This is a genomic window from Cereibacter ovatus (genome assembly GCF_900207575.1).
Taxonomy (GTDB): Bacteria; Pseudomonadota; Alphaproteobacteria; order Rhodobacterales; family Rhodobacteraceae; genus Cereibacter_A; species Cereibacter_A ovatus.
The window spans coordinates 109,919-220,715 of the sequence record NZ_OAOQ01000004.1 but is presented as its reverse complement, the minus strand read 5'-3'; the positions used below and the strand labels follow the sequence as shown (position 1 = coordinate 220,715).

General features: G+C 67.3%; 106 protein-coding genes and 1 riboswitch (2 of these 107 cut by a window edge). Of the genes, 63 read left to right on the top strand and 43 right to left on the bottom strand.

Translation table 11 applies throughout. From position 1 onward, the window contains the following. The 5 genes in view from CRO07_RS07295 to CRO07_RS07275 are tightly spaced (at most 35 nt apart) and all read left to right on the top strand, a layout consistent with a single transcriptional unit that may run on beyond the window. Positions 1 to 374, top strand: the 3' portion of a protein-coding gene (locus CRO07_RS07295; RefSeq protein WP_097030030.1) for a ComF family protein. The gene continues 349 nt to the left of window position 1, outside the view; 374 of the gene's 723 nt are visible here — the last part of the coding sequence; the start codon falls outside the window, past its left edge; it ends in the stop codon at positions 372 to 374. 35 nt (positions 375 to 409) lie between these two features. Continuing rightward, positions 410 to 667 carry a glutaredoxin 3 gene (gene grxC / locus CRO07_RS07290; RefSeq protein WP_097030029.1) on the top strand — a complete coding sequence of 86 codons (258 nt, stop codon included), beginning with the start codon at positions 410 to 412 and terminating at the stop codon, positions 665 to 667. Between the two features lie 4 nt (positions 668 to 671). Beyond that, positions 672 to 1,502 carry a carbon-nitrogen hydrolase family protein gene (locus CRO07_RS07285; protein ID WP_097030028.1) on the top strand — a complete coding sequence of 277 codons (831 nt, stop codon included), beginning with the start codon at positions 672 to 674 and terminating at the stop codon, positions 1,500 to 1,502. Further along, on the top strand, positions 1,502 to 1,948 hold the full coding sequence (locus CRO07_RS07280) for a MarR family winged helix-turn-helix transcriptional regulator (RefSeq protein ID WP_097030027.1): 447 nt from the start codon (positions 1,502 to 1,504) through the stop codon (positions 1,946 to 1,948). The genes CRO07_RS07285 and CRO07_RS07280 overlap by 1 nt, the downstream gene beginning before the upstream one ends. 25 nt (positions 1,949 to 1,973) lie before the next feature. Further along, positions 1,974 to 2,813, top strand: a complete 840-nt coding sequence (locus CRO07_RS07275) for a YihY/virulence factor BrkB family protein (protein WP_235840951.1) — start codon at positions 1,974 to 1,976, stop codon at positions 2,811 to 2,813. Here CRO07_RS07275 and CRO07_RS07270 read toward each other — a convergent pair. Beyond that, complete coding sequence (locus CRO07_RS07270; protein ID WP_097030025.1) at positions 2,807 to 6,334, bottom strand: translocation/assembly module TamB domain-containing protein; 3,528 nt, start codon at positions 6,332 to 6,334, stop codon at positions 2,807 to 2,809. The genes CRO07_RS07275 and CRO07_RS07270 overlap by 7 nt on opposite strands. Next, complete coding sequence (locus CRO07_RS07265; protein WP_097030024.1) at positions 6,334 to 8,154, bottom strand: autotransporter assembly complex protein TamA; 1,821 nt, start codon at positions 8,152 to 8,154, stop codon at positions 6,334 to 6,336. Before CRO07_RS07265 ends, CRO07_RS07270 begins: the two co-directional genes overlap by 1 nt. Positions 8,155 to 8,399: 245 nt before the next feature. Between CRO07_RS07265 and xylB the strand changes: the two genes are divergently transcribed. Together xylB and mgrA are read left to right on the top strand one after the other, a co-directional pair. Then, positions 8,400 to 9,836 (top strand): xylulokinase, encoded by a 1,437-nt coding sequence (gene xylB / locus CRO07_RS07260; protein ID WP_097030023.1) that lies wholly within the window; start codon positions 8,400 to 8,402, stop codon positions 9,834 to 9,836. Positions 9,837 to 9,934: 98 nt separating this feature from the next. Next, positions 9,935 to 10,969 carry an L-glyceraldehyde 3-phosphate reductase gene (mgrA, locus tag CRO07_RS07255; RefSeq protein ID WP_097030022.1) on the top strand — a complete coding sequence of 345 codons (1,035 nt, stop codon included), beginning with the start codon at positions 9,935 to 9,937 and terminating at the stop codon, positions 10,967 to 10,969. A gap of 46 nt (positions 10,970 to 11,015) precedes the next feature. Here the strand turns inward: mgrA and ubiG are convergent, their stop codons facing one another. Continuing rightward, positions 11,016 to 11,759: a bifunctional 2-polyprenyl-6-hydroxyphenol methylase/3-demethylubiquinol 3-O-methyltransferase UbiG gene (gene ubiG, locus CRO07_RS07250; RefSeq protein WP_097030021.1), complete on the bottom strand. Its 744-nt coding sequence runs from the start codon at positions 11,757 to 11,759 to the stop codon at positions 11,016 to 11,018. A gap of 60 nt (positions 11,760 to 11,819) precedes the next feature. Here ubiG and pip point away from each other — a divergent pair, with 60 nt between their 5' ends. The 4 genes from pip to radC all read left to right on the top strand — a co-directional run bounded on the left by pip (position 11,820) and on the right by radC (position 17,011). Then, a complete protein-coding gene (gene pip / locus CRO07_RS07245; protein ID WP_097030020.1) occupies positions 11,820 to 12,788 on the top strand; it encodes a prolyl aminopeptidase in 969 nt (322 codons plus the stop codon). Positions 12,789 to 12,987: 199 nt separating this feature from the next. After that, the gene (dnaK, locus tag CRO07_RS07240; protein ID WP_097030019.1) at positions 12,988 to 14,898 is read left to right on the top strand and encodes a molecular chaperone DnaK; all 1,911 of its coding nucleotides are present in this window, start codon (positions 12,988 to 12,990) and stop codon (positions 14,896 to 14,898) included. Positions 14,899 to 14,970: 72 nt separating this feature from the next. Next, positions 14,971 to 16,122 (top strand): molecular chaperone DnaJ, encoded by a 1,152-nt coding sequence (gene dnaJ, locus CRO07_RS07235; RefSeq protein WP_097030018.1) that lies wholly within the window; start codon positions 14,971 to 14,973, stop codon positions 16,120 to 16,122. Positions 16,123 to 16,246: 124 nt separating this feature from the next. After that, on the top strand, positions 16,247 to 17,011 hold the full coding sequence (gene radC / locus CRO07_RS07230) for a RadC family protein (RefSeq protein WP_097030017.1): 765 nt from the start codon (positions 16,247 to 16,249) through the stop codon (positions 17,009 to 17,011). Here the strand turns inward: radC and CRO07_RS07225 are convergent. From CRO07_RS07225 to CRO07_RS07190, 8 genes are all read right to left on the bottom strand, one after another. After that, on the bottom strand, positions 16,989 to 18,485 hold the full coding sequence (locus CRO07_RS07225) for a phosphate ABC transporter substrate-binding/OmpA family protein (RefSeq protein ID WP_097030016.1): 1,497 nt from the start codon (positions 18,483 to 18,485) through the stop codon (positions 16,989 to 16,991). The two genes, radC and CRO07_RS07225, sit on opposite strands and share 23 nt — an antisense overlap. Before the next feature lie 16 nt (positions 18,486 to 18,501). Further along, on the bottom strand, positions 18,502 to 19,374 hold the full coding sequence (locus CRO07_RS07220; protein ID WP_204839986.1) for a hypothetical protein: 873 nt from the start codon (positions 19,372 to 19,374) through the stop codon (positions 18,502 to 18,504). Positions 19,375 to 19,652: 278 nt separating this feature from the next. Continuing rightward, a complete protein-coding gene (gene dxs, locus CRO07_RS07215; RefSeq protein ID WP_097030014.1) occupies positions 19,653 to 21,566 on the bottom strand; it encodes a 1-deoxy-D-xylulose-5-phosphate synthase in 1,914 nt (637 codons plus the stop codon). A 9-nt stretch (positions 21,567 to 21,575) separates the two neighbouring features. Next, complete coding sequence (locus CRO07_RS07210; RefSeq protein WP_097030013.1) at positions 21,576 to 22,445, bottom strand: polyprenyl synthetase family protein; 870 nt, start codon at positions 22,443 to 22,445, stop codon at positions 21,576 to 21,578. Then, positions 22,442 to 22,681 carry an exodeoxyribonuclease VII small subunit gene (locus tag CRO07_RS07205; RefSeq protein ID WP_097030012.1) on the bottom strand — a complete coding sequence of 80 codons (240 nt, stop codon included), beginning with the start codon at positions 22,679 to 22,681 and terminating at the stop codon, positions 22,442 to 22,444. Before CRO07_RS07205 ends, CRO07_RS07210 begins: the two co-directional genes overlap by 4 nt. Further along, positions 22,678 to 23,604, bottom strand: a complete 927-nt coding sequence (locus CRO07_RS07200) for a histone deacetylase family protein (RefSeq protein ID WP_097030011.1) — start codon at positions 23,602 to 23,604, stop codon at positions 22,678 to 22,680. The genes CRO07_RS07205 and CRO07_RS07200 overlap by 4 nt, the downstream gene beginning before the upstream one ends. A 25-nt stretch (positions 23,605 to 23,629) precedes the next feature. Beyond that, positions 23,630 to 24,328, bottom strand: a complete 699-nt coding sequence (locus CRO07_RS07195) for a response regulator (protein ID WP_097030010.1) — start codon at positions 24,326 to 24,328, stop codon at positions 23,630 to 23,632. Continuing rightward, the gene (locus CRO07_RS07190; protein ID WP_097030009.1) at positions 24,325 to 24,834 is read right to left on the bottom strand and encodes a MarR family winged helix-turn-helix transcriptional regulator; all 510 of its coding nucleotides are present in this window, start codon (positions 24,832 to 24,834) and stop codon (positions 24,325 to 24,327) included. Before CRO07_RS07190 ends, CRO07_RS07195 begins: the two co-directional genes overlap by 4 nt. Positions 24,835 to 24,987: 153 nt before the next feature. On the opposite strand from CRO07_RS07190, the gene CRO07_RS07185 reads away from it, so the two are divergent. After that, positions 24,988 to 25,854 carry a branched-chain amino acid aminotransferase gene (locus CRO07_RS07185; protein ID WP_097030008.1) on the top strand — a complete coding sequence of 289 codons (867 nt, stop codon included), beginning with the start codon at positions 24,988 to 24,990 and terminating at the stop codon, positions 25,852 to 25,854. Between the two features lie 47 nt (positions 25,855 to 25,901). Here CRO07_RS07185 and CRO07_RS07180 read toward each other — a convergent pair whose 3' ends face one another. Together CRO07_RS07180 and CRO07_RS07175 are read right to left on the bottom strand one after the other, a co-directional pair. After that, the gene (locus CRO07_RS07180; protein ID WP_097030007.1) at positions 25,902 to 26,072 is read right to left on the bottom strand and encodes a hypothetical protein; all 171 of its coding nucleotides are present in this window, start codon (positions 26,070 to 26,072) and stop codon (positions 25,902 to 25,904) included. A gap of 119 nt (positions 26,073 to 26,191) precedes the next feature. Then, entirely contained in the window at positions 26,192 to 27,031 is an 840-nt protein-coding gene (locus CRO07_RS07175) for an SDR family oxidoreductase (protein WP_097030093.1), read from the bottom strand. 103 nt (positions 27,032 to 27,134) lie between these two features. On the opposite strand from CRO07_RS07175, the gene CRO07_RS07170 reads away from it, so the two are divergent. The 3 genes from CRO07_RS07170 (at position 27,135) to CRO07_RS07160 (ending at position 29,971) form a co-directional block, all read left to right on the top strand. Then, positions 27,135 to 28,613, top strand: coding sequence for an AMP nucleosidase (locus CRO07_RS07170; RefSeq protein ID WP_097030006.1), 1,479 nt, complete (start codon positions 27,135 to 27,137; stop codon positions 28,611 to 28,613). A 128-nt stretch (positions 28,614 to 28,741) separates the two neighbouring features. Then, positions 28,742 to 29,029: an HU family DNA-binding protein gene (locus CRO07_RS07165; protein WP_097030005.1), complete on the top strand. Its 288-nt coding sequence runs from the start codon at positions 28,742 to 28,744 to the stop codon at positions 29,027 to 29,029. A gap of 69 nt (positions 29,030 to 29,098) precedes the next feature. Beyond that, positions 29,099 to 29,971, top strand: a complete 873-nt coding sequence (locus CRO07_RS07160) for a DMT family transporter (RefSeq protein ID WP_097030004.1) — start codon at positions 29,099 to 29,101, stop codon at positions 29,969 to 29,971. Here the strand turns inward: CRO07_RS07160 and aroC are convergent, their stop codons facing one another. Next, a complete protein-coding gene (gene aroC / locus CRO07_RS07155; RefSeq protein WP_097030003.1) occupies positions 29,972 to 31,075 on the bottom strand; it encodes a chorismate synthase in 1,104 nt (367 codons plus the stop codon). It lies immediately after the preceding gene. A 126-nt stretch (positions 31,076 to 31,201) separates the two neighbouring features. Beyond that, a riboswitch (TPP riboswitch) is annotated at positions 31,202 to 31,302 on the top strand. Between the two features lie 35 nt (positions 31,303 to 31,337). On the opposite strand from aroC, the gene thiB reads away from it, so the two are divergent. From thiB to CRO07_RS07140, 3 genes are read left to right on the top strand one after another with little or no spacing between them, the layout of a single operon-like run. After that, on the top strand, positions 31,338 to 32,321 hold the full coding sequence (gene thiB / locus CRO07_RS07150; RefSeq protein ID WP_097030002.1) for a thiamine ABC transporter substrate binding subunit: 984 nt from the start codon (positions 31,338 to 31,340) through the stop codon (positions 32,319 to 32,321). Beyond that, positions 32,297 to 33,814: a thiamine/thiamine pyrophosphate ABC transporter permease ThiP gene (locus CRO07_RS07145; protein WP_097030001.1), complete on the top strand. Its 1,518-nt coding sequence runs from the start codon at positions 32,297 to 32,299 to the stop codon at positions 33,812 to 33,814. Before thiB ends, CRO07_RS07145 begins: the two co-directional genes overlap by 25 nt. Continuing rightward, a complete protein-coding gene (locus tag CRO07_RS07140; protein WP_097030000.1) occupies positions 33,801 to 34,496 on the top strand; it encodes a thiamine ABC transporter ATP-binding protein in 696 nt (231 codons plus the stop codon). The genes CRO07_RS07145 and CRO07_RS07140 overlap by 14 nt, the downstream gene beginning before the upstream one ends. A gap of 18 nt (positions 34,497 to 34,514) precedes the next feature. Here CRO07_RS07140 and CRO07_RS07135 read toward each other — a convergent pair whose 3' ends face one another. The 9 genes from CRO07_RS07135 to CRO07_RS07095 are packed head-to-tail and all read right to left on the bottom strand — an operon-like array spanning position 34,515 to position 39,018. Then, positions 34,515 to 35,024, bottom strand: coding sequence for a flagellar basal body-associated FliL family protein (locus CRO07_RS07135; protein WP_097029999.1), 510 nt, complete (start codon positions 35,022 to 35,024; stop codon positions 34,515 to 34,517). 5 nt (positions 35,025 to 35,029) lie between these two features. Beyond that, positions 35,030 to 35,749 carry a flagellar basal body L-ring protein FlgH gene (flgH, locus tag CRO07_RS07130; protein ID WP_097029998.1) on the bottom strand — a complete coding sequence of 240 codons (720 nt, stop codon included), beginning with the start codon at positions 35,747 to 35,749 and terminating at the stop codon, positions 35,030 to 35,032. A gap of 10 nt (positions 35,750 to 35,759) precedes the next feature. Continuing rightward, complete coding sequence (gene flgA, locus CRO07_RS07125; RefSeq protein ID WP_097029997.1) at positions 35,760 to 36,179, bottom strand: flagellar basal body P-ring formation chaperone FlgA; 420 nt, start codon at positions 36,177 to 36,179, stop codon at positions 35,760 to 35,762. Continuing rightward, positions 36,179 to 36,964: a flagellar basal-body rod protein FlgG gene (flgG, locus tag CRO07_RS07120; protein ID WP_097029996.1), complete on the bottom strand. Its 786-nt coding sequence runs from the start codon at positions 36,962 to 36,964 to the stop codon at positions 36,179 to 36,181. Before flgG ends, flgA begins: the two co-directional genes overlap by 1 nt. A gap of 4 nt (positions 36,965 to 36,968) precedes the next feature. After that, entirely contained in the window at positions 36,969 to 37,685 is a 717-nt protein-coding gene (locus CRO07_RS07115) for a flagellar hook-basal body complex protein (RefSeq protein WP_097029995.1), read from the bottom strand. 1 nt (position 37,686) lies between these two features. Continuing rightward, a complete protein-coding gene (locus CRO07_RS07110) occupies positions 37,687 to 37,953 on the bottom strand; it encodes a flagellar biosynthetic protein FliQ (protein ID WP_097030092.1) in 267 nt (88 codons plus the stop codon). After that, positions 37,953 to 38,243 (bottom strand): flagellar hook-basal body complex protein FliE, encoded by a 291-nt coding sequence (gene fliE, locus CRO07_RS07105; protein WP_097030091.1) that lies wholly within the window; start codon positions 38,241 to 38,243, stop codon positions 37,953 to 37,955. Before fliE ends, CRO07_RS07110 begins: the two co-directional genes overlap by 1 nt. An 11-nt stretch (positions 38,244 to 38,254) precedes the next feature. After that, complete coding sequence (gene flgC / locus CRO07_RS07100; RefSeq protein WP_097029994.1) at positions 38,255 to 38,635, bottom strand: flagellar basal body rod protein FlgC; 381 nt, start codon at positions 38,633 to 38,635, stop codon at positions 38,255 to 38,257. A 2-nt stretch (positions 38,636 to 38,637) separates the two neighbouring features. Then, a complete protein-coding gene (locus CRO07_RS07095) occupies positions 38,638 to 39,018 on the bottom strand; it encodes a FlgB family protein (RefSeq protein ID WP_097030090.1) in 381 nt (126 codons plus the stop codon). A gap of 84 nt (positions 39,019 to 39,102) precedes the next feature. Between CRO07_RS07095 and CRO07_RS07090 the strand changes: the two genes are divergently transcribed. Then, positions 39,103 to 40,413 (top strand): FliI/YscN family ATPase, encoded by a 1,311-nt coding sequence (locus CRO07_RS07090; RefSeq protein WP_097029993.1) that lies wholly within the window; start codon positions 39,103 to 39,105, stop codon positions 40,411 to 40,413. Between the two features lie 263 nt (positions 40,414 to 40,676). Here CRO07_RS07090 and CRO07_RS07085 read toward each other — a convergent pair whose 3' ends face one another. Further along, complete coding sequence (locus CRO07_RS07085) at positions 40,677 to 41,015, bottom strand: hypothetical protein (protein WP_097029992.1); 339 nt, start codon at positions 41,013 to 41,015, stop codon at positions 40,677 to 40,679. Then, the gene (locus CRO07_RS07080; protein WP_097029991.1) at positions 41,012 to 41,281 is read right to left on the bottom strand and encodes a rod-binding protein; all 270 of its coding nucleotides are present in this window, start codon (positions 41,279 to 41,281) and stop codon (positions 41,012 to 41,014) included. The genes CRO07_RS07085 and CRO07_RS07080 overlap by 4 nt, the downstream gene beginning before the upstream one ends. A 1,432-nt stretch (positions 41,282 to 42,713) precedes the next feature. On the opposite strand from CRO07_RS07080, the gene fliK reads away from it, so the two are divergent. Together fliK and CRO07_RS07070 are read left to right on the top strand one after the other, a co-directional pair. Next, positions 42,714 to 43,244, top strand: a complete 531-nt coding sequence (gene fliK / locus CRO07_RS07075; protein WP_235840950.1) for a flagellar hook-length control protein FliK — start codon at positions 42,714 to 42,716, stop codon at positions 43,242 to 43,244. Between the two features lie 9 nt (positions 43,245 to 43,253). After that, a complete protein-coding gene (locus tag CRO07_RS07070; protein ID WP_097029990.1) occupies positions 43,254 to 43,928 on the top strand; it encodes a flagellar hook capping FlgD N-terminal domain-containing protein in 675 nt (224 codons plus the stop codon). 4 nt (positions 43,929 to 43,932) lie between these two features. Here CRO07_RS07070 and ubiB read toward each other — a convergent pair whose 3' ends face one another. Next, a complete protein-coding gene (gene ubiB / locus CRO07_RS07065; protein ID WP_097029989.1) occupies positions 43,933 to 45,462 on the bottom strand; it encodes a 2-polyprenylphenol 6-hydroxylase in 1,530 nt (509 codons plus the stop codon). Continuing rightward, the gene (gene ubiE, locus CRO07_RS07060; RefSeq protein WP_097029988.1) at positions 45,463 to 46,215 is read right to left on the bottom strand and encodes a bifunctional demethylmenaquinone methyltransferase/2-methoxy-6-polyprenyl-1,4-benzoquinol methylase UbiE; all 753 of its coding nucleotides are present in this window, start codon (positions 46,213 to 46,215) and stop codon (positions 45,463 to 45,465) included. Between the two features lie 107 nt (positions 46,216 to 46,322). On the opposite strand from ubiE, the gene mutM reads away from it, so the two are divergent. From mutM to zapE, 9 genes are all read left to right on the top strand, one after another. After that, complete coding sequence (gene mutM, locus CRO07_RS07055) at positions 46,323 to 47,174, top strand: bifunctional DNA-formamidopyrimidine glycosylase/DNA-(apurinic or apyrimidinic site) lyase (RefSeq protein ID WP_097029987.1); 852 nt, start codon at positions 46,323 to 46,325, stop codon at positions 47,172 to 47,174. 60 nt (positions 47,175 to 47,234) lie between these two features. Beyond that, positions 47,235 to 48,011, top strand: a complete 777-nt coding sequence (locus tag CRO07_RS07050; protein WP_097029986.1) for an enoyl-CoA hydratase — start codon at positions 47,235 to 47,237, stop codon at positions 48,009 to 48,011. A 93-nt stretch (positions 48,012 to 48,104) separates the two neighbouring features. Beyond that, positions 48,105 to 48,383: a 30S ribosomal protein S20 gene (gene rpsT / locus CRO07_RS07045; RefSeq protein ID WP_097029985.1), complete on the top strand. Its 279-nt coding sequence runs from the start codon at positions 48,105 to 48,107 to the stop codon at positions 48,381 to 48,383. 536 nt (positions 48,384 to 48,919) lie between these two features. Further along, positions 48,920 to 50,272, top strand: coding sequence for a chromosomal replication initiator protein DnaA (dnaA, locus tag CRO07_RS07040; protein ID WP_097029984.1), 1,353 nt, complete (start codon positions 48,920 to 48,922; stop codon positions 50,270 to 50,272). Between the two features lie 117 nt (positions 50,273 to 50,389). Then, complete coding sequence (gene dnaN / locus CRO07_RS07035) at positions 50,390 to 51,508, top strand: DNA polymerase III subunit beta (RefSeq protein WP_097029983.1); 1,119 nt, start codon at positions 50,390 to 50,392, stop codon at positions 51,506 to 51,508. Positions 51,509 to 51,575: 67 nt separating this feature from the next. Next, on the top strand, positions 51,576 to 52,667 hold the full coding sequence (gene recF, locus CRO07_RS07030; RefSeq protein ID WP_097029982.1) for a DNA replication/repair protein RecF: 1,092 nt from the start codon (positions 51,576 to 51,578) through the stop codon (positions 52,665 to 52,667). Continuing rightward, a complete protein-coding gene (locus CRO07_RS07025; RefSeq protein ID WP_097029981.1) occupies positions 52,664 to 53,086 on the top strand; it encodes a VOC family protein in 423 nt (140 codons plus the stop codon). The genes recF and CRO07_RS07025 overlap by 4 nt, the downstream gene beginning before the upstream one ends. A gap of 89 nt (positions 53,087 to 53,175) precedes the next feature. Continuing rightward, positions 53,176 to 55,611: a DNA topoisomerase (ATP-hydrolyzing) subunit B gene (gene gyrB / locus CRO07_RS07020; protein WP_097029980.1), complete on the top strand. Its 2,436-nt coding sequence runs from the start codon at positions 53,176 to 53,178 to the stop codon at positions 55,609 to 55,611. Between the two features lie 43 nt (positions 55,612 to 55,654). After that, positions 55,655 to 56,731 (top strand): cell division protein ZapE, encoded by a 1,077-nt coding sequence (zapE, locus tag CRO07_RS07015; protein WP_097029979.1) that lies wholly within the window; start codon positions 55,655 to 55,657, stop codon positions 56,729 to 56,731. An 8-nt stretch (positions 56,732 to 56,739) separates the two neighbouring features. Here zapE and serB read toward each other — a convergent pair whose 3' ends face one another. Then, positions 56,740 to 57,615 carry a phosphoserine phosphatase SerB gene (gene serB, locus CRO07_RS07010; RefSeq protein WP_097029978.1) on the bottom strand — a complete coding sequence of 292 codons (876 nt, stop codon included), beginning with the start codon at positions 57,613 to 57,615 and terminating at the stop codon, positions 56,740 to 56,742. Positions 57,616 to 57,755: 140 nt separating this feature from the next. On the opposite strand from serB, the gene CRO07_RS07005 reads away from it, so the two are divergent. The 4 genes from CRO07_RS07005 to CRO07_RS06990 all read left to right on the top strand — a co-directional run bounded on the left by CRO07_RS07005 (position 57,756) and on the right by CRO07_RS06990 (position 62,650). Continuing rightward, the gene (locus CRO07_RS07005; RefSeq protein ID WP_097029977.1) at positions 57,756 to 58,913 is read left to right on the top strand and encodes a phosphoserine transaminase; all 1,158 of its coding nucleotides are present in this window, start codon (positions 57,756 to 57,758) and stop codon (positions 58,911 to 58,913) included. A gap of 78 nt (positions 58,914 to 58,991) precedes the next feature. Further along, positions 58,992 to 60,587, top strand: a complete 1,596-nt coding sequence (serA, locus tag CRO07_RS07000; RefSeq protein ID WP_176504505.1) for a phosphoglycerate dehydrogenase — start codon at positions 58,992 to 58,994, stop codon at positions 60,585 to 60,587. Positions 60,588 to 60,675: 88 nt separating this feature from the next. Beyond that, the gene (locus CRO07_RS06995; RefSeq protein WP_097029975.1) at positions 60,676 to 61,407 is read left to right on the top strand and encodes a metallophosphoesterase; all 732 of its coding nucleotides are present in this window, start codon (positions 60,676 to 60,678) and stop codon (positions 61,405 to 61,407) included. A gap of 73 nt (positions 61,408 to 61,480) precedes the next feature. Then, the gene (locus CRO07_RS06990; RefSeq protein ID WP_097029974.1) at positions 61,481 to 62,650 is read left to right on the top strand and encodes an acetyl-CoA C-acyltransferase family protein; all 1,170 of its coding nucleotides are present in this window, start codon (positions 61,481 to 61,483) and stop codon (positions 62,648 to 62,650) included. A gap of 59 nt (positions 62,651 to 62,709) precedes the next feature. Here the strand turns inward: CRO07_RS06990 and pbpC are convergent, their stop codons facing one another. Both pbpC and CRO07_RS06980 read right to left on the bottom strand, forming a co-directional pair. Next, complete coding sequence (gene pbpC / locus CRO07_RS06985) at positions 62,710 to 64,734, bottom strand: penicillin-binding protein 1C (protein ID WP_097029973.1); 2,025 nt, start codon at positions 64,732 to 64,734, stop codon at positions 62,710 to 62,712. Then, entirely contained in the window at positions 64,731 to 70,151 is a 5,421-nt protein-coding gene (locus CRO07_RS06980; protein WP_097029972.1) for an alpha-2-macroglobulin family protein, read from the bottom strand. Before CRO07_RS06980 ends, pbpC begins: the two co-directional genes overlap by 4 nt. A gap of 141 nt (positions 70,152 to 70,292) precedes the next feature. Here CRO07_RS06980 and CRO07_RS06975 point away from each other — a divergent pair, with 141 nt between their 5' ends. Then, a complete protein-coding gene (locus tag CRO07_RS06975; protein ID WP_097029971.1) occupies positions 70,293 to 72,824 on the top strand; it encodes a response regulator in 2,532 nt (843 codons plus the stop codon). Here the strand turns inward: CRO07_RS06975 and yaaA are convergent. Genes yaaA through CRO07_RS06960 form a run of 3 tightly spaced genes read right to left on the bottom strand, consistent with a single transcriptional unit; the run spans position 72,821 to position 75,980 of the window. After that, the gene (gene yaaA, locus CRO07_RS06970) at positions 72,821 to 73,594 is read right to left on the bottom strand and encodes a peroxide stress protein YaaA (protein ID WP_097029970.1); all 774 of its coding nucleotides are present in this window, start codon (positions 73,592 to 73,594) and stop codon (positions 72,821 to 72,823) included. The two genes, CRO07_RS06975 and yaaA, sit on opposite strands and share 4 nt — an antisense overlap. Then, the gene (recQ, locus tag CRO07_RS06965) at positions 73,594 to 75,636 is read right to left on the bottom strand and encodes a DNA helicase RecQ (protein ID WP_097029969.1); all 2,043 of its coding nucleotides are present in this window, start codon (positions 75,634 to 75,636) and stop codon (positions 73,594 to 73,596) included. The genes yaaA and recQ overlap by 1 nt, the downstream gene beginning before the upstream one ends. A 56-nt stretch (positions 75,637 to 75,692) precedes the next feature. Next, a complete protein-coding gene (locus CRO07_RS06960) occupies positions 75,693 to 75,980 on the bottom strand; it encodes a YggT family protein (protein ID WP_097029968.1) in 288 nt (95 codons plus the stop codon). A 130-nt stretch (positions 75,981 to 76,110) separates the two neighbouring features. On the opposite strand from CRO07_RS06960, the gene CRO07_RS06955 reads away from it, so the two are divergent. From CRO07_RS06955 to arfB, 6 genes are all read left to right on the top strand, one after another. Further along, positions 76,111 to 76,638 carry an acyl-CoA thioesterase gene (locus tag CRO07_RS06955; protein WP_097029967.1) on the top strand — a complete coding sequence of 176 codons (528 nt, stop codon included), beginning with the start codon at positions 76,111 to 76,113 and terminating at the stop codon, positions 76,636 to 76,638. A gap of 61 nt (positions 76,639 to 76,699) precedes the next feature. Continuing rightward, a complete protein-coding gene (locus tag CRO07_RS06950) occupies positions 76,700 to 78,070 on the top strand; it encodes an MFS transporter (protein WP_097029966.1) in 1,371 nt (456 codons plus the stop codon). Next, complete coding sequence (gene mepA / locus CRO07_RS06945) at positions 78,067 to 78,945, top strand: penicillin-insensitive murein endopeptidase (RefSeq protein WP_097029965.1); 879 nt, start codon at positions 78,067 to 78,069, stop codon at positions 78,943 to 78,945. Before CRO07_RS06950 ends, mepA begins: the two co-directional genes overlap by 4 nt. Continuing rightward, positions 78,918 to 79,811, top strand: coding sequence for an esterase-like activity of phytase family protein (locus CRO07_RS06940; protein WP_097029964.1), 894 nt, complete (start codon positions 78,918 to 78,920; stop codon positions 79,809 to 79,811). The genes mepA and CRO07_RS06940 overlap by 28 nt, the downstream gene beginning before the upstream one ends. An 84-nt stretch (positions 79,812 to 79,895) precedes the next feature. Beyond that, positions 79,896 to 80,522, top strand: a complete 627-nt coding sequence (locus CRO07_RS06935) for a queuosine precursor transporter (RefSeq protein WP_097029963.1) — start codon at positions 79,896 to 79,898, stop codon at positions 80,520 to 80,522. 263 nt (positions 80,523 to 80,785) lie between these two features. Next, positions 80,786 to 81,208: an alternative ribosome rescue aminoacyl-tRNA hydrolase ArfB gene (arfB, locus tag CRO07_RS06930; RefSeq protein ID WP_097029962.1), complete on the top strand. Its 423-nt coding sequence runs from the start codon at positions 80,786 to 80,788 to the stop codon at positions 81,206 to 81,208. A 58-nt stretch (positions 81,209 to 81,266) separates the two neighbouring features. Here the strand turns inward: arfB and pncB are convergent, their stop codons facing one another. Continuing rightward, positions 81,267 to 82,559: a nicotinate phosphoribosyltransferase gene (pncB, locus tag CRO07_RS06925; protein WP_097029961.1), complete on the bottom strand. Its 1,293-nt coding sequence runs from the start codon at positions 82,557 to 82,559 to the stop codon at positions 81,267 to 81,269. A gap of 1 nt (position 82,560) precedes the next feature. Next, positions 82,561 to 83,166, bottom strand: coding sequence for a bifunctional nicotinamidase/pyrazinamidase (pncA, locus tag CRO07_RS06920; protein ID WP_097029960.1), 606 nt, complete (start codon positions 83,164 to 83,166; stop codon positions 82,561 to 82,563). Between the two features lie 170 nt (positions 83,167 to 83,336). Here pncA and CRO07_RS06915 point away from each other — a divergent pair, with 170 nt between their 5' ends. The 5 genes from CRO07_RS06915 (at position 83,337) to CRO07_RS06895 (ending at position 88,645) form a co-directional block, all read left to right on the top strand. Then, positions 83,337 to 84,572: an MFS transporter gene (locus CRO07_RS06915; RefSeq protein WP_097029959.1), complete on the top strand. Its 1,236-nt coding sequence runs from the start codon at positions 83,337 to 83,339 to the stop codon at positions 84,570 to 84,572. 103 nt (positions 84,573 to 84,675) lie between these two features. Beyond that, entirely contained in the window at positions 84,676 to 85,848 is a 1,173-nt protein-coding gene (locus tag CRO07_RS06910; RefSeq protein WP_097029958.1) for an MFS transporter, read from the top strand. Positions 85,849 to 85,897: 49 nt separating this feature from the next. Next, positions 85,898 to 86,932, top strand: coding sequence for a glycosyltransferase family 4 protein (locus CRO07_RS06905; protein ID WP_097029957.1), 1,035 nt, complete (start codon positions 85,898 to 85,900; stop codon positions 86,930 to 86,932). Then, positions 86,929 to 87,555: a glycosyltransferase family 29 protein gene (locus CRO07_RS06900; RefSeq protein ID WP_097029956.1), complete on the top strand. Its 627-nt coding sequence runs from the start codon at positions 86,929 to 86,931 to the stop codon at positions 87,553 to 87,555. The genes CRO07_RS06905 and CRO07_RS06900 overlap by 4 nt, the downstream gene beginning before the upstream one ends. Before the next feature lie 67 nt (positions 87,556 to 87,622). Then, on the top strand, positions 87,623 to 88,645 hold the full coding sequence (locus CRO07_RS06895; protein WP_097029955.1) for an aspartate-semialdehyde dehydrogenase: 1,023 nt from the start codon (positions 87,623 to 87,625) through the stop codon (positions 88,643 to 88,645). Positions 88,646 to 88,862: 217 nt separating this feature from the next. Here the strand turns inward: CRO07_RS06895 and CRO07_RS06890 are convergent, their stop codons facing one another. Beyond that, complete coding sequence (locus CRO07_RS06890) at positions 88,863 to 89,510, bottom strand: carbonic anhydrase (protein ID WP_097029954.1); 648 nt, start codon at positions 89,508 to 89,510, stop codon at positions 88,863 to 88,865. Positions 89,511 to 89,653: 143 nt separating this feature from the next. Here CRO07_RS06890 and CRO07_RS06885 point away from each other — a divergent pair, with 143 nt between their 5' ends. The 3 genes from CRO07_RS06885 (at position 89,654) to CRO07_RS06875 (ending at position 92,299) form a co-directional block, all read left to right on the top strand. Next, entirely contained in the window at positions 89,654 to 90,037 is a 384-nt protein-coding gene (locus tag CRO07_RS06885) for a hypothetical protein (RefSeq protein ID WP_097029953.1), read from the top strand. Between the two features lie 67 nt (positions 90,038 to 90,104). Continuing rightward, positions 90,105 to 91,487, top strand: a complete 1,383-nt coding sequence (locus CRO07_RS06880; protein WP_097029952.1) for a leucyl aminopeptidase family protein — start codon at positions 90,105 to 90,107, stop codon at positions 91,485 to 91,487. After that, positions 91,487 to 92,299, top strand: coding sequence for a C40 family peptidase (locus tag CRO07_RS06875; RefSeq protein WP_097029951.1), 813 nt, complete (start codon positions 91,487 to 91,489; stop codon positions 92,297 to 92,299). The genes CRO07_RS06880 and CRO07_RS06875 overlap by 1 nt, the downstream gene beginning before the upstream one ends. On the opposite strand, the gene rlmN is transcribed toward CRO07_RS06875, so the two are convergent. Further along, entirely contained in the window at positions 92,296 to 93,474 is a 1,179-nt protein-coding gene (gene rlmN, locus CRO07_RS06870; protein WP_097029950.1) for a 23S rRNA (adenine(2503)-C(2))-methyltransferase RlmN, read from the bottom strand. The two genes, CRO07_RS06875 and rlmN, sit on opposite strands and share 4 nt — an antisense overlap. 115 nt (positions 93,475 to 93,589) lie before the next feature. Beyond that, positions 93,590 to 94,120, bottom strand: coding sequence for an invasion associated locus B family protein (locus tag CRO07_RS06865; protein ID WP_097029949.1), 531 nt, complete (start codon positions 94,118 to 94,120; stop codon positions 93,590 to 93,592). A 166-nt stretch (positions 94,121 to 94,286) separates the two neighbouring features. On the opposite strand from CRO07_RS06865, the gene CRO07_RS06860 reads away from it, so the two are divergent. Next, positions 94,287 to 95,276 carry an asparaginase gene (locus tag CRO07_RS06860; RefSeq protein WP_097029948.1) on the top strand — a complete coding sequence of 330 codons (990 nt, stop codon included), beginning with the start codon at positions 94,287 to 94,289 and terminating at the stop codon, positions 95,274 to 95,276. Positions 95,277 to 95,534: 258 nt separating this feature from the next. Next, complete coding sequence (locus CRO07_RS06855; protein ID WP_097029947.1) at positions 95,535 to 95,876, top strand: DUF2794 domain-containing protein; 342 nt, start codon at positions 95,535 to 95,537, stop codon at positions 95,874 to 95,876. 11 nt (positions 95,877 to 95,887) lie between these two features. Here CRO07_RS06855 and CRO07_RS06850 read toward each other — a convergent pair whose 3' ends face one another. Further along, on the bottom strand, positions 95,888 to 96,712 hold the full coding sequence (locus tag CRO07_RS06850; protein WP_097029946.1) for an LOG family protein: 825 nt from the start codon (positions 96,710 to 96,712) through the stop codon (positions 95,888 to 95,890). An 82-nt stretch (positions 96,713 to 96,794) separates the two neighbouring features. On the opposite strand from CRO07_RS06850, the gene dapD reads away from it, so the two are divergent. The 6 genes from dapD to CRO07_RS06820 all read left to right on the top strand — a co-directional run bounded on the left by dapD (position 96,795) and on the right by CRO07_RS06820 (position 103,162). Then, a complete protein-coding gene (gene dapD / locus CRO07_RS06845; RefSeq protein WP_097030088.1) occupies positions 96,795 to 97,619 on the top strand; it encodes a 2,3,4,5-tetrahydropyridine-2,6-dicarboxylate N-succinyltransferase in 825 nt (274 codons plus the stop codon). Between the two features lie 63 nt (positions 97,620 to 97,682). Next, positions 97,683 to 98,012, top strand: a complete 330-nt coding sequence (locus tag CRO07_RS06840; protein WP_097029945.1) for a hypothetical protein — start codon at positions 97,683 to 97,685, stop codon at positions 98,010 to 98,012. A gap of 9 nt (positions 98,013 to 98,021) precedes the next feature. Beyond that, positions 98,022 to 99,167, top strand: coding sequence for a succinyl-diaminopimelate desuccinylase (gene dapE, locus CRO07_RS06835; RefSeq protein ID WP_097029944.1), 1,146 nt, complete (start codon positions 98,022 to 98,024; stop codon positions 99,165 to 99,167). Continuing rightward, positions 99,164 to 99,580, top strand: a complete 417-nt coding sequence (locus CRO07_RS06830; protein ID WP_097029943.1) for a GNAT family N-acetyltransferase — start codon at positions 99,164 to 99,166, stop codon at positions 99,578 to 99,580. Before dapE ends, CRO07_RS06830 begins: the two co-directional genes overlap by 4 nt. 50 nt (positions 99,581 to 99,630) lie before the next feature. After that, entirely contained in the window at positions 99,631 to 101,883 is a 2,253-nt protein-coding gene (rnr, locus tag CRO07_RS06825; RefSeq protein WP_097029942.1) for a ribonuclease R, read from the top strand. A gap of 64 nt (positions 101,884 to 101,947) precedes the next feature. Beyond that, positions 101,948 to 103,162 (top strand): lytic murein transglycosylase, encoded by a 1,215-nt coding sequence (locus CRO07_RS06820; protein ID WP_097029941.1) that lies wholly within the window; start codon positions 101,948 to 101,950, stop codon positions 103,160 to 103,162. A gap of 3 nt (positions 103,163 to 103,165) precedes the next feature. Here the strand turns inward: CRO07_RS06820 and CRO07_RS06815 are convergent, their stop codons facing one another. Next, positions 103,166 to 103,441, bottom strand: a complete 276-nt coding sequence (locus CRO07_RS06815; protein ID WP_097029940.1) for an I78 family peptidase inhibitor — start codon at positions 103,439 to 103,441, stop codon at positions 103,166 to 103,168. A 169-nt stretch (positions 103,442 to 103,610) separates the two neighbouring features. Here CRO07_RS06815 and CRO07_RS06810 point away from each other — a divergent pair, with 169 nt between their 5' ends. From CRO07_RS06810 to lpxK, 4 genes are all read left to right on the top strand, one after another. Then, positions 103,611 to 104,351 (top strand): NYN domain-containing protein, encoded by a 741-nt coding sequence (locus tag CRO07_RS06810; protein ID WP_097029939.1) that lies wholly within the window; start codon positions 103,611 to 103,613, stop codon positions 104,349 to 104,351. A gap of 86 nt (positions 104,352 to 104,437) precedes the next feature. Further along, on the top strand, positions 104,438 to 104,683 hold the full coding sequence (locus CRO07_RS06805; RefSeq protein WP_097029938.1) for a DUF4170 domain-containing protein: 246 nt from the start codon (positions 104,438 to 104,440) through the stop codon (positions 104,681 to 104,683). A gap of 9 nt (positions 104,684 to 104,692) precedes the next feature. Further along, positions 104,693 to 105,862 carry a 3-deoxy-D-manno-octulosonic acid transferase gene (locus tag CRO07_RS06800; RefSeq protein WP_097029937.1) on the top strand — a complete coding sequence of 390 codons (1,170 nt, stop codon included), beginning with the start codon at positions 104,693 to 104,695 and terminating at the stop codon, positions 105,860 to 105,862. Then, positions 105,862 to 106,860: a tetraacyldisaccharide 4'-kinase gene (lpxK, locus tag CRO07_RS06795; RefSeq protein WP_097030087.1), complete on the top strand. Its 999-nt coding sequence runs from the start codon at positions 105,862 to 105,864 to the stop codon at positions 106,858 to 106,860. Before CRO07_RS06800 ends, lpxK begins: the two co-directional genes overlap by 1 nt. A 4-nt stretch (positions 106,861 to 106,864) precedes the next feature. Here the strand turns inward: lpxK and CRO07_RS06790 are convergent, their stop codons facing one another. From CRO07_RS06790 to CRO07_RS06780, 3 genes are read right to left on the bottom strand one after another with little or no spacing between them, the layout of a single operon-like run. Then, complete coding sequence (locus CRO07_RS06790) at positions 106,865 to 108,031, bottom strand: CaiB/BaiF CoA transferase family protein (RefSeq protein WP_097029936.1); 1,167 nt, start codon at positions 108,029 to 108,031, stop codon at positions 106,865 to 106,867. Next, positions 108,028 to 108,699 carry a DsbA family protein gene (locus CRO07_RS06785; RefSeq protein WP_097029935.1) on the bottom strand — a complete coding sequence of 224 codons (672 nt, stop codon included), beginning with the start codon at positions 108,697 to 108,699 and terminating at the stop codon, positions 108,028 to 108,030. Before CRO07_RS06785 ends, CRO07_RS06790 begins: the two co-directional genes overlap by 4 nt. Positions 108,700 to 108,707: 8 nt before the next feature. Continuing rightward, complete coding sequence (locus tag CRO07_RS06780; protein WP_097029934.1) at positions 108,708 to 109,241, bottom strand: DUF721 domain-containing protein; 534 nt, start codon at positions 109,239 to 109,241, stop codon at positions 108,708 to 108,710. Positions 109,242 to 109,322: 81 nt separating this feature from the next. Between CRO07_RS06780 and mutY the strand changes: the two genes are divergently transcribed. Both mutY and CRO07_RS06770 read left to right on the top strand, forming a co-directional pair. Next, positions 109,323 to 110,417, top strand: a complete 1,095-nt coding sequence (mutY, locus tag CRO07_RS06775; protein WP_097029933.1) for an A/G-specific adenine glycosylase — start codon at positions 109,323 to 109,325, stop codon at positions 110,415 to 110,417. Between the two features lie 36 nt (positions 110,418 to 110,453). Further along, positions 110,454 to 110,797, top strand: partial view of an alkane 1-monooxygenase gene (locus tag CRO07_RS06770; RefSeq protein ID WP_097029932.1) — the beginning only. Its footprint extends 886 nt past the window's final position; 344 of the gene's 1,230 nt are visible here — the first part of the coding sequence; it begins with the start codon at positions 110,454 to 110,456; its stop codon lies off the right edge, out of view.

The window sequence follows — 110,797 nt, the reverse complement described above, 5'->3', positions numbered from 1 at the left end:
CGCCAGACACGCTGGCGGTGCCGGTTCCGCTGCACTGGCTGCGGCTTCTGACGCGGCGCTACAACCAGTCGGCGCTTCTGGCGCGCGAACTGGCGCGGCAGGCGGGGATCGATCACTGCCCCGATGCGCTGGTGCGCCCGCGCAACACCCACACGCAGGACGGCCGCAGCCGCGAGGGCCGGTTTGACAACATGACCGGCGCGATCCTGCCGCACCCGTCGCGCGGGCAGCGGATGCGCGGGCGCCATGTGCTGCTGGTGGATGATGTGCTGACCTCGGGTGCGACGCTGGCCGCGGCAACCGAGGCCTGCCTGACGGCGGGTGCCATCGGCGTTTCCGTGGCCGTGCTGGCGCGCGTTGCGAAGGACGTCTAAATCCCTATAGTCACCCCGGACTGGAAGGGACTGCGATGAAATCGGTCGAGATCTACACCACGCCGACCTGCGGCTACTGTCACGCGGCCAAGGCGCTTTTGTCGCGCAAGGGTGTGCCGTTCAAGGAAATCGATGTCAGTCTGGACCCGTCGGTTCGGGCCGCGATGACCCAGCGTGCGCAGGGCCGCCGCACAGTGCCGCAGATCTTCATCGGTGGCCGGCATGTCGGCGGCTGCGACGATCTTCATGCGCTGGACGGGGCAGGAAAGCTTGACCCGATGCTGGCAGACTAGGGCGATGCGCGCGGCCCTTGTGCAGCTTTCGGTGACCGACGATCCGGTGGCGAACCTGCCGGTGACGCTGGCCCATATCCGTGCCGCCGCCGCCGCGGGGGCGGGGTTCGTGCTGACGCCGGAATGCACAAGCTGTCTGTCGTCCAGCCGGCCCCATCAGCGCGCGATCTTCCGCCCCGAGGATGAGGATCAGACCCTTGCCGCCCTGCGGGCCGAGGCCGCACAGGCCGGGATCTGGCTTCTGATCGGCTCGCTTGGGGTTTTGACCGATGACGCGGACGGCCGGTTCGCCAACCGCAGCTTCCTGATCGCACCCGATGGCGCCATCGCCGCGCGCTATGACAAGATCCACATGTTCGACGTGAACGTGTCCGAAACCGAGGTCTATCGCGAATCCGCTGCCTATCGTCCCGGCGTGCGGGCCGTTCTGGCCGCGACACCCTTCGCGCGGATCGGCATGACGGTCTGCTATGATCTGCGGTTTCCGCATCTTTATCGCCGGCTTGCGCAGGCGGGGGCGCAGATCCTGACGGTTCCGGCCGCCTTCAACCATGTGACCGGCGCCGCCCATTGGGAAACCCTGCTGCGCGCCCGCGCGATCGAGACGGGCTGTTTCGTCCTTGCCCCCGCGCAGACCGGCTTTCACCCCGAAGCGCATGGGCCCGGCCGGCGGACCCATGGCCACAGCCTTGCGATTGCGCCATGGGGCGAGGTTCTGGCCGATGCCGGAACCGCGCCGGGGGTGACGCTGGTCGATCTGGATCTGGCGCAGGTGGCGGTGGCGCGGCACCGTGTGCCGTCGCTGGGCCATGACCGCAGCTTTGAAGGCCCCTGATGTCAGAGCAACGGACCGAGGAACTGGCCGTCGCCCTGTTCGGAGAGCTGTTCATGGCCGATCAGCTTGCCCGCAACCGGCTGTCGAAAGTGCTTCCCAAGGGGATGGAGCTGTCGCATTTCGGCGTGCTGAACCATCTTGCCCGTGCCGCAGAGGAACGCACCCCGGCGCAGTTGGCCCGCGCCTTCCATGTCACGCGCGGCGCGATGACCAACACGCTGGCCAAGCTGGAATGGGCGGGCCATGTCCATATCCGCCCCGACTGGGACGACGCCCGGCGCAAGTTCGTTTCGATCAGCCCTTCGGGGCGCAAGGCGCGCGATGCCGCTGTCGAGGCGATCGCGCCGCTGATTGCGGATGTCGTCGCCTCGCTCGGGGCCGAGCGGGTCCGTGCGGTCCTGCCGGTGCTGCGCGAGATGCGCACCCGCTTCGAGGAAGAGGAATGACGGGCACGCCGTCCGGGGCGCTGCCGTGACCGGCGCCCGCGGGATCTGGCGGGCGCGCTGGCGGTTTCTTGTCCGGCTGTTCGACCGGATCGATTCGGCCGATCTGAACCTTGCCGCGGCCGGTATCGCCTTTTACGGCTTCCTTGCGATCTTTCCTGCGGTGGCCTCCGTCATCTCGATCTGGGGCTGGGCGTCCGATCCGGGGGTGATCCGGCAGCAGATCGAGCTGGCACAGGATTATCTGCCGGCGCAGGCCTATGGGCTGATCCGTGATCAGATCGACTGGCTGCTGGCCGCGAACAGCCGCCACCTTGGCTGGGCCAGCGTCTTTTCCACACTTGTCGCGCTGTGGTCGTTTCGCACCGGGGTGGCGGCGCTGATCCGCGGGCTGAACGCGACGCATCGGCTGCCGAACCGGACCGGGCCGTGGCATATCGTGCGCGCCATCGTGTTGACCCTGACGCTGGTCGGGGTGGCGCTGGCGGCGATGCTCTTGTCGGTGGTGGCGCCGCTTGTGCTGACCTTCCTGCCGCTGGGTGGCTTTACCCAGCAGGTGCTGGAACTGGCGAATGCCGGGGTCGGGCTTCTGGTCGTGGTGTTCGGCGTGGCGCTGGTCTATCGGCTGGGGCCGAACCGGCCCGCGGGGGTGCCGCGGCCCGTCGTGTCATGGGGCCTTGTGGTGGCGGTGGCGCTGTGGGCGGCGGCCTCGCGGGCGTTCGTGATCTATCTGGCCAATTTCGGCAGCTACAACGAGGTCTATGGCTCGATCGGGGCGGTGGTGGCGCTGCTGGTCTGGCTTTACCTCAGTGCCTTTGCCGTGCTTCTGGGGGCCGCCATCGATGCGGTTCGGGCCGCGCCTCAGTAATCGCGTTCGATGAAGATCCCGAGGCTGGTGTTGCCGCTGCTGCCAGCACTGCCGCGCAGCGTGACGCCGGGGCGCACATCCAGATTCAGGTTGATCCGGCTTTGGCCCTGCTGGTCCACCTCGACCTGGGTATAGACATTGTCCGAGACATATTTCCCTGCCCGGACCGATGCGCTGCCCTCGGCATCGGTCGCCACATCCAGATCGTCCAGCCCGAAGCCCTGCCGCAGCCGGCCGATCACGCCTTCGCCGCCGCGCCCGGCCAGCGTCGCCACCGCGCCGGCCAGCTGGGCCGCCTGAAGCGGGCTGATCGTGTCAAGGCCGCGCCCGAACAGCAGCCGTGACAGCACCTCTTCCTGCGGCAGATCCGGCACCGAGGTGAAGGAAACTTCGGGCTCGTTCGCGCGGCCCTGAAGCCGGACCGAGGCGGTGATCCCGTCATTCTCGGTCGAGGCGAGGACGCGGACATACGGCACGAAATCGCCTTCAAGTTGCAGTTGCGCCTCGTTCAGGGTCAGCCGCTTGCCAAGGATGTCCAGCCGGCCCCGGATCAGGTTGAAGGCGCCGCTGGGCACGACATTGGCCGTGGTGCCGGCAAGGCGCAGCTCGCCGCCCAACTCGGCATCAAGGCCGCGGCCGCGGATGAAGATCCGGTCGGGGGCGCTGATGACCAGATCCAGCGGGAAGGGCCGCCGCGGGCCACCGCTGCGGGCCCCGCCCTCGCCGGGGATCATCCGCGCCCGGGCGCGGGTGGTGTGGACGGGCGCAGGTTCGTTCAGATGGCGCAGACCGTCCAGCCCCGAGGCGCCGCCGAAGCCGGTCGAGGGGATGCGGATCTCGGTCTCGTCCAGTGCGATGCGGCCGGCGATCCTTGCGCCGCCGGTCAAGGGCCCCGTCACCGTCACCCGCCCGTCGGCGGTGGTGCGGTAAAGTTCGGGGTCACGCAGCACGGCGCGGGTGATGTCGATGGCAAGATCGGCGGAAAGCGGCGGGGCAAGGCCGACCGACCCCGCCACCGCGATGCGGCCGCCGTTTGCGGGCCGGCCCGACACATCCACCTGCACCCGTCCGTCTGACAGCGTGCCGGCACCTTCCAGTGCCTCGACCGCCAGCCCGAAGCCGGGATCGGCCAGCCGCCCGTTCACCAGCGTCACCCGCCCCGACAGCGCCCCCAGCGAAGGCCGCCCGTTCAGCCGCAGATCGAACCGAACCGGCCCCGAGATCGTGCGCGGCTGGATGAACGGCCCGGCAAGGGCCGCCTGCGCGCTGCCCGTCGCGGCGATGTTGACGCTGGAAAAGTTCGGCGCCGCGGCCCCCTTGGCGCGCAGATCGATCCCGCCCGGCCCCTGGGCGCGCAGGTCGATCCGGTAGCCTTCCGGCCCCGGCAAGGCGGTGCCGGTCACGGTCAGCGGGCCGGGGAACTGGGGCGCCACCAGTGCAAGGTTGCCCAGCCGCGCGTCCAGGGCAAAGCCGCGCCCGGCGCCGCCCTCGGTGCCGCGGGCGTTCAGCGACAGCTGCGGGTTGCGCAGCACGGCGCTTTCGATCCCGATCCGGCCGCGGTCAAGGCGCACCGTCGCGGTCAGTCGCGTCTCGCCGGCAAGCAGCCGGTCGGCCTGTGCCTGCCCGACCCGCAGGCCGCGCCCGACCGCCTCGGCGGTCACGCGCGCATTGTCGGCGGTGCCGAGCAGCGTCGCCCGCGCCGTCAGCGCGCCGCCAAAGCCCGGGCCCATATCGGAAAGGTCGGTGAATGCGAGATCCGCCGTCAGCTCGCTGCCCGCGGTCGCCACCATCCCCGAGGCGGTCGCGCTCAGCCGGCGTGCCGTCACCGTCAGATCGCGCAGCCGCGTTCCCCCGGTGTCGCGCAGAACCGAAAACGTCACGCGCGAGTCGCCGGTCAGCAGGTTGTCCACCTCGGCCTGCCCGATGGCGAGATCGGTGCCGTTGATCGTTCCCGTGGCGTCGAACGCCCCCCCCAGCAGCGCCACCGAGCCTGCGATTTCCGCGTTTCCGCGGCCTTGCAGCGGTCGCCCGGCAAGGCCCGCAAAGCGCGACAGATCCTGAAACCGCACCGCGCCGGTGCCGCTGGCGGCAAAGCCGCTGGACAGCCCCGAAAGCGACAGCGCCGAGGTCAGGCCATAGTCCTGCCCGTCCAGTGTCACCTCGGGCAGTGTCAGCCCGTCGCTTGCCTGTGACCAGACAAAGCGTGCCCGCCCGCCGATCTCGGGGCCAAGCGCCGCGGCCAGCGCGGCATCCGCGGGCCGCAGACCCTGCGCGGCATAGCTTAGCGCGCCGTCAACCGTCGCCGCTCCCGCATTGCGCGCGATGCGGCCGGCACCGTCAAGCACCAGATGGGCTGCGGAAAATTCCGGCCGGTTCAGGTCTGACAGCTCGGCGCTGGCGGTCCAGCGGTCACCTGTGGTCGCATCATAGCGGATGGTCAGCCCGGCGCGGCCGACCCGTGTCGGCGGGCCCGACAGCGGCAGCAGCACCGGCTGGCCATCGGCGGCCGCCAGCGTGCCTTGCAGCGCGATCCGTTCCGGCAGGCCATCGGCGGCCAGTGTCAGGCTGCCGTCCAGCCGCAGGGCCTGCGTGGTCAGCAGCAGCCGGTTCAGACTTAACCGGCCATCGGTCGCGCGGGTGCCGGCCACATCCAGCCGCACATCCGGGCCGAAGAAATCGGCATAGGCCGGCAGGAACAGCGGCATCACATTGCCGCCGACGCGGGCGGTGAAGTCCCGTCCGCTGGCGCCATCGCCCTGCACCGTCACGCGGCCGGCCAGCCGATCCTGTCCGTCGGTGGCCAGCCGGATGTCGGCGGCATAGTCGGTGACGGGGCCGGTGCCCTTGACCGTCAGATCAAGGGGCGGCGTGCCCGGCAGATCCAGAAGGCGCGTGACGATGCCGCCCTGTGCCTCGGTCAGGTCAAGATCAAGCGCCAGAATCCGGCTTTGGTTCGAATAGCTTGCCGCCAGCGTGATCCGGCCCTTCGTGTCATCGGTGCGCGTGGCCAGAAGCTGCGCCTGCCCCTTGCCGCCGGCCAATGTGCCCGCCGCCTCAACCGAGGCGACGACCGGGGTTCCGATCACCGCCTGACCCAGAACCAGCCGCGGCGCGGCCACCCGGCCGATCTCGACCGAGACCGGCAGGTCCGGCAACGCAAACTCGGCCGCTTCGGGCGAAGGCGCGGCCGGGGTCTCGCCCTGCGGCAGACGATCCAGCACGATCTCGGCCGCGGTCAGTTCGCTCACCGACAACTGCCCGCGCAGCAGGGCAGAGCGGCTCCAGTCCAGCACGACCTGATTTAGGGTCAGCCAGATCCCTCGGTCATCCGCGATGGTCAGTCGCGCGATGGTGGCGCGCGACGACAAGGCCCCCGCGAAGCCTTCGATCCGCACCTCGCGCCCGGCCGAGGACAGCGTGTCCTCAAGCAGGCCCTGAAGAAAGCCGCGGTCCTCGGCCTCGGACTGGGCGAAGGCCGCGACGGGCAGAAAAAGCCAGAGCAGGAAAAGGATGATCCGCATCAGAACGCCTGCCCGATCCCGACATAAATCTGCACCCCGTCGCCGGTGTCGCCGCCGACGGGACTGGCCACATCCAGCCGGATCGGCCCGAAGCCGGTGTCATAGCGCAGGCCCAGCCCGGCGCCGGCATGCCAGTCGTCGCCGGCCGAAGACACGCCCTCGGCCGAAACCCAGCCGGCATCGACAAAGGCCACCAGACCGACCCGGCGTGTGATCGTGCCGCGCAGTTCGGCCGACAGCGCGGCAAAACGGGTGCCGCCGATCTTGTAATCGGGGTTCAGATCGTCGGGGCGCACCCCCAGCGACTGATAGGGCTGGCCGCGAACCGTGCCACCCCCGCCGGAATAGAACAGATATTCCCGCGGCGTGGCCAGCAGATCCGCCCCCAGCACCGCGCCCGCCTGCACCCGGCCGGCCAGCACCACGGGATGTTTCTCGCTGCCGATGGTGTGGAAGGCCCGCCCGTCCAGCGTCACCTGCCCGCCCGAATCGGTGTCCTGCATCCCCACGAACGGCGTGGCGCCCGCGGCAAGATAGGCGCCCCTGGTCGCGTTCAGATCGTTGTCGCGCGTGTTCCAGACCAGCGACAGCGGCATCGAGGCATAGCGGTAGATCGTGGCGCCATTTTCGTCCTCGACGTCGGACCATGCATAGCCCAGCCCAAGGCTGCCGGTCAGATGCGGGGTGAACCAGCGCGACAGCGTGGCCGTGACCGAGGCGGTGTCGGCCAGATAATCCTCTTCGTCCAGCCGTTCGATCTGGGCCCCGAAGGACAGGGTGGTGTCGGCGTCGATGGTGGCCGGGCGGTCCAGCGTCACGCCCAGCCGGTAATCCACGCCGCTGTCGGCCGCGCCGATATTGGCGATCTGGCCGCCCAGGGTCAGCCGCTCGCCGCCGCCCAGAAGGTTGCGGTGAATCCACTGCCCGCTGACCGTGGCGCCTTCAAGGCTGGAGATTTCGGCCCCGAAACTGTAGCGGCGCGGCAGTTCCTCGACCACGGTGGCGGTGATCCCCAGCAGGTCGGGCGGCGTGATCGCCCCGTCCTCGGTCACCGAGACCGAGCGGAAGATGCCGGTGCGGCGCAGACGCTCGGCGCTGCGATCAAGGCTGTCGGGGTCGAAGACCTCGCCCGTGGGCAGGCCCGCGATCTTGCGGATGCGCCGCGCGCTCATCCGGTCCTCGCCCTTGATGCGCAGATCGCCAAAGCGCAACCGCGGGCCCGGCCCCATGCGGATGTCGGCGTCAAGGATGCGGCGGGCGTGATCGGCCGTCACAACCTGTTCGGCCACATCCACCTTGGCATGACCCACCGCGCGCCAGCCCTTGGCGGCGGCGCGGGCGGCATCCTGCACCAGACCGCTTTGGGCAAGTTGTCCGCGGCGAAAGTCCTCGGGCAGGTCGGTTTCCGGGGCAAGTGGCGCGACCCGCGCCCGGCCGAAGTGGAAGGGCGGGCCGACCTGCACCCGGACCTCGATCCGGCGGATCGTGTCGGGTGCATCCAGTGGTGCAATCAGGGCAGCCTCGCGTCCGTCGATCAGCACGTTCACCACCGGCGAATAGTGGCCCAGACCGTAAAGCGCCATGACAAGCCGGCCGTATTCGGCCCGCGCGGCGCCGAACAGATCCTGCGCCTGTTCGTCCTTGCCGGCCCGGGCCGCCATCAGCGCCGAGGCGCCGCGGATCGTCTGTTCGACTTCGGCGTTACCGCCGGTTACGCGAAACTCCAGCTGTTCCAGTGCGCTGGCATGCGGGGTTGCCGCCGTGGTGGCAAGTGCAAAGGCGACAAGGGCCGCGAACGACCTGAAAGCTGGACCTGACACGCATCCTCCTTACGAGTGCGGATTGCCGAAACTATTGCAGGTTGCACGATATGCGGCAATCCGCGATCTGCCGGGCAGAGCGGTGTCGCGCCGGGCAGGGGGCCGGTCTGTCCGTGATCGTCTGGCCATCCATGGGGGCAAAGCCGCACGGGGCGCTTGTGGGATGCGAGCAGGTAGGCGATGTCAGCAGGGATGAGATTCTCGGGATGATTATCCGGGAACGGAAAAGGGCGGGGGGACACGGAATGTATATTGGTCTCGATCTGGGGACGTCGGGCCTGAAGGGTGTGTTGATCGATGACGATCAGCGCGTGCTGGCCGAGGCCACGGCGCCGTTGACGGTCAGCCGACCGCACGAGGGCTGGTCGGAACAATCGCCCGCCGACTGGATCGCCGCCGCCGAGGCGGTGATGGATCAACTGGGCGCGCGGGGTCTGGCCGAGGTGCGCGGCATCGGCCTTTCGGGCCAGATGCATGGCGCGACGCTGCTGGATGCCGCGGACGACGTGCTGCGGCCCTGCATCCTGTGGAACGACACCCGCAGCCATCTTGAGGCGGCAGAGCTGGACGCCGATCCGCGCTTTCGCGCCATCACCGGCAATATCGTCTTTCCGGGCTTTACCGCGCCAAAGCTGGTGTGGGTTGCACGGCACGAACCCGCGCTGCGCGACCGCGTGGCCAAGGTGCTGCTGCCCAAGGATTACCTGCGCCTGTGGCTGACCGGCGAGCATGTGGCCGAGATGTCGGATGCCGCGGGAACAAGCTGGCTGGATACCGGGGCGCGCGACTGGTCGGACGATCTGCTGGTCGCCACCGGGCTGTCGCGGTCCGAGATGCCGCGGCTGGTCGAAGGGTCGGCGGTGTCGGGGCAGTTGCGTCCGGCGCTGGCTGCGCGCTGGGGGTTGCCCGGCGGGGTGGTGGTCGCGGGCGGCGGCGGCGACAATGCGGCCTCGGCCGTGGGTGTGGGCGTGGTCCGCGCGGGCGAGGCTTTCGTCAGCCTCGGCACCTCGGGGGTGCTGTTTGCCGCGAACGACGGCTATCAGCCGGCGCCGGAAACCGCGGTGCATACCTTCTGCCATGCGCTGCCGGGGGCGTGGCACCAGATGGGGGTGATCCTGGCCGCGACCGATGCGCTGAACTGGTATGCGCGGCTGGTGGGGCAGGGGGCCTCGGCGCTGACGGCGGAACTGGGCGCGCTTCAGGCGCCGGGCAAGGCGCTGTTCCTGCCCTGTCTGGGCGGCGAGCGGACGCCGCTGAACGATGCCGCGATCCGGGGTGCCTTTACCGGGCTGGAGCATGCGACCGACCGCGCCGCGGGCACCCGCGCGGTGCTGGAAGGCGTGACCTTCGCGATCCGTGACTGCCGCGATGCACTGGCCGCCACGGGAACGCGGCTGGAAAACCTGATCGCGGTGGGGGGCGGGTCGCGCTCGGACTATTGGCTTCAGGCGATTGCCACGGCGCTTGATCTGCCGGTGCAACTGCCGGCCGCGGGCGATTTCGGCGGGGCCTTCGGGGCCGCGCGGCTGGCGCTGATGGCGGCCACCGGGGCCGGGGCCGAGATTGCGACGCTTCCCCCCGTCGCCCGCACCATCCCGCCGCAGCGCGCCCTGACCGCCGCCTTCGACGAGGCCCACGCCCGCTATCGCGCCGCGCAATCCGCCATCCGGGGTCTTGCCTGACCAACACCCGGACGCACATCCTTTCCCGGGCCTCGCTTGCCGGCCCGGGTGCCTGACGCCCTGCACCCCCGCCACGGACCGTCTTGAGGGACCATGCCATGACGACCTATCACCCCGCCGCCGACCGCTATCAGCGCATGATCTATCGCCGCTGCGGCCGGTCGGGATTGCAACTGCCGGCGATCTCTTTGGGGCTTTGGCACAATTTCGGCCATGATACGCCGCATGCCACCAAGCGCGCGATCTGCCGCACCGCCTTTGACCACGGCATCACCCATTTCGATCTGGCGAACAACTACGGCCCGCCACCCGGCAGCGCCGAACAAGCGTTCGGCGAGATTCTGAGAACCGATTTCAAGGGCTATCGGGATGAGCTGATCATTTCGTCGAAGGCGGGCTATCCGATGTGGTCCGGGCCCTATGGCGAGTGGGGCAGCCGCAAATACCTGCTGGCCTCGTGCGATCAGTCGCTGAAGCGGATGGGGCTGGATTACGTCGACATCTTCTATTCGCACCGCTTCGATCCCGAAACGCCGCTGGAAGAAACCATGCAGGCACTGGATCAGATCGTGCGTTCTGGCCGCGCGCTTTATGTCGGGATCTCCAGCTATAATTCCCGCCGCACGCGCGAGGCGGCGGCGATCCTGAAGGATCTGGGCACGCCCTGCCTGATCCATCAGCCCAGCTACAACATCCTGAACCGCTGGGTCGAGCATGACGGGCTGAAAGAGACCCTGGCCCAGCTTGGCATCGGCTCGATCGCGTTCACGCCGCTGGCGCAGGGCATCCTGACGCGAAAGTATCTTGCCGGTGTGCCCGAAGGCAGCCGCGCCGCGCAGGGCAAAAGCCTTGACCCGGCGACGATCACCCCCCGCGCGCTGCAATCGGTTCGGGCGCTGGACGCATTGGCGGCCCGGCGCGGACAGACGCTGGCGCAGATGGCGATCGCCTGGGTGCTGCGCGACGGCGCGATCACCACGGCCCTGATCGGCGCCTCGCGCCCGGAACAGGTGGTGGATTGCTGCGGCGCCATTGGCAACCTGGACTTCACCCCCGAGGAACTGGCCGAGATCGACCGGATTTCCGCCGAGGAAGACATCAACCTGTGGGCGCGCTCGTCCGAAGCCGAATAGGCCCGCAGGCCCCGGCGTCCCCCGGCCGGGTGACGCAGGGACGCGGTCAGATGCGGCGCAGGCTGGCGGTGACGTAGTTCACCGACAGGTCGCGGGCCGACAGGCTCCAGCTCCAGCTGATCGGGTTGAACACCATGCCCTTGCGGTCCACCGGATCAAGGCCGGCCTTGCGGATCAGGTCGTAAAGTTCTTCCGGGGTGATGAACTTCGCCCAGTCATGGGTGCCCTTGGGCAGCCAGCGCATGATCCATTCGGCGCCGACGATGGCCATGGCGAAGCTTTTCGGATTGCGGTTCAGGGTCGAGCAGACCATCAGCCCGCCCGGCTTCAGCAGATCGTGGCAGGCGGTCAGATAGGCCAGCGGATCGGCCACATGTTCCACCACTTCCATGTTCAGCACCACGTCGAACCGCTCGCCCGCGGCGGCCAGCGCCTCGGCGGTGGTGTTGCGGTAGTCGATGGTCAGGCCCGATTGTTCGGCGTGAAGCCGTGCCACCGGAATGTTGCGGGGCGCTGCATCCGCGCCGACCACATCCGCCCCGAGTCGCGCCATCGGTTCCGACAGCAACCCCCCACCGCAGCCGATATCCAGAAGCCGCAGGCCGGCGAAGGGCCGGGGCTGCGACAGATCGCGACCGAACTCGGCCGCAATCTGCTGGGTGATGTAATCCAGCCGGCAGGGGTTCATCTCGTGCAGGGGCTTGAATTTGCCGTGGGGGTTCCACCATTCCGCGGCCATGGCCTCGAACTTGGCGACTTCGGCCGGGTCGATCGTGGTGGTGGTCTCCATGGCAAACTCCTTGCGGTATTCCTGGTAGCGGATCGGGCTGGCGGGGTTATATAGGACGTCATGGATCAAAGGTCAGGCCAAAAGCGCGCAGTCGAATACCTTTACCCGTCGATCGACCCGTTCGATCAGCGGGTGATCGACATGGGCGACGGCCACCGCATCTATGTCGAGCAATGCGGCAACCCCGACGGCCAGCCGGTTCTGGTGCTGCATGGCGGGCCGGGCGGCGGGTGCAGCCCGTCGATGCGGCGCTATTTCGACCCCGAACGCTATCGTGTGGTGCTGTTCGATCAGCGCGGTTGCGGCCGGTCGCGGCCCCATGCCTCGGTCGAGGCGAACACGACATGGCATCTGGTGGCGGATATCGAGGCGATCCGGCACAAGCTGGGCATCGACCGCTGGGCCTGTTTCGGCGGCAGCTGGGGGGCGACGCTGGCGCTGATCTATGCCATCAGCCACCCGGATCGCGTGACGCATCTGGTGCTGCGCGGCGTGTTCCTGATGATGCAGTCGGAACTTGACTGGTTCTATGGCGGCGGCGCGGCGGCGTTCTTTCCCGATCTCTGGGCGAAGTTCGTGGCCCCGGTGCCGCAGGTCGAACGGGCCGACCTGATCTCGGCCTATCACCGGCGGCTGTTCTCGGGCAACCTGATGGAGGAAAGCCGCTTCGGCCGTGCCTGGGCGAACTGGGAAAACGCGCTTGCCTCGGTCACACAGGACGGGCCGGTGGGGGAAAGCCCGTCGGAATATGCCCGGGCCTTCGCGCGGCTGGAAAACCATTATTTCTGCCATGGCGGTTTTCTGGAAAGCGACGGCTGGATCCTGTCGAACCGCCACCGGATCGAACATATCCCGGCCGTGATCGTGCAGGGTCGCTATGACATGATCTGCCCGCCGGTTTCGGCCTGGCGGCTGGCCGACGGCTGGGACAAGGCCGAATTGCGGCTGGTTCCGCTGTCGGGTCATGCACTGTCCGAGCCGGGCATCAGCGCCGAACTGGTGCGGGTCATGGACGACCTTTCGCGCTAGGTTCGGCGCCCGGCGACCCAGCTTCGAATTTGACACGATTTTCACGCTTGCGTGACGCTTGCAGGCCCCAAAACCCCCTCCTATATACGCCCGGTAGCCGGAAGGGGCGCCACCCCGGACGGCCTGAAATCGGGATCGGGGATCGGACGCCGAAAGTCGGGCCTGCCCCCCACATCATCGCCGCAAGAGAGGTGCATACATGGCCAAAGTCATCGGGATCGACCTCGGGACGACGAACTCGTGCGTTGCCATCATGGATGGCGCGCAGCCCCGCGTGATCGAGAACTCGGAAGGGGCGCGCACGACGCCCTCGATCGTCGGTTTCACCGACAACGAACGCCTCGTGGGCCAGCCGGCCAAACGTCAGGCGGTCACCAACCCGTCGAACACCGTTTTCGCTGTCAAACGTCTGATCGGCCGCCGCGTCGGCGATGCCGAGGTCGAGAAGGACAAGAAGCTTGTCCCCTATTCGATCGTGAACGGCGGCAACGGCGATGCCTGGGTTGAGGTCCGCGGCGAGAAATACTCGCCCAGCCAGATTTCCGCCTTCATCCTGCAAAAGATGAAGGAAACCGCCGAAGCCTATCTGGGCGAGACGGTCACGCAGGCCGTCATCACCGTGCCCGCGTATTTCAACGACGCCCAGCGTCAGGCCACCAAGGACGCCGGCAAGATTGCCGGCCTTGAAGTGCTGCGCATCATCAACGAGCCGACCGCCGCCGCGCTGGCCTATGGTCTGGACAAGAAGGAAACCCGCACCATCGCGGTCTATGACCTTGGCGGCGGCACCTTCGACATCACCATTCTGGAAATCGACGACGGCCTGTTCGAGGTGAAATCGACCAACGGGGACACGTTCCTTGGCGGCGAAGACTTCGACATGCGGATCGTCAACTACCTGGCCGACGAGTTCAAGAAAGAGCATGGCGTCGACCTGACGCTCGACAAGATGGCGCTTCAGCGGCTGAAGGAAGCGGCGGAAAAGGCCAAGATCGAACTGTCGTCCAGCCAGCAGACCGAAATCAACCAGCCCTTCATCAGCATGGACCGCAACACCGGCCAGCCGCTGCACATGGTGATGAAGCTGACCCGCGCCAAGCTGGAAAGCCTGGTCGGCGACCTGATCAAGAAGTCGATGAAACCCTGCGAAGCCGCGCTGAAGGATGCCGGTGTCTCCAAGGCCGACATCGACGAGGTGGTTCTGGTCGGCGGCATGACCCGGATGCCGAAAGTGGTCGAGGAAGTGACCAAGTTCTTCGGCAAGGAACCCCACAAGGGCGTGAACCCCGATGAGGTCGTGGCGCTGGGCGCCGCCATTCAGGCCGGCGTTCTGCAAGGCGACGTGAAGGACGTGGTTCTGCTGGACGTGACCCCGCTTTCGCTGGGGATCGAGACGCTGGGCGGCGTGTTCACCCGGCTGATCGACCGCAACACCACGATCCCGACCAAGAAAAGCCAGGTGTTCTCGACCGCCGAAGACAACCAGAACGCGGTGACGATCCGGGTGTTCCAGGGCGAGCGCGAAATGGCGGCCGACAACAAGATGCTCGGCCAGTTCAACCTTGAAGACATCCCGCCGGCCCCGCGCGGCATGCCGCAGATCGAGGTGACGTTCGACATCGACGCCAACGGCATCGTGTCGGTCAGCGCCAAGGACAAGGGCACCGGCAAGTCGCAGAACATCACCATTCAGGCGTCGGGCGGTCTGTCCGACGACGATATCGAAAAGATGGTGAGGGACGCCGAAGCCAACGCCGAAGCCGACAAGAAGCGCCGCGAGCTGGTGGAAACCAAGAACCAGGCCGAAAGCCTGCTGCATTCGACGAAAAAATCCATCGAAGAGCATGGCGACAAGGTCGATCCTTCGACGGTCGAGGCGATCGAGCTTGCGATGGGCGCGCTGGAAGAAAGCCTCAAGTCCGAGGATGCCGGCAAGATCAAGGGCGGCATCCAGAACCTGACCGAAGCCGCGATGCGGCTGGGCGAGGCGATCTACAAGGCCAGCCAGTCCGAAGCCGGCGCCGCGCCGGACGAGGACGGTCCGCGGTCGGTCGATGATGATATCGTCGATGCCGACTTCGAGGATCTCGGCGAAAACAAGCGGAAGTAAGGCCGCAGCGGAACGGGGTGGGGGCGGTCTCGAAAGGGCCGCCCCACTCACGTTGCCCAAGGGGATGTGCCAATGGCAAAACGCGATTACTATGAGGTTCTGGGCGTGTCCCGCGGCGCCTCGGCGGACGAGTTGAAAAAGGCTTACCGCACGAAGGCCAAGGAACTGCACCCCGACCGGAACGCGGACAATCCTCAGGCCGAGGCCCAGTTCAAGGAAGTGAACGAGGCCTATGACGTCCTGCGCGATGCCGACAAGAAGGCGGCCTATGACCGTTACGGTCACGCAGCCTTCGAAGGCGGCATGGGCGGTGGCGGCGGTGGCGCGCGGCATGGCTATGGCCAGCAGGCCGATTTCGCCTCGGCCTTTTCCGACGTGTTCGAGGACCTGTTCGGCGATTTCATGGGGGGCCGCGGGGGCGGTGGCCGCGCGCGGGCGCAGCGTGGGTCGGACCTGCGCTACAACCTGCGGGTGACGCTGGAAGAAGCCTTCAAGGGGGTCCAGAAAACCATCAACGTGCCGGCCTCGATCGCCTGCGATGCCTGCAAGGGCACCGGCGCCGAGGGCGGGGCGGAACCCGTGACCTGCCCGACCTGTTCGGGCATGGGCAAGGTCCGCGCGCAGCAAGGATTTTTCACGGTCGAGCGCACTTGCCCGACCTGCAACGGCGCCGGCCAGATCGTAAAGAACCCGTGCAAATCCTGCCACGGCGCCGGCCGGGTCGAAAAGGAACGCTCGCTGTCGGTCAACATTCCCGCGGGGGTGGAAACCGGCACCCGTATCCGTCTTGCCGGCGAGGGCGAGGCCGGGATGCGCGGTGGGCCGGCGGGCGACCTTTACATCTTCATCGAGGTGCGCGAGCACGCGATCTTCCAGCGCGACGGGATGCATCTGTTCTGCCGGGTGCCTGTCTCGATCACCGCGGCGGCGCTGGGCGGCGAGGTCGAAGTGCCGACCATCGACGGTGGGTCAAGCCGGGTGAAGATCCCGGCTGGCAGCCAGACCGGCAAGCAGATGCGGCTGCGCAGCAAGGGGATGCCGGCGCTGCGGGGCGGCGGTGTTGGCGACATGCTGATCGAACTGGCGGTCGAGACCCCGGTAAACCTAACCACCCGCCAGAAGGAACTTCTGCGCGAGTTCGAGAAACTCTCCGAGGACAACAACCCCGAGGGCAAAAGTTTCTTCTCGAAGGTCAAGGGGTTCTGGGACGGCATGACCGGCTGACGCCTGGTTTCCATGCGATTTCCGGCCGCGCCGTCTGGATGGTGCCGGCCCGGTTTACGGCCGCGCCTCTGGTGCGGCCGTTTTGTTAACCAGACATCAACCATGCGCCGGGCAGTCTTGCGGGATGTGCCCGACTCATGCCTTTCACGAAGCTGCGCTTCCGCTTTTCCCCGGCGACGAGGATGAGGCCATGCCCGTGCCGGTGGCGGGCCGTCTGCCGTCCTATATCGCCGACCATCGCAAACGCCTGCGCACCCGGTTCAGCGACGGCGGCGCGGCCGCCATGCCGGATTACGAACTGTTGGAACTGCTGCTGTTCCGCACCATCCCGCGGCAGGATGTCAAACCGCTGGCCCGCCGGCTGATCGACCGTTTCGGCGACCTGAACCGAGTGGTGACGGCCGCGCCCGCCCGGCTGATCGAGGTCGAGGGCGTGGGCGAGGCGGTGGTGCAGGATCTGAAGATCCTTGAGGCGGTGGCGCAGCGCATGGCGCGGGCGCGGGTGATGCACCAGCCGGTGCTGTCGTCCTGGGCGGCGCTGCTGGATTACTGCCACACCGCGATGGCGCACCGAGAGACGGAACAGTTCCGCATCCTGTTCCTTGACCGCAAGAACGTGCTGATTGCGGATGAGGAACAGGCCCGCGGCACCGTGGATCATGTTCCCGTCTACCCGCGAGAGGTGGTGAAACGGGCGCTGGAGTTGAACGCTTCGGCGTTGATTCTGGTTCATAATCACCCCTCGGGCGATCCCACCCCGTCCGAGGCCGACATGACCATGACCGCACTGGTGCAAGAGGCGGCGGCGACGCTTGGGATTACGCTGCACGACCATCTGGTGATCGGCAAGGGGCGCGAACTCAGCTTCAGGGCGCAAGGCTATCTGTGACGGGGCGCAGCCAAAGTTCGACCCGGCGGTTCATCCGCTGTCCGGCCATGGTGGTGTCGCAGGCGAGCGGCAGCGCCTCGCCAAAGCCCGCGATCAACGGGGCCGGTTGATCGGGCACCGCTTCGCGCAAGGCGGCCGCCACCTTCGCCGCGCGGCTTTGCGACAGCGCCAGATTTTCACTGGCCGGTCCACGCCCGTCGGAAAAGCCTACCAGCATCAGTTGCTGGCCGCGGAACCGGCCGATTTCGATCAGCTTGGCCAGCTCCATCAGATTGTCGCGGCTTTGCGGTTCCAGCTCGTCGGTGCCATCCTGAAACCGGAAGGTCAGCGACAGCCGGTCGGCGCCCGCCATCGCCGCGGTCAGCCGCTGCAATTCGGCCAGCGGAACCTCGGGGCCGGCGCCGCGGATGGCGTTCATCAGGCGCTGGCCGTCGGATGCCAGCGCCACGCGCCCCGGCAAACGGTCGACGAACCCCGCGGAGGCAACGGCCTGCTGCGCGGCGGCGGCGGGCAGAAACTCCAGAAACTCGCGCGCCACCAGTGGAAGCCGGCGCTGCGGCGTGACCAGAAACACCGGCAGCGCCAGCGGATAATCCTCGGCCTTGACCGCAAAGGCGGTGGGCGCCAGCGGAAAGCCGCAGCTGTCGGTCAGGGGCAGGATGCGCGCCGCGCCCCCGGCGGTCTGGCCGGTGATCGCCAGCGCATAGGGGTCGCGCGCCACTGCGGCGGCAAGGCTGGCAAGGTCGGGATGGGTGACGGCCGCGGCGATCGGGCGGCCCAGACGCGCCTCGAGCGCGGCTTGCAGGCTGATGTCGCGCGCCAGCGCATGCAGCACCAGCGGCATGTCCGGCCCGCCCAGTTCGGCCCAGTTCGCAATCTCGCCCGACAGCGCGCGGGCCAGATCGCGCGTGGCGATGCGCGGCAGCGGGTTGTCGGGGGCGACGATCGGCACCAGCGCGTCATGTGCCAGCAGCCGCGTCGTCATGCCGGGATCGGCATGGGCCGAGACGACCAGTTCCGCCGAACCATCCGCCAGCGCCGCCGCCGCCGTCGCCGGGGTGGCCGGGGTAAAGCTGACGTGGGCCACCGGGCGGCCCTTGGCGTCGCGCACCTCGGCGGCGAAGCCGCTTTCGCGCGGTTCGGTGGTCACGGCAAAGCCGCGCACCTTGGCGAAGGCGTGCAGCACGCGCGGCAGCAGATCGTTGCCGGCCTCGGTCGCGCCAAGGATGCGAATCTGGGCCAACGGCGCGGTCAGTTCGGGGCAGGCGGGGCCCTGGCAGGTGACGCCTGCGGAATCGACGGTCATCGGGCCGTATTTCGTGGCGATCCGGTAGAATTCGCCGTCAAAGCCCAGCAGCGTGCCATCCAGCGTGATCGCCCCGCTGCGCGAGGTCAGCGTGATGTCCTGCGCGGCTGCGGGGCCAAAAGACAGACCTGCGGCGACAACCGCCGCGCGCCACCAATTCGACCCCATGCCGTTCCCGCCGCCCCTATCCTGAGGCCGCCATGGTTAGCGTGCGTGGCAGATTCTTCAACACGATATAGTCGCCCACCGCGTCGCAACCCGGCATGGCAAGCGTCAGTTCCGCCACATGCGGGCGGCCGCCGACGCTTGTCAGCGTTTCGGCCAGCAATTCGTGGCCGCAGGTGCGATCCGTCACCGCGGCTTCCAGTTGGACCGCGACCGGCGCACCATCGGCAGGATAGGTATAGACCTCGGCCAGCATCGGCTGCGCCACCCCGGCATCGCCCAGAAGCGACAGAAAGCCCGCCGCATCGCCCGTCCGCCGCGGATCGACCGCCGAGACATGCCCCGGGTCGCCATGGCGGGCGCCGTTCGACAGGGCATGGACCTGAAAGGCATCCTCGCCGATCCATTGCACGCCAAACCGCCGCAGGGTTGCGATTTCGGGAACCGGCCGGGCTGCCGCGACCGTGGTGCCATCGCCGAACCGGACGGACACCGAACCCCCCGCGTCAAGTGCCGGAAGATGGGCCAGAAGATGCCCGGAATCCGACACGCGCCCGGTGACGGCAAGGCCCGCGTGGCGAAGGACCACCCGCTCGCCGGCGTGGCAGGCGGCGTGAAGGCTGACGGCAAGCACCGCCGCGGGCTCTGTCGCAAGATCGAGGGTTACGGTGCAGGCGGCTTGTGCGTTCAGCGGTGCCGGAACCGGCGCCTCGACGGGCAGGGTCAGGCGGGTAGGCTGGTCAAGCGGGGGCGTCTGGATGCGCAGCGCGGGCGCAGCGATTGCCGTCGCGGCGGTGGCTTCGATCCGCTCGGGCCGTTCCGCGGGGGCGTCGGCGCGCTGGGCGTAGCCCTCCATGTAGCGCCCCGCACCCAGCGCCAGGGCAAGTGTCACGCCAGCGGTTGCCAGTTTTCGCGCCAGTTCCATCGACTCGCCCCATCATGCTTAAGTCGTGCCAGAGCTATGCGGTAAAACCGACCAATCCGTGGCAGAACTTTGGAATGTAACCGGATCTCTTACGAGAGTGGCTTGCTCGGAATGGATAAAAACACCATTCTGCCATGATTTTGCCGGGAGTTGCGGCGGGCCTGGTCCATCCCGTCCGACAGGCGGGTGCAAAGCAAAAGGCCGGCCGAGGGGATCGGCCGGCCTTGATGCAGGGGCAAAGGGGGTCAGGCGCGCTTGGTCACCATGGCCACACCCAGCGTTTCCAGAACCTTGCGCTCGATGTCGGCGGCGTTCAGGCCGGCGACGGCATACATCGCCTCGGCGCTGTTCTGGTCGATGAAGATATCGGGCAGCACCATCGAACGGTAACGGATGCCGCGGTCGAACACGCCTTCCTCGGCCAGAAGCTGGGCGACATGGCTGCCGAAGCCGCCGATGGCGCCCTCTTCGATCGTGATCAGCGCCTCGTGATGGGCGGCCAGTTGCAGGATCAGGTCGCGGTCAAGCGGCTTGGCAAAGCGCGCGTCGGCCACGGTGGGCGAGATCCCGCGCTGGGCCAGCGCCTCGGCGGCCTGCTGCACTTCCTGAAGCCGCGTGCCGAAAGACAGCAGCGCCACGCGGCTGCCCTCGCGCATGATGCGGCCGCGGCCGATTTCCAGCGGCACGCCGCGCGCGGGCATGTCCAGCCCGATACCGTCACCGCGGGGATAGCGGAAGGCGATCGGGCCTTCGTCATGCGCGGCGGCGGTGGCGACCATGTGGAACAGTTCGGCCTCGTCCGCGGCGGCCATCACCACCATGCCGGGCAGGTTGGCAAGGAACGCGGTGTCGAAGGCGCCGGCGTGCGTCGCGCCATCGGCACCCACCAGACCCGCGCGGTCGATGGCAAAGCGCACTGGCAGGCGCTGGATCGCCACGTCATGCACGATCTGGTCATAGCCGCGTTGCAGGAAGGTCGAATAGATCGCGCAGAACGGCCGCAGCCCCCCGGCGGCCAGACCGGCCGAGAAGGTCACGGCATGCTGTTCGGCAATGCCCACGTCAAAGCACCGCTTCGGGAACCGTTCGGCAAAAAGGTTCAACCCGGTGCCGTCCGGCATCGCCGCGGTGACGGCGCAGATGCGTTCGTCGGTTTCGGCTTCCTTGATCAGGCTTTGCGCGAAGACCTTGGTGTAGGACGGCGCGTTCGACACGGCCTTGACCTGCGCGCCGGTCAGCACGTCGAACTTGTTCGTCGCATGGCCGCGGTCGCGGGCGGCCTCGGCCGGGGCATAGCCTTTGCCCTTCTTGGTGATGACATGGATCAGCACCGGGCCGCTTGCCCGCTGTTTCACCGTGCGCAGCACCGGCAAAAGCTGGTCCAGATCGTGGCCGTCGATCGGGCCGACATAGGAAAAGCCCAGTTCTTCAAACAGGGTGCCGCCGACGGTGACGCTTTTCAGCATCTCTTTCGCGCGGCGGGCGCCTTCCTGGAAGGGTTCCGGCAAAAGACCCAGCGCGCCCTTGGCGGCGGCCTTGAAATCCTGGAACGGCGCGCCGGCGTAAAGCCGCGACAGATACGACGACAGCGCGCCGACGGGGGGCGCGATGCTCATTTCATTGTCGTTCAGGATGACGATGACGCGCTTTTTCAGGTGGCCGCCGTGGTTCAGCGCCTCGAACGCCATGCCGGCCGACATCGAGCCGTCGCCGATGATCGCGATGGCATCGCCCGGATCGCCGCCCAGTTCGCGCGCTGCGGCAAAGCCCACCGCCGCCGAGATCGAGGTGGACGAATGGCCCGCGCCGAAGCAGTCATAGGGGCTTTCCGACCGTTTGGTGAAGCCCGACAGACCGCCACCCGTCCGCAGTGTGCGGATGCGGTCGCGCCGCCCGGTCAGGATCTTGTGCGGATAGCACTGGTGGCCCACGTCCCAGATGATCTTGTCGCGCGGCGCGTCAAAGACCGCGTGCAGCGCCACCGTCAGTTCCACCACGCCAAGGCCGGCGCCAAGGTGCCCGCCCGTCACCGACACGGCCGAGACCGTCTCGGCGCGCAACTCGTCGGCAAGGTTGTGCAACTCCCGGTCGGTAAGGCCCTTGAGATCGACCGGAAGTGTTACCCGGTCGAGCGTCGGCGTGCGGGGTCTGTCGGTCATGGTCTTCCTTCAGCTTTCACGCGAGATGACGAAGCGTGCGGCCTCGATCAATGTTCCTGCATCCGTGCCGTAGGGCGCAAGCGCGGCCTCGGCCTCGTCGACAAGGGCCCGGGCGCGTGCCTTGGCGCCGTCAAGCCCGAGAAGCGAGACGAATGTGGCCTTGCCGGCCTCGGCATCCTTCTGAAGCCGCTTGCCCGCCTTTTCCGCATCGCCCTCGACATCGAGAATGTCGTCCGCGATCTGGAACGCAAGCCCCAGCGCCGTGGCGTATCGGCGCAGCGGCGCGCGGTCGGCCTGCCCCAGAATGGCGCCGGCTTCGGCAGACCAGCGGATCAGCGCCCCGGTCTTGCCCGCCTGAAGATGCGTGATCTGATCCAGAGTCAGCGGTTCGGCCGCGGTTTCGGCGGCGATGTCCAGCGCCTGACCCAGCACCATCCCCTCGGCGCCCGAAGCTTTGGCAAGGCTTGCCACCAGCTCGATCCGAACCTCGGCCGAGCCAAGCGCCGGATCGGCCACCAGCTCGAACGCCAGCGTCTGAAGCGCGTCACCGGCCAGAACGGCGGTGCATTCGTCCCATTTGCGGTGAACCGTGGGCAGGCCGCGGCGCAGGTCGTCGTCATCCATGCAGGGCATGTCGTCATGGACAAGGGAATAGGCGTGAAGCGCCTCGATTGCCGCCGCGGCGCTGATGGCGCCTTCGGGCGCGATCCCGTGCAGCCGGGCCGATTCCAGCACCAGAAAGCCGCGCAGCCGCTTGCCGCCCTGCACCGCATAGCGCATGGCCTGCACCACCGGCAGATCCCCGCGGTCCGCAAGGGCCGCATCCAGCCGCGCCTGCACAAGGGCGGCAGATTCTGTCAACGCATTGGAAAAGCTCACAATCCCTCCGCCGGAACCGTTCCTGTCGCGCGCCCTTCGGCGGCGCGGATCATTTCGACCTTGTCTTCGGCATCCTTCAGCTTCTGCGCGCAATGCGCCTTCAGCGCCGAGCCGCGTTCGTAAAGCGCAATGGATGCGTCCAGCGGCACGTCGCCTTTTTCCAATGCGGTGACAACGGCTTCCAGCGCCGCCATCGCCTCTTCGAAGGTCATGTCCGCCACCGGCTTTTCCGTCATGCGCTCCGCTCCTGAAGGACGCCCACATGTGCCGCGACACTCGCGGCGAGGGCAGGCAGATCATATCCACCTTCCAGTGTCGAGACCACCCGCCCGCCGCAATGCGCCGCAGCCAGATCGCAAAGCCGGCCCGTCAGCCAGCCGAAATCCTCGGCCTGCCAGGTCAACCCGGCCAAGGGGTCGTCGGCATGGGCGTCGAACCCGGCCGAGATCAGGATCAGTTCGGGCGCGAAAGCGTCAATCCGGGGGAACACCTGCGCCTCATAGGCGGCGCGCATGGCGGCGCCATCCGATCCGGGGTGCAGCGGGACATTCAGGATCTGGCCATGGGCGCCCCGTTCGTCGGCCGCCCCGGTGCCGGGATAAAGCGGCATCTGGTGGCTTGAGACGAACAGCGCCCGGCTTTCGTCCCACAGCAGATCCTGCGTGCCGTTGCCGTGATGCACGTCGAAATCCACCACCGCGACGCGGGACAGGCCGTGGTGATCCAGCGCCCGTTTCGCCGCGATCGCCACGCTGCCGAACAGGCAGAACCCCATCGGCTTTTCGCGCTCGGCGTGGTGGCCGGGCGGGCGGCAGCCGACAAAGGCCGACCTCGCGCCGCCCGACAGCACCAGATCGACCGCGGCACAGGTGCCGCCCGCCGCGCGCATCGCGGCCTGAAGCGTTCCAGGCGACATCCAGGTGTCGGGATCAAGCCCCACGATGCCTTCGGCGGGCTCGGCCGCCCGAAGCCGGTCCAGATAGCGTTGGGGGTGACAGCGCAGCAGGTCGGCCTTGGCGGCCAGCGGCGCCTCGTGCCGGATCAGCGGCAGCGGGGCCAGCGCCTGCGCCACCGCCTGCATCCGCGCCACGCGCTCGGGGTGGCCGTCGGGGGTGATGTGCCCGTCAGAGGCGGGGTGCGAGAACCAGGCAACTGTCATCCGTTCCTCCCTTGGCTGCGGCCCGTCAGTCCGGCGCCAGCATGTAGCCCGAGCCGCGCACCGTCTGAAGATAGCGCGGCTGCCGCGGATCGACCTCGATCTTGCGGCGCAGGCGGGTGATCTGCACATCCACCGCGCGTTCCTGACTTTGGCTGTCGTCGCGGCCCAGATCGCCCACCAGCTTTTCGCGGCTGACCGCCTCGCCGGGTTGGGCGGCGAAGATCCGCATCAGCGCGGCCTCGGTCGCGGTCAGGCGCACCGGATCGGTGCCGCGCCACAACTCGCCGCGTTCCAGATCATAGCGCACATCGCCCAGATGCAGCACCTTTGGACCCAGTTCGGGCCGGGCCGAGGGCACGCGGCGCAGGATCGCGTTGATCCGCAGCAGAAGTTCCTTCGGCTCGAACGGCTTGGCAAGATAGTCGTCGGCGCCGGCTTCCAGCCCCTCGATGCGGTGGGCGGTTTCGGCCCGCGCGGTCAGCAGCAGGATCGGCGTCGCCAGATCCTCGCGCAGGGCGCGGGTCAGCGAAATGCCGTCTTCGCCCGGCATCATCACATCCAGCACGATCAGGTCGAATTCCAGCCCCGCCAGCAGGCGGCGGGCCTGTGCCGCATCACGGGCCGAAGACACCAGAAAGCCGTTGCGCACCAGAAACTTCTGCAACAGCCCCCGGATGCGTTCGTCGTCGTCGACGATCAGCAGATGGGCCAAAGGCTCGGTCATGCGCCGCCCTCTTTCAGGGTCTGATACTGGCGGCGCAGTTCGGGGTCCATCATCGCCTCAAGCACCTGCCGGAAGCCCTGCACCGCCGCAGGCCCCGCCGCGCGATAGGCGGCGCGCATCCGGGCGCGCTGGGCATCCGACAGCATCCGTTCCAGTTCGGTCCCGCGCGGGGTCAGGTAAAGATGGCGTTCGCGCTTGTCCACGCGGCCGACGCGACTTTCCACCAGACCGTCCTCGATCAGGGTGCGCAGCACGCGGTTCAGGCTTTGCTTGGTCACGCCCAGGATCGACAGCAGGTTGTTCACGGTGGTGCCCGGACTGCGGTGGATGAAATGCACCGCGCGGTGATGGGCGCGGCCGTAATCCAGATCTTCCAGAATCCGGTCGGGGTCGGCGGTAAAGCCGCGATAGGCGAAGAACATCGCCTCGATCCCCTTGCGCAACTGTTCGTCGGTCAGGAACAGCAGCGCCTCGCCGCCGCCCGGTCCCGGTCCCCCCTCGGCCATGTCCGTCTCCTTTTCCCCGGTGGATTTTATGTCAGCCTTGTTGACTTTCCAAGACTCAACTGTTACCGACGGCCCGTCATTTGCGCAACTTTATGCCCGTATCGGACCTATCTTGCGCAATTTTCGCAAAGCCAGGTGCGCAGGAGAGTGAAAATGGCTGGATACGACGACCGCGACGGCAAGATCTGGATGGATGGCAAGCTGGTCGAATGGCGGGATGCCAAGGTGCATATCCTGACCCATGCGCTGCACTATGCCTCGTCGGTGTTCGAGGGCGAGCGGTGCTACACTGGCAAGATTTTCAAATCGGTGGAACATTCCGAGCGTCTGCGGAAATCGGCCGAGCTGCTGGACATGCCGCTACCCTACACGGTCGCAGAGATCGAGGCGGCGAAGACCGCGACACTGGAGGCCAACGGCCTGACCGATGCCTATGTCCGCGCGCTGGCATGGCGCGGCGCCGGCGAGGATATGGGCGTGGCCTCGTCGCGCAACCCGATCCGCATGGCGGTGGCGGTCTGGTCGTGGGGCAACTATTACGGCGACGCCAAGTTCAAGGGCGCGAAACTTGACATCTCGAAGTGGAAGCGGCCCTCGCCCGAGACCATTCCCAGCGCGGCGAAGGCGTCGGGGCTTTACATGATCTGCACCATGTCCAAGCACGCGGCCGAGGCCAAGGGCTGCTCGGATGCGATGATGTTCGATTATCGCGGCTATGTGGCCGAGGCGACCGGCGCCAACATCTTCTTCGTGAAGAACGGCGAGGTTCACACCCCGTTGCCGGATGCGATCCTGAACGGGATCACCCGCCAGACCGTGATCGGGATGCTGCGTGACAAGGGCATCACCGTCCACGAACGCTATATCGAGGCGGCCGAACTGGAAGGGTTTGAGCAGTGCTGGCTGACAGGCACCGCGGCCGAGGTGACGCCGGTGGGCCAGATCGGTGACTACACGTTCGAAGTGGGCGCCCTGACCCGCGAAATCGCGACCGATTACGAAAAGCTGGTCCGCGCCTGACATGGCAAGGGGCGCGCCGGCGGCGCGCCCCGATCGCTGGCCTGTGCCTATGCCTGACGGCCGCGGGCGATCCGCAGGAATTCCACCAGCCGGCGGTTGGTGGCGGGCGGCGTCTCGTCACGGTGCCACATTTCGCGGGGATTGCGGGCCAACCGCATGAAATTCTTCACCCGTCCGCCGTCGGATGGGGTGCGCTTGTCTGCAAGGTGACGGCTCATGTCTGTCCTCCTTCAGTTTTCAGACAAGGCGAATATAGGCCGAATCGCCCGATCCACCAAGGATTGCCGGCGCGACCCTTCGGCATCCCGCCGCAGGACGCGCGGCTTGCCCCGGCCCGTCAGCCTTCGGCCGCCAGCAGCGCCCGCAATCCGGCGCGATAGTCGGGATGGATCAGCCTTATGCCAAGGCGGTCCTTGATGCGGTCGTTGCGCACCCGCTTTGACTCGGCATAGAAACTGCGCGCCATCGGCGTCATCTGCGCCGCGTCATAGGGCACTTCGGGCGGGGGCGGCAGGCCGAGAAGTTCGGCGGCATAGCCCAGAACATCCTCGGGCGGGGCAGGGTCGTCGTCGCAGACATTATAGATCGCACCCGGATCGGGATGCCGCATCGAGGCTTCCAGCACCTGCGCGATATCGTCGACATGGGTGCGGCTGAACACCTGCCCCGGCTTGACGATCCGCCGCGCGGTGCCGTCGCGCACCTTTTCGAACGGGCCGCGACCGGGGCCGTAGATCCCCGCCAGCCGGAAGATGTGCAGCGGCAGACCCAGCGCCTGCCATTCGGCTTCGGCGGCAACACGGGCGCGGCCGCGCTCGGTCGAGGGGGTCAGCGGCGTGTCCTCATCGACCCAGCCGCCGCCATGGTCGCCATAAACCCCGGTGGTGGACAGATAGCCCACCCATTCCGGCCGGGCCTTTGCCATTCGCGAAGTGTGAACGGCAAGGAACGGATCGCCCCCCGGCCCCGGCGCGGCCGAGGCCAGCACATGCGTCGCCTGCGCCAGCGCCGGGCCGATATCGGCGGGCCAGATCAGCGGTTCGACCCCTTCGGCGGCCAACTCTGTGGCCTTGTCGGGGCTGCGGGTGGTTCCGATCACCCGCCAGCCCTGCGGGATCAGTCGCCGCGCCAGCGCGCGGGCGCAATAGCCATGGCCAAGGGAAAGCAGCGTTTTCATGGCGCAAGTATCGGCAGCCTTTCGGTCCGCCGCAAGGGGCAGGGCTTGATCCGCCGCGCGCCCCATGCACATCCTGACAAAAGAGCGAAAGAGAGACCGTCGCGTGACAGACCCCGCCCCGCCGTTCCTTTGCCCCGACCTGCCCGACCATGAAAGTTTCACCGACCCCGAGGCCGCCGTTCGCCGGCTGGAAGAGCTTTATGCCGGTGCGACGCGCTTTCTGGCCAGCCATTTCAGCGCCGCGGCAACCACGGGCCGGCCCACCGGGCGGGTTCGGGCCTGCTATCCGCAGATCCGGCTGACCACGACCAGCTTTACCCGTGCCGACAGCCGGCTGTCATTCGGCCATGTCTCGCAGCCGGGCAGCTACTCGACCACGGTGACAAGGCCCGATCTGTTCCGCAACTATTTGATCCAGCAGATCGGCCTTCTGATCCGCAACCACGGCGTGCCGGTGGATATCGGGGTGTCGCAGACGCCGATCCCGGTGCATTTCGCGGTGGCTGGCAACCCCGAGGTTTCGGTTCCGCAGGAAGGGGTGCTGACATTCCCGCTGCGCGACGTGTTCGACGTGCCGGACCTGTCCACCACCAACGACGATATCGTGAACGGCACGCGCCTGCGCCATCCCGACGGAACCACGCCGCTGGCGCCCTTCACCGCGCAGCGCGTGGATTATTCGCTGGCCCGACTGACGCATTATACCGCGACCGACCCGCGGCATTTCCAGAACCACGTCCTGTTCACCAACTATCAGTTCTATGTTGACGAGTTCGAGGCCATCGCCCGCGCGGCACTGGCCGATCCGGCGCAGGGCTATTCCGCCTTCGTCGGGCCGGGCGATCAGGAAATCACCGACCCTGCCGCGCCGCTTGCGCCGCTGCCGCGGCTGCCGCAGATGCCGACCTATCACCTGAAACGGCCCGACGGGCAGGGCATCACGCTGGTGAACATCGGCGTCGGGCCGTCGAACGCCAAGACCGCCACCGACCATATCGCGGTGCTGCGCCCGCATGCGTGGCTGATGGTCGGCCATTGCGCCGGTCTGCGTCAGTCGCAAAGTCTGGGCGATTTCGTGCTGGCCCATGCCTATCTGCGCGAGGATCATGTTCTGGATGACGATCTGCCGGTCTGGGTGCCGATCCCCGCGCTGGCCGAGATCCAGATCGCGCTGGAAGATGCGGTGGAAGAGGTCACCCAACTTGAAGGCTACGAGTTGAAGCGGATCATGCGGACCGGCACCGTCGCCACCATCGACAACCGCAACTGGGAACTGCGCGACCAGTCCGGCCCGGTCCATCGCCTGTCGCAAAGCCGCGCCATCGCGCTGGACATGGAAAGTGCGACCATCGCCGCGAACGGGTTTCGCTTCCGGGTGCCCTATGGCACGCTGCTCTGCGTGTCGGACAAGCCCTTGCATGGAGAGTTGAAATTGCCCGGCATGGCCAGCGATTTCTACCGCACGCAGGTTGCCCGCCACCTTCGGATCGGCATCCGTGCGATGGAAATGCTGCGAGAAACTCCGATCGAGCGCATCCACAGCCGCAAGCTGCGCAGCTTCGAGGAAACCGCCTTCCTCTAGGCGTGTTGACGCGGGCAAAACCGGCGAAAGGGCTTGATTTATGCTGCAAAACAAGGTGTAGCCCTTGAATTCGCCCCTAGAGGCAGGAACAGACCCCGTGTCCAGCGGGGCAAGACCAGGAGACTCTCATGTCGAAACCGATGACCAAGACGCAACTCGTGGCGACGCTTGCCGACGAGATGGGCGCCGACAAGAAGACCGCGGGCGCCGCGCTTGATGCCATCGCCGCCATCGTGGCCCGCGAAGTCGCGGCCGGCGGGGCGGTCGCGTTGCCGGGGCTTGGCAAGGTGGTCTGCCGTGAACGGCCCGAGCGTCAGGTCCGCAACCCCGCCACCGGCGAGCAGGTGACGAAGCCCGCCGACAAGCAGGTGAAATTCACCATCGCCAAGGCGCTGAAGGACAGCGTCAACGCCTGATTGCGGATCACGTCCGCGCCGTGCAGGGCCGCCCACGGGCGGCCCTTTTTTACCGGGGGGAGAGGGCTGATGGACCTGCGCAGCATCGCCATGGGGCTGGCCTTCGCCTTCATGTGGTCCTCGGCCTTCGCTTCGGCCCGCATCATCGTGGCCGCCGCACCGCCGGTCTCGGCGTTGTCGCTGCGGTTTCTGATCTCGGGCCTGCTGGCGCTGGCGATCGGCGCCGCGCTGGGGCAAAGCGCGCGGCTGACGCGGGCGCAGTGGCGCGGGGTGGTGATCTTCGGGATCTGCCAGAACGCGTTGTATCTGGGCGTGAATTTCATCGCCATGCGCTGGGTCAGCGCCAGTTTCGCCGCCATCGTCGCCTCGACCATGCCGCTTCTGGTGGCGCTGGCGGGCTGGCTGATCTTTCACGAACGGCTGCGGCCGCTGACTGCGCTGGGCCTTGTTGCCGGCGTGGCGGGGGTTGCGCTGATCATGGGCACGCGGCTGTCGGGCGGCGAGGATCTGGTGGGCTTTGTGCTGTGCGCCATTGGCGTGGTGGCGCTGGCGGTGGCGACGCTGACGGTGCGGGTGGCCTCGGCGGGCGGCAACCTTTTGATGATCGTGGGGCTTCAGATGCTGGTGGGGGCGGCGGTGCTGGCGCCCCTTGCGCTGGCCTTCGAGACCCCGGCCGCCATCGACTGGAGCGCAAGCCTGATCCTTGCCTTTGCCTATACCACGCTGGTGCCGGGCTTGCTCGCGACCTGGATCTGGTTCCTGCTGGTCTCTCGGATCGGGGCGGTCCGGGCTGCGGCGTTCCACTTCCTGAACCCGTTCTTCGGGGTCGCGGTGGCGGCGGCGCTGCTGGGCGAGCGGATGGGGATCTGGGATCTGGTCGGCGTGGTGGTGATCGCGGCGGGCATCCTTGCGGTGCAGGTCTCGAAGATGCCCGCGCGCTGATCAGCCGATCCGGCCGCGCTGACCGCCGGTCTGGCCGCGGTCCAGAAGCAGGTGATCCAGCAGCACGCAGGCCATCATCGCCTCGCCCACCGGCACGGCGCGGATGCCGACGCAAGGATCGTGGCGGCCCTTGGTGATGACCTCGACCTCTTGCCCTTCGGTCGTGATCGAGCGGCGCGGAGTCAGGATCGACGATGTGGGCTTTACCGCAAACCGCACCACCACATCCTGCCCGGTCGAGATTCCGCCCAGAATCCCGCCCGCGTGGTTCGACAGGAACTCGGGGCGTCCATTCTCGTCCATGCGGATCTCGTCCGCATTTTCGCTGCCGGTCAGGCAGGCTGCGGCCATGCCCTCGCCGATTTCCACACCCTTCACGGCGTTGATTGTCATCATTGCCGCCGCCAGATCGCTGTCCAGCTTGCCATAGATCGGCGCCCCCAGCCCCGCCGGCACGCCCGAGGCCCGAACCTCGACGATCGCACCGACCGAGTCATGCGCCTTGCGCAGCCCGTCCAGATATTCTGCCCACAGCGCCGCCGCCTGCGGGTCGGGACACCAGAAGGGGTTGCGCTCGATCTCGGCGTCATCGAACCGGCCGCGGTCGATGGCATGGGGGCCGACCTGCACCATATAGCCGCTGATCCGCAGCCCCGGCACCAGATCCGCCAGCACTGCCCGCGCGACCCCGCCCGCCGCCACCCGCGCCGCGGTTTCCCGCGCCGAGGACCGCCCGCCGCCGCGGTAATCCCGCAGCCCGTATTTCCAGTGGTAGGTGATGTCGGCATGACCGGGGCGAAAGCTTTTCGCGATGTCGCCGTAGTCCTTCGACCGCTGGTCGGTGTTTTCGATCATCAACTGGATCGGCGTCCCGGTCGAGACGCCATCGAACACCCCCGACAGGATCTTCACCGCGTCGGGTTCCTGCCGCTGGGTGGTGAAGCGGCTTTGCCCGGGTTTGCGGCGGTCCAGCCAGTGCTGGATGGCCGCGGGCTCGATCGTCACGCCGGGCGGGCAGCCGTCCACCGTGGCACCCAACGCGGGGCCGTGGCTTTCGCCCCAGGTGGTGACGCGGAAGATGTGGCCGAAGGTGTTGAAGCTCATGGCGATGTCCGGTGCTGGGCTGTCCCGATCGGCCGAGGCATAGGGCAGAAGCGCGCGTCGGGGAACCGGAAATTGCGCCCGCCCCGCCGGCTTTCTGTTGCGCGGGCGCCCGGGGCCGCTATGTTCGGCGCTACCTCGGGGTGCCCGAAAGGGCTGAGACGCGGCGACGCGAACCCGTTGAACCTGACCCGGTTAGAACCGGCGGAGGAAAGGTGCCGAAAACGCCCATCCCCGATCCGCCCGTTGTGAGAGAGAGGATGCGATGAAAGTTCCGATGCTTGCTGTGGGTTTCATGCTGACGGCCTCGGCCGTGGCGGCGGAACCCCCCGTGTTGACCGTGCTGACCTATGACAGTTTTGCGTCCGAATGGGGCCCCGGCCCTGCCGTCGAAAAGGCGTTCGAGTCGGTCTGCGGCTGCGACCTGCGCCTGATCGGCGCGGGCGATGGCGCGGCGCTGCTGGCGCGGATGAAGCTGGAAGGCGCCCGGTCTGATGCCGATGTGGTGCTGGGCCTTGATACCAACCTGACCGCGGCGGCGGCCGCGACGGGTCTCTTTGCCCCGCATGGCGTGACGGCCGATCTGGACTTGCCGGTGGCATGGTCCGACCCGCTGTTTCTGCCGTTCGACTGGGGCTGGTTCGCCTTCGTCCATCGCACCGACATGACCGAAGTGCCTGGATCCCTTGCGGGTCTTGCGGCTTCCGACAAGAAGATCGTGATCCAGGACCCGCGGTCCTCGACCCCGGGGCTGGGTCTGCTGATGTGGGTCAAGGCTGCCCATGGCGACCGCGCCCCCGCCATCTGGGAAGCCCTGGCCGACAATATCGTGACCGTGACCCCCGGCTGGTCCGAGGCCTATGGCCTGTTTCTGGAAGGCGAGGCCGACATGGTGCTCAGCTATACCACCTCGCCGGCCTATCACCTGATCGCCGAGGGTGACGCGGGCAAGGCCGCCGCCCCCTTCGCCGAGGGCCACTATCTTCAGATCGAGGTGGCGGGCAAACTGGCCGCCTCCGATCAGCCGGATCTGGCCGACCGCTTCCTTGCCTTCCTGCTTGGGGATGAGGTGCAGGCGGTCATCCCGACCACGAACTGGATGTATCCGGCAAAGCTGCCGCAGGCCGGTCTGCCCGAAGGCTTCAAGACGCTGATCCAGCCCGAAACCTCGCTTTTGCTTCCCGCCGATCAGGCTGAATCCCTGCGGCAGGGGGCGATTGACGAATGGCAGGCCGCGCTCTCGCGCTGACGGTCGCGGCGGCGCTTGGCCTGCTGACACTGGGGCCGCTGGTCATGGTGTTGGCACGGGCGGGCGGCGCGGCGGGCCTTGGCCCGGCTGACTGGGCGGCGGTGCGCTTCACCCTGCTTCAGGCGGCGCTGTCGGCCGGGGTTTCGGTCGCGTTGGCGATTCCGGTGGCGCGGGCGCTGGCGCGGCGGCGCTTTGTCGGACGGGGCGCGCTGATCGCGCTGCTGGGGGCGCCGTTCCTGTTGCCGGTGATCGTGGCGGTGCTGGGCCTTTTGGCGGTGTTCGGCCGCGCGGGGCTTGTCAATCGCGGGATCGAGGCGCTGGGCCTGCCGCCGGTTCCGATCTACGGGCTGCATGGGGTGGTGCTGGCGCATGTGTTCTTCAACATGCCGCTGGCGGTTCGGCTGATCCTGCAAGGCTGGTTCGCCATCCCGGCCGAGCGGTTCCGCCTTGCCGCAACCCTTGGCTTTGGCCCGTCCGAGGTTGCGCGCCATCTGGAACGGCCGATGCTGCGCGAGGTGGTGCCCGGCGCGCTGGCGGTCGTTTTCGTGATCTGCCTGTCCAGTTTCGCCGTGGCCCTGACGCTTGGCGGTGGCCCGCGCGCCACAACGGTCGAACTTGCGATCTATCAGGCGTTGCGGTTCCAGTTCGACCTTGGGCGCGCGGCGATGCTGGCGGCGGTTCAGGTGGGGCTGTGCGCGGCGGCGGTTCTGGCGGCGGGCGCCTTCGCGCTGCCGTCGGGCTTCGGGGCCGGCCTTGACCGGGCGCCGGTGCCGCTTGCGCCGCGCGGCTGGCGGCGGCTGGCCGACGGGCTGGCGATCGCGGCCGCGGCGGCGTTCCTGATCCTGCCGCTTGGCATGGTGGCGGCGCGCGGCCTTCCGGGGCTTTTCAACCTTCCAGCCGAGGTCTGGCCCGCGCTTGGCCGCTCTTTTGCGGTGGCGCTGCCCTCGGCGGTGCTGTCGGTCGGCGGGGCGATGACGCTGGCGCTGGCCTCGCCGCGGTTTGGTCTGGTGGCGACGCTGCCGCTGGCGGTGTCGTCGCTGGTGCTGGGCACGGGGCTGTTTCTGGTGGCGCATCCGTTCGTGAACCCCGAAAGGCTGGCGCTGGCGGTGACGATGCTGGTCAATGCCACGCTGTCGCTGCCCTTCGCCTATCGCATCCTTGCCCCCGAGGCCCGGGCGCTTCAGGCCGATTTCGGGCGTCTGGCCGAGACGCTGGACCTGCGCGGCCTGGCCCGTCTGCGCTGGCTGATCCTGCCCCGTCTGCGCCGCCCGCTGGGCTTTTCTCTGGGGGTCTCGGCGGCGCTGGCGATGGGGGATCTGGGCGTGATCGCGCTGTTTGCCGACGAGGGTGGGGCGACTTTGCCGCTGTTGGTGCAGCGTCTGATGGGCGCCTACCGGATGGAGCAGGCCGCCGGCGCGGCACTTGTGCTGGTGCTTGCCAGCTTTTCGCTGTTCTGGCTGTTCGACCGCGGAGGCCGCCATGCTTCATCTTGACCGGCTGCTGATCCGGCAGGACGATTTTCAGCTGTTCGCCGACTGGACGGTCGACGAGGGCGAGCGTATCGCCGTCATCGGGCCATCGGGCGGGGGCAAGTCCACGCTGCTGATGACGCTGGCGGGCTTCATCGCCCCGACGCAAGGCCGAGTGCTGTGGCGTGGCGAGGATCTTGCCCCGCTGGGTCCGGGGCGCCGGCCGATGAGCATCCTGTTTCAGGATCAGAACCTGTTTCCGCACCTGACGCTGCGCCAGAACCTTGGCCTTGGGCTGTCGCCACGTCTTCGGCTGGCCCGCAACGACGAGGCGAAGATCGCGACCGCCCTTGACCGGGTGGGGCTTGCGGGGCTGGCCGAGGCCCGGCCCGGCCGGCTTTCGGGTGGGCAGCAGGGCAGGGCGGCACTGGCGCGCGTGCTGTTGCAGGCGCGGCCGATCCTGCTGCTTGACGAACCGTTCGCGGCGCTGGGCCCGGCGCTGAAGGCCGAGATGCTTGCGCTTGTCGCATCGATTGCGACCGAGTGCCGGGCAACGGTCCTGCTGGTTACCCACGATCCGGGGGATGCAAAGGCCTTTGCCGCGCGGACCGTGCTGGTCGCTGATGGCGAGGCGCTCGCCCCTCGGCCCACGGCGGATCTCTTCGCCGATCCGCCCGCTGCGCTGCGCGCCTATCTGGGCGGTTGAGTGCTGTTGCGGGACCGCTCAACTGTCCTGACGCATGATGTCGACAATCAGGACATCGGTGACCTGCGGCCCCAGAACCGACTGCGCGACTTCGGAAAGCGCACGGCGCAGAGTCACCATGTTCGAGTTGTCCGTGAAGGCGCCGCTGAACCCCCCCGCATTCGCGTGATCGAAAAGAACCCGCAACATGCCGTCGCGCAACTTGGGCTCGACCGCATAGACACTTTCAGATCCGCCATGCGGAACCTCAAGGCTGATCGACAGAATCACCATCGACGCGACGCGGCCGCCCTGCACGATCGGCACGATGAACTGATTGTTCAGCTTGGCATATTCCGGCCGCTCTTCGGGCGGAAGCTCATGCAGGTCGGCCTGCGGCTTGGCTTGATGGGCCGTGTCGTGGTCACCTGCGGGTTCGGCCTTGTCGGCCGCGGGGGCCTCGGCCGGGGGGCGCAGGAAAAAGCCGGCGCCAATGCCTGCACCAAGGCCGAGCAGCGCCAGCAACAGGGGAATGAGAACGCGCGCCATTGCGGTCAGAACGGCAGGATGATGTCAGCGACCTGCTGGCCATAGCGCGGCTGCTGCACGTCGGTGATCTGGCCGCGGCCGCCATAGGCGATGCGTGCCCCTGCGATCTTGTCATAGGTGATCTCGTTCTGGCGAGAGATGTCGCCGGGACGGACGTAGCCGGTGACGATCAGTTCGCGCAGTTCGAAGTTGACCCGCACTTCCTGCTGGCCTTCGATCCGCAGCACGCCGTTGGGCAGTTCCTCGACCACCGTCGCGGCGACGCGCAGCATCAGCTTTTCCTTGCGCTTCACCGACCCGTCGCCGGCATAGCTTGACGATGATTTGCTTTTGACCGCATCCGCCATCGAGGCACCGTCAGGCAACCGCCGGTCAAGCCGCTGCGGAATGCCGAACAGCGATGGAATCCCCAGATTTTCGCCCCCCTCGCGGCTGCGTTCGGAACTGTTCGAGATTTCGGCCCGGTCGTCGATCTCGATCACCACGGTCAGGATGTCGCCGCGCTGGCTGGCGCGACGGTCGCCCAGAAGCGAAGCGCCGCCACCGTTCCAGAGCGACGAGTCGCTGGTCGGCCCGCCGTTCGGAAGCGTCTGGGGGATCGGCAGCGAATACATCGCGTGATGCTGATAGCTGCCTTCGATCGGGGTGAAGGACGGCGCCTTCCCGACTTCCTCAAGACGGGCACAGGCGGGAATGGCAAGCAGAAGCAGGACAAGACGTTTCATCGGGTTTCCTTCAGGATCCGGGGCCGACGCGCACGGTGCCGTCTTCGGCAATGCGGCCGAACACCGTGGTGCGCGAGGATAGGTTCATCACGCGGATCACCTCGCCCGCACCGCCGCGTGCAAGGGCGCGGCCCTCGGCGCGGATTTCGAGGGCGCCCGCCATGTAGGAAAGCGGGACGATCTGGTTGCGGTCGATCAGGGCGGGTGCCCCGATATCGGACGGCCGGATCGGCCGCCCGACATAAAGCGCCACATGCGCCTCGCGGCCGATGGCATCGCCCGGGTCGGTCAGCGCGCCGGGCGTGTCGTCGGCCACCAGCGTCACGTCCTGGGGCCCCAGAACCGTCAGCGGCCGGATCGTGCGTGTGGCGACCACGGTTTCGGCCATCGCGGGCGTGGCCAGCAGGAAAAGCACAAGCGCCGATCTCATCATTTCACCTGCGCGGTTGCGGCCAGCATCTGGTCGGCCGCGGTGATGACCTTGGCGTTCAACTCGTAGCCGCGCTGGGCCTTGATCAGTTCGGTGATCTCCTGCACCGAATCGACCGAGCTTTCCTCAAGATAGCCCTGCCGCAGGGTGCCAAGGCCGTCCTCGCCCGGGGTGCCGGCGATCGGCGGGCCAGAGGCGGCGGTCTCGGTGAACAGGTTCGAGCCGATCGCCTCAAGCCCCTTTTCATTGCTGAAGCTGGACAGCGTGAACTGACCCAGAAGCTGGGGCTGCACCTGACCGTTGTAATAGGCCCAGACCTCGCCCGCGCCATTGATCGAGATGCTGGCCGCATCTTCCGGGATGGTGATGCCGGGCGCTACCTCATGCCCGTCCGAGGTCACGATCAGCCCATCGCCGGTGCGCTTCAACGCCCCGTCACGGGTGTAGGCGGCCTGACCCGAGGGCAGGGTTACCTCGATATAGCCGCGCCCGTCGATGGCGACATCGAGATCCCCCCGCGTCTGCGATAGCGCGCCTTGTGACAGCACCACCGAAACCGACGAGGGGCGCACGCCCAAGCCAAGCTGGATGCCGGTGGGAAGCATCCGCCCATCTTCGGCGCTGACGGTGCCGGGGCGGGCAAGCTGTTGATAATGCAGATCGGCAAAATCCGCGCGTCGAGCGTTGTAGCCCGTCGTCGACATGTTCGCGAGGTTGTGCGAAATGACATCGACGCGCGTCTGCTGCGCGCTCATGCCCGAGGCTGCGATCTGAAGGGCCTTCATTGTCTCACTCCTGGCCGAGGGTTCTGACGGTCGAGCGGATGCGCTCGTCCTCGCGGTCTAGGAAGGTCTGCCCAAGTTCGTAGGCGCGCTGAACCTCGATCATCCGGGCAATCTCGGAGACCGGCTCGACATTCGACTCTTCCAGCGCACCCTGGATCAGGGTCGCGCCATCGGCCGGTTCGACCCCACCTTCGGCGGCGAAACGTGTGCCGCCCTGATGGCGCAGATCCAGCGGATTGACCGGCTGCCAAAGCCCCACGCGCCCGATCGGCTGGCCATCGGCCGACAGGGTGCCGTCCGAGGCAAGCATCACATTGCGGGCATCCGGCGGCACGAAGATCGGCGCCGCGCCTTCATCGAGAAGCTGGTTGCCGTCGGCATCGACCAGTTCCCCCTCGGGCGAGGGCGTGAAGCTGCCCGCGCGCGTCAATTGCTGGCCGTCTGCGGTGTCGATCAGAAAGAAGCCCTCGCCCTGGATCGCAAAGTCGAAGCTGGCGCCGGTGCGGTTCAGGCCGCCTTGCGACAGGTCGATCTGGCGGGCGCTGGCATGGGCCATCGACAGCGAGGGGTCGCCATCCAGCCGGCGGACATGTTCGGCAAAGACGATGCCCTCGCGCCGGAAGCCGGTGGTCGAGAGGTTGGCGATGTTGTTCGCCACGCTCTGCATTTCGCGCATCAGGCCGGATTGGCGGGTCAGGGTGGTGTAGCCGGCTGCGTCCATCTTAGCTGCCCTCGATCATCGGGATGATCTGGTCGGCGAAAAAGGCCAGAAGTGTCGAGGTCATGAAGCTCATCGAGACCCAGAACACGACAAGCATCGCGCCCACCTTCGGCACGAAGGTCAACGTCATTTCCTGAACCGAGGTCAGCGCCTGCAAAAGCCCGATGGTGACGCCGGCGACCAGAGCCACGCCAAGAAGCGGCGCCGACATCAGCATGGCGACCCAAAGCGCCTGACGAAGAGCGTCGTAAAGCACGGCCTCGCCCATCATACCGGCATCCTCAGGATTTCCTGATAGGCTTCGACCACTTTGTCGCGCAGGGTGACGGCGGTTTCGACCGCCGTCTGCGAGGCGGCCAGCGCCTCGACCAGCGCATGGGGATCGGCTTTGCCGGTCATCGCGTCCCGCGCCGTTTCCTCGCCCTTCTCAAGCGTTTCGACGAAGCGTGCGGCTGCACGCCCCATGGCCGCGCCGGCACCGTCCGGCTGCGGTTCGGCGGCCGCGGCCGTGCGGGCCATTGCATAGGTCTGGGCGGCAAGGGAAGTTCTGATATCCATTCTGGACTCCATCAACGGCGCAGAAGATCGAACAGGCTTTGCGTCATTTGCCGCGCCTGATCGAACATGCGGAGGTTCGCCTCGTAGCTGCGCTGCGCTTCGCGCGCGTCAGCGATCTCGATCACCAGATCGACATTCGAGCCGTCGTAGTGACCACTGTCATCGGCCATCGGGTGGCCGGGGTCGTAGATGCGGGCCAGGTCGCTGCGGTCCAGCCGGACCGGGCCGGTCGTGACCTGCCCGCTGGCCATATCCTCTTGAAAACTGACCGTCTTGCGGTGATAGCCGGGGGTATCGGCGTTCGCGATATTCTCGGACACATGGCGCAGCCGCATCGACTGCGACCGCATTCCGGAAGCGGAAAGCCCGAGGGACTGGATCAGGTCACCCATCGTCAGGCCCCCCGACCCAGGCTCGTCCGGATGATCCGCGAGCTGTTTTGGTAGATCGACAGCGCCATGTCGTGCTGCTGCCGGGCCGAGACTGCCTTTACCATCTCGTCTTCCAGCGAGACGGTGTTGCCGTTGGGCGCCACCGATCCGCGCCCGTCGGTGACGACGGGATCAACGGCCGCGGCCTCTGCCCCGCGCAGATGGCCGGCGCGTGTGGTGCGCAAGCCGCTGCCTTCGGCATAGGCGGCAAAATCGGGCAGGTCCCGGGCGCGGAACCCCGGTGTGTCGGCATTCGCGACATTCTGCGCGATAACTTCGGTTCGGGCGCCGGCATGGCGCGCCATGGCCTGAGCCAGTCTGACGATTTCGAGTTTCTCGAACATCGGGGCTTCTCCCTCGATCGGTTTCATCAAGGCTTAAGGGTGATTCCTTTAAAAAGCGTGAGGCGGGAACAAACGGAGACTCCCATGTCCGGTAAATTTGAGGCGCTACTGGCCGAGATCGCTTCGGTGCCGATCAGCCGACGGTTCGGGCGCGTGTCTGAAATCGCGCGGGGCACGATCCGGGTTTCGGGGCTGGCGTCCGACGCCGCGCTGGGCGACCGGGTTGTGGTGCATGGGCAGGACGGGCTGATCGGCGGTGAGGTTCTTCGCCTTGCGCAGGATGGGATGACCGTGCTGCCGGATGGGGCGCCGGACGGTCTTGTGATCGGGGATCCGGTCGAACTGGTCGGGCGCGCGGAAATCGCGCCGGACGATAGCTGGATCGGGCGGATCGTGGATCCGCTGGGGCGCCCGCTTGACGGGCGGCCCCTGTTTCGCGGGCCGTCGCCGCGCCCCTTGAAGGCGCCTGCGCCGGCCGCCGCTTCGCGCAGAAGTTTTGGTCCGCGGCTGCCGACGGGCACGGCGGCCTTCGATACGGTGTTGCCGCTGGTTCAGGGGCAGAGAATCGGTCTTTTCGCTGGCTCGGGTGTCGGGAAATCCTCGCTTCTGGCGAAGTTCGCGCGCGGCGTCAGTGCGGATGTCGTGGTCATTGGCCTGATTGGCGAACGTGGACGAGAGTTGCGCGACTTCACTGAAAAGGTGCTTGGTCCGGCGGGCATGGCGCGATCTGTCGTGGTCACGGCCACCTCTGATCAGTCGCCGTTGATCCGCCGCAGATGCGCCTGGTCAGCGATGGCCATTGCCGAGCATTTTCGCGATCAGGGTCTTCATGTGCTGTTGCTGGCCGATTCGATCACTCGTTTTGCCGAGGCCCACCGCGAGGTCGCCCTGGCTGGTGGTGAAGAGGCCAGCATGCGCGGCTTCCCGCCCTCGACGGCGCATACGATCATGTCACTGGCCGAGCGTGCCGGACCTGGGCCTGATGGGGCGGGCGACATCACCGCGGTTTTCACGGTTCTGGTCGCGGGTTCCGACATGGAAGAGCCGGTTGCCGACATCTTGCGTGGCGTTCTCGATGGTCATGTCGTCATGGATCGCAAGATTGCCGAGCGGGGACGGTTTCCGGCGATCGACCTGTTGCGTTCGGTCTCGCGCAGCTTGCCCGAAGCGGCGAGCGAAGGGGAAAATGCGCTGATCGCGGAAGCCCGGCGGCTGCTGGGCGCCTGGGATCGTGCCGAGATGATGATTCAGGCCGGTCTCTATGTGAAAGGTTCGGATCCGCAGGTGGATACGGCCATCCGGGTCTGGCCGGCGCTTGATGCCTTCCTGTCCGAGGATTCCCCGGCTGGCGTCGAGGCAAGTTTCCGACGATTGGAGGCGTGCCTTTCGGCATGAGCGGGTGGGGGGCGGCCCCGAGCCGCGTGAAAGACGACAGACGCCGCTGCAAGCGGCGTCACCGCATCGAGATTATCGTCGCTCGGCTGAAGGATTGGCTGCGCGGCGCAACCCGCCACGACAGATGCCCGGAGGCCTCTCTGTTTGCCATCCCCCTCGCCGCAACGGGCCTGTCCCGATTGTGATCCGGAACGGGTTTTGAGCCTGAGGGGCTCCTCAGCCCGCCCCCTCCTTTCCGGGCAATTCGAGGCAAAGTCTGCGGGTCACAGCCGATGCCGCGCCGGGCGTTCGGGTTGGGTTTCGGACCGCCGGCCCTGATCGTCATAGACAACGACCGTGCCCGCGGTCGCCTGCCGGATCTCGGCCAGACGCCTGCGGGCCGCGCGCACCCCATGCGAGGCAGCATCAAGGCAGGCAAGGTTGCGCTCGGCCTTGGCGCGGATCGCTTGGGCGCTGGCGGCGTCGGTGGGGGGCAGCGTCTCGATCGCGGCGGCTAGATCGGCGCCAAGTGCAGGCAGCGCGGCCAGTTCCCCGGCAAGGATGGCGCGGCGGGTGTCATCCAGCAGCGATTCGATCCGGGCGGCGCGGGTGTCGGGCTTCATTGGCCGGCCTCTTTCGCCAGTGCGCGGTAGAATTGTTCGGCAAGGCCGATGCCGCCCGCGCGGACCATCGCGGTCGCCTGTTCGTCACGCAGGAAAGAGCTGAACTGCGCTTCGCCAATCCCGCCCCCGAAGCCGCCCGAGGCCGAATCAAGGCCTGCGTGGTCCAGCATCTGCGAGAGAAAAGCGGACTCCAGCTCTTGGGCCTTGCGTCTAAGCTGAGCCTGAATGTCGGGGTTCGAGGGCGTGGGGCTGAGGGGCGAGATCATGCGTGGTCCTTTCGTTCTCATTTTCGCCATCCTCCGGCAGATCGGTAAATGTTCCGTAATCAGTTCCGACGACAAGCGAATGAGGCGACAGAAGGTCGGAACGGCGATGATTGCACCCATCTTGCAGATTATGGATACGGTCGTTCCGGCGGCGGCCCCGGCGGCGGGCGGCGCCCCGTCCGGCCCGATCTTCGAGGCTGAGTTGACCGCTGTGCCAGTGCCCCCTGTCATTCTCGCGGTGGAGGTGGCGGTGCGCCCGGTCGAGGGTCTGGCAAGGGATCAAGCCCTGTCGAGCGGTCCCGGGTTCTTGCCCGAACTGGCGCCGATGCTGGCCGAACCGACGGGCCTTCTGCTTCCCGAGACGGATGAAACGGCTATGCCCGAGACGACAGAGGTCGATCCCGGGATGCCGTTTGTGGCCCCTGATCCTTCGGTTGTGCCGGGGCCGCCGCCTGATCCCCAGACAGGTGAAACGACCTCTGCGGTGGTGCAGGTTTCCGAGCCTGAGAAAGAACAGGACGTCCGCGCAGAGCCTGATGCTCCGGCCGGCCATACGCTTGAAAAGGACGTGTCTTCCCAGAAGGTTGTGTCATCCGATGTCGCGCAAGTCCTGCGTTCGGCGATTGCGCCGGCTTCCGATGACCACGGGAATGCTGCGCCCGCCCCCGCGCCGCTGACGACGCGGGATGAACCGCCAACCGCTGCAACAGAGTTGGCGCACGGCGATTCTTCGGCCAGTCCGCCGGGCATGCGCGGTCCCACAGGGGCAATGACCGGCCCGGTGCAGCCCGAAGGCGTGCCAGCGCATGAGGGGGCGATCGAGATCCACCCGCTGCGCGCTCAGGTGGGTTCGGTTGCCTTTGATCGGGACGAGGTGGATGGCCCATCTTGGCCTGCGCCGCTGGCGCCTGTGGGTGGCCAACCTTTGATTCAGGCGCGTGATCCGGCCGTGCAGTGCGGTATTTCGGACCAGGCCGAGGCGTCAGGGCGCCAGGTCGCTTCCACACCGCAGATCGTGGCCGAACCTTGGACTGGTCCCGAGTCCGCGGTGGCCCAAGTTGCGAATCCCCCATTGGACCTGGGTGTCGTGCCCCCGCGTGACCCGGCCGCGGCCCGCCTGTTGGCGGCCGCAGCTCCCGACCGAATCCTTTCAGGCGCAAGCGTTTCCACCACTCTGCCGCTCTCGCACGGGGGCGCGCGCGATGTGGAACCCCGTGCGCTGACCCGACCCGAAGTGGATCTGCCCACGTCGGCGGAAATCCGGATACGGGCGGGGGGCCTTGTCGCGGAAGCCCCCGCGGAAGGCCCGGTTGCCCCGATCTCAGAGGTGCGGCCCAAGGCTGGGCAGGGCGATCCGCCGCAGTCCGACCGCCTCACCGAGCCGACGGGGCAGGGTATGGAATCGCCCAGGCCGGATCGTGCCGAACGGTCTTTGCCCGATACACGCGGCGCCGACCATCCGACATTCGAAACCGCGGCCGAGCCCGAGCCGTCCTTTGACGGCGCAGAGCCGTCGGGGGGCTTCGGTGCGATGGATCGCCCGTCCGCATCTGTCGATCAGCCGCGCCGGCTTGTTCTGGCTGCCGCGCCCGCGCCGGCCGCCGATCCGGCGCTTCGGGAAGGTGTCGAGGTGGCGCAACAGGAAAACGCGGCGCTGGAAGTCACCCTGCGTCCCGAAGAACTGGGGCGGGTCACGATGACGATGGCGCAAGAGGGCGATTCGCTTCGTGTTCTGGTGCAGGCCGAACGCGCGGATACCCTGGATCTTCTGCGCCGCAACTCGGATCAGTTGGGCGCCGAGTTGCGTCAGGCGGGCTTTTCCGGCGCCTCGTTCAGCTTTGGCGGCCGGGATGGCGAGCCGCCGCCGCGCCCTCGCCCCGCGATGGAAAACCGCTTGCAGCCTTCTCCGGTTTCGGCCGCGCCTTCCGGTGTGCCCCAGACCGGCCTTGACCTTCGCATCTAGGAGCAGACCATGGATGTCACCGCCACGACGCCGCCCACCGCCACGACGCCGCCCACCGCCACGACATCAGCCAGTCAGAGTTCCTCGGCCGGTACCAGTTCGGATTACATGACCTTTCTTAAGATGCTGACGACGCAGCTGAAGAATCAGGATCCGATGGACCCGATGGATTCGAAGGACTTCGCCGTTCAGCTGGCGACGTTTTCCGGCGTCGAACAGCAGGTGAAGACGAACGAACTTCTTGCCGCCATGAGTGCCTCGCTGGGTGCGATGGGGATGGCTGATCTGGCAAGCTGGATCGGCCGTGAGGCGAGGGTCAATGCCTCGGCCTGGTTCGACGGTGCGCCGATCACGATTGCGCCTCATCCGGCGCCCAAGGCTGACAGCGCGGTGCTTGTGGTGAAAAATGCAAGCGGAACAATCGTTTCGCAACAAGACATCGCGCCCGAAGCCGGAACGATCGACTGGGACGGAACCGACGCCTTGGGCTCCCCCTTGCCCGAGGGCCTCTATAGCTTCACGCTAAGAAGCTATCAGGGCGACGACCTTCTGGCGACCGATACGGTCGATGTCTATGCCGAGATCGTCGAGGCCCGTGGCGGAGCCACGGGAACGATGCTGATCCTGAAGGGCGGGGTCGAGGTCGCGACATCGGATGTCACGGCGCTGCGGTCCGGATCGTAACCTGTCAGAGCAGGCTTCCGATCCAGACGCCCAGGGCTGTGGCCGCCGATCCCGCCAGCATCCACAGTGCGGGATGCGGCGACTGGCGCGGCGGGGCCTCGATGCTGGGCTGGCCCTGCCGGATCAGGTGCGCCTCGACCAGCCGCGGCAGGCGCGGCCCGAACCGCCCGAGGATTCGTGCCGTCCGAACCAGATCGCGCGCCACTGCGCGCGGGCCGATGTTCTGGCGGATGTAATCCTCGACGATCGGCCGGGCGACCTGCCAGATGTTGATCCGCGGATCGAGCGAGCGCGCGACCCCTTCGACCACCACCATCGTCCGTTGCAGCAGGATCAGCTCGGTCCGGGTTTCCATGCCGAACCGCTCGGTCACCTCGAACAGATAGGCCAGAAGCTTCGCCATCGAGATATGCGAGGCATCCATGCCGAAGATCGGCTCGCCCACCGCGCGCAGCGCGCGGGCGAATTCGTCGATGTCGCGGTCGGCCGGGACATAGCCCGCCTCGAAATGCACCTCGGCCACGCGGCGATAGTCGCGCTGGATGAAGCCGAACAGAATCTCGGCATAGACCCGGCGGGTATATTCATCCAGCCGGCCCATGATCCCGAAATCATAGGCGATGATGTCGCCGTTCGCCGCCACCTTCAGGTTGCCCTGATGCATGTCGCCGTGGAAAAAGCCATCGCGCAGCGCATGGTTAAGGAACAGGGCCAGCACCCGCGTGCCCAGAACGTGCCGGTCATGGCCGGCCGCATCGATGGCCGCGTTATCGGCCAGCGAGATCCCTTCGGCCCAGCCGATGGTCATCACCTGCCGCGCCGACAGGTTCCAGACCGGCTTCGGCACCTGGAAGCCCTCGTCGGCTTCGGTATTCGCCGCGAACTCGCCGGCCGAGGCGGATTCAAGCCGCAGGTCCAGCTCGCCGTTCACCACACCTTCAAAATGGCGGATCACGTCGGTCGGGCGCAGTCGGCGCGAGAACGGGGCCAGGATTTCGATGATCCGGGCGGCCAGGTAGAAGGCATCGATGTCGGTGCGGAAGGCGCGTTCGATCCCCGGACGCAGCACCTTTACCGCGACTTCGACCCCGGTATCGGCCAGCCTTGCGCGGTGGACCTGCGCGATCGAGGCCGCCGCCACGGGTTCGGAAAACTCGGAAAAGACCGTGTCGACCGAGACGTTCAGTTCCTCCTCGATCATCGCCTTGGCAATATCGGTGGGGAAGGGCGGCAGCTTGTCCTGAAGGTATTGCAGTTGCAGGGCCATCTCGGGGCCCACCACATCGGGACGGGTCGACAGGATCTGGCCAAACTTGATGTAGGCCGGCCCCAGCGCGGTCAGCGCCCGCGTCGCCGGCGGCAGCGCCGGGTCGCCCGGCAGCCCCAGCCATTTGAACGGCCAGCCCAGAACGCGCGCCACCACCCGCAGGTTCGGCGGGGCATCCATCGCCTCAAGCACGGCGCCGATCGCGCCCGTGCGCTCCATTGTGGCGGCGGTGCGAACCAGCCGCCAGATGTTGTGAGGTCCGCGCACTTAAAGCTTCCAGCCAGAGTGCAGCGCGGCGATGCCCATCGAAAGGTTGCGGTATTTCACCAGCCCGAAGCCAGCCTTGCGGATCATGCCCGCAAAGGTTTCCTGATCGGGGAACTTGCGGATCGATTCCACCAGATATTGATAGCTGTCGCGGTCGTTCGCCACGATCTGGCCCATCACCGGAATCACGTTGAACGAATAGCGGTCATAGGCCCATTGCATCATCGGGTTGGGGATCTGGCTGAATTCCAGAACCATCAGCCGCCCGCCGGGCTTCAGCACGCGATAGGCCTCGTTCAGCGCGTCCTGCACGCGGGTCACGTTCCGGATGCCGAAGCTGATCGTATAAACATCGAAGGTGTTGGAAGCGAAAGGCAGCGCCATCGCATCGCCCACCACCCAGTTCAGCCGCTCGGCCATCTGGCCGGCGTCGGCGCGCTGCCGACCCTCGACCAGCATCGATTCGGTCATGTCGCAGACGGTGGCATGGGCGCCGGGCGCGCGTTTCAGGAAGCGGAACGAAATGTCGCCGGTGCCGCCCGCCACATCCAGAAGCTTCTGCCCCGGACGCGGCGCCAGCCAGTCCATCATCGCGTCCTTCCAGATCCGGTGGACGCCGGCCGACATCAGGTCGTTCATGATGTCGTATTTCGAGGCCACGCGCGTGAAGACGCCATGGACCATCCCGGCTTTCTCGCCTTCGGGCACGGTGCGGAAGCCGAAATGTGTCGTGCTGGAAGTTTCGTCGTTCATCGGGTCTTGCCGTCCTCTGTTCGGCCCTCTTTATAGGGCCGGTGGCGGGGGCTGCAATCCACCCCCGGCCCTTGTGATGCCGTGCTGCCATCTGTCGCGGAGTTTCCATGCCCGAACTGCCCGAGGTCGAGACCGTCCGCCGCGGACTGGAACCGGCGATGACCGGCCGCCTGATCGCGGCGGCCGCGGTGAACCGGCCCGACCTGCGCTGGCCCCTGCCCCCGCGCATGGCCGAGCGGCTGACGGGGCAGCGCGTGCTGGGCTTGCGGCGGCGGTCGAAATACATCCTGGCCGATCTGTCGGGTGGCGAGACGCTGCTGATTCATCTGGGCATGTCGGGGCGGATGCTGGTCTCGGGCGTGATGCTGGGCGGGTTCTTTCACGACCATCCTGCGCCAGCGAAACACGACCATGTGATCCTGAACATGGACGGCGGCGCCCGCGTCACCTTCAACGATCCCCGCCGCTTCGGCGCGATGGATCTGATGCCGACCGACAGCGCCGAGGGCCATCCGCTGCTGGCGTCGCTGGGCCCCGAGCCCTTGGGAAATGCCTTTGACGAGGCGCATCTTCGCGCCCGTCTGGCCGGGCGGCGCGCGCCGATCAAGGCGGCGCTGCTGGATCAGCATGTCGTGGCGGGTCTGGGCAACATCTATGTTTGCGAGGTTCTGTTCCGCGCGGGCCTTGCCCCCGGCCGGCTGGCCGGCAGCCTGACGCCGGACGAGGTTGCCGGGCTGGTGCCGATCATCCGTGCCGTTCTTCTCGAAGCGATCGAGGCGGGCGGGTCTTCGCTGCGCGATTACCGGCAGGCGGGCGGCGAGCTGGGCTATTTTCAGCACGCCTTCCGCGTGTATGGCCGCGAGGGGCAGCCCTGCCTTGCCCCCGGCTGTGACGGCACCATCGGGCGGATCGTGCAGTCGGGTCGGTCGTCCTTCCTTTGCCCGCGCTGCCAGAGATGACTTGATCCCTGCCACCGGACTGCTAGACCTTCGCGGAATTGCCACGACGAGGGAAACCGCATGGCCTACGAAACTCTGATCGTCGAGATCGAGGATTACGTGGCGCTGATCCGGCTCAACCGCCCCGACGCGCTGAATGCGCTGAACAACCGGTTGATGACGGAACTTGCCGACGCGCTGGGCGCGGCCGATCGCAACGACAAGGTGCGCTGCATCGTGCTGACCGGCTCTGACAAGGCGTTCGCCGCCGGGGCCGACATCAAGGAAATGTCCGAGAAGGGCTTTGTCGACATGTTCGGCGGCGACTTCTTCACTCCGGAAACCGAGGCGATCCTGCGGGTCAGGAAGCCCATCGTCGCCGCGGTCGCAGGGTATGCGCTGGGCGGCGGCTGCGAACTGGCGATGATGTGCGACTTTATCATCGCCGCCGATACCGCCAAGTTCGGCCAGCCCGAGATCAATCTGGGCGTGGTGGCCGGCATGGGCGGCACGCAGCGCCTGACGCGCTATGTCGGCAAGTCCAAATCGATGGACATGCATCTGACCGGGCGCTTCATGGACGCGGCCGAGGCCGAACGCTGCGGCCTTGTCAGCCGTGTGGTGCCGGCCAAGAACCTCATGGAAGAGGTGATGAAGGCCGCGGCCAAGATCTCGGAAAAGTCGCTTCTGACCGCGATGGCGGTGAAAGAGGCCGTGAACCGCAGCTACGAGACCACGCTGCGCGAAGGCGTGCTGTTCGAGCGGCGGCTGTTCCACGCCCTGTTCGCGACCGAGGATCAGAAAGAGGGCATGGCGGCCTTTTTGGAAAAGCGCACGCCGCAATTCCGCGACAAGTAAGGAATCGCGTCCTTGCGGGTTGACTTGCGTGTGAGTCGCCCGTAAAGACGCGGCTTCAAATAGAGATCGAACTTAGACGGAAGTCCAAGACATATGGCCAACTCGCCCCAGTCCAAGAAGCGTGCCCGCCAGGCCGAGGCCCGCGCCGCCGTTAACAAGGCCCGCCGGTCGCGGATCCGCACCTTCCTGCGCAAGGTCGAGGAAGCACTCGCCTCGGGCGACGCTGCTGCCGCCGCCATTGCGCTGAAGACGGCTCAGCCCGAGCTTGCCCGCGGCATCACCAAGGGTGTCCTGCACAAGAACACCGTGGCCCGGAAAATGTCGCGCCTCGCGCATCGCGTGAACGTGCTGGCTCACCCGGTCGCCGCCTGATTTCTGCCGTAGTTTCAACGGCTTGAAGCGCGCCCCTCTGGGGCGCGTTTTGCGTTTTTGGACCCTGCCAAGGGGCGGCTGTGGCCGCGTCGCAAGGTCGCCGGGATTCGCTGCGACAAAGACTTAGTCAACAGCGAAGTTCGGTTGCAGATGCTTGGCCCCACTTGCTAGCGTCATGTCAGCGATTCACACGTCCTTGGGGGGACATGGTTGGTCGCGGATCGACTGTTGTCAGCTGCCAGCTGCCGCCAATCCGGCGGAAGTGACAAAAGCGGTTTGCGATCATGGGGTTATGACTGGTGCCCGTCTGGGCATGCTTCCGCAACGTCGGATGAACCGGGCTTCACCCGGTTCCTTTCGCGTCGCGTTCGGTCCCGTGTTACCGGATCGCCTGCATTCATGCGGGCGGCCCGGTGATTTCCTGCGCGCTGTCAAAGCGCCCCCTTAAGATTTGCGTCGCAAAACGACAACAAGGCAGCCCCGCCATTTCGGCGCGGGTCAGGCCGCAGGCGATGAACGACGAACGGGCATAGGAAATGACGAATGAGACCTGGGTTCAAGTGCGCGAAGGGCTGCTCAAGCGTGTGGGCAAAAACAACTTCGTGACCTGGATCGAGCCTCTGCGGCTGACGGGCCTTTCCGAGGGCGTGGCGCGATTCGAGGTGCCGACGCTGTTCTTCGGCGACTGGGTGCAGCGTAATTTCGGCGACCATATCCGGCATCGTCTGACCGAGGCGGGCGAACCCGTCGAGCGGCTGGAATTTGCGGTGTCGAACTCGCCCAGGCCGCCGTTGCAGCCGGTCAAGGCCGCGCCGGTCGCGCGGCCCAAACCGCAGCCCGATGAGGATCTGCGCGGCGCCCCGCTGGACGCGCGCTTTACCTTTGACAGTTTCGTGGTCGGCAAGCCGAATGAACTGGCCCATGCCGCCGCGCGCCGCGTGGCCGAAGGCGGGCCCGTGACGTTCAACCCGCTGTTTCTTTATGGCGGCGTCGGGCTGGGCAAGACCCACCTGATGCACGCCATCGCGCACGAACTGCAAAAGCGCCAGCCGCAGGCCCGCGTGCTGTATCTGTCGGCCGAGCAGTTCATGTATCGCTTCGTGCAGGCCCTGCGCGAACGCGAGATCCTGGGCTTCAAGGAGTTGTTCCGTTCCGTCGATGTGCTGATGGTCGATGACGTGCAGTTCATCGCCGGAAAGGATTCGACGCAGGAAGAATTCTTCCATACCTTCAACGCCTTGGTGGATCAGAACAAGCAGATCGTGATTTCCGCCGACCGTGCGCCGGGCGAGATCAAGGATCTGGAGGAACGGATCAAAAGCCGGCTTCAGTGCGGTCTTGTGGTCGATGTCCACCCGACCGACTACGAACTGCGCCTTGGCATCCTGCAACAGAAGGCCGATTTCTACCGCGAGCAATACAAGGGGCTGGTGATCGCAGACGGGGTGCTGGAGTTTCTGGCCCATCGCATCACCTCGAACGTGCGGGTGCTGGAAGGTGCGCTGACGCGGCTTTTTGCCTTCGCCAGCCTTGTCGGGCGCGAGATCACGCTGGATCTGGCGCAGGACTGTCTGGCCGACATCCTGCGCGCTTCGGATCGCAAGGTCACGATCGAGGAAATCCAGCGCAAGGTGGCCGAGCATTACAACATCCGGCTGTCGGACATGATCGGGCCGAAGCGGTTGCGCACCATCGCGCGCCCGCGGCAAGTGGCGATGTATCTGTCCAAGCACCTGACCCCGCGATCTCTGCCCGAGATCGGGCGCCGGTTCGGCGGGCGCGATCACACCACGATCATGCATGGCGTGCGCAAGATCGAGGAACTGATGGCGACGGATTCGCAGCTGTCGGACGATCTTCAGCTTTTGCGCCGGCTGTTGCAGGGCTGAGGCGCGGCCCCGGGGGCGCTTGACGCCCCCGCCAATCCATCCATAGTCGGGAAAAACTTGAGCTTCGGTGCGAAACCGGGCAGTTTCGGCGTCCGCGTCTGAAAGAGGTATGAGGGAATGAAGATCAGCATCGAACGCGGCGCTTTGTTGAAGGCTGTGGGTCAGGCCCAGTCGGTCGTCGAGCGTCGCAACACCATTCCCATTCTTGCCAACGTCCTGATCGAGGCTGACGGCGGAACGGTCTCGTTCCGCGCCACCGACCTTGACATCGAAGTGGTGGACCGCACGCCGGCCGTGGTGGACCGGGCCGGCGCCACCACGGTCTCGGCGGTGATGCTGCATGAAATCGTGCGCAAACTTCCCGATGGCGCGCTGGTGAACCTGTCGGAAGATGCGGCCTCGGGGCGGCTGACGGTGATGGCGGGGCGGTCGGTGTTCAGCCTTGCCACGCTGCCGAAGGAAGATTTTCCGGTGATGGCGAGCTCGGAATACAGCTCGAACTTTTCGGCGTCGGCGCCGATGCTGCGACGCTTGTTCGACAAGGCCAAGTTCGCGATCTCGACCGAAGAGACGCGCTATTACCTGAACGGTGTCTACATGCATGTGGCGCAGGGCGACGAAGGGCCGGTGCTGCGCTGTGTGGCAACCGATGGCCATCGGCTGGCGCGGATCGACGCGCCCTTGCCCGAAGGGGCCGCGGGGATGCCCGGCGTGATCGTGCCGCGCAAGACCGTGAACGAGTTGCGCAAGCTGCTGGACGATGACGAGGCGCAGATTGCGGTTTCGGTGTCCGAGACGAAGGTTCGGTTCGCGACGCCGCAGATCACCATGACCTCGAAGGTGATCGACGGCACCTTCCCCGATTATTCCCGGGTGATCCCGGTCGGCAACACCCGCCGGCTGGAAGTCGACGCGCAGGAATTTGCCAAGGCGGTCGACCGGGTGGCCACGGTGTCGTCGGAGCGGTCGCGCGCGGTGAAGCTGTCGCTGGATGAGGATCGGCTGGTGCTGTCGGTGAATGCCCCGGATTCGGGTGCGGCCGAAGAGGAACTGGCGGTGGCCTATGGCGACGAGCGGCTGGAAATCGGTTTCAACGCCAAGTATCTGCTGGAAATCGCGTCTCAGGTCGATCGCGAGAATGCGGTGTTCCTGTTCAATTCCTCGGGCGATCCGACGTTGATGCGCGAGGGCAGCGACATGTCGGCGGTCTATGTCGTGATGCCGATGCGCGTGTAGCGGCGCAAGGGTGGGGGCGCTGCCCCCACACCCCCGGGATATTTGGGCCAGAATGAAAGGGGAGAGGGTGCGCGGGCTGGCGGTGGCCTCTCTGGGCGTGTCGCATTTCCGTTCATACCGCGGGGTGCGGATGGTGTTCGACGGCCGGCCGGTGGCCTTTGTCGGGCCGAACGGGGCGGGCAAGACCAACATACTTGAGGCGGTGTCGCTGTTGTCGCCGGGGCGCGGGTTGCGCCGTGCCGGGGCCGATGAGATCGCGCGGCGTCCCGAGGTGTTGGGGTGGAAGGTCAGTGCTGCGGTCAGGGGGCTGCATTCCGATCACGAGGTCGAGACCTGGGCCGAGTGTGGCGGGGCGCGGCAGGTGCGGATCGACGGCAAGGCGGCGACGCAGGTGATGTTGGGGCGCATCCTGCGGATCGTCTGGCTGGTGCCGGCGATGGATCGGTTGTGGACCGAGGCGGCCGAGGGGCGGCGCCGGTTTCTGGATCGGGTGGCGATGAGTTTCGCGCCGGATCATGCCGAGGCGGTGCTGGATTATGAAAAGGCGATGCGCGAGCGCAACCGGCTGCTGAAGGAAGGCGTTGGCGATGCGCATTGGTATGCGGCGCTGGAGGGGCGGATGGCCGAGGCGGCGGCGCTGATTGTGGCGCATCGTGCCGTGGCGGTGTCGCGGCTGATGCGGGCGCAGGCTGATGCGGGCGGTGCCTTTCCGCGGGCAGAGTTGGATGTCGCCTCGGACGATCCCGAGGATCTTCGGGCGGCCTGGGCCGAGGGGCGGCGGCGTGACATGGCGGCGGGGCGGACGCTGGTGGGGCCGCACCGCGCCGATCTTGCGGCGGTCTATGCCGGGAAGGGGGTGCCGGCCGGGCTGTGTTCGACCGGCGAGCAGAAGGCGTTGCTGATCTCGATGATCCTTGCCAATGCGCGGGCGCTGGCCGAGGATCTGGGTGCGGCGCCGGTATTGCTGTTGGATGAGGTGGCGGCGCATCTGGATGAGGGGCGTCGGGAGGCTCTGTATGACGAGATCTGCACGTTGGGGGCGCAGGCGTTGATGACCGGCACGGGGCCAGAGTTGTTTTCGGCTTTGGGGTCGCGGGCCCAGAGGTTCGAGGTGACCGAGGTGGGGGGGCTGTCGCAGGTGTGCGAGATGGGGCCATGACACCGCAGCGCGTGACGCTGATCACGCTGGGGGTCGCGGATCTGGCGGCCTCGGTCGGCTTTTATCGCCGGCTGGGGTGGCGGCCTCATGGTGTGCAAGAGGGGATCGCGTTCTTTCAGATGCAGGGTTCGGTGTTGGCGCTGTTCGGTCGGGCTGATCTGGCGGCCGATCAGGGGCGGCCGGGGGCTGTGCTGGGGACGGGGGCGGTGACGCTGGCGCAGAATTTCGCGTCCGAGGCCGAGGTTGATGCCGCGTTCGAGGTGGCCATCGCAGCCGGGGGCGTGGTGCTGAAACGGCCGGAAAAGGTGTTCTGGGGGGGCTATTCCGGCTATTGGGCGGACCCTGATGGCCATGTCTGGGAAGTCGCGATGAACCCGTTCTGGCCGCTGGCCGAGGATGGCAGTCTGACGCTTCCGTGACGGTGGACGGCGCTAAATCTTGGGCCCTGGGCGTGACATTCCCGGGCTTGGCCGCTATAAATCGCGCGTGAAGAAAAAGGTTTGACCGAATGGCCGAAGCTGCGCGCGTGCCGGAAGAATATGGCGCCGATTCCATCAAGGTTCTCAAGGGACTGGAGGCTGTCCGGAAGCGTCCGGGCATGTATATCGGCGACACCGACGACGGCTCGGGCTTGCACCACATGGTCTATGAGGTGGTGGACAACGGCATCGACGAGGCGCTGGCCGGCCATGCCACCGCGGTCACGGTGAAGATCCATGCCGACAGTTCGGTGTCGGTGCGCGACAACGGCCGGGGCATCCCCGTCGACATGCACGCCGAAGAGGGGGTGTCGGCCGCCGAGGTCATCATGACCCAGCTGCACGCCGGGGGCAAATTCGACCAGAACAGCTACAAGGTGTCCGGCGGTCTGCACGGCGTTGGCGTTTCGGTGGTGAACGCGCTGTCGGACTGGCTGGAGCTGCGGATCTGGCGCAACGGCAAGGAATATTTCGCCCGTTTCGAAGGCGGCGACACGGTCGAGCATCTGCGCGTGGTGGGGGATGCGCCGGGCGAGAAGGGGACCGAGGTCCGCTTTCTTGCCTCGGCCAAGACCAACCATCCGGCGGGCACGTTTTCCAACCTCGACTACAGTTTCAAGACGCTGGAAACCCGGCTGCGCGAGCTGGCCTTTCTGAATTCCGGCGTGCGTATCCTGCTTGAGGATGAGCGCCCTGCCGAGCCATTGCGCAGCGAGCTGTTCTATGAAGGCGGCGTGCGCGAATTCGTGCGCTATCTCGACCGTTCGAAAAGCCCGGTCATGTCAGAGCCGATCTATATTGCGGGCGACCGGGGCGGCATCGGTGTCGAAGTCGCGATGTGGTGGAACGACAGCTATCATGAAACGGTGCTGCCCTTCACCAACAACATCCCGCAGCGCGATGGTGGCACCCACCTTGCGGGCTTCCGCGGCGCGCTGACCCGCACGATCACGAAATACGCACAGGATTCGGGTATCGCCAAGCGCGAGAAGGTGGATTTCACCGGCGACGACGCCCGCGAGGGGCTGACCTGCGTCTTGTCGGTAAAGGTGCCAGACCCGAAATTCTCCAGCCAGACCAAGGACAAGCTGGTGTCGTCCGAGGTTCGGCCGGCGGTCGAGAACCTTGTGAACGAAAAGCTGTCCGAGTGGTTCGAGGAAAACCCGCAGCACGCCAAGACTGTTGTCGGCAAGATCGTCGAGGCGGCCCTTGCCCGCGAGGCTGCCCGCAAGGCGCGCGAGATGACGCGGCGCAAGACCGCGATGGATGTGGCCTCGTTGCCCGGAAAGCTGGCGGATTGTCAGGAGAAAGACCCGGCGCTGTCGGAACTGTTCATCGTCGAGGGTGACTCGGCCGGCGGTTCGGCCAAGCAGGGCCGGGCGCGGAAAAATCAGGCGGTGCTGCCGCTGCGGGGCAAGATCCTGAACGTGGAGCGCGCGCGGTTCGACCGGATGCTGTCGTCGGAAACTGTCGGCACGCTGATTACCGCGCTGGGGGCCGGGATCGGGCGGGATGAGTTCGATATCGCCAAGCTGCGCTATCACAAGATCATCATCATGACCGACGCCGACGTGGACGGCGCGCATATCCGGACGCTGCTGCTGACCTTTTTCTTCCGGCAGATGCCCGCGATCATCGAGGGCGGCTTTCTTTATATTGCGCAGCCTCCGCTTTACAAAGTGGCGCGCGGCAAGTCCGAGGTCTACCTGAAGGATCAGGCGGCGCTGGACGATTACCTGATCCAGCAAGGGGTCGAAGGCGCGGTGCTGCGGCTGTCCACCGGCGAGGATATCGCCGGCGCCGACCTGCTGCGCGTGATCGAGGGGGCGCGGCAGTTCCGTCGCGTGCTGGAAGGCTTCCCCACCCACTATCCGCGCGCGATTCTGGAACAGGCGGCGCTGGCCGGCGCCTTCGATCCGGGCCGGGCGGATGACGATCTGCAACTGGTGGCCGATACCGTGGCCAAGCGGCTGGATCTGACAGCGGCGGAATACGAACGCGGCTGGACCGGGCGGATCACGCAGGATCACGGCATCCGGCTGTCGCGCGTGTTGCGCGGGGTCGAGGAACTGCGCACGCTGGACGGCGCGGTTCTGCGCTCGGGCGAGGCGCGGCGGCTGTCGCAGGTGTCGCGCGAGACGCGGGATGTCTATACGTCCGCGGCGCGGCTGGTGCGCAAGGATCGCGAACAGCCGATCCATGGTCCGGTCGATCTGGTCCGGGCGGTGACAGCCGAGGGCGAAAAGGGTCTGTCGCTGCAACGCTACAAGGGTCTGGGCGAGATGAACCCGGAACAGCTGTGGGAAACCACGCTCGATCCCGAAGCGCGGACGCTGTTGCAGGTCAAGGTCGAGGATCTGGCCGAGGCCGACGACATCTTCACCAAGCTGATGGGCGATGTGGTCGAACCCCGGCGCGAGTTCATCCAGCAGAACGCCCTGAACGTCGAGCATCTGGATACCTGATCAGGCCCCTTTTCTGCGCCGCGGCATGGCCTTATGAAGGGCCATGCGCCAGACCCTGACCGAGATTTACGAAGCCCGCGTCGATGCGGGCGATCTGACCGCCGACCCGGCGCAGCACGCCGTGCTGCCCGACCTTGAGGCGATCCGCCTGTGGCTTGAGGCCAACCCCGAACGCAAGCGCGGCTTTTTCGGCCGGTTCGCGCAGAAAGAGGTGCTGCCCAAGGGGCTTTACCTGTGGGGCGGGGTGGGGCGCGGCAAGTCGATGCTGATGGATCTGTTCACCGATGCGGTGGCGATCCCGGCCAAGCGACGGGTGCATTTCCATTCCTTCATGCAGGAAGTGCAGCGCGGGATGCACGAGGCGCGCAAGCGCGGCGTCGAAGATGCGCTTCAGCCCGTGGCCGATGCGGTCGCGGCCGAGGTGCGGTTGCTGGCCTTTGACGAGATGCAGATCACCGACATCACCGACGCGATGGTGGTGGGCCGGCTGTTTCAGAAGCTGTTCGATCTGGGGGTGGTGATCGTCACCACCTCGAACCGTCCGCCGGAAGATCTTTATCTCAACGGCTTGAACCGGCAGGTGTTTTTGCCTTTCATCGCGCTTCTGCGCGAGCGGTTGACAGTGGTGGAGCTGGAAAGCCCGACCGATTATCGCCAGCACCGGCTTCAGGGGGCGCAGGTCTATTTCTGGCCCGCCACGGGCGCCCACCGCCAACTGTCCGAGATCTGGACCGACCTGACGGGGGGCGATCGCGGCCATCCGCTGCGCCTGCCGGTGAACGGGCGCGAGGTCGAGATTGCGTGCTTTGCCAATGGCGTGGGGCGCGCGACCTTCTGGGATCTTTGCGCCCGTCCGCTGGGGCCCGCGGATTTTCTGGCCATCGCCGAAGCCTGCCGGGTGCTGATCCTTGAGGACATCCCCCGGCTGTCTGCGGAAAACTATAACGAGGTCAAACGCTTCGTCACGCTGATCGATGCGCTGTACGAAGGCCGCGTGCGCCTGATCGCCTCGGCCGCGGATGAGCCCGAACGGCTTTACATGGAAGGCACAGGTTCGTTCGAATATGAACGCACCGCCAGCCGCCTGCGCGAGATGCAGGGCGCCGACTGGGCGGCCTGACGGGCGGCTCAGGTCACGAACTGGTCGCGCGCGTAGCCCTGCACGAACAAAAGCGCGGTCAGGTCGCCGTGGTTGATGCGGATCTCGCATTCGGCCGCCACCACGGGTTTCGCGTGCAGCGCCACGCCGGCGCCGGCGCGTTTCAGCATCCCCAGATCGTTCGCGCCATCGCCCACCGCCATCGCCTGATCGACCCCGATTCCCAGCCCGGCGCAAAGCTCCTCCAGCGCGGCCAGTTTGGCTTCGCGGCCTAGGATCGGTTCGGCGACCGTTCCGGTCAACTGCCCATCGGTGACATGCAGGATGTTGGCGCGGTGCTCGTCGAACCCCAGCCCCTCGGCCACGCGCGCGGTAAAGGCGGTGAAGCCGCCCGACACCAGCGCCGCCCGCGCGCCGCTGGCCTTCATCGTCTGCACCAGTTCGCGCCCGCCCGGCATGTATCGGATGCGGTTTTCGAACACCCGTTCGATTACCGATTCCGGCAGGCCCTTCAACAACGAGACCCTCTCGCGCAGGGCGGATTCGAAGTTCAACTCGCCATTCATCGCGCGGGCGGTGATGCCTGCGACATATTCACCGACGCCGGCTTCGTCGGCCAGTTCGTCGATGCATTCCTGCCGGATCATGGTCGAATCCATGTCGGCCAGCAGCAGTTTCTTCCGCCGTCCGGCGTCGGCCTGCACCACCAGATCGACCTTCAGGGTCTGAAGATCCTCCCACACCTGCCAGCGGTTCGAAGGCATTGAGGGCAGCGGGAATTCCGCGGCAACGCCATGGTCCAGCCAGCGCGCGGGACCGCCGCCCCAGGCGTTGCGGATGGCCTCGACCGTGGCTTGGTCCAGTGCGGGCGTGGCGGGGTCGGTCAGCAGGGTGGCGATGAACATGGGATTCCCCGACAGGTCGCTTTTTCAGGATCAAGCGCCGCTCTAGGACAATTCTTTTCCTTGCGCCAGAGGCGCGACGTCGCTAAAGCCAGCGGCGGGACACCTCTCCCCACCGAGAGGCATCTATCTGGAAGGATACCATGTCTGATTTGCAGACCCCGGCCGCGCGCCCGGCGAACCCGCGCTTCTCCTCTGGCCCCTGCGCCAAGATCCCCACCTATTCGCTGGACCTGCTGTCGGACGCGCCCTTGGGCCGTTCGCACCGTGCCGCCGTCGGCAAGGCCAAGCTGAAGGAAGCGATCGAGCTGACCCGCGAAATCCTCGGCGTTCCGGCGGGTTACCGCATCGGCATCGTGCCGGGGTCCGATACGGGCGCAGTCGAGATGGCGATGTGGTCGCTGCTGGGCGCCCGCCCGGTCGAGATGCTGGCCTGGGAAAGCTTTGGCGAAGGCTGGGTCACCGACGCGGTGAAACAGCTGAAGCTCGACGCCACCGTGCGCAAGGCGCCCTATGGCGAGATCGTCGATTTCGCGCAGGTCGATTTCGACAAGGACGTGGTTTTCACCTGGAACGGCACCACCTCGGGCGTGCGCCTGCCGAACGGCGACGCCATCCCGGCGGATCGCGCCGGCCTGACCATCTGCGACGCGACCTCGGCCGCCTTCGCGATGGATCTGCCGTGGGACAAGCTGGATGTGGTCACCTTCTCCTGGCAGAAGGTGCTGGGCGGTGAGGGCGGCCACGGGATGCTGATCCTGTCGCCCCGCGCGGTCGAGCGTCTGGAAAGCTACACCCCCGCCTGGCCGATGCCGAAGATCTTCCGCATGACGAAGGGCGGCAAGCTGATCGAAGGCATCTTCGAAGGCGAGACGATCAACACGCCCTCGATGCTGGCGGTGGAAGATTACCTTGTGTCGCTGAAATGGGCGAAAGAGATCGGCGGGCTGAAGGCGCTGGTCGCCCGGGCCGAGGCGAACTCGAAGGTTGTCGCCGATTTCGTGGCTGCGAACGACTGGATCGCGAACCTTGCGGTCGATCCGGCGACGGCCTCGACCACCTCGGTCTGCCTGAAGTTCACCGATTCGCGCATCACCGACGGCGCGGCCTTCGCCAAGGCGGTGGCCAAGCGGCTGGAAAAGGCAGGCGTGGCGCTGGACGTGGGCGCCTATCGCGACGCCCCGGCCGGCCTGCGGATCTGGTGCGGCTCGACCGTCGAGACGGCGGATGTCGCGGCGCTGATGCCCTGGCTGACCTGGGCCTTCACCTCCGAGATCGCGGCACTGTCGCAAGCCGCCTGAGCTTCGTCTCTTAGACACATGACCCGGGGCGGGGGCCTTCCCCCGCCAACCGTTCCCCATATCCACAGGATGCCCGCCATGGCCCCCCGCGTTCTCGTTTCCGACGAACTTTCCGAAACTGCCGTCCAGATCTTCCGCGACCGCGGGGTCGAGGTCGACTACATGCCGAAACTCGGCAAGGACAAGGAAAAACTGGCCGAAATCATCGGCAACTATGACGGCCTCGCCATCCGCTCGGCCACCAAGGTCACGGAAAAGCTGCTGGAATCGGCCACCAACCTCAAGGTGATCGGCCGCGCCGGCATCGGCGTCGACAACGTGGACATCCCGGCCGCCTCGAAAAAAGGCGTGATCGTGATGAACACGCCGTTCGGCAACTCGATCACCACCGCCGAACATGCCATCGCGATGATGTTCGCCTGCGCCCGCCAACTGCCCGAGGCCAACGCCTCGACCCACGCCGGCAAATGGGAAAAGTCCCGCTTCATGGGGGTCGAACTGTTCAACAAAACCCTCGGCGTGATCGGTGCCGGCAACATCGGCGGCATCGTCTGCGACCGCGCCCTTGGCCTGCACATGAAGGTCGTGGCCTATGACCCCTTCCTGTCGGAAGAGCGCGCCAAGTCGCTTGGCGTGACCAAGGTCGAACTGGACGAACTGCTTGCCCGCGCCGATTTCATCACGCTGCATGTGCCCCTGACCGACAAGACCCGCAACATCCTGTCGGCTGAAACGCTCGCCCGAACCAAGAAGGGCGTGCGCATCATCAACTGCGCCCGCGGCGGTCTGGTGGATGAGGCCGCACTGGCCGAGGCGCTGAAATCCGGCCATGTCGCCGGCGCCGCCTTCGACGTGTTCGAGGTCGAACCCGCCACCGAAAGCCCGCTGTTCAACCTGCCGAACGTCGTCGTCACGCCCCACCTCGGCGCCTCGACCACCGAAGCCCAGGAAAACGTGGCCCTTCAGGTCGCCGAGCAGATGTCGGACTATCTGTTGACCGGTGCGGTCCAGAACGCGCTGAACATGCCCTCGGTCACCGCCGAAGAGGCCGCTGTCATGGGCCCGTGGGTGAAACTCGCCGGCCACCTCGGCGCCTTCGTCGGCCAGATGACCGACGAGCCGATCAAGGCGATCAATGTGCTCTATGACGGCGCCGTGGGCGAAATGAACCTCGCCGCGCTGAACTGCGCCACCATCGCCGGCATCATGAAGGCGACAAACCCCGACGTGAACCTCGTCTCGGCCCCGATCGTCGCGAAAGAGCGCGGCATCCAGATCTCGACCACGACGCAGGAAAAATCGGGCAGCTTCGACGCCTACATCAAGCTGACGGTGGTCACCGACAAACGCGAACGCTCGGTCGCCGGCACCTGCTTCTCGGACGGCAAACCGCGCTTCATCCAGATCCGCGGCATCAACATCGACGCCGAGGTCGGCGCCCACATGCTCTACACCCGCAACGAGGACGTGCCCGGCATCATCGGCCTTCTCGGCATGACCATGGGCAAGAACGGCGTGAACATCGCGAACTTCACCCTCGGCCGGACCGCCATCGGCAAGGACGCCATCGCAATCCTCTACCTCGACCAGCCGATCAACCCCAAGGTGGTCGAGACCCTGAAATCCACTGGCATGTTCAAACAGGTCATGCCGCTGGAATTCGACGCGGTCTGACCCTTCCAACTTCACGCTGGTCCAAATATCCTGCGGGGGTCCGGGGGCGCAAAGCCCCCGGTCCTCCGTTTCCATCTGAAGGGCCACGATGCGAACCTACGCCATTGGCGACATCCACGGGCATCTGTCCCTTCTCCACGACCTTCACGCCCGGATCGAGGCCGACCGCCGTGCCACCGGCGATCAGGACGCCCCTGTGGTCCATGTCGGCGATCTGGTCGACCGCGGCCCCGACTCCCGCGGTGTGATCGAACATCTCCGCCAGGGGATCGAACAGGGTGAGAACTGGGTGGTCCTCAAAGGCAACCACGACCGCATGTTCGCAGGATTCCTGCGCGATGCCGCCCACCACGATCCCGGCCTTCGCCGCGAACTCAGCTGGCTTCACCCCCGGCTGGGCGGCGCGGCAACGCTGGCCTCCTACGGTGTCACCCACCCCGCCGACCGCCCGGTGCCCAAGGTCCACGCCGACGCGCAGGCCCTCGTCCCCGCCGAACATCTCGCCTTCCTCGAGGCGCTGCCCACCCACTACCGCCGCGGCGAGGCCCTGTTCGTCCATGCCGGCATCCGCCCCGGCATCCCGATCCCCGAGCAGTCCGAAACCGACCTTCTCTGGATCCGAGAGCCGTTCCTCTCTGACCCGCGTGACCACGGCGCGCTTATCGTCCACGGCCACACCGCGCTTGATGACGTGACCCACTACGGCAACCGCCTCAACCTCGACAGCGGCGTGGCCTACGGCGGCCCGCTCTCTGCCGTGGTGATCGAGGGCCGCTCGGTCTGGCTTCTCACCGCAAAGGGCCGCATCGCCATCGCCTGAAACGCAACGTCACCGCCGCGGGCCGCGCGGCCCGCGCTATGCTGCCCCCGAACAGCAGCAAAAGGCCGCGCCCATGTCCGACATCGTCCTTCTCTCCGGGGTCCGCACCGCCATCGGCAGCTTCGGCGGCGCCCTTGCCGCGATCCCTCCGGCCGACCTCGCCACCACCGTCACCCGCGCCGCCCTCGACCGCGCCGGGGTCGAACCCGGCCAGATCGGCCATGTCGTCTTCGGCCACATCCTCAACACCGAGCCGCGCGACATGTATCTCAGCCGCATCGCCGCCATCGCCGCCGGCATCCCGCCCGAGGTGCCGGCGATGAACGTGAATCGCCTCTGTGGCTCGGGCGCACAGGCCATCGTCTCGGCGATGCAATCCCTGATGCTGGGCGATGCCGATTTCGCCCTCGCCGGCGGCGCCGAATCAATGAGCCGCGCCCCCTACCTGCTGCCCGCCGCCCGCTGGGGCCAGAAGATGGGCGACGTCCGCGCGCTCGACATGATGACGGGCGCATTGAACTGCCCCTTCGGCACCGGCCACATGGGCGTCACCGCGGAAATCGTCGCCGAACGCCACGGCATCACCCGCGCCGCGCAGGACGCCTTCGCCCTCGAAAGCCAGACCCGCGCCGCCCGCGCCATCGCCGAAGGCCGCTTCGCAAGCCAGATCGTCCCGGTCGAGATCGCCAGCCGCAAGGGCCCCACCACCTTCGCTCAGGACGAACACCCCAAACCCACCACACCCGAGGCGCTCGCCGCCCTCCGCCCCGCTTTCCGCAAGGACGGCACCGTGACCGCGGGCAACGCCAGCGGCATCAATGACGGCGCCGCCGCCCTCATCCTTGCCCGCGCCGATGCCGCCAGCCACCTCAAACCGCTCGCCCGCGTGATCGGCTATGCCCATGCCGGCGTCGAACCCGAGGTGATGGGCCTTGGCCCGATCCCCGCCGTTCGCGCCCTTTGCGCCCGCACCGGCCTGACCCCGCAAGACTTCGACGTGATCGAATCGAACGAGGCCTTCGCCGCCCAGGCCCTGGCCGTCAGCCACGCCCTCGACCTCGACCCGGCCAAGGTGAACCCCAACGGCGGCGCCATCGCGCTCGGCCACCCGGTCGGCGCCACCGGCGCCATCGTCACCGTCAAGGCGCTGCACGAACTGCACCGCAACGGCGCCCGCCGCGCGCTCGTCACGCTCTGCATCGGCGGCGGCCAAGGCATCGCTCTCGCCCTCGAACGGCTCTAGGCCTTTCATTCTGGTCCAAATATCCCGGGGGTCCGGGGGCAGCGCCCCCGGCTGCCCCTTCAATGCACCCGAACAGCGGCCCGCCCCGCCCGCCCTTCGCCGTCGATCACCGACAGCCGCACGAACCCCGGTCCCAGATCCAGCATCGTCTCGCGGGCAGTCACCCCCACGACGACAGGTGCCCCATCGGCCAGCCAGGTGAATGGCGCGGTCCCGCCCTCAACCACCACCTTCAGCCCGCCGCGAAGCCGCTCGACCTCGGCCCCGTCGGGGGGAAAGGCCACCGCAGGCCCCGGCGCCGCCGCAAAGGCGGCCAGACGTGATCGAAACCGGCGCAGTGGCTGGGGCAGATCGGCATTCGTCACTGTCAGCGCCGCCCGCGCCGCCGGTGGCAGCGGGTCAGGCGCCGGCTTCAGCCTCGCGAAGGCGCGAACCAGAACCGGCGCCGCCAGATCGGCGCCGAACACCCCCGGCACCGGCGTTCCGTCCGCCCGGCCCAGCCACACCCCCACCACATGGCGGCCGTCGAACCCCACCGCCCAGGCGTCGCGGTGGCCGTAGCTGGTGCCGGTCTTGAAGGCAAATCCACCCGCCCGCACCCCCGCCGGAGGCGCCATTCCCGCAAGGATATCCCCCACCTGCCAGGCCGAAACCTCGGACAGCACCCTGTGCCCGGGCGCGGCTTCGCCTGTCGCATGCAATGGCAGCGCTACGCCTCCGCGGGCGATGGCGGCGTAAAGCTGCACCATGTCTACCAGTGTCACCCCGACACCGCCCAGTGCCACCGCAAGCCCCGGCTGACCGCCCGGCAGCACCGGGTGAACCCCCGCCCGCTCCAGTGCCGCCAACAGCCGTGCCGGGCCCAGTGCCTCGGTCAGCGCCACCGCGGGCAGGTTCAGCGACAGCTGCAACGCCTCGCGGGCGCGGATCTCGCCTCGGAAGATCCGGTCGAAATTCTGCGGCCGGTAGCCGGCGAAATCCATCGGCCGGTCGTCCAGCAGCGTCTCGGGATGGGCCAGCCCCTCGTCGAAGGCCAACCCGTAAACCAGCGGCTTCAGCAGCGATCCGGGGCTGCGCAGCGCCACCGTCATGTCCATGAACCCCTGCCGCCGGTCCGCGCGATAGGCCGCCGAGCCGACCGAGGCCAGCACCTGACCCGAGCGGTGGTCGGCCACCAGGATCGCCACCCCCAGCCTCTCGCCCTGTCCCGTCACCGTCTCGCGCGCCAGATCCTCAAGCCGCCGTTGCAGGGCCGCGTCCAGCGTCAGCCGGTGGGTCTGGCGCAGCGGATCGGCCTTTGTCACCCGGTCGGCCAGATGTGGCGCCAGCAGCGGAAAGGGTTTGCGCGCCTGCGGCATCTGCTCGGCCGCCGCGGCGCGGGCCCGGTCGGCCGAGATGGTTCCGGCGCCCACCGCGCGGGCCAGCACCCGCGCGCGCGCCGCCTTTGCCCGGTCGGGGTGGCGGTCGGGGCGGCGGGCCTCGGGCGATTGCGGGATCGCCACCAGCAGCGCCGCCTCGGCCGGGGTCAGCCGTCGCGGTTCCTTGCCGAGATAGGCGATCGAGGCCGCCCGCACCCCTTCAAGGTTCCCGCCATAGGGCGCAAGCCGTAGATAAAGCGACAGGATCTCGTCCTTGGACAGCCGCCGCTCCAACGCCAGCGCCACCCGCATCTGCCGCAGCTTGCCCGCCATCCGCCCGGTGCCGCTTTCTTCCAGCAGCCGCGCCGCCTGCATCGTCAGCGTCGAGCCGCCAGACACGACATGGCCGTTGCGCGCGGCTTGCCATCCCGCCCGCAGCAGCGCCCGCAAATCCACGCCGCCGTGGTTGCGAAAGCGGCGGTCCTCATAGGCCACCAGCATGTCCAGAAACAGCGGATCGACCGGCCCGGGGTCCAGCCGCCAGCGACCGTCCGCGACGGTATAGGCGCGCAACAGCGTGCCGTCGCGGTCCAGAACCTCGACCGCGGTCGGCACCGACAAGGGCGGCAGCGCGGTGGCCGCGATCCAGCGGTCCAGCCCGTCGCGCCCCGCGGCGGCCAGCCACAGCCCCGCCGCCGCCAGCAGGAACCACCGCGCCCGGATCACGGCGCGACGGTCACGGTTCCGGCCCCGGTCCAGGCGCGGAACGCGGGGCGATACATGTCCTCGACCACGGCCGCGGCATGGTGGAACCGCCCCGGAGAGACCGCGCGCACCACATAGGCCAGCCGGAAGGGCGCACCGTCCATCCGGTCCAGCGCCACGGTGAACCGATCCTGCCGGAATTCGGCATGGGCGGTGTCCTCGACCGTTTCCAGCCAGTCAAGGGCGGCGACCTGCCCGCCGCGCAACAGGTTCGGGTTGTCGATCTCGAACCCGGCCGGCAACGGATCGGTCACGATCAGCCGCCCGCCGCCGTCGCCGAAGGGCGTCACCTCCAGCACCGCCACCAGTCGCGCGCCCTGCGTGACACGGGCGGGGTCGCTGGCTTTGCCGGTCATGCTGAAGTAGCTGCGCTTGATGGCATAGCCGTTGCCGCCCGCGGGTTCGGGCGTGACCGGAACCCCGGTCGTGGTCAGCGTCAGCACCTGCGACGGGCCGTCATTTTCCACCGCCACCGGCGGCGCACCGGCAGCCAGCACCCGCACCAGTGGCCCCGTTGCGGGCAGCCCCCCGATGCGGACCCCGGCCACATCCGGCCGGTCGATCAGCGCGTTCGCCGCCAGCAGCGTCCAGGCCGCTTCCTGCGTCGACAGCGGTCCCTGCCGCGTGGCCAGCGCCGTCGCCACCGCCTCGCGGTCCACCACGGCCGAGCCCGCCTCGGCGGCGAGTGTCAGCACCGCCGCCGCGTCGCGATGGGCCGTGCCATAATCGGCGCGGAACAGTTGCGCCGGTGCCGCGGCCAGATCGCGGTTCAGCCGGGCGGCGGCCTTGCGGAACATCGCATCGGCGCGAAGCTGGTCGCCATAGCTGGCCAGTGCCGCGCCCAGTTGCGCCTGCGCGGCCGGTGTGGCGAAGGCGTCGCCCTTCACATCGGCATAATAGCGCAGATCGCCGATGGCGGCCGCGCCTTCGCGGGCCAGCACCATCAACGCATAGGCCAGCGCCTCGCCGCCCTGATCGAAATCGGCGGCGTAGTTCACCTGATTGCGCAGGTTGTCCAGTGCGCGGCGCATCGGTTCGTCCGGAACTGCAAAGCCCTGCGCTTTCGCCCTCGACAGGAAGTCTGTCACATAGGCATCCAGCCAGAAATCGCCGCTTCCTGCCCGCCACAGCCCGAACGACCCTTCGGCGGTCTGGTTGGTCAGAACCTCGGCCACGGCCTGTCCGATGCGTTCGGGCAGGGCCTCGGTGCCGGGCAGATCCAGTGCGCGGGCGATGTCGGACAGATACAGAAGCGGCATCGCCTTCGAGGTGATCTGTTCCGTGCAGCCATGCGGATAACGGTCAAGGCTGGCCATCACCCCCGCCACATCCAGCCGCGCCATCGGGCCGATGGCCATGGTGGCCCGGCCGGTTCCCGGCTGAAGGCCCGCGAACAGGTTGTCGTCCAGCGTGAAGGTCTGGCCTTCGTCCAGCACCAGACGATCCTGCCGGGTGATCTCGGGGTCTGTCGCCTGAACGGGCAGCGCCAGCCGGCGGGTCAATTGCCGGCCGTCCGGCGTGGTCAGCGCAACCTCGACATGGGTCAGCCCGGGGGCCTCGGCCCAAAGCGGCACCTCGATCCGGGCGGTGCCCTTTTCGGCCAGATCCAGCCCCGAGGGAACCGGGCCAAGTGTCACCCCCTCGGCCGTCACATCCAGCCCCATGCGTCCTGCGGGGCCGGTGGCGTGAACCACATCCAGCAGCAGCCGGCTTTCGTCGCCGGGGGCAAGAAAGCGCGGCAGGCTGGCCGTCACCACCACCGGGTCGCGCACCAGAACCTGCGCCTCGGCCTGCCCGACGCCGGTTTTCGACCAGACCACCGCCATCACCTTTACCGTGCCGTTGAAGGCGGGCAGATCGAAGCGTGCCCGCGCCAGCCCATCGGGGCCGACCTCGACCGGGCCGGAAAAGAAGGCCACCAGTTCCTCGGTCGGGGGGGGCGCCTGAAGCCGTCCGCGCAATGCATCCCCGCCCGAGCGGACCGTGCCCTGCGCCCCGGTCATCCCGTCGATCAGCCGGCCGTAAAGGTCGCGGATGCCCACCCCCAGCTTGCGCTGGCCAAAGTAGTGGTCCTGCGGATCGGGGGCGGCAAAGCCGGTCAGGTTCAGGATGCCGGCATCGACGGCGGCAAGCGTGGCAAAGGCGGTTTCGCCCGCGGCCAGACCCTCGACGCGCACCGCCACCTCCAACGGGCCGCGGGGGGCGGCTTCGGGGGCGGTTTCGATCCGCGCGGCCAACGCGCGTTCGCCCGGGGCGATGGCGGCATGGGCAAGGCCAAGCGCCCGGGCCGGGTTGCGCCCGGCCGCCACATCCATCGGCCGCAGCACGGTGGCGGTGACATAAACGCCGCTGCCCCAGTCGTCGGTCACGGGCAGATCGATCAGCGTTTCGCCTTCGTCGACCTCGATGGCCTTCATCGCGACCAGCCGGTTCGACAGCACCATGACCAGCGCCTTGCCGGCCGCCCGCGGCACGATGCGCAGCCTTGCGGTCTCACCCGGCCGGTAGGCGGGCTTGTCCAGCGACAGCTCCAACATGTCGGGCGTGGTGGTGGTGTCGGCCGGGGCATACCAGCCGGCGTCGAAGCGGATGGAACTGGCCGCCGGCCCGCCCGCCTGTTCCACCACCAGCTCGTGCCGGCCCCAGTCGACCGGGGCGCCGATCTCAAGCGGTCGGGTGCCAAGGGTGGCTTCGCCGCGGGCAATGGGGGTGCGGGTTTCGACCGGCTCCCACGACCAGTTGCCCCATTGCTGATACCATTGGTAATCGGTCTGAATCCGGTTCAGCGTCCAGCGCACCGGCATCGGAACCGGCGCCTCGTCCGGACCCACCGCCACCAGCGCAAAGCGGGCCTCGGCGCCTTGTGCCGCCGCGCCAGTGAACAGCGGCCGGATGCCCAGCATCGGCGCCGCGGGGGCCAGAGGTCGGGTGATCGCGCGTTCCACCGGCCGGCCAGAGCCTTCGGTGACCCGCGCAGCCACCACGATTTCCAGCGGGCGGGCCGGATCGTCCACCCGCGGCAGCGCCACGGCAAAGCGCGCGTCGCCTTGCGGATCGGTGGTCTGCACCCCGAACGAGGTCACCTGCGGATCGAAACGCGCATCGCCGCGGCCAAAGGCAAAGCCCGGGAAGGCGGCAAGCCCCTCGGCCGCGCGCAGCAGAACCTCGCCCTCGATGGCCAGATCCGCGCCCGGCGCGCCGAACAGCCAGCGCGCATTGACGGTCAGTTCCGGCGCATCGCCCAGCCGGATCGGGCCTTCGGGCAGGCTGGCCGCGACCTCGATCCGTTCGGGCAGGAAATCCTCGACCAGAAGGCTTGTGGCGGCCAGCGGGGCCGCGTCGGGATCGGCCGCAACCTCAAGCCGCCAGACCCCGCGCGGGGCCGAATCCGCCAGAGGCAGGGCGAAGACATGCCCACCCGCCCCGGCATCGGGGGTCAGCGCGCGGGAATATTCCACCCCGTCAGGGCGCTTCAGGATCGCGGTCAGCGGCAGCCCTGCGATGGCCGCCGCCTTGGCATCGCGGGCCAGCGCCAGCGCGTGAATGGTCTCGCCCGCGCGATAGGCGCCGCGGTCGGTGGTCAGGAACAGATCGATCGGAGGGGCGGGTTCGTGGCCCTCGACGCCGCGATCCGACAGGTCGAACTCGGGGTCGGTCAGCGACAGAAAGGCGATGTCCCGATCGCCGTCCTTCACCACCACCAGCGCGGGTTCCGCGGCGCCGGTGCCGCGCGTCAGGCCGGGATCAAGCCGCAGATAGCCCTGCGCATCCGTCGTGCCGGTGCCCAGCACGGCATTGGCGCGGGACAGAAGTTCAACGGTGGCGCCGGCTTTCGGCCCGGCGCTGCCAAGGCTGCGCACGAAGACATGCAGCCCGTCCACCCCCGAAAGCGTGGTCAACCCAAGGTCCGAGACCACGAACCACTGCCATGCCGGCGGATGCTCATAGGGGTCTTGCCCCGGCACGGCGGCCCGCAGCGCATAGATCCCGGCCGGCAGGCCGCGCAGCGCATCGTCCATCGGCAGGCGGGTGGTGATGTCGCGGTTGACCTCGGTCACCACATCGGCGGTGCCGGTCCAGATCCGCTCGCCCACCTGCCCGGTAAATTCATCGGTCTGCCATTCGTCCAGCGGGCGGCCAAGGTAATCCTGCTGGATGGCCCGCAACAAATTGCGGTCCGACACCCGGAACAACGCCAGATCCAGCGTCCGGGCATTCACCGTCTCGATCGGGATCGCCGGAGAGCCCGCCTTGGGCAGCACATAGGCCCGGCTGGGAAACCGCGCCTGTGGCGCGCGGTCGCGGACATAGGCCGCGATCTGCACCGATTTCGGCAGGGTCTGGCCATCGGCGGCCGGCAGACCCTCGCGGAAGGTCAGCAGGTGGCGGGCGCCATGGGCCATGCCGCCGACACAGATGCGGCGGTCCTCGGCTTCGACGGTCAGGCCGGGTTCGGGCACCTGCACGAAGCTGGAATAATCCACGCCGCTGCCCGCCAGCCGTTCCGAGAACTGCGCGCAGATCCGCGGCCGGGTGGTGTCGGCCTCGACCTCGTGGCCGGTGATGCGAAAGCCGTATTTGCCCGCCGCATCCGCAAGCAGCGCGGCGGTATCGTCGCGCGGCTGGATCTGCTGCGCCAGCCGCAGCGCCTGCACCATGTCGCGGCCCCGGTCCACGGCCTTGGCCGCTTCGGCCAGCTCTACCAGCGCGGTGTGACGCAAGGCCGGCGCCGCGCGAAGATAGCCGTTGATCGCGGCAAGAAAGGCCCGTTCGCGCAGCGGGGGCGCGTCGGTGCCGGGCGCATCGGCCGCAGCCCGCAACCGGCGGGCATAGTCCAGCCATGCCTCGGCCCGGTCGCCGGCATTCACCGCCGCGCCGGCAAAATTCGCCGCCGCCAGCAGATCGCCCGCCGCCTCGGCGGCGGCGGCGCTCTGGCCATGCTCGGCGGCGGTAAAGCCATTCGCGGTATGGGCGTTCGCAAGGCCCTGCGCCTGATCCTTCGCGCGGGCAAGGTCATGGTCCGACAGGAAATCCAGATCGGCGGCACGGCTTCGGGCCGTTGCCTGACGGGCCGGGTCGACCGGCACCACCACGCCCGACACCGCACCCTGATAGGGCGCCCGGTCCCCCGCAGCCGACTTTGGAAAGCACGATCCGTTGCGGGTGTTGAAGGTGAAGGCGACGCAGCCCTCGCGTGCCAGGCAGGCGCGTTCGCAGGCATCCAGCGTGGTGTCCAGCAGCGTCGCCATGTCGGCGCCCGGCAGGTCGCTGTCTGCGCCAAGGACGAACCGGCGGTCGGGCAGCCAGTCCTGCGCCAGCAGCGCCGATGGCAGCAGGCAAAGCAGAAGCACAGGCAGGAAGCGGCCAGAGATGGGCATCGAACCCTCCTTCGCGGTGTCGCGCGGATCGTCTCATCGCCCCCCGCGACAGGCAAGGATTATCCCGGGTTGCAGACGGCGCTTAAGAAGGGATTCATCATGCTGGGGCAAAGTGCCGGGAAGTTGCGGCAGGACGGGCGGATGGATCTGGAACAAAGGCTGGCGAAGGAACGCCGCGCAAGGCTCGCGGCCGAGCGTTTGCTGGAATACAAGCAGCGCGAACTGTTCGCGGCGAACGAAAAGCTGGCAATGCACGCCCGCGCCCTGTCGGATCAGATCATCGAACAGCGCGCGGTGGTGAAGGTGGCCCTGTCCGAGGCCGAGAAACTGAAAGGACAGAACAGCCGGTTTCTCGACGAACTCGACCGGGCGCATACCGCGGCGGTGATGGCCGAACGGCGGCTGTGGGATTCCATCGACACGATCGAGGACGGTTTTGCCGTCTATGATTCTCACCAGAAGCTTGTGGTCGCGAACGAAGCCTATCTGCGCCATTTCGAAGGCTTGCCGGTGGCGCCCGGTATCCTTTACGCCGACCTTCTTGCGATGGCGGTCGACCGCGGCTGCGTCGATCTGGGCGCCGAGTCGCCCGAGGACTGGCGCGCACGGATGCTGGCGCGCTGGGACGATGACCCGATCGAGCCGGTGGTGCTGCATCTGGCGAGCGGGCACTGGCTGCGGATCGTGAACCGCCGCGCCCGCGATGGCGACATGGTCAGCCTGCTGATCGACATCACCGAACAGATGCGCCTGCGCGCCGCGATCGACGCGATCCCTGATGGCTTTGTGCTTTATGACCGTCAGGGCCGGCTGGTGCTGTGCAACGATCGCTATCGCGATCTTTATCCGAAAACGGCGCCCGCGATGCAGCCCGGCGCGATATTCGAGGACATCCTGCGCTTTGGCCTTGCCAACGGCCAGTATCCCGACGCCGCCGGCCGCGAGGAAGAGTGGCTGTCCGAGCGGATGGAACGCCGCCGCAACCCCGCCGAGGCCGGCGAACAGCGGCTTGAGGATGGCCGCTGGCTGCGCGTGATCGAACAGGAGACGCCCGATGGCGGCCGGGTCGGGCTGCGCATCGACATCACCGAACTGAAGCAGCAACAGACGGCGCTTGAAACCGCCCGCGCCGCCGCCGAAGCCGCCAGCCGCGCCAAGTCGGCCTTCCTTGCCAACATGAGCCACGAGATCCGCACCCCGATGAACGGCGTCGTCGGCATGGCCGAACTGCTGTGCGATACCCCCCTGTCCGAGGATCAGCGCCTGTTCGCCGAGACGATCCGGTCCTCGGGCGAGGCGCTTCTGGTCATCATCAACGACATTCTCGACTATTCCAAGATCGAGGCAAACCGGCTGACGCTGCATCCCGAACCGTTCGACCTTGAACGCACCATCCACGAGGTCGCGATGCTTCTTCAACCGCGGGCGCGGGCCAAGGGGCTGGATATGTTGATTGATTTCGACATGTTCCTGCCCACGCGCTTTGTCGGTGATCCGGGGCGCCTGCGGCAGGTGCTGACCAATCTTGTCGGCAATGCGGTCAAGTTCACCGACAGCGGCCATGTGCTGATCCGCGTCGTCGGGCTGGAAGCCGGGCCGGGGCGCTATGACCTGCATGTGACGGTCGAAGATACCGGCATCGGCATCGCGCCCGAGAACCTTGACCATGTGTTCGGCGAGTTCAACCAGATCGAGGCCGAAGCCAACCGCCGCTTCGAAGGCACCGGGCTTGGTCTTGCGATCACCCGGCGTCTGATCGAGATGATGGATGGCGCGGTCTGGGTCGACAGCGAGCTTGGCCGCGGGTCCTCGTTCGGCTTCCGGCTGGAGCTTCCGGCCGCCGAGGACGAGGCCGCCCCGCCCGAGCCGCTTGTCGTCCGCCGCGCGCTGGTGGTGGACGATCAGTTCATCAACCGCACCATTCTGGAACGCCAGCTTGTTCCCTGCGGGATCGATGTGACGCTGTGCCGGTCGGGGGCCGAGGCGCTGGCGGAACTGGGGCGCGATTGCGCCTATGACCTCTTGCTGACCGATCACGCGATGCCCGACATCGACGGTCTTGCGCTGGCCGAAAAGGTGCGCGAGGCCGGCCTTGCCATGCCGATCGTGCTGCTGACCTCGAACCCCGCAGGCGTGCGCGACGATCCGGCCTTCCGGCACCTTGCCGGCGTGTTGCAAAAGCCGCTTCTGCGATCGGATCTTTACCGCCGGCTGCAAAAGCTGACCGCACCAGAGCCGGAGCCGCCGCCCACTCCGGCCCCGATGCCGGAACTGCGCCAGATGCGGGTGCTTGCGGCCGAGGACAACCGCACCAACCAGCTTGTGTTCCGCAAGATGGTGCGTGATCTGGACCTTCAGCTGACCTTCGCCAGCAATGGCCGCGAGGCGGTCGAGCTGTTCCACCAGATCGGGCCCGATCTGGTGTTCATGGATATTTCGATGCCGGAAATGGACGGGAGAGAGGCCGCACGCACCATCCGCGCGGCCGAAGCTCCGGGCCGGCGGGTGCCCATTGTCGCGCTGACCGCCCATGCGATGGAAAGTGACGCCGCCCAAAGCGCGGCCTCGGGGATTGACCGCACCCTGACCAAGCCGTTGCGCCGCGCGGCGATCCTTGAGGCCCTGACCGAGTTCCGCCCCGCCGAAGTGCGCGCCGTGGTGCCCGTGGGCTAGCTGGTGCGCAGGAAGACCGGGCGTTCTGGGCTCGACAGGTCCGGCTCCCATGCATAGCCGCCGGCGCGGAAGGCATGAATGTCGTCGGGGTCGGTCAGGCGGTTTTCCGCGATAAAGCGGGCCATGGCGCCGCGGGCGCGCTTGGCCCAGAAGCTGACGATTTTCCGCTCGCCGCCGCGATCTTCCAGAAACACCGGCGAGATCACCGGCAGGCGCAGCGCCCCCGGATCCACCGCGCCGAAATATTCGACCGAGGCGCAGTTGATCAGCGCGCGGGCGCCGGTCTCGGCGGCGGCCTCGTTCAGCGCCAGCGCGATCCGGTCGCCCCAGAAGTCGTAGAGCGTCGTGCCGCGCGGATTGGCAAGCCGGGTGCCCATCTCCAGCCGGTGGGGCTGGATCAGGTCCAGCGGGCGCAGCAGCCCGTAAAGCCCGGACAGGATGCAGACATGGCGTTGCGCCCAGCGCAACGCATCGTCGTCCATCGTTCGCGCCTCAAGCCCGGCGTAGGTGTCGCCGTCGAAAAGCGCAAGCGCGGGAACGGCTTCCGTTCGCGCTTCGTGAAATGCAGCAAAGCGCGCGACGTTCAGCCGGGCCAATGGTTCGGACAGATGCATCAGCCGCCGTAGGTCGTCGGCGGTCAGATCGCGGGCGATTCCGGCTAGACTGTCCGCCTGATCCTGAAACCGGGGAAGGGTTGGCCCGAACCCATCGGGCAGCGGCAGCGCCGGGCGCGCGGCAAGGCGCTTGGCCGGGGAAAGAACGGTCAGCATCAGCCCTCTTTCAGCACGTCAAGGAACGCCTCACCGAAGCGTTCGATCTTTTGCGGTCCCAGATCGCCCACCCGATCAAGATCGGACAGCGTCGAGGGCCGCGCCTCGGCGATTCGGCGCAGCGTGCTTTGCGGCAGGCTGAGCGGCTTGCCGGTTCCGTCCTCGCCCCGCATCAGCGCCACCTGCACCTCGGTCAGACGGTCGAACACCTCGGCCGCGTCACGGCCGGCCAGACGGCGGCGCTGGGGGTGCATCGCCTCGGCCGCGCCGGTGACGACGGCAAGGAAGATCGCACCATAGCTTTCCAGCTTCTTCGCCCCGATGCCGGTGATTCCCGCCATGTCGTCAAGGGATTGCGGGCGACGCTCGGCCATTTCGATCAGGGTGCGGTCGGTGAAGATGACATAGGCCGGCACGCCTGCGGCCTCGGCCAGTGCGCGGCGTTTCGCCTTCAGCGCCGACAGCAGCGGCGCATCCTCATCGGACACCAGCGCCCGCGCCTGCGGCCGGGCGGCAGCGGCGCGCAGCGTGTCGCGGCGCAGCGTGATCGGCTGTTCGCCGCGCAGGATCGGCCGGGCGGCGTCGGTCATTTTCAGCGCGCCGTGGCGTTCGGTGTCGGGGCGGACCAGATCGCGGCCCATCATCTGCCGGAACACCGCCTCCCATGCCGGGCGGGTCAGGTCGCGTCCGACGGCGAAAGTGGGAAGCTGATCGTGGCCGCGGTCGCGCACCTTCTGGGTCGCATTGCCGGTCAGGATGTCGATCAGATGGCCCGCGCCGAACCATTCGCCGGTGCGCAGGATGGCCGACAGCGCCTTCCTGACCGCCTCGGTCGCATCAAAGACCTCGACCGGGCGTTCGCACAGATCGCAGGTGCCGCAGGGCTGCGAGGTTTCGCCGAAATAGCCCAGCAACACCTGACGCCGGCAGCCCGTCGCCTCGGCCAGACCGAGAAGCGCGTTCAGCCGGCCATGGTCGGCGGCCTTGCGGTCGGCCGGCGCCGCGCCTTCGTCGATCTGCGCCCGCCGCAAGCGGATGTCGTCGGGACCATAGAGGGTCAGCGTCTCGGCCGGGGCGCCGTCGCGACCGGCGCGGCCGATTTCCTGATAATACCCCTCGATTGATTTCGGCAGATCGGCATGGGCGACCCAGCGGATGTCGGGCTTGTCGATCCCCATGCCGAAGGCGACGGTCGCCACCACGATCAGCCCGTCTTCCTGTTGAAAGCGGATCTCGACCCGGCGGCGATCCTCGGCCTCCATCCCGCCGTGATAGTGGCAGGCGGAATGGCCGGCCTCGCGCAGCGCCTGTGCCAGCACTTCGGTCTTGGCGCGCGTCGCGCAGTAGACGATGCCGGACCGGCCCTTGCGGGCGGCGGCGAAGGACAGGATCTGCTGGCGGGGGCTGGACTTGACCGCGAAGGCAAGGTGGATGTTCGGCCGGTCGAAGCCGCGCAGGAAGGTCGCGGGCGGCACGCCGTCGAACAGGCGGGCCACGATTTCTTCCTGCGTCTCGGCATCCGCCGTTGCGGTGAAGGCCGCCAGCGGCACGCCCAGCGTATGGCGCAATTCGCCGATGCGCAGGTAATCGGGGCGGAAATCATGGCCCCACTGGCTGACGCAATGCGCCTCGTCCACCGCGATCAGCCCGACGCCGATCCGGCGCAAAAGCGGCAGCGTCCCGGCCGAGGCAAGTCGTTCCGGCGCCATGTAAAGCAGCTTGATCCGCCCTTCATCCAGCGCGCGGAACACGTCCTCGGTTTCCTGATCGGTGTTGCCCGAGGTCAGCGCCCCGGCCTCGACCCCGGCTTCGCGCAAGCTGCGCACTTGATCGCGCATCAGCGCGATCAGCGGCGAGACGACCAGCGTCACCCCGTCGCGGCACAGGGCGGGAAGTTGATAACACAGCGATTTTCCGCCGCCGGTCGGCATGATCGCCAGCGTGTTGCGCCCTGCAAGCACGGCCTCGACAATCTCTTCCTGCCCCGGCCGGAAGTCGGGGAAGCCGAAGACCTGATGAAGAAGCGCACGCGGGGCCGGCATGGCGGAATCCGTCAGGGGCCGGCAAACTGCCGGCCCGGGTCAGTTGGGGGGCGGGATCAGACGAAGGCGTAGAAGTTGTTGCGGATCACGATCTGCAACGCATAGATCGCCACCAGAACGATCAGCGGCGCCAGATCAAGGCCCCCCATCGACGGCAGGATGCGCCGGACCTGCGAATAGATCGGTTCCAACAGGCGGGACAGCCCGTCCCAGATCTGGCCGACAAGGGGCTGGCGCAGGTTCAGCACCTCGAAATTGATAAGCCAGCTCATGATGATATGCACGAAGATGATGAACTTCGCGATGTCGAGGATCAGCATCAGGATCTGGAAGAGCGATATCATGGACGCATCCTTCACGGGGAAACTTTGCCACAGGTATAGGCGGCCCCGGCAAAGGGCAACCTTTGTTCCGCCGCGTCGCAGCTTGACGACGCCCGACGCGCATAGCACGTCATGCGTGAAGGAGTGATTGATGTATCCTTATCTTCGCCTTTTCATCGAGATGCGCCGGACCCGGACGCTGAAACCCTTGCCCGTCACCGGGACGCACCGATCCTGTCACCGCTGCCTGCCCTGGGATCTGGACCCGTGGAACGAGTTGAACAACGGCCGCACGCTGACGTTGTTCGACCTTGGCCGGCTGCCGCTGATCCACCGCACCGGCCTTGCGCGGGTCTGCGCCGACAAGGGCTGGGGGCTGACGGTGGCGGGCAGTTCGCTGCGCTATCGCCGCCGCGTGGTGCTGTTTGATCGGCTGGACATGGTCAGCCGCTGTCTGGGCTGGGACGGGCGGTTCTTCTACATCGAGCAAAGCCTGTGGCGGAAGGGCGAGTGCACCAGCCACATGCTGTTGCGTGCGGCTGTCACCTCGCGGGCGGGAATCGTCCCCCCGCCCGAGGTGGCCGATGTTCTGGGGGCGGGGGACAGCCCGCCCTTGCCCGACTGGGTGGCCGGCTGGATCGAGGCCGACGCGCTGCGGCCCTGGCCCCCCGCGCACTGACCCTGCGCTTGCGCCGGGGGCGGGTTTCGGGCTTGATCCCGCGCAATCTGCCGGAGGGGCCATGGCAAGCGCAGGAAAACGCATCTGGGGCTGGTATTTCTTCGACTGGGCCAGCCAGCCCTACAGCACGCTGCTGCTGACCTTCATCTTTGCCCCCTATTTCGCCGAGGTCGCGCGGGCGCGCCATATCGCCGAGGGTATGGCGCCCGCCGCTGCCGGTGCCGCGGCGCAATCGCTGTGGGGGCTGGGCCTTGGCGCGGCAAGTGTCGTCGTGGCGCTGCTGGCGCCGCTTCTGGGGGCGGTGGCGGATGGGGTCGGGCGGCGGCTGGTCTGGATCTGGGCGTTCTCGGCGCTGTATGTGGCGGGTGCGGCCGGGCTTTGGGCGCTGACGCCCGACGGGGGCGCGCTGGTCTGGGCGCTGGCCTGTTTTGGCCTTGGCTTCATCGGGATGGAGTTCGCGACCATCTTCACCAACGCGCTCTTGCCCGCGCTGGGCGGCCGGGACCGGATCGGAGAGATTTCGGGATCGGGCTTTGCCTTCGGCTATCTGGGCGGGGTGGTGGCTTTGGCCGTGGTGCTGCTGTTTCTGGCCGAAAGCGCCAGCACGGGGCGCACCCTGATCGGTCTTGCGCCGGTCTTCGGTCTTGATCCCGCGCTGCGCGAAGGCACGCGGGCAGTCGGGCCATTCACGGCGCTGTGGTATCTGGTCTTCATGCTGCCGTTTTTCCTGTGGGTGAAAGAGCCTCCCAGCCCGCGCGGCGCACTGCATCCCGGGCAGGCGCTGGCGAACCTGTGGCGCTTCTTGGCCAGCCTGCGGCGACGGCCCAGCCTGAGCGCCTATCTGGGGTCATCGCTGCTTTATCGCGATGCGCTGAATGCGCTTTACGGCTTTGGCGGGGTCTATGCCTCGGGCGTGCTGGGCTGGAGCATCATCCAGATCGGCATTTTCGGCGTGGTGGGGGCGGTGACCGCGGCCGCAGCCTCCTGGCTGGGGGGCAAGGCCGACCGGCGCTTCGGGCCAAAGCCTGTGATCGCGGTCGCGATCCTCGTGCTTTCCGCGGTCTGCGTGGTGATCGTCGGCATGAGCCGGGACAGCCTGTTCGGCGCGGCGCTGCCGGCGGGATCGGGTCTGCCCGACGTGATCTTCTTCGGCTGCGGCGCGCTGATCGGCGGGGCGGGGGGCGTGCTTCAGGCGGCCAGTCGCACGATGATGGCGCAGCACACCACCCCCGAACGCGCAACCGAGGCTTTCGGCCTTTACGCGCTGTCGGGCAAGGTCACCAGTTTTCTGGCACCGCTTCTGATTGCCCTTGCCACCGGACTAAGCGGATCGCAGCGGATCGGGATCGCGCCGCTGATCGCGCTGTTTCTTGCGGGGCTTGTTCTGCTAGTCTGGGTAAAACCGCAGGGCGAGCAACAGGCAGGGCCATGATCCGCATCCTTTCCTTCCTTCTTGCGCTGGGGCTGGCGTTGCCGGCACTGGCCGAGCCCAAGGCGAACAAGCTGTTTGGCGCGCAGGACTGGCCCTCGCGGCAGGCGCCGATGCCCATCGGCAGCTACAATCGCGGCTGTGCGGCGGGGCTGGTGCAGATGCCGGAAAGCGGGCCGACATGGCAGGCGATGCGGCTGTCGCGCAATCGCAACTGGGGTCACCCGGCGATGATCGAGTTTCTTCAGCAGCTGTCGGTCGCGGCGCGGCAGATCGGCTGGGCCGGGCTTTACATCGGCGATATCAGCCAGCCGCGGGGCGGGCCGATGACCTCGGGGCATGCCAGCCACCAGATCGGGCTGGATGCCGATGTCTGGATGCTGCCGCCGCGCCGGCTGGATCTGACGGTGGCCGATCGCGAGCGGATCAGCTCGGTGGCGGTGCGCTCGGCCGATCAGCGGTCGGTGACGCGGAACTGGACGCGGGCGCATCACGCGCTGCTGCGGGCTGCGGCATCGGACCCGCGGGTGGACCGGATCTTTGTCGCCGCCGCGGTCAAGATCGTGATGTGTCAGGGCGCCCGGCGTGCCGACCGGGCGTGGTTGCAGAAGATCCGCCCGGTTCCGGGGCACGACACCCATTTCCACGTCCGGCTGAAATGCCCTCCCGGCGCCGTGGCCTGTCAGCCGCAGCGTCCTTCGGTGGCCGAGCTGTCGAACGGCGGCGATGGCTGCGACGACAGCCTGATGTGGTGGGTGACGGATTACCTGAGGCCGCCGAAAGGGCCGCAGAAACCCGCAGCCCGGACGCGGGGTGCCCGCGATTTCACCATGGCCGACCTGCCTGACCAATGCCGAACCGTCCTTTCCTCGCGCTGATCGCGGGGCTGTGGCTGGGCATCGGGGCGGCCGGCAGCGCCGGCGCCCCGCCCGGTGACCGCTTCGAGACGTTCCACTGGCAAAGCGCCGATCCGCTGCTGGGCGGGCTGTCCGCCATCGAGATGTCGGGCGATGGCGGCCGGGTCACCGTTCTGTCGGATCGCGGAGCCTGGACCATGGGCATGGTCGCGCGCGATGCGGCCGGCCGGATCACCGGGATAAAGGCCCTGCCGATGCACATGCTGCGCGGGCGCGGGCCTTCGCCGCTGGCCCGCCTGCGCGGCGACAGCGAAGGGATGGCGCTGGCCCCCGATGGTGCGGTTCTGGTGTCCTTTGAAGGCGCGGCCCGCGTGCTGCGCTATGCCCGGCTTGACGGCCCGGCGGAAAACCTGCCCTCTCATCCTGATTTCGCGCTGATGCAGGCCAATTCCTCGCTTGAGGCGCTGGCGATTGATGCCAAGGGCGCGATCTACACGCTTCCCGAACGCTCGGGTGGGCAGAGCCGGCCGTTTCCGGTCTATCGCTTTCGCAACGGCCAGTGGGATCAGCCGTTCTCGATCCCGCGGCGGGGCGAGTTTCTGGCGGTCGGTGCCGATTTCGGCCCCGACGGGCGGCTTTACCTGCTGGAACGGCAGTTCCGTGGCCTGCTGGGCTTTGCCAGCCGCGTGCGGCGGTTCACCATCGCGGACGACACGATCACGGCCGAGGAAACCCTGATCGAAACCCGCGCCGGCCGGTTCGACAATCTGGAAGGCATCTCGGTCTGGCGCGACGGGGCGGGGCGGACCGTGCTGACCATGGTCTCCGACGACAATTTCCTGTTCGTTCAGCGGACCGAGATCGTCGAGATCCGCCTTTCCGATTGACAGCGCGCCCCGTGCGGCAGTAGGCCGCGCTGTCCCCGAACCGGGGGCCAAGTCTCCGCGACCTTGTCAAAACGGAACACCGACATGACCCGCAGCCTGATCCCCGGCATTCTTGCCATGGCCGCCATCGTGGTGGCCTCGAACATCCTTGTGCAGTTCCTGTTCGGCCAGTGGCTGACATGGGGCGCCTTCACCTATCCCTTCGCCTTCCTTGTCACCGACCTGACCAACCGGCTTTACGGCGCCGTCGCCGCGCGCCGCGTGGTGCTGGCGGGCTTTGCCACCGGCATCCTCTGTTCGCTGATCGGCACCCAGATCATGGGCGAGTTCGGCCCGCTGGTCACATGGCGGATTGCCATCGGTTCCGGGCTGGCCTTCCTTGCGGCGCAGATGCTGGATGTCAGCCTGTTCGACCGCCTGCGCGGCGCGCGGCGGTGGTGGAGCGCGCCGCTGCTGTCCTCGCTGGTGGGGTCCAGCGTCGATACCGCCATCTTCTTCTCGGTCGCGTTCTCGGCCGGGCTGGTCTGGATCGAACCCGCCAACGATGTCGGCTGGGCGAACGAGATCCTGCCGCTTCTGGGCCTTGGTCCCGCGGCGCCGCTGTGGGCATCGCTGGCCTTGGCGGATTGGAGCGTCAAACTTCTGCTTGCTTTGGTGGCACTTGTGCCGTTTCGCATCATTGTGAGGCAGCTTACCGCTAAGGCTGCGTAATCTTGGTTTGACAAACACCAGATCTGTGCCACCTTTCCCCTATCGGCAACCATTTGAAAGGAGGTGATCCAGTGTCTAGAGTGATATTGGAGAGACGTGTCGGGACAGCGTTCGGGGGTGTTTTCTGAGGGCAGCCCCTCTTAAAACCTTCCGGATGTTGGGCTAGCCTCTAACTGGCTCATCTCCTTGGATCTCGGAAAGGGTCGCCCCCGCAGGCGACCCTTTCTCGTTCACGGGTAGGGCTTTTCATCCGATCAGGCGTCATGTTGCGTATCACCGATCACATCACCATCGCCGACTGGGAACTGACCGAAAGTTTCTCGCGCTCGTCCGGGCCGGGCGGGCAGAATGTCAACAAGGTCGAAACCGCGGTCGAACTGCGGTTCGAGGCCGAACGCTCGCCGCATCTGTCGCCGGCGGTCAAGGCGCGGTTGAAGCGGCTGGCGGGGCGGCGCTGGACGCTGGAAGGTGCGATCGTGATCCGGGCCGAGGAAACCCGCAGCCAGATCCGCAACCGGGAACTGGCACGCGAACGACTGGCGGAGATGATCCGCGCGGCCCTTGTCGCGCCCAAGCGCCGGATCGCGACCAAGCCCACGCTGGGCAGCCAGCGCCGAAGGCTTCAGGCCAAGGCGATCCGCGGCGAGGTGAAATCCGCCCGCGGTCGGGTGGCCGAGGACGAATAGCGCCGCATCCCCGGCCCAAGCTGCGCGGCGCCCCGCTGGCGCAGGGCCGGGCGTGGGGTCAGACCACCACCTGATAGGGCGTCTGTTCGCCCACACCAAAGACGCGCTTGTAGCGGGCGATCTCGTCGGCCGGGCCCATGGCCTTCAGCGGATTGTCCGAAAGCTTGACCGTGGGCCGGCCATTGGCCGACACCGCCTTGCAGACAAGGCTGAACGGCGCCAGCGCATCATCCGCAACCAAGCCACGGAAATCATTGGTGAACATCGTGCCCCAGCCAAAGCTGACCTTGACGCGGCCAAAGAAGCGGCGGTGCAGTTCCTCGATCTTTTCGACATCCAGACCGTCGGAAAAGATCACCAGCTTCTTCTTCGGATCTTCGCCGCGGTCCTGCCACCAGCGGATCGCGGTTTCGGCGCCCTGAACCGGATCGCCGGAATCGATGCGGATGCCGGTCCAGGTCGACAGCCAGTCCGGTGCGCGTTTCAGGAACCCTTCGGTGCCGTAGGTGTCGGGCAGGATGATGCGCAGGTTGCCGTCATGTTCCTCGTGCCAGTCGGCCAGCACCTGATAGGGCGCGCGGGCCAGATCCGCATCGGTTTCGGCCAGCGCGGAATAGACCATCGGCAGTTCATGGGCATTGGTGCCGATGGCCTCGACCTCGCGGCGCATGGCGATCAGACAGTTCGAGGTGCCGGTGAAACTGTCGCCCAGCCCTTCGATCATCGCCTGCACGCACCAGTCCTGCCACAGGAACGAATGGCGCCGCCTTGTGCCGAAATCGGCGATCTTCAACCGCTCGATTCGGCGCAGGCGTTCGATCTTTTCCCACAGCTTGGTCATGGCGCGGGCGTAAAGCACCTGAAGCTCGAACCGGCCCAGCCGGGCCAGCACCGCGCGCGAGCGCATCTCCATCAGCACGGCAAGCGCGGGGATTTCCCACAGCATGACCTCGGGCCATTTGCCTTCAAAGGTCAGCTCATACTGCCCGTCGCGTTTTTCAAGATGATAGGGCGGCATCTGAAGCCGTTCCAGCCATTCCATGAAATCGGGGCGGAACATCTGGCGTTTGCCGTAAAAGGTGTTGCCGCGCAGGAAGGTGCTTTCGCCCCGCGACAGGCGCAGGGTGCGGATATGGTCCAACTGTTCGCGCAGTTCGCCTTCGTCGATCAGATCGGCCAGCCGGATCGATTTCGTCCGGTTGATCAGGCTGAAGCGCACGATGGTGTCGGGCTTGTTGCGGAACACCGACTGGCACATCAGCAGTTTGTAGAAATCGGTGTCGATCAGGGATCGGATGATCGGATCGATCTTCCATTTGTGATTGTAGACGCGGGTGGCGATATCGACCATCTTACGCCTCCAGCGCCACGCCGGCTGCCAGCATCTGCGCCCGGATCGCGGCGAGCGAGCCGTTCAGGTCGATGGCCGCACAGGCGCCTTCAAGAACGCTCACGCCAAAGCCCAGCCGCGCAGCATCCAGCGCCGAATAGGCCACGCAGAAATCGGTGGCGATCCCCACCAGCGTCAGCCGATCCACGCCGCGCGTGCGCAGGTAGCCCTCGAGCCCGGTGGGGGTGGTGCGGTCATTCTCGAAAAAGGCGGAATAGCTGTCGATCTGTGCGCGAAAGCCCTTGCGGATCACAAGGTCGGCGGCATCGCTGTTCAGGTCGGGGTGGAAGGCCGCGCCCGGCGTGCCCTGCACGCAATGGTCAGGCCAAAGCACCTGCGGGCCATATGGCATCTCGATCACGCTGAACGGCGCGGCCCTGTGGTTCGAGGCGAAAGAGGTGTGGTCGGCCGGGTGCCAGTCCTGCGTCAGCACGCGCACCGCGAAGTCGGGCAGCAGCGTGTTGATCCGGGGGATGATCGCATCGCCGCCCGCCACGGCCAGCGCCCCGCCCGGGCAGAAGTCGTTCTGCACGTCGATGACGATCAGGGCTTCGGTGCTGGGCCGCATCTTTGCCTCCTTCGTGGGATCCGTTTCATCCGCCTAAGGAAGCGGCCGCCAGAGGTCAATGCGGCCATTGCCGCGCGCCCATCACGGACCGTCACGCGGCCCATCAGCAAATGGCATTTGACGCCGCCCGCGCCCCACGGCACCCTGCGCCGCCTGTGCCGGAGCCCGACATGACCAAAGCCCCCCTGTTCACGCCCGTGCTGATTGCGGGCTGCGTCATCCTTATGCTGGGTTTTGCGATCCGTGCCAGTTTCGGCGTGTTCCAGATCCCCATCGCCGAGGAATTCGGCTGGCTGCGCGCCGATTTCTCGATGGCGATCGCGATCCAGAATCTGGCCTGGGGGATTGGCCAGCCGATCTTCGGGATGCTGGCCGAAAAGTTCGGTGACCGCCGCGCCATTGTCGTGGGCGCGCTGATGTATGCCGCGGGGCTGGTGCTGTCGAGTTTCGCGGTCACGCCGCTTCAGCATCAGTTCCTTGAAATTCTTGTCGGATTCGGCATTGCCGGCACCGGGTTCGGGGTGATCCTTGCCGTGGTGGGCCGCGCCAGCGCACCCGAGAACCGCTCGCTTGCGCTGGGGATCGCCACGGCGGCGGGGTCGGCCGGGCAGGTGTTCGGCGCCCCCGCGGCCGAGATCCTGCTGGGGTTCTATGCCTGGCAGACGGTGTTCGTGATCTTTGCCGCGGTGATCCTGGCCGCGCTGTTTGCGCTGCCCTTCATGCGGGCGCCGATCACGGCAACCCGGGCCGAGTTGGAGGAATCGCTGGGCACCGTGGTTCTGCGCGCCTTCCGCGATCCGTCCTTTACGCTGATCTTCGTGGGCTTTTTCTCTTGCGGCTATCAGCTGGCCTTTGTCACCGCGCATTTTCCCGCCTTCGTGACAGAGATGTGTGGCGCCATCGACCCGCGTGGGCCGCTGGCCGCGCTGGGCATCACCACCACCTCGGCGCTGGGGGCGGTGTCGATCGCGGTCATCGGCATGGCCAATATCGTGGGCACGATCACCGCCGGCTGGCTGGGCAAGCGGTATTCCAAGAAATACCTGCTGGCGGCGATCTACACCGGGCGAACCATTGCCGCGGCGCTGTTCATCATGTTGCCGATGACGCCCGCGACGGTGCTGATCTTCTCTTTGTCGATGGGGGCCTTGTGGCTGGCGACGGTGCCGTTGACCAGCGGCCTTGTCGCCCATCTTTACGGGCTGCGCTACATGGGCACGCTGTATGGTTTCGTGTTCCTCAGCCACCAGCTGGGCAGTTTCATGGGGGTCTGGCTGGGCGGGCGGATGTATGACCTGACGGGGGATTACACACTGGTCTGGTGGATCGGGGTCGGCGTCGGCGCATTTTCCGCCATCGTCCACCTGCCGATCCGCGAGAACCGGCCCGCCCTTCACCCGGCGTGAATTTCACGAAGCGCGAATGGCACGCCCGGTTGCCGGGCGGCCAGCCCTTGTCCCGGCCGGTGTGCCGGCTATACCGATCCCGCCTTTCGTAAAGGAGTTCCCCATGCGCGCCGGCATCGCTTGCCTCGTGCTCGCCTATGTGCTGAGCCAGTTCTATCGTGCCTTCCTTGCGGTGCTGACCCCGGTGCTGAAAACCGAGCTTGGCGCCACCCCCGAGGATCTGGCCGCCGCGTCGGGGATCTGGTTTCTGACCTTCGCGCTGATGCAGTTCCCGGTGGGCTGGGCGCTGGACCGGGTGGGGCCAAGGCTGACCTCGATGGTCTTGCTGGCGCTGGGGGGTGCGGGCGGCGCCGTGGTCTTTGCGCTGGCCGAGGGGCCGGGCGCGATCATGCTGGCGATGGGGCTGATCGGGATCGGCTGCTCGCCGGTGCTGATGGCCAGCTATTACATCTTTGCGCGGGCCTATTCGCCGGCGGTGTTCGGCACGCTGGCGGGGGCTGTGGTGGGGATCGGCAGCCTTGGCAACATCGCGGGGTCGTTGCCGCTGGCCTGGACGGTCGAGGCGTTCGGCTGGCGCGAAACCCTGTTCGCGCTGGCCGGGGTGACGATGGCCACGGCGGCGGCCATCGGGCTTCTGGTGCGCGATCCGGCCCGGGTCGAGGGCGGGGCGAAAGGTTCGGTTCTGGATCTGCTGCGGATGCCGGTCCTGTGGCCGGTGCTGATCATGATGGTCGTCTGCTATGCCCCCGCCGCAGGGCTGCGCGGGTTGTGGATCGGGCCATATTACGCCGATGTGTTCGACGCCTCGGCCGCCGAGATCGGCACCGCGACCCTTGTCATGGGGCTGGCGATGGTGGCGGGCAGCTTTGCCTATGGCCCGCTGGACCGGCTGCTGGGCACGCGCAAGGGGCTGATTCTGGGCGGAAACCTGCTCGTGGGGCTGTGCCTGCTGGCGCTGTGGGCCTTGCCCACGACGGGGGGCTGGACGACGCTGGCGCTGTTTGCCGGGATCGGGCTGTTCGGCGCCTCGTTCCCGATGGTGATTGCGCATGGCCGGGCCTTCGTGCCGGCGCATCTGACCGGGCGGGGGGTGACGCTGCTGAACTTCTTCGGCATCGCCGCGCCGGGGATCATGCAGTTCGCCACCGGCGCCATTCACGGATCGGTGGCCCCCGTCCCGCCTTCCGCGCCCTATGCCGCGCTGTTTCTGTTCTTTGCGCTGTTCGTGCTGGCGGGCTGTGCGGTCTATGCCTTCAGCCACGACCGGACGGACTGACTTTCCGCCACGGGCCATCTGCGCTAACCAAGGCCCGAAGGGATGTGCCATGCCAGTGACCGCCGCTACCACCGAAGTGATCGCGCCGAACCTGAAACGCCGGCTGTCGGGGGTCACCGCGACCATTGCCCGGCTGGTGCCGGTGCAGGCGCGCATGATCGGAATTGCCGCCACCGGGCCGGGCCTGCCCGAGGCCCTGCCGCATCTGCCGCTGTGGCAGGTGCTGACTCTGCCGCGCGACCGCTTGCGGGTCTGGCACGCGCGGCGCAACACCGAGATGCTGCTGGGCCTTGTCCTGCGTCACCTGCTGCGGCGGCGGCTGAAACTTCTGTTCACCTCGGCCTCGCAGCGGCGTCATTCGGCCTATACCCGCTGGTTGATCGCGCGGATGGATGCGGTGGTGGCGACCTCGCGTCGGACAGCGGATTATCTGGACCGCCCTGCGACGGTCATCCTGCATGGGATCGATACCGACACCTTCAGCCCCGCCGACAAGGCCGCGGTGCGTGCCCGGCTGGATCTGCCGGATGGCGTTCTGGTCGGCTGCTATGGCCGCATCCGGGCGCAGAAGGGCACGGATGTGTTCGTTCATGCGATGATGCGGCTGCTGCCGTCGCGGCCGGGGGTGTCGGCGGTGGTGATGGGGCGTGCGGTGGGCGAACATCAGGCCTTCCTGGACCGCCTGCGCCGCGAGGTGGCCGAGGCCGGGCTGGCAGACCGCATCCTGTTCCGTCCCGAGGTGACGGTGGACCGGATGCCCGACTGGTATCGCGCGCTGGATCTGTATGTCGCGCCGCAGCGATGGGAAGGCTTCGGGCTGACCCCGCTGGAGGCGATGGCCTGCGGCGTGCCGGTGGTGGCGACCCGCGTCGGCGCCTTCGACGAACTGGTTACCGCCGAGACCGGCCGTCTTGTCCCACCGGCGGATGTGCCGGCGATGGCGGCGGCGGCGGCGGACCTGCTGGACGATCAGGGCCAGCGCAGCCGCATGGCCGCCGCATCGCGCGCCCGCACCCTGTCGGGCTTTCGCATCGAGGACGAGGCCGCGGCCCTGGTCGCGCTTTACAGAAGGCTTCTGGCATGACCCGTCTTGGCTTCCTGCTTGCCCGCACGCTGCGCCGCGAAGCGCCGCTGGCCGCGCTGTCGCTGTCGGAAGAGGCGCTGCTTGCGCGCTTTGCCACCGAACGGATCGCGTTGGTGGGCAATGCCCGAAGCCTGTCCGACGCCCGGTTCGGAGACGAGATCGACGCCGCCGATCTGGTGATCCGGCTGAATCGTGCGCCGATGCCTGCCGCCGCCTCTCATGGGACGCGGACGGATGTGCTGGCGCTGGCGACCTCGGTCAAGGCGGATGCGCTGGATCGCCTTGGCCCCCGGCTGGTGCTGTGGATGTCGCACAAGCGCAAACGCCTGCCGTGGCATGTCGCCAGCCGGCGCGGCTTCTATCTGCATCCGCTGGCGGATTACCACGAGCTGCGGCAGCGCCTTGGCGCACCGCCCAGCACCGGGCTGATGATGATCGACCTTCTGGCGCGCAGCCGGGCGGCGGGGGTCACGCTTTACGGCTTTGACTTCTTCGCCAGCCTGTCGCTGAGCGGCAGCCGCACCGCCGACCGCGTGCCACACGATTTCGCGGCCGAAGGCGCCTTTGTCCGCGATCTGTTGCAGCGCGACCCCCGTTTCTCGTTGCGGGAAGCCGCGCCCTGATTCCGCTTCCCCCCTGACCCTGCTTGCGCTATTGGGGCGCGTCATTCCGACAATGAAGGGGTCCCCGATGGGCTACAGGGTCGTCGTCGCGGGTGCCACGGGCAACGTGGGCCGCGAAATGCTGAACATCCTCGCCGAGCGCGAGTTTCCGGTGGATGAGATTGCCGCTTTGGCAAGCCGCAAGTCCCTGGGAACCGAAGTAAGCTTTGGCGACAAGACCCTGACGACCAAGGATCTCGATACCTTCGACTTCACCGGCTGGGACATTGCGCTGTTCGCGGTCGGCTCTGACGCGACCAAGGTCTATGCGCCGAAGGCCGCGGCGGCGGGCTGCGTGGTGATCGACAACTCGTCGCTCTACCGCTATGACCCGCAGGTTCCGCTGATCGTGCCGGAAGTGAACGCCGATGCGATCGAAGGCTACAAGGCCAAGAACATCATCGCCAACCCCAACTGCTCGACCGCCCAGATGGTGGTGGCGCTGAAGCCGCTGCACGACCGGGCGCGGATCAAGCGGGTGGTGGTCTCGACCTACCAATCCGTTTCGGGCGCGGGCAAGGCCGGCATCGACGAGCTGTGGGACCAGACCAAGGGCGTCTATGTCCCCGGTCAGGAAGTGGCGCCGAAGAAGTTCACCAAGCAGATCGCCTTCAACGTGATCCCGCATATCGACACCTTCATGGAGGACGGCTCCACCAAGGAAGAGTGGAAGATGGTGGCCGAGACCAAGAAGATTCTCGATCCGAAGGTGAAGGTCACCGCGACCTGCGTGCGGGTTCCGGTGTTCGTAGGCCATTCCGAAGCGATCAACATCGAGTTCGAGGACTTTCTTGACGAAGAGGAAGCCCGCGAGATCCTGCGCGAGGCGCCGGGCGTCCTTGTCGTCGACAAGCGCGAAGCGGGCGGCTACATCACCCCGGTCGAATGTGTGGGCGAATATGCGACCTACATCAGCCGTATCCGGCAGGATTCGACGATCGACAACGGCCTGAACCTGTGGTGCGTTTCGGACAACCTGCGCAAGGGCGCGGCGCTGAACGCGGTGCAGATCGCCGAAGTCCTCGGCAACCGCTGCCTCAAGAAGGGGTGAGCGGCGCCCGGACGACCTTCCAGTGGAAGGTCGTCAGCCGCGAACGCCCATCGCGCAAGCGGTGGGCTGGCAAGGTGGCGCCCGGACGACCTTCCAGTGGAAGGTCGTCAGCCGCGAACGCCCATCGCGCAAGCGGGGGGGCGGTAACCGCCGGATCTGCTTTCAGGGTGCAAAAAAAGGCGCGGTTTCCCGCGCCTTTTTCATGTTCCGGGCCGGATCAGACCGGAACGAAGGCGCCCTGCGCCGGAACGAACTGTTCCAGCCCGCCTTCGCCGATGTGGGTCCAAAGTCCGTGCAAAGTCAGCCGGTCGGATTCGACCGCTTCGCGCACGAAGGGGAAGGTCATCAGGTTCGACAGGCTGACCAGAACCGCTTCTTTCTCCAGCGCCTCGATCCGGCGTTCGTCGGGCAGATCGCGCACCCGTTCATAGCCGGGGCGCAGGATGTCCATCCAGCGGCCGACAAAGCTTGACCGATCCTCAAGCTCTGGCGCGTGGCCCGAACACATGTCGTGGCAGCCCTTCACGCCGCCGCAGTTCGAATGGCCCAGCACCACGATATGCGCCACCTTCAGCGCCTGAACCGCATATTCCACCGCCGCCGAGGTGCCGTGCGGCTCGCCATCGGGGCTGTAGGCCGGCACAAGGCTGGCGATGTTGCGGTGAATGAAGAACTCGCCCTCGTCCGCGCCGAAGATCGATGTCACATGCACCCGCGAATCGCAGCACGAGATCACCATCGCGCGCGGATGCTGGCCGGATTCGGCAAGACGGCGATACCATGCCTTGTTGTCGGCGAATGTGGTCGCCCGCCAGCCATAGAACCGCTGGACAAGGTAGTTCGGAAGCGGCTTGGATTTCTCCATCGCATGATCCCTCTCGCAGTGCGCCCGCCTGATTACGCAAAGGCTGGGAAAAATTCGAGGGATATATTGCTGCACCCGGCAACCTTTTCTTCAGCGCGACCCGGCAATCCTTGGCGCGGGTGTGAATGTGAAGGATGGGTGACATGGGTTGCATGATTACGGCGCTGCGGCCGCTGGAGAGGGTGCGTCAGGATGGCGAGGCGATCGCCGCGATGTATCGCGAGATGGGGGTGACGGCGGCGGAACAGGTGGTCAACCGGGCGCTGGGGGAACTGGCGCTGACGATCGCGGGGCTGGCCCAGCAGGTGCGCGGGCGCAGCCTGACCGATGTGCCGCGCCGGTTGCGAAGGCTTCAGCGGCTGGCGGAAAACCTCGGCATGGTCAGCCTTGGCCTTGTGGCGGGCGATGCGCGCACCGCCTTCGCCTCGGGCGACATGACGGCATTTGCCGCGGTCTGGGCGCGGCTGATCCGCATTGCGGAACGCTCGCTGGCGATGGACAGGGAATTGCTCGACCGCTCGATCTGAGGGCGGGGGTTGCGGGTGGCGCGGGAACGGATAGGCTTCGGCCGATTGCCAGCCAGCGGAAGCCGCCATGCCCCTTTCCTTTGCCGATCCCGACGCCTTTTCGCGGCCGGTCCATGTTGTCGCCGCCGATGCGCTGGCCGATTGGCAGGCGGGCCTGCCTGTGTCCAGCCGGACCTGGCTTGCCGCGACCGGATTCGAGGCCGGGCTGGGTGAGGTTCGCCTGCTGCCCGGTGCCTCGGGCGGTATCGCTGCGGCCGTTGTGGGTTGGGGCACCGCGAAGGCCCGCGCCCGCACCCGCTTTGCTCTGGGCAAGGCGGTGGCCGCGCTGCCCGAGGGCGACTGGCATCTGGCCGGACCGCTGGGCGCTGACGATCTGGCCGAAGCCGCGCTGGGGTATCTGCTGTCGGGCTATGCCTTCACCCGCTATCGCAGCGGCCGTGGCAGCAAGGCGCGGCTGAAGCTGCCCGAGGGGTGCGATCGGGTGCGGCTTCTGGCGATGGCCGAGGCCGAGTTCCTGACCCGCGACCTGATCAACACGCCGGCCTCTGACATGGGGCCGGCCGAACTGGAATCCGCCCTCCTGTCCCTGGCCGAGCGGTTCGGGGCCCGGACCGCGGTGATCCGCGGCACGGCGCTGTTGGCGCAGAACCTGCCGATGATCCATGCCGTCGGCCGCGCCTCGGACCGAGAGCCGCGCCTGTTGGACATGCGCTGGGGCAATGCCGGGCCGCGGCTGACGCTGGTAGGCAAGGGGGTCTGTTTCGACACCGGCGGGCTGGATATCAAACCGTCCAGCGGGATGCTGCTGATGAAGAAGGACATGGGCGGCGCGGCCACGGTGATGGGGCTGGCCCGGATGATCATGGCGCTGGGCTTGCCCGTGCGGCTGCGGGTGCTGGTGCCGGCGGTGGAGAATGCCATATCCGGCAACGCGATGCGGCCGGGAGACATTCTCGTTTCAAGAAAGGGTCTGACGGTCGAGGTCAACAACACCGATGCCGAGGGCCGGCTGATCCTGGCCGATGCGCTGGCGCTGGCGGATGAGGAACCGGCCGATCTGATCGTGTCGATGGCCACGCTGACGGGGGCTGCGCGGGTGGCGGTGGGGCCGGATCTGGCGCCGTTCTACACCGATGACGAGGCGTTGGCTGCGGCCCTTCAGGCCGCCGCCCGCCCGGCCTGCGATCCGCTGTGGCGGATGCCGCTGTGGCCGGCCTATGAAGCCATGATCGAACCGGGGATCGCCGATCTGGACAATGCGCCCTCGGGTGGGTTTGCGGGGTCGATCACCGCCGCGCTGTTCCTGCGCCGCTTTGTCGACAACCCGCGATATGTTCATTTCGACATTTACGGCCATACGCCAGCTGATGCGCCAGGGCGGTCGAAGGGCGGGGTCGGGCAGGGGGCGCGGGCGCTGCTGACCGCGCTGCCGCAGATGCTGGCCCTGTGATGGACCGGCGCCTGACACCCTTCAGCGGCGAGGTCGCGCATGTCTCGCTGCAAGGCCGGATCGATGCCGTCCGCTTCACCGAAGGCGAGCCCGCGCAGGTGCGGGTGCCGCTGGCCGATCTGCTGCGTGCGCCCGGCGGCGCACGAGAGCGGCAGGTGTTGATGGGAGACGGTTTTCTGGTCATCGACCGGCGCGAGGGCCATGCCTTTGGCCGCGCCGCGAAGGACGGCTATTGCGGCTGGCTGCCCGAGGGGGCGCTGGCCCCCGAGGCGCCGGTGACCCATGTCGTGACCGCCCCTGCCACGCATCTTTATGCCGGGCCCCGCGTGCAGGACCGTGATCTGGCCAGCCTCAGCTTTGGCGCGAAGGTCCGTGTCATTGGCGAAGCGCGAAATTTCTACGAAACGCCAGAGGGTTGGGTGCCGGTTCCGCATCTTGCCCCGGTGGATCACCGCTTTGACGATCCGGTTGCGGTGGCGCTGATGTTTCTGGGCACGCCCTATCTGTGGGGCGGCAACAGCCGGGCGGGGATCGATTGTTCGGGGTTGGTGCAGGCGGCGCTGCTGGCCTGCGGCATCCCCTGCCCGGGCGACAGCGATTTGCAACAGGAACTGGGCCATGCCGTCAACGAAGACCTGCGCCGCGGCGATCTGCTGTTCTGGAAAGGCCATGTCGCGATGGCGGTCGATGCCGACACGATGATCCATGCCAACGGCCACCATATGGCCGTCGCGATCGAGCCGATCGCCGCCACCCTTGCCCGGATCGAGGCCGCGGGCGGCGGCCCGCTGACCGCCCGACGCCGGGTCTAAAGCCCGGTCTCGGCCGCGATCTGTGCCCGGCTTTTCCGGGCGCGCTCGGTCGCGGATTTCAACTGGCCGCAGGCCGCCATGATATCCTCGCCGCGCGGGGTGCGGATCGGCGAGGCATAGCCCGCCTTGTAGATGATGTCGGCAAAAGCCGCGATCCGTTCGGGTGACGACCGGCGATACGGCGCGCCCGGCCATTCGTTGAACGGGATCAGGTTGATCTTGGCCGGGATCCCCGCGATCAGCTTGACCAGACGCCGCGCGTCGGCGTCGCTGTCGTTGATGCCGTCCAGCATCACATATTCAAAGGTGATCCGCTCCGAGTTCGACAGGTTCGGATAGTCGCGCAGCGCATCCAGCAGGGTGCGGATGTTCCACCGTTTGTTGATCGGAACAAGGATGTCGCGCACCTCGTCGGTGGTGGCGTGAAACGACACCGCCAACTGGCAGCCGATCTCGGTTGCGGTGCGGGCGATTTCCGGCACCACGCCCGAGGTGGACAGCGTGATCCGGCGCCGCGACAGCGACAGCCCCTCGCCATCCATCACCACTTTCATCGCGGCGCGGACATTCTCGAAATTGTAAAGCGGCTCGCCCATGCCCATCAGCACGAGGTTCGACACCAGCCGGGTTTCATCCTTCGGCGCCCCGCGTTCGGGCCATTCGCCCAGATCGTCGCGCGCCAGCATCAACTGGCCGACAATCTCGCCGGCGGTCAGGTTGCGCACCAGTTTTTGCGTGCCGGTATGGCAGAAGGAACAGGTCAGCGTGCAACCGACCTGAGACGAGACGCACAGCGTGCCGCGGCCTTCCTCGGGGATGTAGACGGTTTCGACCTCGTGCCCGCCGGCGATGCGGATCAGATACTTGCGTGTGCCATCGGCCGAGATCTGCCGGGTCACCACCTCTGGCAGGGAAATCACGAAGTTCCGGGCCAGCAGCGCGCGATAGTCTTTCGCAAGGTTGGTCATCTGTGCAAAATCGCGCACTCCCCAGTGATAGACCCACTGCCAGACCTGCCCGGTGCGCATTTTCGCCTGCCGCTCGGGCGTGCCGGCGGCGATCAGCGCGGCGCTCAGTTCCTCGCGGGTCAGGCCGACGATATTGACCGGGCCGCCCTCGGGCAGGTTGCGCGGCAGGGTGGTCACATCCTGAGTGATCGGGGCGGTGGCGGTCATGGGGTGGCCTTTGGCAGCAGGAAGCGCCTGATATAGGGGATTCGCGGCGAAAACGAAACCCGCATGAAAAAGCCCCGGCCGCGACGGGCCGGGGCGCAGACGAAAGCGGCGCGCGTTACTTGCAGCGCGTCTCGGCGTCGGTCATCGCGGCGGTGAAGCCCGAGAGCGAGAAGGTATCCTTGGTCTGGGTGCCGCGGGCCGAGCGGGCTGTCAGCACGGCGGTGCTGCCGCGCTTCATCGCCGCCAGCAGTGCGCCATCGTCCTGCGCATTCGCGGGCCAGGCCCATTCGCCATCGGTGAACAGGTCATAGGTGGTGCCGCCGATGTTCACATTCACGGTCGAGCCGGGCGCGAACGGATAGCCGCCGGTGTAAGACACCTCGCCCTTGGCGCCCGCGCCGGGGCGGAAGGTCACGAACAGCAGCGTGTCGCCGCGCCGCACGGATACCGGCTTGCCGTCGCGCGTCGCCTCGCTTTGCTTTGGGCTGGATACGCCCCAGCACTCTTTGGGCGAACTTTCGGTAAACACGCTCCAGTCGGTCTTGGTCGCCACGCGGTTCGTGGATTCCTGCGCCACAGCACCCGTCGCGGTCCCGGCCAGCGCGATCGCCACCGCCGGAAGCAGGCGCCCCATCCTGATCCTCATGTCGTTCACAGCCTCCAGCTGCCAGTGCCTCTGCCCGCCCTACGCCGTCTTGAGACGTGCTTTTCCCGTAGCGCAGGCCGTTTCAACCCGATAACGCTTCTTAGCGCAAGCACCGCGCGGCTTCAAAGCCCTCTTGGGCACAAAATCGCGCAGCTGTGAGGGGGCCATGACAGATCCGGTCAGGATGGTGGAACTGTGGCGCGGCGGCCTGCTGGAAAGCTGGCACCTTGGACATGCCGCCATATGGAGCGCGGACGCCGGTCTGGTCGAAAGCTGGGGCGATCCGGGGGCGGTGATCTTTCCGCGCTCGTCCTGCAAGATGGTGCAGGCGCTGCCGCTGCTGGAAAGCGGTGCCGGCAAGGGGCTGTCGTCCGAGCAACTGGCCCTGGCCTGTGCCAGCCATCAGGGCGCGGCGCTGCATGTCGGCAAGGTGGGCCAGTGGCTGTCCGATCTGGGGCTGGCCGAGGGCGATCTGCGCTGCGGGGCCCATATGCCCGCCGACACGGCCGAGCGTGACCGGCTGATCCGCGCCTGGCAGCAGCCTTGCCAGATCCACAACAACTGTTCGGGCAAGCACGCGGGCTTTCTGATGCTGTCGCAGCATCTGAAGGCCGGGCCGGACTATGTGCTGCCCGACCATCCGGTGCAGCAAGCCGTCCGCACCGCGTTCGAGGACGTGACCGCCGAGGCAAGCCCCGGCTTTGGCATCGACGGCTGTTCGGCGCCGAACTTTGCCACCACGGTGGCGGGTCTGGCGCGGGCGATGGCGGTCTTTGCCGCGGCCCCGTCGGGCGGCAGTGTGCGCGACCGTGCGGCGGCGCGTCTGGTCGAGGCGATGATGGCGCATCCCGAGCTGGTGGCCGGCGAAGGCCGCGCCTGCACCGAACTGATGCGGGCGATGCGCGGGCGGGTGGCGATCAAGACCGGCGCCGAGGCGGTGTTCGTGGCCATCGTGCCGGAAAAGCGGCTGGGGATCGCGCTGAAGATCCTTGATGGATCGGTGCGCGCGTCCGAGGCGGCGATTGCGGCGCTGCTGGTGCGGCTGGGGCTGCTGGATCCGGGGCACCCGGCAACGCTGAAGCGGCTGGATGCGGTGCAGGTGAACTGGCGCGGGATCCAGACCGGCATCCTGCGCGCGGCGCCCGGCTTTCCATGACTGATCCGGAAGCCCCCGACAGGATCGGGGGCTTCCGTCCGCACACCTCCGGCGGTTCGGCGGCAGGACTGGGACAGCTTTGCCCTGCCGCCGGGGTGGCCGGCACTCGCTACGAGGTTCCACCTTGGCGGGAAATTGCGGCCGTATGGCGGTCCTTCGGCGGCGATTTGCGGACCCATCCGCCGATTGCGCTGCGGATCGCGCGCCCGGCGGGGCTTCAGGCTTGCCTTGCCGCGGCGATTGCTTCAGCCTTTCGGAATGTCCGTCCAGCCGCCGATCCACTTTGCCCCGCACATCCCCGAGCAGGTGAGCTTCGACCGGCACGAGTTGGGCCGGATCCTTGCCCTTTACTGCCGGATGGTCGCGATGGGCGAATGGCGCGACTATGGCATTTCCTGCCTGCGCGAGGTGGCGGTCTTCGCGATCTTCCGCCGCACGGCCGAAAGCCCGCTTTACCGGATCGAGAAACGGCCGAAGCTCCGGGCGCGGCAGGGGATCTATGCCGTTGTCGGCATGGACGGCCAGATCCTGCGCCGCGGCCATGATCTGGCGCAGGTGCTGCGGGTGCTGGAACGCAAGCTGATCCGGCCGGTGGATTAGGCCCGGTTTCGCTAGGCGCAGTTCGGCTGCGCCCAGTCGTCCAGCGCGTCCAGCGCCTCGTCCGCGGTTTCGACAAAGCGGAACAGGCGCAGATCCTCGGGCGAGATGGTGCCGATCTCGGCCAGCGCCTGCCAGTTCACGATCTTTTCCCAGAAGGCGCGGCCGAACAGCAGGAACGGGATCGGCTTCATCCGCTTGGTCTGGATCAGCGTCAGGCTTTCAAACATCTCGTCCAGCGTGCCGAAGCCGCCGGGAAACACCACCACCGCCCGCGCGCGCATCAGGAAATGCATCTTGCGGACGGCGAAATAGTGGAAGTTGAACGACAGGTCGGGTGTCACATAGGCATTGGGCGCCTGTTCGTGCGGCAGCACGATGTTCAGCCCGATCGACTGGCCGCCGGCTTCGTGCGCGCCAAGGTTTCCGGCCTCCATCACGCCGGGGCCGCCGCCGGTCACGATCACGAATTCGCGGCCATAGGTTTCCATGCTGCGCTCTGTCACGGCGCGGGCGAATTTGCGCGCTTCCTCGTAATAATGTGCAAGATCGGCAAGGCCGGTGGTGCGGGCGGCATCCTTGCGCTGCGGCGAGGGGATGCGGGCGCCGCCGAACATCACCACGGTCGAGACGATGCCGCGTTCATCCATCACGATCTGCGGCTTCATCAGTTCCAGTTGCAGCCGCACGGCGCGCAATTCGTCCCGCATCAGGAAATCGGGGTCGGCAAAGGCCAGCCGATAGGCCGGCGCGCGGCTTTGCGGCGTGTCCGGAATGCGGTGCGCGCTTTCGATATCCTGCGAACTGTCCCGGAACGGGTGGCGGCGGTCGTCTTTCATGGCGGTCCTGCGGCGCATTGCGGCGAATGGCCCCAGCCATTATAGGCTCAATGGGTAAAGGACCATGAAAAAGGGTGTTTCCATGTCACATGCCGCGCTCGAAACCGCCATCGAAGCCGCCTGGGAGGTCCGTGACACGATCACCCCCGACACCAAAGGCGAAACCCGCGATGCCGTCGAGACCACGCTGGATGCGCTGGACAAGGGCGAATTGCGGGTGGCCGAAAAGCGCGGCGCCGACTGGCATGTGAACCAGTGGGCCAAGAAGGCGGTGCTGCTGGGCTTTCGGCTGCATGACATGGAGCTGCACGACGGCGGCCCGCAGGGTGGCGGCTGGTGGGACAAGGTCGACAGCAAGTTCGCCGGCTGGCGCAAGAAGGACTGGCGCCGCGCCGGCTTTCGAGCGGTGCCGAACTGTATCGTCCGCCGCTCGGCCTATATCGGCAAGGGCGTGGTGCTGATGCCGTCCTTCGTGAACCTTGGCGCCTATGTCGATGAAGGCACCATGGTCGACACCTGGGCCACGGTGGGTTCCTGCGCCCAGATCGGCAAGAACGTGCATCTGTCGGGCGGCGTCGGCATCGGCGGCGTGCTGGAACCGATGCAGGCCGGCCCGACGATCATCGAGGACAACTGCTTCATCGGGGCCCGGTCCGAAGTGGTGGAAGGCTGCATCGTGCGCGAAGGCTCGGTTCTGGGGATGGGGGTGTTCATCGGCAAATCGACGAAGATCGTCGATCGCGACACCGGCGAGGTGATGTATGGCGAGGTGCCGGCCGGTTCGGTGGTCGTCGCGGGTTCGATGCCGTCGAAGAATGGCGTGAACCTGTATTGCGCGGTGATCGTCAAGCGGGTGGATGCGCAGACCCGGTCCAAGACCTCGATCAACGAGCTTCTGCGCGACTGAGCGCCGCTTGCGCCGGGGGGCAAATCCTGCCACCCCGGTGCGATATCCACGGAAAGGCGCCGCATGAGCGACGAAAAGATCAAGCGTCCGCAGCAGGTTTACACGCTGGTGATCGAGGTGGGCCGCAAGGCCGGCGACGGTCTGCCCAAGGGCGCCACCGGGGCCGCGCTGATGTGCTATGCCAGCGGCGTGGACGAGGCCGAGGCCGTGCGCGAGACGGTGGCCCTGCTGAAAACCGCCGACATGGCGCCGCTGGATGTCTCGGGCTATGGCACGCTGGACGAACGGCTGGCCAATGGCGACGAGATCGACGACGAGGAACGCGCGCTGATGCAACGGGCGCTGGATGAGAACTCGGTGGTGGTGGCGCAGGTCACGCCCTTTTACGACTAGGCCGGACAGATGACGCCCGTCGATCCCGTGGCCCTTGCGGCCGATCTGATTCGCTGCCCCTCGGTCACGCCGGCCGAAGGCGGTGCGCTGGTGCTGCTGGAACGGCTGCTGTCGCAGGCGGGGTTCGCCTGCACCCGCGTCGACCGTAACGGCACGCCGAACCTGTTCGCACGCTGGGGGCAAAAGGGGGCTGCGCGCAGTTTCGGCTTCAACGGTCATACCGATGTGGTGCCGGTGGGTGATACCGCCGCCTGGACCTGCGACCCGTTCGGGGGGCAGATCTCCGATGGCTGGCTGTGGGGCCGTGGCGCCACCGACATGAAGTCGGGCGTCGCGGCCTTTGTCGCGGCGGCGGTGGATTTCGTGCGCGAGACACCGCCCGATGGTGCGGTGATCCTGACCCTGACCGGCGACGAGGAAGGCGACGCGACCGACGGCACCGTGGCGCTTCTGGACTGGATGGACGCGCAGGGCGAGTCGATGTCGGTCTGTCTGGTGGGCGAGCCGACCTGCCCCGACCGTCTGGGCGAGATGATGAAGATCGGCCGGCGCGGCTCGATGACGGCATTTTTCACCGCGCAGGGGGTGCAGGGCCATTCCGCCTATCCGCACCGGGCGAAGAACCCGGTGGCGGCGATGGCGCGGCTGATCGACCGGCTGGCCTCGCATCCGCTGGATCAGGGAACGGCGCATTTCGACGCCTCGACGCTGGCGGTGACGACGATCGACACCGGCAATCCGGCCACCAATGTCATTCCCGCGCTGTGCCGCGCCACGGTGAACATCCGCTTCAACGACCTTCATACCGGCGCCAGCCTGACCGAATGGCTGCGGGCCGAGGCGGCGACGGTTCAGGCCGACACCGGCGTTCAGATCGCCATGACGGCCAAGATCTCGGGCGAAAGCTTCCTGACCCCGCCGGGCGCGCTGTCCAACCTGATCGCCCGCGCGGTCGAGGCCGAGACCGGCCTGCGCCCCGAGCCGTCAACCTCGGGTGGAACGTCGGATGCGCGGTTCGTGCGCGCCCATTGCCCGGTGGTGGAATTCGGCCTTGTGGGCCGCACGATGCATCAGGTCGACGAGCGGGTCGATGTCGCACAGATCCCGGCGTTGAAGGCGATCTACCGCCGCATCCTGACGGATTACTTCGCATGAAGATTTCGGTGACCGACGATCTGGCCGCCTGCCACGCTCTGCGCCGGCAGGTGTTCATCGACGAACAGGGCGTCCCCGAGGCCGAGGAAATCGACGATCTGGATGCCGGGGCGATCCACCTTCTGGCCCATGACGGCACCCGCGCCATTGGCACCGCCCGGCTTTTGCTGCACGGAACGGTCGGCAAGATCGGCCGGGTCTGCGTGTCGGCCGACTGCCGCGGCACCGGCGCCGGGGCGGCGCTGGTGCGCGCGGCGGTGGCCGAGTTGCGCAGGGTGCCCGGCCTTCGGCAGGTCACGCTTGGCTCGCAGGTTCATGCCATGGGGTTTTACGAAAAGCTGGGCTTCCGCGCGGTGGGTCAGGACTATCTCGATGCCGGGATCGTGCATCGCGACATGGTGCTTGACCTGTAAGGCGCGGCTTTGCGGATGACGCGCGGGCCGGGCCATGTTACCCCAATCCCATGGACCAGATCCCTTCCAAAGCCCGGATCCTTGACTGGATCGCTGAAAACCCGACCCTGACCGCCAAGCGCGACATCGCCCGCGCTTTTGGCATCAAGGGCAGTGCCGCCCGCATCGAGCTGAAGCGCCTTCTGCGCGAGATGGAGGCCGAAGGCGCGCTGGAAAAGCGCAAACGCACCTATGGCGCGCAGGGGGGGCTGGCGCCGGTCTCGGTGGTGCAGATCACGGCGCCCGATGCGCAGGGCGACCTGTTCGCGCGGCCGTTGGAATGGCAGGGCGACGGTGATCCGCCGCGCATCCTGTTCGTGCCGAAGCCGGGCGACCCGGCGCTGGGCGAAGGCGAGCGTATTCTGGCCCGCCTGACCGAAGTCGCGGGCGAAGATCACAGCCACGAGGCCCGGCTGATCCGCCGCCTTGGCGGCAGCACGTTGAAGGTGCTGGGCATCTTCCGCGCCGGATCGGATGGCGGCCGCATCCTGCCCATCGACAAGGGTGAAGACAAGGAATGGCGGGTGCCCGCCGACATGACCGCCGGCGCCCGCGACGGCGAACTGGTCGAGGCCGAGCGCGTGGGCCCGAAGCGCCTTGGTCTGCCACAGGCGCGTGTGGTTTCGCGGCTGGGCGATCCAAGCGGGCCGCGTGCGGTCTCGATCATCGCGATCCATCAGCATGGCATCCCCGACGTCTTCCCCGATGCGGTGCTGGCCGAGGCCGCCCGTGCCGAACCCGCGCCCTTGGGCGAGCGCGAGGATCTGCGCCATCTGCCCTTTGTCACCATCGATCCCGTCGATGCCCGCGACCGCGACGACGCGGTGCTGGCCGCGCCCGATCCCGATCCGCAGAACCCAGGCGGCCATATCCTCTGGGTCGCGATTGCCGATGTGGCGCATTACGTCCGCCCCGGATCGGCGCTGGATCGCGAGGCGCGCAAGCGCGGCAACTCCAGCTATTTCCCTGACCGGGTGGTGCCGATGCTGCCCGATGCGCTGTCGGGCGACCTGTGTTCGCTGCATCAGGAGGTCGACCGGCCCTGCATGGCCGTCAGGATGCGGCTTTCCCCTCAGGGTGAGAAGATCTCGCATCGTTTCACCCGGGGGATCATGCGGTCTCGGGCCAGTCTGCACTATGCGCAGGTGCAGGCGGCGCAGGACGGCCAGCCCGACGACAGGACGGCGCCGCTGCTGGATGACATCATCCGCCCGCTTTACGCCGCCTATGGCGCGCTGAAACACGCCCGTGCGCTGCGCCAGCCGCTTGATCTTGACCTGCCCGAACGCCGGATCGAACTGTCCGAGGATGGCCGCGTGCTGTCGGTGGATTTCCGCGAACGCTTTGACGCGCATCGGCTGATCGAGGAATTCATGGTGCTGGCCAATGTCGCCGCCGCCGAGGAACTGACCCGCCTGCGCCGCCCGCTGCTGTTCCGCGTCCACGAGGAACCCAGCCCCGACAAGCTGGAAGCCCTGCGCGAAGTGGCCGAGGCTTCGGGGTTCACGCTGGCCAAGGGGCAGGTGCTGAAGACCTCGCATCTGAACCGGCTTCTGGCGCAGGCCGAAGGCACCGAGTTCGACGAGCTGATGAACATCACCACCCTGCGCTCGATGACGCAGGCTTATTACCACCCCGAGAATTTTGGCCATTTCGGTCTGGCGCTGCGCAGCTATGCGCATTTCACCTCGCCGATCCGGCGCTATTCCGATCTGATCGTGCATCGCGCGCTGATTCTGGCCCATGGCTGGGGCAGTGACGGGTTGTCGGCGCAAGATATCGAGATGCTGGAAGAAACCGCCAAGCTGATCTCTGACACTGAACGGCGCAGCATGGCGGCGGAACGCGACACGACTGATCGCTATCTGGCGGCCTGGCTCTCGGACCGCGTGGGGGCCGAGTTCACCGGCCGGATTTCGGGTGTGCAACGCTTCGGCCTGTTCGTCCGGCTGGACGAAAGCGGCGCCGACGGGCTGATCCCGATCCGCTCGGTCGGGCGCGAATTCTTCCATTTCGATCCGGACAGCCAGACCCTGATGGGGGCCGATACCGGCACGATGCTGGGGATCGGCCAGCGTGTCACGGTGCGGCTGGCCGAGGCGGTGCCGCTGACCGGGGGCCTGATGCTGGAACTGCTGTCGGTCGAGGGCGGCCCGCTGCCGGGGCCAAAGGGGCGCCGGGGCCGGTCCGGTCCGCGCAAGCCGGGGCAGGCCGCCGCCCGTGCCGAGAAGGTCAAGCGTAAGTTGGTGCGCAAGCGGCGCTGATGGCTGGGCGGGGCGCGGCTTTCGTGTCAGGGTTGCCGAAACGACAGGATCGGGCGGTGATCTCATGCGGCATCTTGTTCTGGGCCTTGCCCTGCTGGTTCCGGTGACGGCGGCGGCCGACCCCGTGGCGCCCGTGACGGCCGAGACCCCCGACCGGGCGCTTCGCGACTGGGCGGCGGCGTTTCGCCTGCGGGCGCTGGCGCAAGGCATCCGCCCCGAGACCTTCGACGCCGCCTTCCGCGACCTGCGTCCCGACGCCGAGGCCCTGACGCGCGACCGCAACCAGACCGAATTTGTCCGCACGCTGTGGGATTACCTGGACCGTGCGGTGTCCGAAAAACGTATCACCGAAGGGCAGGCGGCGCTGGCCCGCCATGCCGGTCTGCTGGATCGGATCGAAGCAACCTACGGCGTCGAAAAGGAAATCCTTGTCGCGGTCTGGGGGATCGAGACCTCTTACGGGGCCAACCGCGGCAGCCATCCGCTGATCCCGGCGCTGGCGACGCTGGCCCATGACGGCCGCCGCGCCGCCTTTTTCGAAGCGCAACTGATCGCGGCGCTGAAGATTCTGGATCGGGGCGACATCGCGCCGGATGCGATGCGCGGAAGCTGGGCCGGGGCGATGGGGCATACCCAGTTCATGCCGACCTCTTACCTTGCGATCGCGCAGGATTTCGATGGCGACGGCCGGCGCGACATCTGGTCGGATGATCCGGCGGATGCGCTGGCCTCGACCGCGGCCTATCTGGCGCAGTCGGGCTGGCGCAAGGGCCAGCCCTGGGGGATCGAGGTCCGCCTTCCCGTGCATTTCGATTTCGCGGAAAGCGGCAAGACGGTACGGCACGGGATGGCGCGTTGGCAGGCCCTTGGCCTGCGCGCGGCCGATGGTGGCGCCTTGCCCGATCACGGCGAGGCGGCGCTGCTGCTGCCGGGCGGTGCGCAGGGCGCGGCATTCCTGATCTTTGGTAACTTCCGCGCGCTGGCCCGCTATAATCCGGCCGACGCCTATGTGGTTGCGGTGGGGCATCTGGCCGACCGGCTGACAGGGGCCGGGCCGATCCTGGGCGACTGGCCGCGCGGCGACCGCGCGCTTCTGGACGCCGAACGGCACGATCTTCAACGCCTGCTGACCGCCGCGGGTTACGACACGCAGGGGGTGGATGGGCGGATCGGGCCGAACACGCTGGCCGCGCTGCGCGCCTGGCAGAAGGCGCAGGGGCTGACCCCTGACGGTTACGCGAACGAGGCTGTTCTGAACCGGCTGCGCGGCGGGGCCTGACCCTCAGCCGCAGGACAGCCGTCGGATCAGGTTCGCGTCATCGATCTCGACGGTCAAACGGTCGGCGCGGAAGTCCATCGTCACCGCCATCCCCGGCCGCACCACCCGGACGGGTTGCGAAAAGCGCATGGAATCCAGCACTTCGGATGGCTGGCCGATCAGGCCCTGAAGGCCCTTGGCGCCGCAGGTGTCGTTCTGCAACAGGTCCATCGGCATATCGCTGACCCGGCAGGCGGCAAGGCTGGTCAGGGTCAGCAGGATCAGAAGCGGGCGGCGCATCACAGGTCTCCGGTGGGTTTGGCGGAAGCTAGGGCCGCGACCCTGCGGTTGCAAGCGGCCCGGTGGCGAAGGGGGGTGGGTTCCCGCACGCGGCCCCGACACCGGCCAAGGTCTTTCCAGCTTCCCACGTCGCACAATCTGCGGCAGAAAGACCAAAACAGGAGCCGACATGTCCGAATCCCGCGCCCCGCGCCTTTGCGTGCTTATCGATGCGGATAACGTGCCCGCCGGCTATGCTGAAGCGATCTTTGAAGAAATCGCCGCGCTGGGCGAGGCCTCGGTACGGCGGATCTATGGCGACTGGTCCGCGATGCGGCTGAATGCCTGGGCCAAGAAGGTGGCGACACTGGGCCTTGTGGCGGATCAGCAATTCTCGAACACCAAGGGCAAGAACGCATCCGACATCGGCCTTGTGATCGCAGCGATAGATTTCCTGCATTCGGGGCTGTTCGACGGGTTTGTTCTGGTCTCGTCGGACAGCGACTTTACCCGGCTGGCGGCGCGGATTCGCGAACAGGGGCTGGATGTCTATGGCATCGGTGAGAAAAAGACGCCCGAGGCGTTCCGCATGGCCTGCAAACGCTTCATCTATGTCGAGAACCTTGGCGGCGACGAACCCGTGCGCGAGGCGCGCCCCGCGGGCCTGCCGGTGGCCGAACAGCCGCAGCGCGGGCAGAAGGAATCGCCGATGAACGCGATTCCGCTGATCGTGGCGGCGATGCGCGCCATCGACCCCGAAGGCGAGTGGTATACGCTGGGCCAGATCGGCCAGTTCATCACGCAGGCCAATCCCGATTTCGACACCCGCACCTATGGCAGCGCCAAACTTTCGGATCTTATCAAGAAGATCAGCCGGTTCGAGGTGAAGCCGGGGCAGGGCGGCCAGCTTCTGGCGCGCGATCTGTCCTGATTGGCCGGCGCGCGGGCGGCGGCCTTGACCCCTGCGGCACATCGTCTAGGGTGCGCGCCATTCCGCCAGCGTCAAAGGAGCGTCCCATGGCCCAGCGTCTGCACCTCGTGTTCGGGGGCGAACTTGTCAGCCCGACGAAGAACGTCTTCAAGGACGTGAAGGCCATCCATATCGTCGGCATGTTCCCCGATTATGCCTCGGCCTATTCCGCCTGGAAGGCCGAGGCGCAGCGCACGGTCGACGATGCGCACATGCGCTATTTCATCGCCCATATCCACCGGCTGCGCGACGAGGAACAACCCGCCTCGGCCACCGAAGAACTCGGGGCCTGATCCCGCGTGATGACGCAGGCGTTCGGCCTTCCGCTTGGTCCTGTCGGGGGGGTGGCGCGTCCGCCCCGCCCGGCGGGCAAGCTGGTCTGGCTGCACGCCCCCACGCCCGAAGCCGCCCGCCCCATGGCCGAGCTGGGCCGGCGCATCCTGCTGGACGAGGGGTTTCCGGTCCTGCTGACATCGCCGGTTGCGGTCGGTGCGGGAAGCGATCTGATCGTGCAGGCCGTGCCTGCCGATACGCTGGCCGAGGTGCGGGCCTTTCTTGACCACTGGCGCCCCGATGCGGCCTTTATGGCCGAAGGCGAATTGCGCCCGACCCTGATCGAGCAGACGTCCGAACGGCTGATCCCGCTGGCGCTGATCGATGGTGTGGCGCCGCGCGTTCTGGCCGGGCGCGAACGCTGGTGGCCGGGGCAGATCCGCGGGCTCTTGTCGCGGTTCCGTCACATCTTTGCGGTGGACGAGGACGCCGCCCGCGCCTTCCGCCGCGCCGGAAGCCCGCCCGACATCACGCAGGTCGCCGGCCGGCTGGAAGATGGCAGCCTTGCGCTGCCCTGCACCGAGGCCGAACGCGCCGCCCTTGCCCGCCTGCTTGCGACGCGGCCGGTCTGGCTGGCCGCTGGCATCCCCGAGCCCGAGGAAGCCGCGGTGATCGCCGCCCATCATTCCGCGCTGAAGCTGGCGCATCGGTTGTTGCTGATCGTTGTGCCGAAGGATGCCGATCGTGCCGCCCCGCTGGCCGCCCGGATGGAGGACGAAGGCTGGACCGTCGCCCGGCGATCCGCCGACGAGGAGCCCGACGCCGAGACCGAGGTGTTCATGGCCGATGGCACCGCCGAACTGGGGCTGTGGTATCGGCTGGCGCCGGTGACATGGCTGGGCGGCAGCCTGACCGAAGGCTGTGTGCGCGATCCGCTCGAGGCAGCCTCGCTGGGCTCTGCGATCATTCACGGGCCGCGGCCGGGTCCGCATGGCGCGACCTTTGCCCGGCTGCGCAAGGCGCGCGGGGCGATGGTGGTGCCATCGGCGGCCGACCTGCCCGAGGCTCTGTCCGATCTGCTGGCGCCCGACCGGGCGGCGCGGCTGGCCCATGCCGGCTGGGCGGTCGCCTCGGACGGGACGGATGTGACGGACCGGATCGTGGCGCTGGTCGGCCGGCTGGTGGATGCCGCGCCATGATGCGGCCGCCGCGGTTCTGGTTCACCCCGCCAGACCGGCCCGCGCTTGTGGCGCGGCTGCTGGCGCCCATGGGGCGGCTTTATGCGGTGGCCACCGCACGGCGGTTGCGCCGGGGCAGCGCCCATCGTGCAGGTGTGCCGGTGATCTGCATCGGCAACCTGAATGCCGGTGGCACCGGCAAGACGCCCACCGCCATCGCGCTGATGCAGCATCTTCAGGCCCGCGGGATCGAGGCGCATGTCGTCTCGCGCGGGTATGGTGGACGGCTGGAAGGTCCGCTGCATGTCGATCCGCGCCGCCACCGTGCCGCCGATGTGGGCGACGAGCCGTTGTTGCTGGCGGCCTTTGGCCCGGCATGGATCGCGCGCGACCGGGCGGCCGGCGTTCGCGCCGCCGAGGCCGCGGGCGCGCGGGTGATCCTGCTGGACGACGGCTTTCAGAACCCGTCGGTGGCCAAGGATCTGTCGCTGATCGTGGTCGATGCTGCCGTGGGGTTCGGCAATGGCCGCTGCCTGCCCGCCGGCCCCCTGCGCGAGCCGGTGCCGGTGGGCCTTGCCCGCGCCGACCTGCTGCTGTCGATCGGCGACCCGGCGGCGCAGGCCCGCTTTGCCGCCGACTGGCCTGCCCTGCCGCTGCCGCGGCTGACCGGGCAGCTTCGGACGCTGCAAATGGGGATGGACTGGCAGGGCGCGCGGGTTCTGGCCTTTGCGGGCATCGGGCGGCCGGAAAAGTTCTTCGCCTCGCTGCGGGCCGAGGGCGCCGACCTTCTGCGCGCCGAGGCGCTTGACGATCATCAGCCCTTGGGCGAGGCGCTGATGCGCCGGCTGGAAATCGAGGCCATGGCGCTGGGCGCGCAACTGGTCACCACCGAGAAGGACGCGGTGCGGCTGCCGCCCTCGTTCCGGCAGAAGGTGTTGACGCTGCCGGTCCGGCTGGCGCTGGACGATTGGTCGGCGCTGGACGGGGCGCTGGACCGGCTTGGGCTGCGCGCGGGGTAGGGCGTTATCCCGCCGGGTTCTGGGGGGCGCGGGGGCGGCCGGCTTCGGCCAGCACTTCGGCCCGATGTTCGCCCAGCCGCGGCGCCGGGCGATCAAGGGCCAGTTCGGCGTCGGAAAACCGGATGGGAGATCGCACGCCGGGCACGCCGCCCGGATCGATCCGCATCCCGCGGTGGCGGATCTGCGGATCGGCGAAAGTCTCGGCCATGTCGTTGATCGGGCCGGCGGGCACACCTTCGGTTTCGCAGGCGGCCAGCAGGTCGGCCTTGCGCCAGCCGCGCGTCGCGGCGGTCAGCGCGGCGGTCAGCGCGGCCCGGTTTGCCACCCGGTCGGCGTTGGTCTGGAACTGCGGCGCCGTCGCCAGACCCGGCAGGCCCAGAATCGCGCACAGCCGGCGATATTGCGCATCGTTGCCGGTGGCCAGGATCACCCAGCCATCGGCGCAGTCGAACACCGCATAGGGCGCAAGATTGGGATGTTCGTTGCCCATCTTCCGCGGCGCTACGCCCGTCGCAAGGTAGTTCATCGCCTGATTGGCCATGATCCCCGTCGCCACATCCATCAGCGCCATGTCGATCTGCTGGCCCTGCCCCGTCACCCCGCGCTGGTGCAACGCGGCAAGGATCGCGGTGGCGGCATAGATCCCGGTGAAGATGTCGGTGACAGCCACGCCCACCTTCTGCGGCTGGCCCTCGGGGGTGCCGGTCACGCTCATCAGGCCGGCCATGCCCTGAATGATGAAATCGTATCCCGCGCGGGCGGCATAGGGGCCGTCCTGCCCGAAGCCCGTGACCGAGCAATAGATCAGCCGCGGGTTCACCCGTTGCAGCGACGGCCAGTCCAGCCCGTATTTCGCCAGCCCGCCGACCTTGAAATTCTCGATCAGCACATCGGCGCCAGCGACAAGACGGCGGACCGTTTCCTGCCCTTCGGCGGTGCGGAAATCGGCCGTGACCGACCGTTTGCCCCGGTTTGCGGCATGGAAATAGGCGGCCGAGCGGTCGCCCTCGCGGTCGATGAAGGGCGGGCCCCAGCGGCGGGTGTCATCGCCTTCCGGGGCCTCGACCTTGACGACATCGGCGCCAAGATCGGCCAGAACCTGCCCCGCCCATGGCCCGGCAAGGATCCGGGCCAGTTCGACCACCCGGACCCCGGTCAGGGGCGCGCTCATCCCTTGGACAGCTCCGCCTCGATCAGCTTTTTCAGATCCTCGTAGGACATGTTGGAATGTTTGGTGCCGTTCACGATCAACGAGGGCGTGGCGGTGATCCCGTCGGCGGCCGAGTTCTTCTGGAACGCCGCCACCATCGCCTCGGCCTTGGGCTGATCGTTCATGCAGGCGTCCAGCGCGACGTCATCCAGCCCCGCGGCGCGGCCGATCCGGCGCAGGTTTTCCGCCACCTGCTGCGGGTTGTCGGTGACCCATTCGCGCTGCTGGTCGAAGATCATGTCAGCGATGCCGAAATACCGCATCTCGCCGCCGCAGCGCGCCACCATCGCGGCCCACAGACCGTAGCGGTCGAAATAGACCTCGCGGAAGACGAACCGCACCTTGCCGGTGTCGATGTAGTCGCGCTTCAGGGGTGTCAGCACCTCGTTTTCGAAGGTGGCGCAATGCGGACAGGTGAAGGACGAATATTCGATGATTGTCACCGGCGCATCTTCGGCGCCCAGTGCCATGTCCGTCACCGCGGGCAGGGTTGCCGGGGCGGCGGTTTCCTGCGCGCTGGCCGTCATCGGCGGCAGCAGCGGCAGCGCGGCCTGTTGCCCCGCAGTCCACAGCGCGATGCCCGCCACCGTCGTCAGTGCCAGCGCCGCCAGCCCCAGTTGATTGACCATTCCGTGCCTCATCTTGCTTTCGTGCGTGTCAGGAAATTCATGGTAAGCCGTTCAAGGGCCGCCCGCAGCCCCTCGTCATGGACACCGGCGGCGGCTTCGGCCGCGCGGGCTTGCACCGCCGGATCGGGCGCCTTTTCTGCTTTCGGCGCAGGATCGAACGTCGCCTGCCCTTCGGCAAAGCCCGCAGGCGCAGTCTGCGTCAGCAGAATGCGCGAGATCGCGGCATAGCCATAGCAGGCGTTCACCCGTTCCTTCAGTGCCGGCAATTGCATCTGCACCAAAGGCGCATGGGCCGACGATACCAGAATCGTCAGCGTCGCCCCCAGCCCTTCGCGCGCGGCATAGCCCACCTTTACCGGGCGGGTGATCCGGGCCAGATCCGTGCCGGCCACCTCGGGCCAGTGGGTCAGAAGCCGCGTCACCGCAAAGCCGCGCTTTTCACCGACTTGCCGGATGCGGTCCTGCAACAGGCCCGACGCGGCTTCGAACCCGCGCATCCGGCGCTTGGGCTTGGCGGGGGTAGGGGCCGGGGCTCGGGTCATCTGTTCATTCCTGATCGAGCGCCTATCTTAGCCGCCGCGCCCCGTGGCGCCAGAGCCACGCCGCAGGAAGGAGCATAAAGATTGCGTGACACCGAGGAAACCCCGGCCGCCACCCTGCGCCTTCTGCACTGGTATGACCGCCATGCCCGGGTGCTGCCGTGGCGCGTAGGCCCCGGGGATCGTGCGGCCGGCGTCAGGCCCGACCCCTACCGGGTCTGGCTGTCCGAGATCATGCTGCAACAGACCACCGTCGCTGCGGTGCGCGATTATTTCCGCCGCTTCACCGAACGCTGGCCCGAAGTGGCCGCACTGGCCGCGGCCGAGGATGCCGAGGTCATGGCCGAATGGGCGGGGCTTGGCTATTACGCCCGCGCCCGCAACCTGCTGAAGGGTGCGCGGGCGGTGGTCGCGGATCATGGTGGCCGGTTTCCCGACAGCCGCGACGGGCTGTTGACCCTGCCCGGCGTCGGCCCCTATACCGCGGCCGCCGTCGCCGCCATCGCCTTTGACGAGCCCGCAACCGTGGTCGATGGCAATGTCGAGCGCGTGGTGGCCCGCCTGTTCCGGATCGAAACGCCGCTTCCCGCCGCCAAGTCGGAACTGACACGCGCCGCGGCCAGCCTGACACCCGCCGTGCGGCCGGGCGATCATGCGCAGGCGATGATGGATCTGGGCGCCACGATCTGCACCCCCCGCAACCCCGCCTGTGGACTCTGCCCGCTGATCCATGGTTGCGCGGCGCGGGCGGCGGGCGATCAGGCCACGCTGCCGCGCAAGGCGCCGAAAGTGGCAAAGCCGGTGCGCGACGGCGTGCTTTGGATTGCCTGCCGTGCGGATGGGGCGCTTTTGCTGGAAACGCGGCCCGATTCGGGGATGCTGGGCGGAATGCTGGGCTGGCCCGGCACCGACTGGGACCGCAGCGGCGGGCCGTCCGATCCGCCGCTGACCGCCCTGTGGCGGGATGCGGGGCCAGAGCTGCGCCATACCTTCACCCATTTTCATCTGCGGCTGCGGGTGCTTGTGGCCGATGTGCCCGCGGATGCCGTGCCCCTGCGCGGTGCCTTCGTGGCGCAGGCGGCATTCCGCCCTTCGGCGTTGCCGACGCTGATGCGCAAGGGATGGAACGTTGCCGCAGCGGCGATCCGTCACCCGAATGACACGGCCCGACTCGCATAGTGTGCGCGCCACGACAGTAGTAAGTGGAGTTGAGAAATGGTTTCCCCTCCGGACGTCGCGACATCGAACATGCCACCCCCTATCGCGCATATCAAAAGCGCGCTGCCCTTCGCGATCTCTCTTGCGATGGTTCCACTGGCCATCATCGGCGCCGTCTACGGCGGCTGGACGGTCCTTTTGCTGCCCCTGTTCGCGTGGGGGCTGTTTGATCTGCTTGATCTTGTGGTCGGGCTGAACACGAAGAACGAGGATACCGAAACAGCCGAAAAGGATCTGTTCTGGTTCCGTCTTCTGACCATGATCTGGGTGCCGGTGCAGTTCATCCTGCTGTTCGGCCTGATCGCCTATGCCAGCAACACCTATCATCTCGACCTGCTTGA

Excerpts from the sequence above, each read along its gene's own strand:
- CRO07_RS06840 (WP_097029945.1), top strand. The coding sequence starts at position 97,683 with ATGAGCGACGAAAAGATCAAGCGTCCGCAGCAGGTTTACACGCTGGTG.
- ubiG (WP_097030021.1), bottom strand. The coding sequence starts at position 11,759 with ATGGAGACCACCACCACGATCGACCCGGCCGAAGTCGCCAAGTTCGAG.
- aroC (WP_097030003.1), bottom strand. The coding sequence starts at position 31,075 with ATGAGCTTCAACACCTTCGGCCACATCTTCCGCGTCACCACCTGGGGC.
- CRO07_RS06890 (WP_097029954.1), bottom strand. The coding sequence starts at position 89,510 with ATGGAGAAATCCAAGCCGCTTCCGAACTACCTTGTCCAGCGGTTCTAT.
- CRO07_RS07140 (WP_097030000.1), top strand. The coding sequence starts at position 33,801 with ATGCTTCATCTTGACCGGCTGCTGATCCGGCAGGACGATTTTCAGCTG.
- CRO07_RS07095 (WP_097030090.1), bottom strand. The coding sequence starts at position 39,018 with ATGTTCGAGAAACTCGAAATCGTCAGACTGGCTCAGGCCATGGCGCGC.
- CRO07_RS06940 (WP_097029964.1), top strand. The coding sequence starts at position 78,918 with ATGCCGAACCGTCCTTTCCTCGCGCTGATCGCGGGGCTGTGGCTGGGC.
- CRO07_RS07175 (WP_097030093.1), bottom strand. The coding sequence starts at position 27,031 with ATGAAAACGCTGCTTTCCCTTGGCCATGGCTATTGCGCCCGCGCGCTG.
- CRO07_RS07195 (WP_097030010.1), bottom strand. The coding sequence starts at position 24,328 with ATGACCGAGCCTTTGGCCCATCTGCTGATCGTCGACGACGACGAACGC.
- CRO07_RS06830 (WP_097029943.1), top strand. The coding sequence starts at position 99,164 with ATGAAGATTTCGGTGACCGACGATCTGGCCGCCTGCCACGCTCTGCGC.
- recQ (WP_097029969.1), bottom strand. The coding sequence starts at position 75,636 with ATGCCGGCCCCGCGTGCGCTTCTTCATCAGGTCTTCGGCTTCCCCGAC.
- CRO07_RS07225 (WP_097030016.1), bottom strand. The coding sequence starts at position 18,485 with ATGGGGTCGAATTGGTGGCGCGCGGCGGTTGTCGCCGCAGGTCTGTCT.
- pncB (WP_097029961.1), bottom strand. The coding sequence starts at position 82,559 with ATGGTCGATATCGCCACCCGCGTCTACAATCACAAATGGAAGATCGAT.
- CRO07_RS07115 (WP_097029995.1), bottom strand. The coding sequence starts at position 37,685 with ATGGACGCAGCCGGCTACACCACCCTGACCCGCCAATCCGGCCTGATG.
- thiB (WP_097030002.1), top strand. The coding sequence starts at position 31,338 with ATGAAAGTTCCGATGCTTGCTGTGGGTTTCATGCTGACGGCCTCGGCC.
- flgA (WP_097029997.1), bottom strand. The coding sequence starts at position 36,179 with ATGAGATCGGCGCTTGTGCTTTTCCTGCTGGCCACGCCCGCGATGGCC.
- dnaJ (WP_097030018.1), top strand. The coding sequence starts at position 14,971 with ATGGCAAAACGCGATTACTATGAGGTTCTGGGCGTGTCCCGCGGCGCC.
- CRO07_RS07005 (WP_097029977.1), top strand. The coding sequence starts at position 57,756 with ATGTCTGATTTGCAGACCCCGGCCGCGCGCCCGGCGAACCCGCGCTTC.
- CRO07_RS06950 (WP_097029966.1), top strand. The coding sequence starts at position 76,700 with ATGGCAAGCGCAGGAAAACGCATCTGGGGCTGGTATTTCTTCGACTGG.
- CRO07_RS07180 (WP_097030007.1), bottom strand. The coding sequence starts at position 26,072 with ATGAGCCGTCACCTTGCAGACAAGCGCACCCCATCCGACGGCGGACGG.
- CRO07_RS06915 (WP_097029959.1), top strand. The coding sequence starts at position 83,337 with ATGACCAAAGCCCCCCTGTTCACGCCCGTGCTGATTGCGGGCTGCGTC.
- rpsT (WP_097029985.1), top strand. The coding sequence starts at position 48,105 with ATGGCCAACTCGCCCCAGTCCAAGAAGCGTGCCCGCCAGGCCGAGGCC.
- dnaK (WP_097030019.1), top strand. The coding sequence starts at position 12,988 with ATGGCCAAAGTCATCGGGATCGACCTCGGGACGACGAACTCGTGCGTT.
- CRO07_RS06980 (WP_097029972.1), bottom strand. The coding sequence starts at position 70,151 with ATGCCCATCTCTGGCCGCTTCCTGCCTGTGCTTCTGCTTTGCCTGCTG.
- yaaA (WP_097029970.1), bottom strand. The coding sequence starts at position 73,594 with ATGCTGACCGTTCTTTCCCCGGCCAAGCGCCTTGCCGCGCGCCCGGCG.
- gyrB (WP_097029980.1), top strand. The coding sequence starts at position 53,176 with ATGGCCGAAGCTGCGCGCGTGCCGGAAGAATATGGCGCCGATTCCATC.
- dapE (WP_097029944.1), top strand. The coding sequence starts at position 98,022 with ATGACGCCCGTCGATCCCGTGGCCCTTGCGGCCGATCTGATTCGCTGC.
- CRO07_RS06800 (WP_097029937.1), top strand. The coding sequence starts at position 104,693 with ATGACGCAGGCGTTCGGCCTTCCGCTTGGTCCTGTCGGGGGGGTGGCG.
- grxC (WP_097030029.1), top strand. The coding sequence starts at position 410 with ATGAAATCGGTCGAGATCTACACCACGCCGACCTGCGGCTACTGTCAC.
- CRO07_RS07190 (WP_097030009.1), bottom strand. The coding sequence starts at position 24,834 with ATGGCCGAGGGGGGACCGGGACCGGGCGGCGGCGAGGCGCTGCTGTTC.
- CRO07_RS06850 (WP_097029946.1), bottom strand. The coding sequence starts at position 96,712 with ATGAAAGACGACCGCCGCCACCCGTTCCGGGACAGTTCGCAGGATATC.
- dnaN (WP_097029983.1), top strand. The coding sequence starts at position 50,390 with ATGAAGATCAGCATCGAACGCGGCGCTTTGTTGAAGGCTGTGGGTCAG.
- fliE (WP_097030091.1), bottom strand. The coding sequence starts at position 38,243 with ATGGATATCAGAACTTCCCTTGCCGCCCAGACCTATGCAATGGCCCGC.
- CRO07_RS07165 (WP_097030005.1), top strand. The coding sequence starts at position 28,742 with ATGTCGAAACCGATGACCAAGACGCAACTCGTGGCGACGCTTGCCGAC.
- CRO07_RS06905 (WP_097029957.1), top strand. The coding sequence starts at position 85,898 with ATGCCAGTGACCGCCGCTACCACCGAAGTGATCGCGCCGAACCTGAAA.
- CRO07_RS06805 (WP_097029938.1), top strand. The coding sequence starts at position 104,438 with ATGGCCCAGCGTCTGCACCTCGTGTTCGGGGGCGAACTTGTCAGCCCG.
- CRO07_RS07025 (WP_097029981.1), top strand. The coding sequence starts at position 52,664 with ATGACACCGCAGCGCGTGACGCTGATCACGCTGGGGGTCGCGGATCTG.
- ubiE (WP_097029988.1), bottom strand. The coding sequence starts at position 46,215 with ATGAACGACGAAACTTCCAGCACGACACATTTCGGCTTCCGCACCGTG.
- CRO07_RS06885 (WP_097029953.1), top strand. The coding sequence starts at position 89,654 with ATGGGTTGCATGATTACGGCGCTGCGGCCGCTGGAGAGGGTGCGTCAG.
- CRO07_RS06935 (WP_097029963.1), top strand. The coding sequence starts at position 79,896 with ATGACCCGCAGCCTGATCCCCGGCATTCTTGCCATGGCCGCCATCGTG.
- dnaA (WP_097029984.1), top strand. The coding sequence starts at position 48,920 with ATGACGAATGAGACCTGGGTTCAAGTGCGCGAAGGGCTGCTCAAGCGT.
- CRO07_RS06960 (WP_097029968.1), bottom strand. The coding sequence starts at position 75,980 with ATGATATCGCTCTTCCAGATCCTGATGCTGATCCTCGACATCGCGAAG.
- CRO07_RS07110 (WP_097030092.1), bottom strand. The coding sequence starts at position 37,953 with ATGGGCGAGGCCGTGCTTTACGACGCTCTTCGTCAGGCGCTTTGGGTC.
- CRO07_RS06875 (WP_097029951.1), top strand. The coding sequence starts at position 91,487 with ATGGACCGGCGCCTGACACCCTTCAGCGGCGAGGTCGCGCATGTCTCG.
- CRO07_RS06865 (WP_097029949.1), bottom strand. The coding sequence starts at position 94,120 with ATGAGGATCAGGATGGGGCGCCTGCTTCCGGCGGTGGCGATCGCGCTG.
- CRO07_RS06820 (WP_097029941.1), top strand. The coding sequence starts at position 101,948 with ATGCGGCATCTTGTTCTGGGCCTTGCCCTGCTGGTTCCGGTGACGGCG.
- mgrA (WP_097030022.1), top strand. The coding sequence starts at position 9,935 with ATGACGACCTATCACCCCGCCGCCGACCGCTATCAGCGCATGATCTAT.
- CRO07_RS06955 (WP_097029967.1), top strand. The coding sequence starts at position 76,111 with ATGTATCCTTATCTTCGCCTTTTCATCGAGATGCGCCGGACCCGGACG.
- flgC (WP_097029994.1), bottom strand. The coding sequence starts at position 38,635 with ATGGGTGACCTGATCCAGTCCCTCGGGCTTTCCGCTTCCGGAATGCGG.
- xylB (WP_097030023.1), top strand. The coding sequence starts at position 8,400 with ATGTATATTGGTCTCGATCTGGGGACGTCGGGCCTGAAGGGTGTGTTG.
- CRO07_RS06855 (WP_097029947.1), top strand. The coding sequence starts at position 95,535 with ATGTCCGTCCAGCCGCCGATCCACTTTGCCCCGCACATCCCCGAGCAG.
- rnr (WP_097029942.1), top strand. The coding sequence starts at position 99,631 with ATGGACCAGATCCCTTCCAAAGCCCGGATCCTTGACTGGATCGCTGAA.
- CRO07_RS07080 (WP_097029991.1), bottom strand. The coding sequence starts at position 41,281 with ATGATCTCGCCCCTCAGCCCCACGCCCTCGAACCCCGACATTCAGGCT.
- rlmN (WP_097029950.1), bottom strand. The coding sequence starts at position 93,474 with ATGACCGCCACCGCCCCGATCACTCAGGATGTGACCACCCTGCCGCGC.
- CRO07_RS06860 (WP_097029948.1), top strand. The coding sequence starts at position 94,287 with ATGACAGATCCGGTCAGGATGGTGGAACTGTGGCGCGGCGGCCTGCTG.
- mepA (WP_097029965.1), top strand. The coding sequence starts at position 78,067 with ATGATCCGCATCCTTTCCTTCCTTCTTGCGCTGGGGCTGGCGTTGCCG.
- CRO07_RS07270 (WP_097030025.1), bottom strand. The coding sequence starts at position 6,334 with ATGCGGATCATCCTTTTCCTGCTCTGGCTTTTTCTGCCCGTCGCGGCC.
- CRO07_RS06895 (WP_097029955.1), top strand. The coding sequence starts at position 87,623 with ATGGGCTACAGGGTCGTCGTCGCGGGTGCCACGGGCAACGTGGGCCGC.
- serA (WP_176504505.1), top strand. The coding sequence starts at position 58,992 with ATGGCCCCCCGCGTTCTCGTTTCCGACGAACTTTCCGAAACTGCCGTC.
- CRO07_RS07145 (WP_097030001.1), top strand. The coding sequence starts at position 32,297 with ATGGCAGGCCGCGCTCTCGCGCTGACGGTCGCGGCGGCGCTTGGCCTG.
- CRO07_RS07050 (WP_097029986.1), top strand. The coding sequence starts at position 47,235 with ATGGCCTACGAAACTCTGATCGTCGAGATCGAGGATTACGTGGCGCTG.
- CRO07_RS06785 (WP_097029935.1), bottom strand. The coding sequence starts at position 108,699 with ATGGTCAATCAACTGGGGCTGGCGGCGCTGGCACTGACGACGGTGGCG.
- radC (WP_097030017.1), top strand. The coding sequence starts at position 16,247 with ATGTGCCCGACTCATGCCTTTCACGAAGCTGCGCTTCCGCTTTTCCCC.
- CRO07_RS07205 (WP_097030012.1), bottom strand. The coding sequence starts at position 22,681 with ATGACGGAAAAGCCGGTGGCGGACATGACCTTCGAAGAGGCGATGGCG.
- flgG (WP_097029996.1), bottom strand. The coding sequence starts at position 36,964 with ATGAAGGCCCTTCAGATCGCAGCCTCGGGCATGAGCGCGCAGCAGACG.
- CRO07_RS07085 (WP_097029992.1), bottom strand. The coding sequence starts at position 41,015 with ATGAAGCCCGACACCCGCGCCGCCCGGATCGAATCGCTGCTGGATGAC.
- CRO07_RS06790 (WP_097029936.1), bottom strand. The coding sequence starts at position 108,031 with ATGAGCGCGCCCCTGACCGGGGTCCGGGTGGTCGAACTGGCCCGGATC.
- dxs (WP_097030014.1), bottom strand. The coding sequence starts at position 21,566 with ATGACCGACAGACCCCGCACGCCGACGCTCGACCGGGTAACACTTCCG.
- CRO07_RS06995 (WP_097029975.1), top strand. The coding sequence starts at position 60,676 with ATGCGAACCTACGCCATTGGCGACATCCACGGGCATCTGTCCCTTCTC.
- CRO07_RS06900 (WP_097029956.1), top strand. The coding sequence starts at position 86,929 with ATGACCCGTCTTGGCTTCCTGCTTGCCCGCACGCTGCGCCGCGAAGCG.
- zapE (WP_097029979.1), top strand. The coding sequence starts at position 55,655 with ATGCGCCAGACCCTGACCGAGATTTACGAAGCCCGCGTCGATGCGGGC.
- serB (WP_097029978.1), bottom strand. The coding sequence starts at position 57,615 with ATGTTCATCGCCACCCTGCTGACCGACCCCGCCACGCCCGCACTGGAC.
- flgH (WP_097029998.1), bottom strand. The coding sequence starts at position 35,749 with ATGAAACGTCTTGTCCTGCTTCTGCTTGCCATTCCCGCCTGTGCCCGT.
- CRO07_RS07160 (WP_097030004.1), top strand. The coding sequence starts at position 29,099 with ATGGACCTGCGCAGCATCGCCATGGGGCTGGCCTTCGCCTTCATGTGG.
- arfB (WP_097029962.1), top strand. The coding sequence starts at position 80,786 with ATGTTGCGTATCACCGATCACATCACCATCGCCGACTGGGAACTGACC.
- mutM (WP_097029987.1), top strand. The coding sequence starts at position 46,323 with ATGCCCGAACTGCCCGAGGTCGAGACCGTCCGCCGCGGACTGGAACCG.
- CRO07_RS06975 (WP_097029971.1), top strand. The coding sequence starts at position 70,293 with ATGGATCTGGAACAAAGGCTGGCGAAGGAACGCCGCGCAAGGCTCGCG.
- CRO07_RS06810 (WP_097029939.1), top strand. The coding sequence starts at position 103,611 with ATGTCCGAATCCCGCGCCCCGCGCCTTTGCGTGCTTATCGATGCGGAT.
- lpxK (WP_097030087.1), top strand. The coding sequence starts at position 105,862 with ATGCGGCCGCCGCGGTTCTGGTTCACCCCGCCAGACCGGCCCGCGCTT.
- CRO07_RS06815 (WP_097029940.1), bottom strand. The coding sequence starts at position 103,441 with ATGCGCCGCCCGCTTCTGATCCTGCTGACCCTGACCAGCCTTGCCGCC.
- CRO07_RS07185 (WP_097030008.1), top strand. The coding sequence starts at position 24,988 with ATGGCTGGATACGACGACCGCGACGGCAAGATCTGGATGGATGGCAAG.
- CRO07_RS06910 (WP_097029958.1), top strand. The coding sequence starts at position 84,676 with ATGCGCGCCGGCATCGCTTGCCTCGTGCTCGCCTATGTGCTGAGCCAG.
- pip (WP_097030020.1), top strand. The coding sequence starts at position 11,820 with ATGGATCAAAGGTCAGGCCAAAAGCGCGCAGTCGAATACCTTTACCCG.
- CRO07_RS07200 (WP_097030011.1), bottom strand. The coding sequence starts at position 23,604 with ATGACAGTTGCCTGGTTCTCGCACCCCGCCTCTGACGGGCACATCACC.
- CRO07_RS06990 (WP_097029974.1), top strand. The coding sequence starts at position 61,481 with ATGTCCGACATCGTCCTTCTCTCCGGGGTCCGCACCGCCATCGGCAGC.
- CRO07_RS06780 (WP_097029934.1), bottom strand. The coding sequence starts at position 109,241 with ATGACCCGAGCCCCGGCCCCTACCCCCGCCAAGCCCAAGCGCCGGATG.
- CRO07_RS07090 (WP_097029993.1), top strand. The coding sequence starts at position 39,103 with ATGTCCGGTAAATTTGAGGCGCTACTGGCCGAGATCGCTTCGGTGCCG.
- CRO07_RS07280 (WP_097030027.1), top strand. The coding sequence starts at position 1,502 with ATGTCAGAGCAACGGACCGAGGAACTGGCCGTCGCCCTGTTCGGAGAG.
- CRO07_RS07135 (WP_097029999.1), bottom strand. The coding sequence starts at position 35,024 with ATGGCGCGCGTTCTCATTCCCCTGTTGCTGGCGCTGCTCGGCCTTGGT.
- dapD (WP_097030088.1), top strand. The coding sequence starts at position 96,795 with ATGTCACATGCCGCGCTCGAAACCGCCATCGAAGCCGCCTGGGAGGTC.
- CRO07_RS06880 (WP_097029952.1), top strand. The coding sequence starts at position 90,105 with ATGCCCCTTTCCTTTGCCGATCCCGACGCCTTTTCGCGGCCGGTCCAT.
- CRO07_RS07285 (WP_097030028.1), top strand. The coding sequence starts at position 672 with ATGCGCGCGGCCCTTGTGCAGCTTTCGGTGACCGACGATCCGGTGGCG.
- pncA (WP_097029960.1), bottom strand. The coding sequence starts at position 83,166 with ATGCGGCCCAGCACCGAAGCCCTGATCGTCATCGACGTGCAGAACGAC.
- CRO07_RS07070 (WP_097029990.1), top strand. The coding sequence starts at position 43,254 with ATGGATGTCACCGCCACGACGCCGCCCACCGCCACGACGCCGCCCACC.